This is a genomic window from Micromonospora sp. L31 (assembly GCF_052068075.1).
In the GTDB taxonomy this organism is placed as follows: domain Bacteria; phylum Actinomycetota; class Actinomycetes; order Mycobacteriales; family Micromonosporaceae; genus Micromonospora; species Micromonospora purpureochromogenes.
The window spans coordinates 1-113,681 of the sequence record NZ_JBQHDC010000007.1 but is presented as its reverse complement, the minus strand read 5'-3'; the positions used below and the strand labels follow the sequence as shown (position 1 = coordinate 113,681).

Sequence of the window (113,681 nt, the reverse complement as noted above, 5' to 3'; positions counted from 1 at the left end):
CAGTCGGGCACGGCCGGGCATCAATCGGCACAGGCGGCCGCGTGAGCCACGGCGATGCGTCGGACCCGGGGGTCGGGAAATTGACGTTTTCCGTGCTCGGGACACCTGCCGAGCGGGATTTCCGGACACCAGTCGCTATGCTGACGTCGACGCACGCGCCCCTGTAGCTCAGCTGGCCAGAGCACTCGCCTTGTAAGCGAGATGTCGCCGGTTCGATCCCGGCCGGGGGCTCCGATTCCACCAGGCAGTTCCACCGGACGCTGCCGCATGCCGACCGGTTGACAGCAGCCGGGGGCAGGACAGCCGCCCGTGGAGCTTGCCGAGCGCCTGACGGGCAACCGGCTGCACGGTCTGCTCAACTCGCAGTGCGCCCTCGGCCAGGTCGACATCCGACCAGCGAAGACCGACCAGCTCGCCGCGGACGCGGTAAAGGCCGCCGGCTGTTGCCGGCGGCCTTTACCCTCAGCTCCCCGAGTGGTGCGGTATTGATGCTCAGCCGAGCAGGGACAGGATCCGGTTGAGCAGGGCGACGACGCCGTTCAGCGCGCCACCGCCAGGGTTGTCGAGCAGGCCGGCGACCGCGCAGAGCAGGTTGCCGAGAAGGTTGCCCGGACCCTGCTGGGCGGTGATGTCCAGCACGACCTCGTCCAGGTGGACCTGAAGGCCGAGCAGGTCAAGATCCAGCGGCCCGAGGTTCAGGTGCAGGATGTCGCAGGTACCGCTGGCCTGCAGGGGCGTGGTGACCTGCTGCGTCACGGTGCCGAGCGTGGTCCCCACCGAGTTGGTCAGGGTGCCGGTGAGCGTGCCGACGGCGGCGAGCTGGCCGTTCTGGTTGACGAAACGAGTGGGCGTGAACGTACCGGCGAAGGTGCCGGTACCGCCGAGAGCGTCAGTGAAGCTCCCCGTGACCGGGGTGGGCAACGCGGACGCGGCGGGTGCGACGGCCGGAGCCTGCTGCGTCACCGGGGCGGCCTGAGCCACTCCGGCCCCGCCGAGGACGAGACCCGCTCCCGCCGCGAGCGCAGCGACAGTGGTGCCGAGGCGTGCTAAGCGCATGAGCTGTTTCCTTCCTTGTCGGTTGCCTTGCGTCCAGTTCCTACCCGCGGCTGGCAGGGCAAACCTTTGGAGGAAACTTCACATTGGAGTGGACGGGGCAGAGCGCCGAGGCGTCACTGCCCGTCGCCTGTCGTCAGGTGGGACGCCAGGTAGCGGATGACGGGCCCGCCGGGATCCCCGTAGTCGAGGATGATGTGGGGTTCACCGCTCTCCCCCGAAGGGGCGCCGCCAGTCTCTCGGTAGCCGGCGTTCCCGCCGGGTGCCCTGGTGGTAGGGGCAGTCACGCTGATGTTGACGCGCTGTGCGAAGCGGTCGGTCTCGGTGGCCAACCCGCTCGTGATCACGACGATGGTCGAACCGTGCTCCTGCCGATCCCGCGGCGAGCCGCCTGCGTCGTCGGGGTTCGGCTCGTTGGGTAGACAACGGCAGGCCCGGCCGCGAGCGTGCAACGCCTGCGCCAGGTGGTCGACAAGGGCAAGGTGGGTATTCGGGCAGTCCAGGGCCACCCACAGGCCGCGACCGACGGACGCTGCCACGATCGCGTCGGCAATGGTCGTCAGCGCTGCCCGCTCGCGCGCGATCGCGGAAACATCAGACACAGCCGTGCCCTTCATCCAGGCGTGACTTCACCTCGCTACAGGCGCGGCTGATCAGGTCCTTGTTACATCCCGCCCTCAGCGTCGATGCCACCCTGGCGGTGGCTCCAGCGTCCCGACGCGCACCGGTGCCCGCTCGTCCCCGGGCGGGCACCGGAGGCGCAGCGGATTCAGACCGTCCTGCGGAGACCGGCGAGCTGCAGAGCGGTGAAGCCGGCGACCACCACCGCCTGTGCGATCACAAGTGCGGTGCCAAGGCCGGTCAGCGGGAACCACCCGGCGATGAGCAGCTCCACGCTCGCGACCACCCATGCGATGTTGACAGCGATCACGACACCCACGGCGGGCCTGCTCACTGTCGGCTTCGACGCGAGGGAGAGCAGAGCGGCCGCGAAAGCGACCAGAAACGCGCCGATCGGGTAGAGGAACGCGGCGGGAAGGCCGAACATCTCGCCGAAGATCGCCGCGGCGGCGAGGTAGACGACTCCGTTGGCACCCGAGCCGATCGCGTCCTGCTTGAGGGCGAAGCGGAGCAGCTTGGCGTCGTCGGCGGTCTGGACGGTGCTGGCGGCGGTAACCATCTCGGAGGTCCCTTCGTGGTGCTGACGTGCGTGTGATCACGAAGCTACGGAGGTCGGCGCGATCGGCGAATCAGTCGTCGTGACGGTAGGTTGCCAGGCGTGCTGCACGGGCGGGCCAGGGAACAGGCGCAGATCGAACGGCTGTTGGAAGGCGCCCGGAACGGTCACAGCGGCACGTTGGTGATGCGCGGCCCGGCGGGGATCGGCAAGTCGGCGCTCCTCGAGTACGCCGCCGGGCGGGCAGCCGGCATGCGGGTGTTGCGCGGCGTCGGTATCGAGTCCGAGGCGGCACTGCCGTTCGCCGCACTCCACCTGCTTCTGCGCACCGGGCTCGACCGGATCCACGCGCTGCCCGACCCGCAGGCCGCCGCGCTCCGCGGTGCACTGGGGTTGGGCGACGCCCCGCCGGAAAGCCGGTTCCTGGTCGGACTGGCCACGCTGAGCCTGCTGTCCGAGCTGGCCGGGGACGGCGCGCTGCTCTGTCTCATCGACGACGCGCAGTGGTTCGACCAGGCGTCCACCGACGCCCTCGTCTTCGCCGCGCGCCGACTCGAGGCGGACGGCATCGCCATGATCTTCGCCGCTCGCCCGGATTTCCCTGCCCCGGGGCTTGGCGAGCTGCGGCTGGGTGGCCTGGACGGCACCGCGGCCGCCGCCCTGCTCCCCGCCGACCTTCCGCCCCAGGTGCGGGAGCGCCTCATCCAGGAGTCGGACGGCAACCCGCTGGCGCTCATCGAGTTGCCCGCCGCGCTCAGCCCCGAACAGCGGGCGGGACGACTGTCGCCGGTGGGTGCGATGCCGGTGGCCGATCGCGTCCAGGCGGCGTTCCACGCGCAGATGGCGGAGCTTCCCGAGCACGCGCGCACCGCGCTGCTGATCGCGGCGGCGGGCGGCTCCGGTGAGCTTGCGACGCTGGTCGCGGCCGGCGCGTCCCTCCCCGGTCTCGAAGCGGCCGAGCGGAGCCGGCTGATCGAGATCAGCGGGTCGATGGTCGGTTTCCGTCATCCCCTGATCAGGGCTGCCGCCTATCACAGCGCTTCCGTCAGCCGACGCCTCGCCGTACATCGCGCCCTTGCCGACGCGCTGACCAGCTCGACCGCGCCGGATGCCGCTGACCGGCGGACCTGGCACCTGGCCGCCGCCGCGCTCGGTCCCGACGAGGACGTCGCGGAACAGTTGGAGGAGGCGGCGGGCCGCGCCCGTACCCGTGGCGGCCATGCCGCGATGGCGGCCGCCTACGAACGAGCCGCGGAGCTCACCGCCGATCCGGTACGCCGATCCGCGCGGCTGGCCGCCGCCGCGCTGGCCGCGAGCGACGCCGGCCTGATGCGCCGTGCCGCCGCACTCGCCGACAGCGCCACCCCCGACGTGGACGACCCCACGATGATCCTGGCGCTGACCCAGGTACGCGCCCATCGCGAGTTCGAGTTGGGCACCCCGCTGGCGGCGGGCCGCATCATCATGGACACCGTCCCGCGCGTAGCCGCCCACGCCACCGAGCAGGCGCACTGGCTGCTGGTGGAGGCCGTCCGCTGCGCCTGGTTCGCGGGCGACCCGCGGCTGGCGGAGCAGGCCGCCGCGAAGCTCCATGCGCTTCCCGGTTCGCCGCTGGCCAGCCAGGCGATCGGGCTGACCCGGCTGCTGCGCGGCGACATCCCCGGCGGGATCAAGCTCATCAGCGAGGTGCTCGACCTACCTGCGCTCGCCGGGCTGGGCGTGCCCGGGCTGACCTTCACCGCCGCTGTCTGCCTTCCCGCGGGCCGTGCCGCCCGCTGCGAAGAGATCACCGGACGGGTGGTGGCGGAATGCCAGCAGAGCGGCATGATCGGCTGGCTGGCTTTCGCGCTGCAGGACCATGGGTTCGCACAGGGGTTGCTCGGCTCGTACGGCGAGGCGCTGGCGACGCTCGACGCGGGGCTGCGGCTGGCGACGGAGCTGGGTCACGAGCACCGGGTCACCCACCTCACCAGCTGCATCGCCTGGGTGCTCGCCCATCAGGCGGACGTGCCGGGGTGTCGCGAGAAGGCCGAGGAAGGTGTCCGGCGAGCCGACGACCAGGGGCTGGTTCTCGCCGCGAGCATCGGGCGCTGGGCGCTCGGCCGGCTCGAACTCGGCCTGGGACACCCGGACGCCGCCCTGCGGCAGTTGGCGGCCATCCCGCCGACGGGAATCGGCGTCCTCTGCGCCGCCGACCAGATCGAGGCAGCCGTCCGCAGTGACCAGCCGGAACGGGCCAAGGAGCCGCTGGAGCGCTACCTGACCTGGGCGCGGCACGTCGGTCAGCCGGCATCGGACGCGATCGCCCTACGCTGCCGGGCCCTCGTCGAGCAGGATGAAGCGCACTTCGTGGCGGCCGTTCGTGTCCACGAGAGCGGCGATCAACCATACGAACAGGCGAGGACGCGGCTCGCCTACGGCGAGTGGCTGCGACGGGTCCGAAGGCGGGCGGACGCCCGGGCGCAGCTACGTGGCGCACTGGAGATTTTCGATCGGCTCGGTGCGGAGCTGTGGGCCGGGCGGGCCCGTGCCGAGCTGCGTGCGACCGGGGACGTGCCGGCCGCGCCCCGCAGGGCCGGCGACCCGCTCAGTGTCCTCACGCCCCAGGAACGGGAAGTCGTACGGCTGGCGGCCGGTGGCGCCTCCAACCGCGACATCGGCGCCCAGCTCTTCCTCAGCCCGCGGACGGTCGGCTACCACCTCTACAAGGCGTTCCCCAAGCTGGGCATCACCTCCCGGTCCCAGCTGGCCGCCATCGTCCGGTCCTCGTCGATCGACTGCTGACGCCCGCGCCGCCGGTGGCGGGCGGCCGCGCGTGGGAACCGCCTCACTCGCCGCCGTTCGACTCCTCGTGGAAGTAGACGGTGAGCGAGTACCAGTCACCGTGTTCGTTGATCTCGTTCTCGAAGGTCACGTCCTGGATCCACACCGGCCCGAGCTCCTCGATGGTGTCCGCGACCCGCCGGAGCAGCGCCGGTACGTCGTCCTGGCCGGGCCCGACGGGGTTCGCCGTGGCGAAGTACCGGACGGTGGGGAATTGGGAAACCTCGTTCACAATAAGATTGTTGCATCGATAGATAACGTTGCGTTGTCCCTCGGTGCCGGTGGCAGGCGACGGCGATAGCCTGGCGCTGACGGCGGGGACGACGGGTGGGGGCCGATGAGTCGTGCGGTGGAGGAGTCGAACCGGGCCATGCTGCGCGCCCGGGACGCCATGGACCGGGCGTACGCCGAGCCGCTGGACATCCCGGCGCTGGCCCGGATAGCGCTCGTCTCCGAGGCGCACTTCATCCGGACCTTCCGCGCCACCTTCGGCGAGACCCCGCACCGCTACCTGCAACGGCGGCGGGTGGAGCGCGCGATGTCGATGCTGATCGAGAGCGAGCGGGACGTCACCGACATCTGCTTCGCGGTCGGCTTCAGCAGCCTCGGGACGTTCAGCCGGACGTTCCGGCAGATCGTCGGCGAGTCGCCGAGCGACTTCCGCAGGCGCCGGTCGGCCGCCGCCGCGACCGTGCCGAGCTGCTTCGCCAAGGCCTGGACCAGACCCAGCAGTTTTGGATAAGCGGCAGGTCAGGCCCACCCTCTAGCGTGATGGGCATGACGATGAACGCGATCAGCCGCTCCCAGATCTACGTCCTCGACCAGGACGAGGCCCTCGACTTCTACGTCGGCAAGCTCGGCATGGAGGTCAACACCGACCAGGACCTCGGCTTCATGCGCTGGCTCACGGTCAACCTGCCCGGCGACCCGGAGCGCGAGATCCTGCTGGAGAAGCCGGGGCCGCCCGCGCTGGACCCGGCCACCGCCGAGCAGGTCCGGGAGCTGCTCACCAAGGGGGCGCTGGGTGGCTACCTCTTCATGACCACCGACGACGCCCGCAAGACGCACGAGGACCTGGTCGCCAAGGGCGTCGAGATCACCGACGAGCCGGAGGAGCGCCCGTACGGGATCGACTTCGGCATCCGGGACCCGTTCGGCAACAAGATCCGTATCGGCCAGATGTTCCCCCGGGCCTGACGGGAGCGGGGCCGTGACCGACGCGATCACCCTGCCCGCCGCCGGACCGGCCGCCCTCGGCCGGGACCGGGCCCTGCTGGTCGGCGGCATCCTCGCCGGCCCGGTCTTCGCCGTGTCCGCGCTGGCCCAGGGCCTCACCCGGGACGGCTTCGACTTCCGGCGGCACCCGGTCAGCATGTTGAGCACGGGCGACCTGGGTTGGCTCCAGATCGCCACCTTCCTGGCCACCGGTGCGCTCTGCGTCGGCGCCGCCGCCGCGGTGCGCCGCCGGCCGGTGACCGGCTCGACCTGGCTGCCCCGGCTGCTCGCCCTCTGGGGGTTCGGCCTGATGGCGGCCGGGGTCTTCAGCGCCGACCCGGCCGACGGCTTCCCGGCCGGCACGCCGCGCGGGCCCGGGCAGATCAGCTGGCACGGCGGGCTGCACTTCCTCGCGGCGGCGGTCGCCTTCGGGTCGCTGATCGTGGCGACCGTCGTCGCCGGCCGCCGGGCCGCCCGCGACGGCGACCGGGTGTGGGCCGTCACCAGCATCGCGACCGGGGTGTTCTTCGCGCTCGCCTGGGGCGCGCTGATGGTCCGGCCCGGCCCGGTGGCCATGGTCGCCTTCGGTCTGGCGGTGACCGCCGGCTGGGCCTGGGTGACCGCGACGTTCGTGGCGGCGCTGCGACGGTCGCCTCGCTGAGCGTGATCGGGGCGGCGACGGCCGGGAGGCGCGGGTTAGCATCGCGCCTCCCGGCCGCACGAGGAGACGACGATGGCCACCCGGCTGCTCTACCTGGCCCGGCACGGCGAGCAGGACCGCCCGGAGATCGAGTCGCCGGAGGTGGGGCTCTCAGAGCGGGGCCGCCGGCAGGCGGCGCTGCTCGGTCAGCGACTGCGGGCCGTACCGTTGCGCGCCGTCCACCACGGCCCGCTGCGCCGGGCCGTCGAGACCGCGGAGCTGGTCGCCGGGTCACTGCCGACGGTCCCGGTGTACGCGACGGAGCTGGCCGGCGATCACCTGCCGCACGACACCGACCCGGCCGGGCTGCCGGTGACGTACGCGAGTTTCCTGGCCGGCTTCTCGGCGCGCGAGCGGGCCGACGGGCCGCGACTGGCGGCGGAGGCCGTCGCCCGGTTCGCCACCGCCCCGCTCGACGGTGACGTCCGCGAGCTGGTGATCACGCACAACTTCCTGATCGCCTGGCTGGTCCGGCACGCCCTGGGCGCCCCGGAGCGGCGCTGGCTGGGCCTCAACCACCACAATGCCGGGCTGACCGTGATCCGCTACAGCTCGACCGGGCCGCCCAGCCTGATCGCCTTCAACGACGTGTCCCACCTGCCGCCCGAGCTGCGCGGCACCGGACTGCCCAGCGATTATCGGGTGTGACCGGGCGCGGTGCCGGCTACGGTCGCCGGATGACGACGCCGCCGCCCGACCTGCCGAAGACCGAGTTCGCCTTCCCGGGGCCGCTGCGGGACCAGCTCGTCGCGGCCGTCCTTTCCGTCGCGAAGACCTCCACCACCGGTCTGTTCCAGGACCACGAGCGCGACGGCGAGCCGCTGCCGGTGGTCGGTGCCCGCTCGGTGGTGGTCGATTCCGCCGACCGTCCGGTCGCGGTCATCGAGCTGACCGAGGTACGCCTCGTCCGGCTCGGCGACGTCGACCTGGACCACGCCCGGGACGAGGGCGAGGGGTACGACTCCGTCGCCGCCTGGCGCGCCGGGCACGAGACGTACTGGCACGGCCCCGACTACCGGGGCTGGCTCGGCGACCCCGACTTCACCGTCACCGACGACACCCTCGCGGTCGCCGTACGCTTCCGCCTCCTCCAGCGCCTCTGACGGCCGAACCGTCCCCGGAAGGAGTGGCCGTTCCACCGGGAACAGCCACTCCGTCCGGGCGTCCGCGCCCGCCGAGGGGGTCAGCGGGAGGCGACGGTCCTGACGACGGCTTCGGCCATGGCCCGGGCGGACTGCGGGTTCTGGCCCGTGACCAGGCGGCCGTCGACGACGACGTGCTCGGTGAAGTTCGGCGCCGGTACGTGGACGGCACCGGCCTCGGTGAGCTTGTCGGCCAGCAGGAAGGGGACCTCGTCGCTGAGGCCGACGGCGTTCTCCTCGTCGTTGGTGAAGCCGGCCACCCGCTTGCCCGCCACCAGGTGGGAGCCGTCGGAGAGCTTCAGGTTCACCAGCGCGGACGGGCCGTGGCAGACCGCCGAGACGACCCCGCCCCGCTCGTAGACGGTCGCGGCGATGCGCGCCAGGTCCGGGTCGTTCGGGAAGTCCCACATGGTGCCGTGACCGCCGGCGAAGACGATCACGTCGTACCCGGTCGGGTCGACGTCCGCGGCCTTCGGGGTGTGCTCCACGCCGGCGGTGGCCAGGAAGTCGTTCTGGGTCCGGTCGTTCTCGTCCCGGCCGTCCAGCGGCGGCTGGCCGCCGGCCACCGAGACCAGGTCGACGTCCCAGCCGGCGGCCCGGAACACCTCCCACGGCTCCGCGGCCTCCCCGACGTAGAAGCCGGTCTCGCGGCCGGTGGTGCCGAGCTGGCGGTGGCTGGTCAGAGCGATGAGTGCACGTGTCATGTCGACCATGCTGGCGCGCGAATCCATAGCTGACCAATAGGCGAACGACACAGCAGCGATAGGTTTGCTGATGTGAAGGTGTCGCTCGACCTGCTCCGCAGCTTCCTGGCCGTGCACCGGTCCGGTTCGATCACCGCCGCCGCGGAACTGCTCGGGCTGGCCCAGCCGACGGTCACCGCCCAGATCCGCGCGCTGGAGGAGGCGGTGGGCCGGCCGCTCTTCGACCGGGTGCCGAGGGGCGTGCTGCCCACCCCGGCCGGCGACGAACTGGCCCGCCGGGTGGCCGATCCGCTGGACCGCCTCGACGCCGTGCTCGCCGACGACACGGCCACGCCGTACCCGCGGACGGTCTTCCTCGGCGGGCCGGCCGAGTTCCTCGCGGAGCTGGCGCTGCCGGCGGTGGCCGGCCTGGTCGCCGAGGGTCTGGAGCTGCGGGTCTCCGCGGGGCTGCCCGAGCAGCTCCTGGACGACGTCGCCGCCGGCCGGCTCGACCTGGTGGTGAGCAGCGTGCGCCCCCGGCGGCGGGGGCTCGCCGTCGAGCCGCTCTACGACGAGGAGTTCGCGCTGGTCGCCGCGCCCGCCTGGGGCGAGCGGCTGCCGGACCCGGTGACCCCGCAGGCCCTGCGGGACGTGCCGCTGGTCGCCTACGCGGAGGAGGCGCCGATCCTGCGTCGCTGGTGGCGGACGGTCTTCGACACCCGACTCACCCGTACGCCCAGCCTGGTGGTGGCCGATCTGCGCGCGGTGCTGGCGGCCGTGGTGGCCGGCGCCGGGGCGAGCGTGCTGCCGACGTACCTGTGTCGCAGTGAGCTGGCCTCCGGCGCGCTGCGTCCGCTGTCGAGCCCGGCGGTGCCGCCGCTCAACACGCTCTTCCTGGCCGCCCGGCCGGCGGTGGCGGGGCGGCGCGAGGTGCAGGCCGTGCGGCGGGCGCTGCTGGCGGCGGCGGCCGGCTGGTAGCCCGGCGTCACCGCAGGGCGCCGGCCCGGAGCAGGAGGTCGGCCAGGGCGGAGGCGGCGGCCGGCGGCTGGGGGCCGCTCGCGCAGTCGGTCCACTCGACCGGGTTCGCGCCGATGGTCAGCCGGTAGGTGTAGGTGTCCGCGCAGCGCACGTCGGGGCGGGCGGGGCCGCCGCCGCTGGGGGCGCTGCCCGCCAGCGCGCGCAGCCGGTCGAGATCGGCCGGGGAGAGCTGACCGGTCCGGGTCGCGCCGGTGCGACCGGTCGCCGTCCACCGGCCGTCCGGTTCCACGGTGACCGTGTCCGCGCCGCCCGCGATGCCGCCGCTGCGGGTCAGCGTCACCCGGGAGGCGGTCGCGGCGGGGGCGCCGCTGGCGGTGCCGCCCGGCGTGGCGGTGCCCGGCGTGGCCGTGGCGGTCCCACCGGTGGGGGTGCCCGTCGCCGGCGCAGGTGAACCGGAACCGGTTGCTGAGCAGCCGGTCAGGAGGCTGGCCACAGTTACGATCTTGACAATGGCCAGGACGGATGATCTCATGCCGTTCGGACGTGCATCGACGCCGCCGGGTTCCCTCACCAGGGCTCATCCTCCGTTCGGCCAGTGTCGCGGGATGGAAGCGCTTCCCCCTTCTCTTTTCTTCGATGTATCTGCATATTTACATGCGTGACTACCCCCGTCACATCTTTCCTTGTCAGGAGGGCACGTGAGAAGAACCCTCGCCGCCGTCAGCGCAGCGCTGCTTACCAGCGGCATGCTGACCTGGGTCGCCACCGCAGCGCAGGCGGCCCCTAGCGCCCCCGCACCGGACACCTCACCCGCAACTCGCGCCGAAAGCCTGCTCCGCAACAACCCCGGCGCCGTCCAGGGCGTCAGCGGAGAGTCGTACCAGGCGGTTCGCACGAAGGTGGACGCGAACGGCGCGGCGCACACCCGCTACACCCGGACCTACCAGGGCCTGCGCGTCTACGGTGGCGACTTCGTCATCCACACGACGCCCACCGGCGGCTACGCCGGCTCCTCGGTCGGCCTCGCCGCGCCGCTCACCCTCGGCACCGCGCCGAAGGTCACGCCGGCCAGAGCCAAGGCGACGGCCAGGAAGGCGTTCTCCGGCAAGCTGGAGAGCGTCGGCGCCCCGGAGCTCTTCGTCGACGCCAGCTCCGGCACCGGCCGCCTCGCCTACGAGACGGTGCTCTCCGGGTGGCACACCGACGGCCAGACCCCGTCCCGGCTGCACGTCATCAGCGACGCCGTCAACGGCAAGGTGATCGGCTCGTACGACGAGATCGAGATGGTCGCCGGCACGGGCCAGAGCGTCTACTCCGGCACGGTCGCCATCGACACCACGCTCTCCGGCAGCACGTACCAGATGATCGACCCGTCGCACGGCAACGGCTCCACCTGCGACATGAACCAGGGCACGTCGACCTGCACGACGTTCACCAACACGGACAACAGCTGGGGTGACACCAACACCCGCCAGCGCGCCGCCGTCGACGCGCACTTCGGCGCGGCCAAGACGTTCGACTACTTCAAGAACGTGCACGGCCGCAACGGCATCTTCGGCGACGGCCGCGGGGTGCCCAGCCGGGTGCACTACGGCAACAACTACGTCAACGCCTTCTGGGACGGCTCCCAGATGACGTACGGCGACGGTTCCGGCAACTCCCGCCCGCTGGTCTCGCTCGACGTGGCCGGTCACGAGATGGCCCACGGTGTGACCGAGAGCCTGGTGTCCGGCGGCCTGACCTACTCCGGCGAGTCCGGCGGCATCAACGAGGCCACCAGCGACATCTTCGGCAGCATGGTCGAGTTCTACGCCAACACCACGGCCGACCCGGGTGACTACCAGGTCGGCGAGAAGATCAACATCAACGGCAACGGTACGCCGCTGCGCTACATGTACGACCCGGCGCTTGACGGCTCGTCCGACCGTTGCTGGACCACCAGCACCAAGAACAAAGACGTGCACTACTCGTCCGGCCCGGCCAACCACTTCTTCTTCAACCTGGCCGAGGGCACCGGCGCCACCCCGTACGGCACCTCGCCGGTCTGCGGCACCGCGCCGGCGGTGACGGGCATCGGCCGGGCCAAGGCGGAGAAGATCTGGTACCGCGCCCTGGACGTGTACTTCACCTCTAACACCTCGTACGTCAACACCACCACGCCGTCGAACACCGCTCGGGCCTACACGTTGCGCGCGGCGACCGACCTGTACGGCAACTGCTCCACCGAGTACAAGGCCGTCCAGGCGGCGTGGACCGCGGTGGCCGTCTCCGGCAACGACGCGCCCTGCTCGTCGACCGGTAACGACTTCTCCGTCTCGCTCTCCCCGACCTCCGGCTCGGTGACCGCGGGCGGCTCGGTCTCGACCACCGTCGCCACCGCCACCACCGGTGGCACCGCGCAGACCGTGACGTTCTCCGCGTCCGGCCTGCCGACCGGCGCCACCGCCACGTTCAACCCGACCTCGGTCACCTCGGGCGGCTCGTCGACCCTCACCATCGCCACCTCGGCCGGCACCCCGGCCGGCACCTACCCGGTGACCGTGACCGGCGCCGGCTCGGTGAACCGGACGGCGACCTACACGCTGACCGTCAACGGCACCGGTGGCGGCTGCACCGGCGCCGGCCAGAAGCTCGGCAACCCCGGCTTCGAGTCCGGCACCACCCCGTGGGCGTCGACCTCGGGCGTCATCGGCTCGTTCACCGGCCAGCCCGCCCGTACCGGCACCCGCAACGCCTGGCTGGACGGCTACGGCAGCACCCACACCGACACGCTCTCGCAGGCGGTGACCCTGCCGGCCGGGTGCACGTCGTACAACTTCACCTTCTGGCTGCACATCGACTCGGCGGAGACCACCACCGGCACCGCGTACGACACGTTCAAGGTGCAGGTGCTCAACTCCTCCGGGACGGTGCTGGCGACCCTGGCGACCTACTCGAACCTGAACAAGGCCGCCGGGTACTCGCAGAAGTCGTTCTCGCTGGCCTCGTACGCCGGCCAGACCGTCACCCTGAAGTTCACCGGCACCGAGGACTCCTCGCTCCAGACGTCCTTCGTGGTCGACGACACCGCGGTCAACGTCTCCTGACCTGACCTCGCCGTCGGCGGGCCCGGCGGCCACCCCTCGCGGGTGGTCGTCGGGCCCGCGCCGTTATGGTCGCCGGACCGGGTCGGCGCGGGCCGGCCGGCGGAAGGGGTGGTGTCGGTGTCGGACGCGGAGCTGACCGTCGAGGTGACCGGCGCGGTGGCGACGGTGACGATCCGGAACCCGGCCCGGCGCAACGCGATGACCCCGGACATGTGGCGGCGGCTGCCGGTGCTGCTCGACGCCCTGGAGGCCGACCCGGCGGTACGCGCCCTGGTGCTCACCGGCGCGGACGGCACCTTCTGCGCCGGCGCCGACCTGGGCGACCTGGACGAGTTGCTGGACGCCGGCGACCACAGCATCGCGGTCGTCGCCGAGGAACGGCTGGCCGCCTTCGCCAAGCCGACGGTCGCCGCCGTGCAGGGGCCCTGCGTCGGCGGTGGTTGCCAGCTCGCCGTGGCCTGCGACCTGCGGGTCGCCGCCCCGGACGCCCGCTTCGGCGTGCCGCCGGCCCGGCTCGGGCTGGTCTACCCGGCCCCGACCACCCGCCGGCTGACCCGGCTGGTCGGCCCGGCGACGGCGAAGTTCCTGCTCTTCACCGCCGAGCTGATCGACGCCGAGCGGGCGCTGCGGGTCGGCCTGGTGGACGAGGTGGTCGACGACCTGGCCGGCCGGGTGGCCGCGATCACCACCGCCATCGCGCAGCGCTCGCAGCTCAGTGTCGCCGCCGCCAAGGAGATCGTCGACGACCGGGCCGCGCCGGCCCGGGTCGCCTGGTGGCACCGGAAGGTGCGGGACAGCGGCGAGGCCCGCGAGGGGGTCGCCGCCCACCGCGAGCGCCGCGCGCCGAACTTCACCTGGTCGCCGTCCGACCGCCCCTGACCGTCGTGCCCTGATCCGCGGTACGACACCAGGGGTCGGCCCCCGGCCCCCTCGGACATCTCACGGGCGCTACGGACCTGATGACGTGAACGAATCGCCAGGTCGACGTCGAGCCGGGAATGCGCCTGCCAGGCGTACCCGGGAGGCTCTACCGTCCCTGCCGTGCCGCATCTTCGCCCGCCTGCCGACAAGCTCGACGTGACGATCCGATGCCAGGCGCATCCGGGCGTGTCCGTCCGCCTGCACAGCCGTCGCTTCCCGGACGAGTACGGCGTCGGCTTCTCGGTCGAGGCCCGGGCCGACGGTCTGCGTGCCGAGCTTCCCGGGGTGGAGGTCTGAATCTGGGACGACGCCTCGCCGCCGACCTCCGCGAGTTCCTCCCAAACCCGAGTCCACGACATCAGGTCTGTAGCGTCGGCAACCCTCTCGCCGGCGCGTCGGCCAGTCCGGGCGGCAGTGAGCTTCGGCGGTGAGGACGTGTGGGGGTCCGTCAGCCGCCGGTCCCCGGAGCCGGCGGAGTCGAAGGCGACGTGACGAGCCTCAGCAGCTCGTCGACCGACCACTGGTCGTAGACGTGCTCGCCGTGCCTGCTGGCCAGGACCGAGCCGTCCGGGGCGATCAGGAAGTCGGCGGGGAGCCCGAACCGCCCGCCGTGCGGGACGACCGCCGGTGGGCGCTCCCGGCCCCGCAGGACGGCCCACGAGCTGCGCAGCACCGCACGCAGGATCGGCAGCCAGGCGCGCGGGCTGAGCAGTGCGCGCACGGACGGCTCGACGCCGAACTCGCGGTAGAGCCGCTTGTCGGGGTCGGCGATGACGGCGAAGGGCAGGTCGTCGGTGTGCTCCCGCAGTTCGTCGGCGGGGGAGTGGAAGACCACGACCTCGCGTACCCCGGCCGCCTCGATCTCGGCGTGCCGGCGGACGATCGAGCGCAGGTGCAGGTTGCAGACCGGACAGCCGGCGAACCGGCGGAACTGGAGGTGGACCAGGCGTTCGGCATCGGGGACGGCGACCGGCGGCCCGGAGACCGGGGTGAGCCGACGGCGGGACACGGTCGAACCGGGGGCGGACGGGCGGGACATGGTTGCCTCCCTGTCGTAGGCGTACGACGTACTCCTACAGGGTTAGGCTTACGTTGTACGCTGTCAAGGCCATGCCTCGCCCCCGCTCACTCACCCCGGCCCAACTCGCCTCGGCCGCGCTGGCCGTCATCGACCGCGACGGGCTTCCCGCGCTCACCATGCGAGCGGTCGCCCAGGAGTTGGGCACCAGCCCGATGGCCCTCTACCGCTACGTCGCCGACCGGGACGAACTGGAGGCGCTGGTCGTGGAGGAGGTGCTGTCCATGGTCGACACCGCCGCTCCGCCGGACGAAAGTTGGCAGGACCGGGTGGGCGTGCTGGTCCAGCGGATGCGAACCGCGATCGGCGGACATCCCGCCGTGGTGCCGCTGCTCCCCGTGCACCGGCACCGGTCGCCGACCGTGCTGCGCTGGACGGAGACCGTGCTCGGCATCCTCGCCGAGGCGGGCTTCGCCGGCACCCGCCGGGTGGTCGCGCTGCGCGCCCTGCTCGCGTACGCCGTCGGCGCGATCCAGCTCGAACACCTGGGCCCGCTCTCGGGCAGCGGCACCGACGCGATGGCGGGACTGTCCCCGGCGGAGTTCCCGCATCTGTCGGCCACCGCCGCCGACGCCCGGCGGGTGGGACCGGACGTGGAGTTCGACGGCGGACTCGAGCTACTGCTGCGCGGCCTGGCCGTCTCCGCCGACTGACCGGGGCGGAGGGACCGGCGGGCGCCGCGCCGGAGGCGTACCTCCGACGCGGCCCCCTGTGCCCGCCGGCCGGCGGGTCACCGCCCGGCGAACGCGGCCCAGCTCGGCGTCACCGGCTCGCGCCGCAGCGGCATGCCCGCCTCGGCCGGCGTCCGGTCGCCCTTGCGCTGGTTGCAGGCGTAGCAGGCGGCGGTCGTGTTCTTCCAGGTGTTCCGGCCGCCGCGCGAGCGGGGCAGGATGTGGTCGATGGTGCTGGCCGGGCCGCCGCAGTACGCGCAGCACCGGTCGTCGCGCCGCAGCACGGCGGCGCGGGACCAGGCCGGCCCGGCGTGGAACCGCCAGCGGGTGACCACGTACCGGACGAGGCGGACCACCCGGGGAACCGGGAAGACCCCGATCACCTGGTCCGGCTCGGCCTCGTGGATCTCGGCGACCCGGCGGCACAGCATCCGGATCGCGTGCTGGACGGTGACCCGGTGCAGCGGGCCGAGGTCGGCGTTGATGACGAGGACGGCGTCCACCGGGCTCTCCCTTCACGATCGGCGGCGGACCGGTCCGGACAGCGAAAAGCCGCCCGGTCCGGGTGGGGGACGGGCGGCTGGAGCGCGTGCGGGCACGCGTCAGTCGGGCCACCCGTCCCGGGGACCTTCAGCTCGGCAACCATCGAGCGGCAGCGTCGACCACGCGCACGTGACGTGCGACAACGACATGACTGACTCCCGGCGGGCTGGTTGACCTTGCGCGATCACGGTAGGGCGGGCCGGGGCGGGCCGGCAACGCATTTCGATGCCCGCCCGGGGGAGAGCCGACCGGTCCGGCCGCTCAGCGTCGGGCCAGCAGCCCGCGCGGCCGGACGGACCGGACCGGCTCGGCAGCCGCGCCCTCGGCCCGCAGGATGTGGTTGGCGGCGATGACGCCGGTGGCCGCCGCGCGCTCCATCAGCGCGCTCGGGAACTCCGTCCGGATGCCGTCGCCGGCCAGGTAGAGGCCGTTCGCGTCGGTGCGTACCCCCGGCCGGTCGGCGTGGCTGCCCGGGGTGAACGCCGGGGCCTGGGCCTCCACCCGGGCGCGCAGCTCCCGGACCCGCAGCCCGGCCGCCTCCGGCCAGAGCGTGGTCAGCTCGACCCGCATCCGCTCGGCCAGCTCCTCGGCGGGCACGCCCTCGTCGCAGGCGTACGCGTGCAACTCCAGCACCGAGCCGCCGGTCCGCTCGGCCCACCGGCGGGAGGAGTTCTCCAGCCGGTGGTAGAGGGTCACCGAGTCCAGGGTGGGCTGCCGGGACACCCCGCTGAACACCGCCCGGTCGGCGCGGACGTCCCCGTCCATCCAGTACCGCGCCACCGCGTACGGCGGACCGGGCCGGCCGAACGCGGGCATCCGCGCCACCAGCCGGGGTGCCGCCCCGGGCAGGCCGGGGGAGGCCGCGACCAGGGCGGCCAGTGCGGGCGGGTCGACGGCGAGCACCACGTGCGCGGCGCGGTACGCCGAGCCGTCCGCGGTCCGCACCCGCCAGCCGCCGGGCTCCCGGTCCAGCCGGGTGGCGGCGGCCTCGGTGACCACCCGGCCGCCGTGCTTCTCGACGTGCCGGGTCAGCGGCTGCCAGATCGCCGTCGCGTAGTCCTCGTCCGGGCAGTCGAAGGCCAGCCCCTCCGGGTTGCCGAGCAGGTAGAAGTGGAACTGGGCGATCATCTCGGCGGCCGACATCTCCGCCTCGCGGTTGAAGAACGAGTGTGAGAAGACCTCGAAGAGCATGGCCCGGGCCCGGTCCGGCAGCTTCAGCGAGGTCAGCAGCTGGTCGGCGGTGGTGGTGTCGAACTCGGCGTAGGTGCGTTCCGGGTGGTAGCTGAACAGCGGCAGCGCGGCGCGCCGGTCCATCCGGCGCAGGTCGGCCAGGCGCAGGCTGGGGCTGCGCAGCACGAGGGCGAGCAGGTTGAGCGGCGCGGCCGGCGGCAGCCGGCCGAACTCCTCCGTCGGCCACTGCCCGCTCAGGATCGGGTACCCGGGGACCGGCTTGAGGAAGCCCAGGCCCGGATCGACCCGGCGCAGGATCGCCCGCCAGTTGTAGTACTGCCGGAAGAATGCGTGGAACCCGTGCTCGATGAGCTGGGTGCCGTCGGTCAGGGCCGCCGGCCAGGCGGCGAGCCGGCCGCCGAGCGTCGGCGCGGCCTCCAGCACGGTCACCGCCACGCCCCGCTCGGCGAGCACCACCGCCGCGGACATGCCGGCGATCCCGCCGCCGACCACCACGGCCTCGACCGGGCGCGGCACCCGGGCGGCGCCACCGCCGCCCGGGTCGAGCACCCGCTGCCGTACGCCGATGAGCCGGCCCAGCATCTGTGACAGCGCCATGTGCACCTTCCCGGCCGAAGAAATTTCAGTCTGCCCGGTCAGCTCTCGGACGGCAGCAGACAGCGCCGTTCCCGGTCCGAGGCGGGCCAGACGTACTCCAGGTCGGGCGGGATGTCGCCGAACTGCGGCCGGTAGTGCTCCGGGTCCTTGCGCAGCAGCGACGAGCGGTGGCTCAGGTGCAGGTCCTCTCGGCCCAGCCAGGGTGGCAGCTCGCCGGCCCCGGCCAGCTCGGCCTGGGTTCGGACCCGCTCGATCCCGCAGGCGGCGGCCAGGTCGGTGGTCATGGTGCCGGCGCAGGTGTCCGCCCGGCCCGGCTCGCACCAGACCGCGCACATGTCCAGCCCGTACCGGGTCAGCGCCTCCTCGTAGCCGGCCCACATCTTCACCGCCGGATGGTTGCGCCAGCCGTAGGTGGGCCGGGTCAGCCCGCGCAGCACCTGGATGGTCTCCACCCGCTGCTTGCCCAGCCGCTTCTGGTCCAGCGTCCGGGCGCTCGCCAGGAAGTCCGGGTACGGGAGGAACGTCTGCATGTCGCTGCACTACCCGCCGTACGCCCCGACATGCGCTCATGATCAGCGGGGCTGCGCCCGGTGCGACCGGCTGACTACGATCCGGTCATGGCGGAACCCCTGCGCGACCGCGCGCGCCGCGCGACCGGCTGGCGGTTACGGGCCAACGGCGAGACGCGGCCGCACTACGTCGTCTGCGGCAACGACCCGCTCGCCTACTGGGTGGTCAAGGCGCTGCTCGCCACCGAGCTGGCGCAGGGCCGGGTCCGCATCACGCTCATCGTGCCCGAGCGCCGTCGCTCCGAGGGGCCGGACGGCCGCGACGTCGACGGCATCCAGGTGGTCCGCGCCGACCGGCTCGACGAGGCCGCCTTCCGCCGGGCCGGCCTGGCCGGCGCGGACGGGCTGGCCCTGCTGCAGCAGGACGACGTGGGCAACATGCACGCGGCGCTCTGCGCCCAGGAGGTCGAGCCCCGGCTGCGCCTGGTGGTGCGCATGTTCAACACCAGCCTGGCCAACGGCCTGCGCGAGCTCTTTCCCGACTCGGCGGTGCTCTCCGACGCCTCGATCGCCGCCCCCGCGTTCGTGGCCGCCGCTCTCGGTGAGGTCGCCCCCACCCATTTCCGGCACGCCGGGCGCACCCTCTACGTGGCCCGCCGCGAGGACGTACGCGCCCGCGACGTGGTCTGCGGCCTGGCCGTCACCACGGATCCGGCCCTGGTCCGCGTGCTGCCCGCCGACGAGCCGGCGGCCGACGTGGTGCTCGCCGAGGCGACCGGCCAGCCGGCCGGCACCGAGCTGGCGGCCCGCCGGCTGGTCCGGGCCCGCCGCCGCCGGCAGCCGGTCGCGGTGCTGCTCCGGGCGGTCCGCAGCTTCGCCACCCGCAAGATCGGGATCGCGGTGATGGTGCTGCTCGCGGTGATCGCGGTGCTCGGCTGGCTCAACTCCCGCGCGGTGGACGTGAGCTGGACCGAGGCGCTCTACCTGACCCTGGTCACCACACTCAGCGGCCAGGATCCGGACGTCACCAAGCCGGCCGCCGCGCAGATCATGCAGGTGGTGCTCAACCTCGCCGGGCTGGCGCTGATCCCGCTGATCACCGCCGTGGTGGTGGACGGCATCGTCAACGCCCGGCTCGCCCTGCACGCCGGCCGGATCCAGCCGCAGCGCACCGGGCACGTCGTGGTGGTGGGGCTGGGCAACATCGGCACCCGGGTGATGGCCCAGCTGCGTGACTTCGGCGTCGAGGTGGTCGCGATCGACCGGACCGCCGAGGCGCGCGGCGCGGCGCTGGCCCGTCGGCTGGGCGTACCGCTGATCGTCGGGGACGCGGCCCGGGAGGAGACCCTGCGGTCCGCCTCGGTGGAGACCTGCCAGGCGCTGGTGGTGGTCTCCACCGACGACGGGGTCAACCTGCGCGCCGCGCTCAATGCCCGGGGACTCAACGCCGAGCTGCGGGTGGTGCTGCGGCTCTTCGACGGCGACTTCGCCGAGCGGATCCAGCAGGCGTTCGGGATCGGCATCTCGCGCAGCGTGTCGTACCTGGCCGCGCCCGCGTTCGCGGCGGCGCTGCTGGACCGGGCGGTGATCGCCACCATCCCGGTCGACCGGCACGCGCTGCTGGTGGTGGAGGTGCCGGTGGTGGCCGGCGCGCCGCTGGACGGCCGGCCGCTGGCCGCCGTGGCCCGCCCCGGCGAGGTGCGCCTGCTCGCGCACACCCGCTTGGGGCAGAGGACCGACTGGAAGGCCGACCCGCGGATGGTGATTTCGGCGGGGGACCGGCTGACCGTGGTGGCCCGCCGGGCCGGGCTCGCCGCGCTGCTGCGCGAGTCCACCCCGCCACCGCCGGCGGTTCCGCCCGCGCCGGCCGCCCCGGCCGCGCCGGTACCCCGGGAGGGCCAGGACTGAATTCCGCGACGCGTAGTCTCTCGCCGTGCTTGGTGGAGGCTTGGGACGTCGGATCCGGGAACAGCAGCGTGCCGGGCGGGCGGGCGCTCTCCCGTCGTGGTTGAGGGCGCGCCCGCCGTGGTGGGCGATGGTCGCCGTGCTCGTGGTGGTCGCCGGTGTGCTGGCGTGGGCGCTGTGGCCGGCCGCCGCGCCGCCGCCGCGCCAGCGCGAGTACCGGGCGGAGACGGCGTGCCTGCTCACGGGAGAGAAGGGTGTCGCGGCGCCGGAGGCGGTCCCGGTCTGGGCCGGCATGCAGGAGGCGTCGCTGGCCACCCACGTCAAGATCCAGTACCTCGAGGTGAGCGGCCCGCAGACGCCCGAGAACGCCGAGACGTACCTCGCCAGTCTGGTGCAGAGCCGTTGTGATCTTATTCTCACCGTGGGTGCGGCACCGGTGGGCGCATTGCGGGCTGGAGGGGCAAGATTCCCAACTGTCCGCTTCGTGGGAATCAATGGTGGAAACGCGTCGAGCAACGTGTCCGTTGTGGAGGCAAATAGCCCGCAAGTCGCGCAGCAGAAATCGCGAGAGCTGATCGCCGCGCTCGCCTCCTGAGGGGAGCCGTCTTCCCAGGCTCCTCTCAGGATTGTCTGAACGGATGACTTGTTGCATCCGTCGGTTGGACCCCAGACTCCCGAGGAAATTTTTCACTTCACGGGGAGGGGACCGGCCGTGCGCCGATCCGTCACCAGTGCTGCGCGCCGTCTGGCCATCGTTGTTGCGGTGGTCTTCGGGCTCAGCGTCGCGGTGCCAGCTGATGTAGTCCGTCCGGGCGGCGAGTTTCCGCTGACCTGGCTGACCTGGTTCGCTCAGCGGCCGGCCTGGTCGGCCACCGCGGCCTTCCTGGGCCTTCCCGTGCAGGAGAAGGGTCGGCCCGTCACGGTCGACCACCACGTCCCCGCCGCCGCGACCGACGCCCGGCAGGGCGCCGGGCGGGCGCCGAAGCCGGCCGCCGGGACGCTCGAGTCGTACCAGCCGCACGAGATCGAGAGCACGCCGGACACCACCGGCCCCGCCGAGCAGGGGTTCGACAGCCGGACCAGCAAGCGGCTCGCCGCCCGCTCCAGTGTCCGGTCCGACGTGTTCGCCAACGCGGACGGCTCGTACACCAAGCGGACCTACAACCGCCCGGTCAACTACCGGGCGGCCGACGGCACCTGGCAGAAGATCGACTCTGACCTGATCCGGCGCGCCGACGGCCGGCTGCACGTGAAGGCGAACCGGCTGGGTGTCTCCGTCGCCGGCACCGCGGCGCCGGCCGCCCGGCCGGCCCGGGACGCCGCCCCCTCGGCCGACGCGACCGCGACCACCGGCCCCGAGCTGGCACAGCTCACGCTGCCGACCGGTGAGAGCGTCGGGTACCAGCTCCAGGGTGCCAACGTCACCGTGCCGACAGTGGACGGCGCGACCGCCCGCTACCGTGACATCCTCCGGCAGACCGACCTGGAGCTGACCACCTTCGACGCCGGCGTCAAGGAGACCCTGGTCCTGCGCTCGCCCGAGGCGGCGTCGAGCTGGGTCTTCCCGCTGCGGCTCAAGGGCCTCACCCCGCGGCTGACCGCGCAGGGCTCGGTGGAACTGCTCAACGCCGACGGCAAGGCCGTCGCCTGGTTCCCGCACGGCTCGATGAGCGACTCAAAGATCGACCCGAAGTCCGGCGCCCCGGCCGAGTCCGACAAGGTCACCTTCGAGCTGGTCACCGTCGACGGCGCTCCCGCGCTGAAGGTCACCGCCGACCAGGCCTGGCTGCGGGACCCCGCCCGGCAGTACCCGGTGCGGATCGACCCGACCGCCACCACCGGCACCACCGGTGACGTCTTCGTCGACAACGACAGCACCACCACCAACAACGGCGACAACCTGCCGGTCGGCACCTACAACGGCGGCACGACCAAGGCTCGCTCGTTCATCCACCTCGACGAATTCGACAACGACGGCTTCGTCGGCAAGCGGTTCAGCGCGGCGAAGCTGTTCCTGTACCACACGTGGTCGTACGACTGCGCCACCCACAAGCCGTTCTACGTGCACCGGGCCACCCAGGCATGGACCGTCGCGGACCTCAGCGCGGGCAGCTACCCGGGCCCGGCGATCTCGTCGTCGATCGGCTCGCTGACCATCAGCGACAACAACCCGGCCTGCACCAACAGCGGGGCCGACCGGACCGTCGGCAAGTGGGTCAGCGTCCCGCTCAACGTCGACACCTTCAACGACTGGTCGACCGGCGGCGCGAACGAGGGTCTCGCGCTGACCGCGTCGGAGACCGACTCGTACGCCTGGAAGCGGTTCACCTCAGCGAACTTCGGCGCCGGGGCGTACAAGCCGTACCTGGAGTTCACCTACACCAACGACGTCGCGCCGCAGGTCAACCTCCGCTACCCGGCCAACAACGCGGTCGTGCAGACGCTCACCCCCGAGCTGCTCTCCCGCGCCGTCGACCCGGACAACTGGCCGGCCAAGGGCCTGACCTACAACTACGTGGTCAAGGACGCCGGGACCAACGCCACCGTGGTCAGCTCGGGCTGGATCACCGGCCCCAGCTGGACGGTGCCGTCCGGCAAGTTGACCTGGAACAAGACCTACCTCTACACGGTCCAGGTCTACGACAAGGCCGCGTACAGCGCCGTCTCCCCGGCGTACGCCTTCACCACCTCGGTACCGCAGCCGCTGCTCACCGCGAACCTCGCGCAGAACGCTGGCAAGGGCTACGACCCGAGCGTCGGCAACTACACCACCTCGGCCACCGACGCCAGCGTGAGCACGGTGGGCCCGTCGCTCTCCGTCACCCGCAGCTACAACAGCCTCGACACCCGGCGCGGCAACGCCTTCGGCGCCGGTTGGTCCAGTCTGCTGGACGTGCGCGCGGCCCAGGTCAAGGACGTGGCGGGCAGCATCCAGTCGGTGCTCGTCACCTACCCCACCGGCCAGGACGTGGCCATGGGGCGCAACGCCGACGGCAGCTTCACCACCACCTCCGGCCGGTACTCGGTGTTCAAGGAGAACAAGGACACCGCGGGAGCGGTGAACGGCTACACGCTGACGGACAAGGACGGCACGGTCTACGTCTTCAGCCAGCCGGCCGGCACCGGCGTCTACAAGGTCACCCAGATCACCGACGCCAACGGCCGCTCGCTCAGCTTCTCCTACGACACCTCGGGGAATCTGACCAAGCTCACCTCGGCCTCCGGCCGGTCGCTGTACGTCACCTGGTCGACCCCGGCCGGGTCCAGTGCTCCGCACGTCGCGACGGTCTACACCGACCCGGCCACCGCCGGCGACCCGAGCACCGTGGCGACCTGGCAGTACAGCTACGGCGCCAACGACTCGCTGACCAGGGTCTGCCCGCCGACGGACTGGGCCAACTGCACCACGTACCAGGCGGACACCACCTCCCAGTACGCCAACGCGGTGCTGAACGCCGGCCCGTACTCGTACTGGCCGCTGAGCGAGGCGAGCGGCGCGACCATCGCGGGGAGCCGGGTGCTCAGCAACGCCGGTGTCGACAACGCCCGCTACAACGGCGTGACCCTGGGCCAGCCGGCCGGCCTGGCCGGCTCGACCGCCACCACCGCCGGCTTCAACGGGACCAGCTCGTACGTGCAGCTTCCTGGCAAGCTGGTCGCCGACGGCCAGTACCAGTCGATCAGCATGTGGTTCAAGACCACCGCCCTCAACGGCGTGCTGTTCAGCTACAACGGCGACGCGATCACCAAGGGCACCACGACCGGCAACTACACTCCGGCGCTCTACATCGGCAGCGACGGCAAGCTGCACGGCCAGTGGTACCAGGGCAACGCCACGCAGGCCATGGCATCCACCTCGGTGGTGAACAACGGCGCCTGGCACCACGTGGTGCTCACCGGCGCGGGTGACACGCAGTCCCTGTACCTCGACGGCACCCTCCACGGCACCCTGGCCGGCACCATCGCCCAGGTCCCCAACGGCTCGGCGAACGTGCAGATCGGCGCCGGCTTCGTCGGCGGCGGGTGGCCCAGCCACAAGAACACCGGCGCCTCCCCGGCGGTGGCCAACTACTTCTCCGGCTCGATCTCCGACGTGGCGTTCTTCAACCAGGCGTTGACCGGCACCACGATCGCCGCGCTGAACAGCGCCGGCCGGACCAGCCATCCGGTGCTCAGCAGGGTGGTCCGCCCCTCCGGCGGCGTCACCGCGGAGATCTCGTACGACAAGACCACGGGTCGGGTCGCCAGCGTCAAGGACGAGAACGGCGGCACCTGGACCATGGGTACGCCGACCGTCTCCGGTGACAGCGACGTGTACGCCGCCTCGGTGCTCGGCGCGAAGCCGGTCGACTACTGGCGGCTCGGCGAGGTCGACGTCACCGACGCGATCAACGAGGTCGAGGGTGGCACGGCCACCTTCAACAACACCACGCTCGGCGTCGCCGGCCCGTTCAGCGACAGCAAGGCCGCCTCGTTCAACGGCTCCAGCTCGTACCTTCAGCTGCCGGCGGAGGACGTCCCCACCACCGGACCCAACTCGGTCGAGATGTGGTTCAAGATGCCGTCCGGCAGCACCGCCGGTGGCACGCTCTTCAGCTTCCAGACGGAGGACATCGCCACCCCCACGTTCACCGGCAACTGGGTGCCCGCGCTCTACGTCGGCACCGACGGCAAGCTGCGCGGCAAGTGGTGCTATTGCGGCAGCAACACCACGAACCCGCCGATCACCACGGCTGCTGTCAACGACGGCAAGTGGCACCACGTCGCACTCACCCTCAGCGGCTCCACCCAGAAGCTCTACCTCGACGGGGCGACCGTCGGCTCGCTCGCCCTGGCTGGGGAGACCACCACCGCCGTCAACGCCTACATCGGCGCCGGCTACACCAAGTCGTGGCCGTCCTCCCCGACGAGCGGGGTGGCGTACTTCCCGGGCTCCATCGCCGAGGTGGCGTTCTACCGCACGCAGCTCAGCGACGCCCAGGTCAGCTCCCACTTCCAGGCGTCGAAGCAGACCGTTCCGCTCGCGGTGACCATGGTGAACGGGCAGACCACGCCCGTCGCGATGCCGGTCTCGACGGTCACGGTCACCGGCCCGACCGGTGAGCAGCTCTCCTACAGCTACGACGTGGTCAACGGCAACCGGATGGTGGCGCAGACCGACCCGCTGGGGAACACCACCAAGTTCGGTTACGACGTCGGCGGCTTCGGCAACCTGACCTACGACCCGAACGGTGTGTGGACGCAGGAACTCCAGGACGTTCGGGGCAACACCAAGCAGGTCGTGACCTGCCAGGACCAGTCGGCCAACAAGTGCTCGTCGGTCCACTACAGCTACTACGCGAACTCGGCGGACCCGCTCGACTGGTCCACCGCCCAGCTGCCGGTGATGTTCAACGACTTCGACGGCGACGGCTACCCGGACATCGTCTACCGGGAGGACACCGACGACAGCATCCAGATGGTGCGGAGCAATGGTTCCGGCGGCTGGCTGACCAGCATCCCGACGAAGATCGGCACGAGCATCGCCTCCGCCAACCTGATCGTCGGCAGCAAGGACTTCAACGGCGACGGCAAGCCGGACATCCTCTGGCGCAGCTCGACCGACAGCAACATGTACCTGCTCGCCGGCAACGGCAAGGGCGGCTGGGTGACCGGCAGCTCGGTGAAGATCGGCCCGGCTGTCGGCTCGGCGAACCTCATGGTGATGTCCCGCGACTTCAGTGGTGACGGCAAGCCAGACCTGATCTTCCGCAGCTCGGTCGACAACAACCTGTACATGCTCAAGGGCAACGGCACCGGCGGTTGGATCAGCACCGTCGCGACGCAGATCGGCAGCGGCTGGCAGAACGCCGACCTGCTGGCCGCCCCGGGGGACTTCAACGGTGACGGCAAGGACGACATCGTCTACCGCAACTCCTCCGACAAGAACCTCTACATGGTCGCCGGCAACGGCACCGGCGGCTGGTCGACCGGTACGTCCGTCAAGATCGGGTCGAGCTGGGGTTCGGCGAACGCGCTGCTCACCGCAGGCGACTTCGACGGCGACAAGAAGGCCGACTTCGTCTACCGCAAGTCGACCGACAACGACATGTACCTGGTCTCGGGCAACGGCAACGGCGGCTGGGTCAGCGGCGCCTCGGTCCTGATCGGTGGCCAGCCGGACCCGCGGAACGACGTCATCCTGACGATGCGGGACGGCCGGTCGGCGTCCGAGAACGACGGCACCTACCTGACGTCGTACGCGTACGACGCCAAGGGCAACCAGACCAGCATCACCGACCCGCTCGGCCGGGTCACCCGCACCGCCTACACCGACGGCACCACGGTGGCGGCCAAGGACGGTGGCTTCGCCCCGGCCGGCCTGGCCTCGACGGTGACCACACCGGGTGGGCAGGTCCAGAAGGTCGTCTACTACGCCAGCGGTGACATCGCCGAGGTGATCGAGCAGACCGGCAAGATCACCCGGTACACCTACGACGGTCTGGGTCGGCCGGTCAGCGAGACGGAGGTGACCGACACCTTCCCGTCGGGTCTGACCACCGTTCGCACCTTCGACAAGCTGGGCCGACCGGTCAGCGAGACCGAGCCGGGCGTGACCAACCGGGTCACCGGCGCGGTGCACACGGCGAAGACCGACACCAGCTACGACCTGGACGGCAACGTCGTCGAGCAGACGGTCAGCGACACCACCGGCGGTGACGCGCCGCGCACCGAGAAGCACACCTACAACGCGTACGGCCAGGAGACGGCGACCACCAACGCGGCGAACGAGACCACCAACCTCGAGTACGACCTGTACGGCCGGGTGGTCAAGGAGATCGAGGCGGACGGCGGCGTCACCACCAGCACGTACGACGCCGAGGGCAACCTGCTCACCTCGACGGTGGTCGGCTGGACCGGCGACCCGAACAACCCGTCGGCGCCGCGTGACCTGGTCACCAGCCGGCGGTCGTACGACCCGGCGGGCCGGCTCGCGTCGGAGACCGACGCGATGGGCTGGACCACGTCGTTCACCTACACCGACAACGGCCTGGAAGCCAAGGTCGTCCGCACCGACAACAACGGCAAGACCTTCGTGGTGGAGGAGCACACCTACGACGCGGCGGGCAACGAGCTGACCGAGGTCGGCAACAACGGCCGCAGCACCACCAGCACGAAGTACGACGCCGCGGGTCGGCCCTACATGACCATCGTCGACCCGAACGGGTTGAAGCGGACCACCACCCTCACCTACGACGCCAACGACAACGTCATCTCCACCGTCTCCACCGACGGTGTGACCGGTGCCGTCACCGGCACCTCGGAGGCGCTCTACGACAGGGCCGGCCGGGCGGTCGCCGAGACGACGTACCCGTCGGCGGCGCTGACTCCGGTCGCGCGCTGGAAGCTCAACGAGACCTCGGGTACGAGGGCCGCGGACTCGGCGGGCAACAGCCCGGCGACCGCGACCGGTAACGTCACCTGGTCCACGGACCGGGGCGGCTCGGCGACGTTCGACGGGGTCAGCAGCTACCTCAAGGCCCCGAGAGTGGTCGACTCCACCCGAGCATTCACCATCTCCGCCTGGGCCAAGCTTGCCTCGAAGAATCCCGCGCTCGGGAATGCCGAGCAGTTGGTCTTCGCTGCTGCGGGCGACATCGGCAACTCCGCGCTGAAGCTCTTCTACGCGCCCGGTGACGATCGCTGGTACGCCGGTATGGCGGTCCGCAAGGCGGACGGCACCACCGCGTGGTTCGGGGGCGGCGGCGCGAACGGTTCCGTGGTGGCGGGCGCTTGGACGCATCTGGCACTCACTGCGGATCCGGTCGGCAAGACCATGAAGCTCTACGCCGACGGTGTGCTGCTGACCACGGTGCCCACGACCGAGGCCTTCAACAACGTGGCGACGAATCTGACCATCGGCGGTGCGGACGGCTTCGGCTGGTTCCCGGGTTCGGTCAGCGACGTGCAGGCCTACCAGAAGGCGCTGTCGGCGACCGAGATCTCGCAGCTGAAGGCCGGCACCGCACCGGCCGCCGACGCGCAGGTCATCCGTACCTCGCAGGTGCTCGACCAGGACGGCCTGCCGATCGCGATCACCGACGCGAACGGCAACACCACCTACCAGGGCTACGACGAGGAAGGCCGGGTGGCGCGCTCCACCGCGCCGGCGGCGATGGTGGAACAGGCCGGGCAACTGCCGGCGCTGGCGAACGCGGTCAGCTACGCGGGTTACAACACCTTCGACGAGCTGACCGACGCCCGCGACGCCAACGGCAACTGGTCGGTGACCGGCTACGACGCCGCCGGCCGGGTCGTCTCGCAGAAGGACCCCGCCTACACCCCGCCGGGCTCGAGCGTCCCGATCGTGCCGGAGAGCACCCAGACGTACGACGTGACCGGGCAGGTCACCGCGGTGACCGACCCGCTGGGCAAGGTCACCCGCTACGAGTACGACCAGCTCGGCCGGCTCGCGAAGGAGACCGCGCCGAACGACGGGGTGACCACCTACACCTACGACGAGGCGGGCAACCTGCTCTCGTCGAAGGACCCGTCCGGCGCGGTCAGCACGAGCACGTACGACTACCTGGGCCGGCCGCTCACCTCGACCGACGTGGTCCGGCAGAGCAGCACCAACTACACCACCCGATACACCTACGACGACACCGCCGCCGACCAGAAGACCACCGTCACCTCGGCTGCCGGGGTGGCCAGCTCGACCAGCTACAACATGGCGGGCGAGCCGGTCGCGGTGATGGACGGCGCCGGGAACACCACCCGCTACGAGTACGACAGCGAGGGCCGGACCACCAGGAGCATCCGCCCGGACAGCTCGTACGCCACGGTCTCGTACGACATGGCGGACCGGGCGACCGGCACGGCCGAGTACAGCCCGGGCGGCACGCTGCTGTCGTCGCAGTCGGCGAAGTACGACCGGGCCGGCAACATGGTGGCCACCACGGACGCCCGCGGCACCACCACCACCATGGAGTACGACGCGACGGGCGCGCTGATCAAGGAGATCCAGCCGATCTCCGGGTCGGACTCGATCCAGACCACGTTCGGCTACGACCTGGAGGGCAACCGCACCCGGTTCACCGACGGTCGGGGCAACGCCTTCTACACCACGTACAACACGTGGGGGCTGCCCGAGTCGCAGATCGAGCCGGCCACGGCGGCCCACCCGGACGCCGCGGACCGGACCTTCACCATCGCCTACGACCAGGGCGGGCGGCCGTCGAAGCAGTTGCTGCCCGGCGGCGTGTCGGTCACCAACGCGTACGACGCCATGGGTCGGCTGATCCGGCAGAGCGGGACGGGCGCCGAGGCGGCCACCGAGGACCGGGTCTTCGACTACGACGTGGCCGGCCGGATGACGTCGCTGTCCGGCTCGGGCGGCACGAACACGATCAGCTACGACGACCGTGGTCTGCCGTTGTCGGTGAGCGGCCCGTCGGGGAACTCGTCATTCGGTTACGACCCGGACGGTCGACTGGCCTCCCGCCAGGACGCCGCCGGTGCCACCTCGTACAACTACGACCAGGCGGGCCGGCTCTCGAAGCTGGACAATCCGACCGCCGGCGTGCAGATGGCGTACACCTACAACTCGCTCTCGCAGGTCAGCAAGATCACCTACGGGACGAACGGGAACACCCGTAACTTCACCTTCGACCCGCTGCGCCGGCTCACCGGCGACGAGCTGAAGTCGTCGACGGGCACCTCGCTGGCGAAGATCACCTACGGCTGGGACGCCAACAGCAACATCACCTCGAAGACCACCACGGGCTTCGCGGGCTCGGCGGCCAACACCTACACCTACGACCTGGCCGACCGGCTGACGTCGTGGAACAACGGCGCCGACACCACGGTGTACGCCTACGACAAGTCCGGCAACCGCGTGCAGAACGGCTCGAAGCTGTTCACGTACGACCAGCGCAACCGGCTCCAGACCGCGGACGGGGTCAGCTACAGCTACACCGCCCGCGGCACGCTCGCGACGGCCGGCGGCAACACCACCAACACCGACGCGTTCGGTCAGGTGGTGTCGCAGCAGTCCGCCGGTGGCACGCAGACCTACACGTACGACGGTCTGGGTCGGGCGATCCGCCCCAACTTCTCGTACACCGGTCTGGGCAACGACCTGGCCGGCGACAGCGCCGCCACCTACGTGCGGGGCCCCTCCGGCGAGGTGGTCGGCACCGCCGCCGGCGGCACCCAGCGGATGGTCTGGACGGACCTGCACACCGACGTGGTCGGGCAGTTCACGGCGACCGGGACGGCCCTGGCCGGCTCGATGGCCTACGATCCGCTCGGCAAGGTGGTCAACACCAGCGGCCTGCTCGGCTCGCTGGGCTACCAGTCGGAGTGGACCGACGCGCTCACCTCGCGGGTCAACATGCACGCCCGCTGGTACAACACCGACACCGGCCAGTTCGACACCCGGGACACCGCCAACAACAGCCCGGTGCCGGACTCGATCAACGCGAACCGCTACCAGTACGGCGACGCCAACCCGCTGACCGTCACCGACCCGACCGGCCACTGGGGCCTGGGCAGCCTGAAGCGGGCGTTCACCTCGACGGTCAACTCGGTGCGCTCGTACGCCTCGTCGGCCTACTCGTACGCGTCGTCGTACACGTCGAGCTACTACTCGTACGCCTCCTCGTACGTCAGCAACCGGTACCAGGCGGCGAAGAGCGCCGTGAAGAAGACGTACCACCGGGCCAAGACGACGGTAAAGAAGCGCTACCACCAGGCCAAACGGAAGTACAACCAGGTCAAGCGCTACGCCAAGAAGAAGTACCACCAGGCCAAGCGGTACGTGAAGAAGAAGTACGAACAGGGTCGCAAGTACGTCTCGAAGAAGATCGCCGCAGCCAAGAAACGCGCGAAACACCTCTACAACAAGGCCAAGCAGGCCGGCAAGAAGATCGCCGCGAAGGCCCACCGGGTCGCCCAGAAGGCGGTCAGCCACGTCAAGGATGCCGCGAACGCGACCAAGAAATGGGTCAAGGAGCACAAGGACGTCCTGATCGAGGTGGCCGCGATCGGCGGGGCCATCCTCGCCGGCATGGCCTGCACCGCGGTCACCGCCGGCGCCGGCGCCATCGCCTGCATGGCCGGTACCGCCGCACTGATCAACCTGGCCAAGGACGCCGCGCAGGGCGACATCCACAGCATCGGTGACGCCCTGGGCTCGCTCGGCACCGGCGCGGTGACCGGCATGATCGGTGGTGCCGGTGGCGCCCTGGCCAGCCGGGTCGGCGCGATCGTCGCCAAGAAGGTCGGCACCGGTCTGGCCGGCCGGCTCGCCACCGAGGCGGCGGAGAACACCGTCGAGGACGCGGTCGACCAGGTCGCGACGTCGGGTCGGTACAACCCGCGGGCCGCCGTGGAGAACATGATCCCGGGCCTGAACCTGATCGGCGGGGGTGGCGGTGGCGGCTCGTGCCCGGCCAGGCGTCCGTCTTCTGGTCGTCGGCACAGCTTCGATCCGAAGACCCGGGTCCTGATGGCGGACGGCACCACCCGTCCGATCGAGGATGTCAACGTCGGGGACAAGGTCACCGCGACCGACCCGAAGACTGGCAAGTCGCAGCCCAAGCAGGTCACCCAGCTGCATCGCAACAATGACAAGGACCTGACCGACGTCACCGTCCGCGACCGGAACGGCAAGACCACGAAGGTCAAGACCACGTGGCACCACCCGTTCTGGAACGCCTCAAAGCGCAAGTGGGACGACGCCAAGGACCTGAAGCCGGGCACGAAGCTGCTGGTGCGCGGCACGGGTGCGGTCACCGTCGTCGCGGTGCTCAACAAGCTGGGCGCCGAGGAGATGCGCGACCTTACCGTCGCCGACATCCACACCTACTATGTGGTCGCCGGTGACGAGCCTGTGCTCGTTCACAACAATGACGGAAGGCTGGTTTCGCCCGGAGACTGCTCCCCAACGAGCACGAGTCCGCAGCAGCTGCTGGATGACGCGAAGGAGCTGCATGATACGTTCGGGGTCGGGACTCGGGCCGACAAGGGAGCGACCGTGGCCACGGCCGAGCTTGGTGGGCGAAAGGTCTACGCGGTCAATCAGAACGGTACGAACACCAAGCTGCGTGCCCTCGCTAAGGCGAAGGGCTACGAACGGGCCTACGAAACCGATCTGACGCCACAGGTCCACACCGACGCGGAACAAATCCTGTTCAACGCGGTGGATGAGGGTGAGTATGCCGCCGACGGGATCATCGCGTCATCGCGTCCCGCCTGCGGGCCCAAGAGGCAGAACTGCGCGGCACGGGCCGACGAGCCGCAGTACAGCAAGATTCAACTCTGGGAACGACGAAGATAGTTGATGGGAAGAGGGGCAGGCAGGCGTGGAATTGTGGGACAGGGACGTTGCTCCGCGAGCTGAGCGTCTCGACGAACTGCCTGCCCCTCTGCTCTACCAGCTAGCGACAGAGGTCATCGAAAGAACCATTCCAGTCTTCGAGCCCCGGTTCGAGGAGTTCTTTCCTCCTTCCGCCGTAGCGCTCGTCCGCCGCTTTCTTGCCGAGTGCAAGGATCGGCTCCCTGATCGCCGGCTTCTGGAGACTGAAGTGGACGAGTACTTCTCGGTGCAGGAAGAATTGGCGCTGGTCCCCACCAGGTTGGGCGTCGGTCCTTTCCTGGTCGCGTTGGGCCGTCTCGTGGAGTCGTCAGGAGAGCGAGGAATTGATGGGGAGCAGGTCCTGGAGATTCTTTCCGCCTGTTACGAAAGCATCGTGATGTCCAATATCTCCGGCAGGGAAAGCATCGAGAAGGAATTGGCGAATCCCCTCTGTATGGCGGAGATCAAAATGCAGCACGAGCTCCTGGGCCGCTACGGATTGTAGGTCGGGTGAACCCGACGGCCACCCTCGCGCTACGGAGTGAACCGCGACTTCCCCGCGTACCAGGCGGCGCCGAGGGCGAGCACGCCGAACCCGGCGAGCACGCCGGTCGGCGGCAGGTTGACCGCGAGCACCACGCACCCGACCAGCCCCAACGCGGCCAGCACCTGCACCGGCAGCTTCCGGGCCGGATCCCGGCCGAGCGTCAGCGCCGACGCGTTGGTTATCGCGTAGTAGACCAGCACGGTGCAGCTGGAGAAGCCGATCGCGCCGCGGACGTCGCCGAGCGCGACCACCAGGATCACCACGGCGGCCACCGCCAGCTCCGCCCGGTGCGGCACCCTGTGGACCGGGTGCACCGCGGCCAGCGCGCCGGGCAGGTCGTGGCGGCGGGCCATCGCGAGCAGGGTCCGGCCGACGCCGGCGAGCAGGGAGAGCAGGACCCCGGTCACCGCGACGGTCGCCCCGGCCCGGACCAGCCAGGCCAGGTCGGGCAGCCCGGCGGCGGCCACCACGTCGACCAGGGGCGCGGCCGAGGCGGCCAGCCGGTCGGCCCCGAGCACGCCGACCGCGACCACGGCGAGGAGCAGGTAGACCGCCAGCACCACGCCGAGGGCCAGCGGCACCGCCCGGGGGATGGTCCGCTCCGGGTCGCGTACCTCCTCGCCGAGGGTGGCGATCCGGGCGTACCCGGCGAAGGCGAAGAAGAGCAGCCCGGCCGCGGTGAGCACGCCCCGGACCGAGCCGCCGGCTTCGGTGAGCCGGTCGAGCCGGACGTCGCCGGCCGCCACCCCGGCCACCGCGACCAGGGCCAGCACCGCCAGCACCACGACCACCAGGAACTTCGTCGCGGCAGCGGTCTTGCCGATGCCGCGCAGGTTCACCGCGGTCACCGCGACCACGGCGGCGACGGCGACCAGCCGGGCCTGCCCGGGCCAGAGGTACGCCCCGATGGTCAGCGCCATCGCCGCGCAGCTCGCCGTCTTGCCGACCACGAATCCCCAGCCGGCCAGGAAGCCGGCGAACGGGTTCAGCCGCTCCCGCCCGTAGACGTACGTGCCGCCCGACTCGGGATAGCGCGCGGCCAGCCGGGCCGAGCTGGTCGCGTTGCAGAAGGCGATGAAGCCGGCCAGCGCCAGCGCGACCAGCAGCCCGGCGCCGCCGGCCGCGGCGGCGGCCGGGGCGAAGACCACGAAGACGCCCGCGCCGAGCATCGACCCCAGCCCGATCACCACCGCGTCGGGTACGCCCAGCCGGCGCCTCAGTCGCTCCACCGGCAGCAGGCTAGGTGATTGAGGTGAACGGACGGTCCCAGGCGTGCAACCGGCCGGGAAGAGGCAGGCCGTCCCACGGCACCCGGTGCAGCAGCCGGTCCAGCAGCAGCCCGAGCAGCAGCCCGGCCACCGAGTCGGTCAGCCAGTGCCAGCCCAGGTAGGTGGTGGTGGTCGTCACCACCAGCGGCGGCACCAGCCGGACGACGGTGACCAGCCAGGTCGGCAGCCGCCGGCCGAAGCTGCGCAGCAGCGGCGCGATCAGCAGCGCCAGCACGCCGTACCAGACGATCGCGTTGGCGACGTGGCCCGACGGGTAGGACTGCGCGTAGCTGACCGGCAGGTCGTGCTGGAACAGCGGCAGGGTCCGCTCGGGCGGCAGGAAGGGCTCCTTGACGCTCGCGCTGGGGGCGGGGCGGGCGGTCCACACCTTCAGTGGCCCGATCGTCAGGTAGGTCAGCGCGAAGGCGGCCACCGGGGGCAGCACCGGGCGGACCGAACGCAGCCGGACCGCCAGCAGCACGCCCAGCCCGGCGGCGAGGAGCGTCAACGGGGTGCCCTGGCCCAGGAAGTTGAACACCCGGGCCACCCAGTACGCCGCCGCCGGCCGGTGCTCCCCGGCCCAGTCGGCCACCGCCCGGTCGAGGCCGAAGAAGTGGTCGGTGGCGAGCGCCACGGTCAGCCCGACCAGCCCGGCCAGCAACAGGGCGTCCCACCACCAGCCGGCGGGGCGTACCCGCGGTGGTCGGGACGCGCCGCGTACCGTCGTGGTCTCCCGCACGCGATCACGCTACCGGCCCCGGGCGGCGACCGGCCGGCGCGGGCCGTGGCGGCTGTGTGCCGAGCCACGAAGGGAAGCGTTGGGCGGGGCGACCCTTCACACTTGTCCCCGTGCGGATCACCTCGGCCCTCGTCGACCCGGCGCTGCTCGACCTTCCCTGGTCGACGCCGCTGGAGCAGTGGCCTGCCCAGCACCTGGTGGCGCTGCCCCAGGGCATCTCCCGGCACATCGTCCGGTTCGTCCGGCTCGGTGACTACGTGTACGCCTTCAAGGAGACCCGCGAGCGGATCGCCGAACGGGAGTACGACCTGCTCCGTGCCCTGGAGCGGATCGACTTCCCGTCGGTCGAGGCGGTGGCGGTCGTCGCCGACCGGCAGACCGAGGACGGGGAACCGCTGGAGTCGGTGCTGATCACCCGGCACCTGCAGTTCTCGCTGCCCTACCGGGCGCTCTTCTCGCACACCCTGCGACCGGAGACGATGGGCCGGCTGCTCGACGCGCTCGCCGCGCTGATCGTGCGGATGCACCTGACCGGCTTCTTCTGGGGCGACTGCTCGCTGTCGAACACCCTCTTCCGCCGGGACGCCGGCGCGTTCGCCGCCTACCTGGTCGACGCCGAGACCGGTGCGCTGCACAGCTCGCTCTCCAACGGCCAGCGCGGCGAGGACCTGGAGATCGCCCGGGTCAACATCTTCGGCGAGGCGCTGGACCTCCAGGCCGCCGGGCTGCTGCACGAGTCGATCGACCCGGAGGTGGTCTGCGAGGAGGTCGTGCAGCGCTACGAGCGGCTCTGGCACGAGATCACCTACGAGCAGCAGGTCGAGCGGGAGGCCCGGCACGACATCGAGGGGCGGATCCGCCGCCTCAACGAGCTGGGCTTCGACGTGGCCGAGGTGGCCCTGTCGACGGTCGACAACGGCCGGTACCTGGTCCGCCCGAAGGTGGTCGACGCCGGCTACCACACCCGGCGGCTGCTCCGGCTTACCGGCCTGGACGCCGAGGAGAACCAGGCTCGCCGGCTGCTCAACGACCTCGACGCGTACCGGGTGGAGAGCGACCTGACCGACGAGCAGCAGGCCGCCCACCGCTGGCTGACCGAGGTCTTCGAGCCGGTGGTCCGGGCGGTGCCGGCGCACCTGCGCCGCAAGCTGGAGCCGCAGGAGCTCTTCGCGCAGATCATCGAGCACAAGTGGCTGCTCTCCGAGCAGGCCGGCCGGGACGTCGGCATGGGCCCGGCGGTGCAGTCGTACCTGGCCGACGTGCTGGTGCACCGCCCGGACGAGCAGGCGGTGCTGGGCGTCGAGGTGCCCAGCGCGGGCTGACGCGCACGGCCCATGCCCGCCCGGTTCGATTCGCGCCCGCGGCTGTTCCGTGGCTGCTCCGTGGCGCCGGTTCGACCCGGGCGGCGTGTGTGGTGCCGCGTCCTTTGGAGCTGATGTCGTAAACGATTCGCGCCGGCGGCCCGGCCGCAGCTGTCCACTGCGTCTCGCCGGTGTGGCGGTGTCCGGGGCCGGGGGATGGCGCCACCTCGGCGAAACGGAGTGAATCACCGAGGGATGACCGGTGATTCGTCTACGACATCAGCTCCAAAGGGAGTCGCCGGGCGTGCCGGCCCTACGGAGGGGCTCAGTCCAGCCAGGAGCCGCCGCGCATCACCCGGACCACGTTCAGCTCGTCGTCGAGCACGACGAGGTCGGCGCGGAGTCCGACCTGGAGCGCGCCGAGCCGGTCGCCGAGGCCGATCGCGCGGGCCGGCGTGGTGGCCACCATGCGGACCGCGTCGGCGATCGGGATGCCGGCGTCCACGGCGTGCCGCAGCGCGGCGTCCATGGTCAGGGTGCTGCCGGCGATCGCGCCGTCGCGGGCGAGCCGGGCCACCCCGTCGGCCACGGTGACCGCCTGGCCGCCCAGCTCGTACTCGCCGTCGGGCATCCCGGCCGCGGCCATCGCGTCGGTGATCAGCGCGGCCCGCTCCGCGCCGGCGGTCGCGGTGGTGAAGGTGAGGATCCCGTCGTGCAGGTGCACGCCGTCGGCGACCAGCTCGCAGACCACGTTCGGGGCGTCCAGCAGCGCCACGATCGGGCCGGGCTCGCGGTGGTGCAGCGGCCGCATGCCGTTGAACAGGTGGGTGGCGACGCTCGCGCCCGCCGCCACGGCGGCCCGGGTCTCGTCGTACGTGGCGTCGGTGTGCCCCACCGCGGCGACCACGGCGTGCGAGGTGAGCAGCTTGATCGCGTCCAGCGCGCCGGCCCGCTCCGGGGCCAGCGTCACCATCCGCACCGCGCCCGCGCCCAGCTCGATCAGCTCCGCCAGCTCGTCGGTCGAGGGGTCGCGCAGGTACTCCGGGTTCTGCGCGCCGCACCGCGTCGCCGACAGGTACGGCCCTTCGAAGTGGACGCCGGCCAGCACCCCCTCGCTGACCAGCGGGGCGAACGCGGCGGTGGCGTCCCGCATCAGCTCGATCGGGGAGCTGACCAGGCTGGCCAGCAGCGTGGTGGTGCCGTGCCGCAGGTGGAAGGCGGCCGCCGCGCGGGCGGCGTCGGCGTCGCCGGTGGTGAAGGTGTGCCCGCCGCCGCCGTGGGTGTGCATGTCCACGAACCCGGGCACGATCCAGTGCCCGTCGCGCTTCGCCGGGTACTCGGCGACCGCGGTGATCCGGTCGCCGTTGATCTCCACACACCCCTGCCGGATCACACCGGTCGGGGTCACCACCTTGCCGTTCACCCGCAGGGCCATCACTACTCCAGTCTGTCGAGGGCGAGCAGGGCGGCGCCGAGGCAGCCGGCCTCGTCGCCGAGGGCCGCCGCGACCAGGCGCGGCTCCCGGTGGAAGGTCATCCGTTCCCGCAGCGCCGCCCGCAGCGGGTCGAACAGCCGCGCGCCGGCCCGGGCCAGCCCGCCGCCGATCACCATGGTCTCCACGTCGTAGAGCGCCTGGGCGGTGGCGAGTCCGTCGGCGAGCGCCTCGACGGCCTCCCGCCAGACCTGCCCGGCCAGCTCGTCACCGGCCGCCGCCCGGTCGGCCACCTCGGCGGCGGTCAGTGGGGTGCCGGCCAGCTCGGTGTACCGGCGGCCGACGGCCGAGGCCGAGGCGACCGCCTCCAGGCAGCCGGGCCGCCCGCAGCCGCAGCGCGGGCCGTCGGGGCGTACCTGGATGTGGCCCAGCTCGCCGGCGGCGCCGTGCGCCCCGGCGGCGGCCGAACCGCCGACCACGTGGGCGGCCGCGATGCCGGTGCCGACGGCGACGAAGAGGACATGGCCGACGCCCCGGCCGGCGCCGAGCCGGCTCTCGGCGAGGCCACCGACGCGCACGTCGTGGCCGAGCGCCGTGGGCAGTCCGAGCCGCGTGGCGGCCAGCTCCCGCAGGGGTACGTCCCGGAAGCCGATGTTGGACGACCAGACCGCCACCCCGGCGACCTCGTCCACCAGCCCCGGCACCCCGATGCCGCAGGCGACCGGGGTCAGACCCTCGGCGCGGGCCTTGCCGGCCAGCCCTTCCGCCACGTCCAGGATGGTGTCGACCACGGCGGCGGGTCCGCGCTCGGCGCCGGTGGGGTGCCGTTCGGCGTGCACCACGGCGCCGTCCGGGCGGACCAGCGCGCACTTCATCCCGGTGCCGCCGACGTCCAGTGCGACGACGACCGGGGCACCGTCGGGGGCGTCGGTCACGCGAGGACCACGGAGCGGCTCAGGTGCCGGGGCGCGTCCGGGTCGAGGCCGCGGCTGGTGGCCAGGGCGACCGCGAAGCGCTGGGCCAGGATCAGGTCGGCCATCGGGTCGACCGGGGTACGCCCCGCCGCCCAGCTGCCCAGCACGGTGCGGCAGCCGTGGTGGCGGCTGTGCACGAACGCCGCGCCGGTGGCCGCCACGTCCTCGGGCAACCCCTCGGGCAGCTCGCCGAACGCCCAGACCAGCCGGCCGGGTGCGGCGATCGAGATCGGGCCGTGCCGGTAGTCCATCGCCGGGTACGCCTCGGCCCAGAAGGTGGCCGCCTCCCGGCACTTCAGCGCGGCCTCCTGGGCCAGCCCGACCGTCCAGCCCCGGCCGAGGAAGGTGGCCTGCTCGATGCGGGCCGGGTCGATCGGCAGCGGGGCCCGGACGGTCACCTCGGCGTCGGCGGCGAGCGCCTCGACGTTGTCGCCGAGGTGGGCGCGGAGCAGCGCCAGGGCGGTGGTCGCGAACCGGGTCTGCACCACCGACCGCTCGTCGGCGAAGGGCATGGTCACCGCCGCGTCGGCCAGCCCGGTGGCGGGCGAGGCGGGGTCGCCGACGAGGACCGTGGTGGGGGTCTGTCCGCGCAGCGCGGCGAGCAGGTCGAGCACCTCGGTGGTGGTGCCGGAGCGGGTGATCGCGATCAGCCGGTCGTAGCGGCGGCCGGTGGGGAACTCGCTGGCCTGGAAGGCGTCGGTCTCGCCGTGGCCGGCGCGCTCGCGCAGCCCGCCGTACGCCGCCGCCATGAACCAGGAGGTGCCGCACCCGACGACGGCGACCCGCTCACCGGGGAGCGGCAGGTCGGCGGCCACGGTGCCGGCGAGCTGTGCCGCCTCCCGCCAGCAGTCGGGCTGGCTCGCGATCTCCGCGTCGACGTACGCCATGAGAACTCCTCGCACAGGGCGGCGGTGCGCAATACGGCTCATTACAGCCGTCTTTCGCGCGTTATTCTGCGCGAACCCGGGTGGCCGTGGCAACCAGGTCCCAGATCGCGCAGGTGGTGGTTTTGCGCCCTGGTAGTTTCGCGCACTACTGTGCACGCAATCAATCACCGTTCGTGCAGAGTCAACGGAGGCCCCCGCGGTGGACCGGTACGCGAGATGGAACGCTCTGCTCGAGATGCTGACCGACAGTGGTCGGGTCAGCGTCGAGGAGGCGGCCGAGCGGCTGGACGTCTCGCAGGCCACCATCCGCCGTGACTTCGACCAGCTCGCCCAGCAGCAGATGATCACCCGGACCCGGGGCGGCGCGGTCGCCAACGGCGTCTCGTACGACCTGCCGCTGCGCTACAAGACCGCGAAGCACTCCGCCGAGAAGCAGCGGATCGGCGCGGCCGCCGCCGCCCTGGTCACCCCGGGCACCGTGGTCGGCCTCAACGGCGGCACCACCAGCACCGAGGTCGCCCGCGCCCTGGCCGTCCGCCCCGACCTGAACACCAGCGCCGAGGGCGCCCAGCTGACCGTGGTGACCAACGCCCTGAACATCGCCAACGAGCTGCTGGTCCGCTCCCGGATGAAGGTCGTGGTCGCCGGCGGGGTGGTGCGCCCGAAGTCGTTCGAGCTGGTCGGCCCGCTGGGCGGGGCGCTGCTGCGCGAGGTCACCCTGGACGTCGCCCTGCTCGGCGTGGACGCCGTCGACCCGCAGCTCGGCGCCGCCGCCCACCACGAGGGCGAGGCGGCGATGAACAACCTGATGGTGGCCCGGGCCAAGCGCGTCGTGATCATCGCGGACTCGTCCAAGCTCGGCGGGCACGCCTTCGCCCGGATCTGCCCGGTGGACCGGGTGGAGACGCTGGTCACCGACTCCGGGGCGGCGACCGACGTGGTGGAGGCGTTCCGCGCCGCCGGGGTCAACGTCATCTGCGCCTGAGTGTCTCGTTGATACACGGTCGGTAGCGACTCGATGCCCCGATGCATACCGGGTATTGCCCTCCTGAGCATACCGAGTATGGTGACCGCTGTCATGAGCCAACCATCGGGGGAGGCGCAGCTTGTCGGCTGTCCTGGAGATCGAAGGTCTACGTAAGACGTACAAGAGCCGCCGGCGGGGCACCCGCAACGCGCTGGACGGCTTCGACATGCGGGTCGAGGCGGGCCAGGTGCACGGCTTCCTCGGCCCCAACGGGTCGGGCAAGACCACCACCCTGCGGACCCTGCTCGGCCTCATCCGGCCCGACGGCGGCCGGATGACCATCCTCGGGCACGAGGTGCCCGCGGCGCTGCCGACCGTGGCCGGTCAGGTCGGCGCGATCGTCGAGAGCCCGCAGTTCTTCCCGCACTTCACCGCGCGCGACACCCTGTCGCTGCTCGCCGGCGCCGGCGACGTGCCAATCAACCGGGTCGACGAGGTGCTGGAGCTGGTCGGCCTGCGCGACCGGGCCGGTGAGCGGGTCAGGACGTACTCGCTCGGCATGAAGCAGCGGCTCGCGGTCGCCTCGGCCCTGCTCAAGAACCCGAGGCTGCTGATCCTCGACGAGCCGGCCAACGGCCTCGACCCCGGCGGCATCCGGGAGATGCGCACCCTGATGCGCACCCTCGCCGAATCCGGGATGACCGTGGTGCTCTCCAGCCACATCCTCGGCGAGATCCAGCTCATCTGCGACTCGGTCACCATCATCTCGCTGGGCCGGCGGGTCGCCTTCGGCCCGGTCGACCAGGTGCTCGCCGCGCACTCGCACGGCGGGGTCCGGGTCCGGCTGGAGGCGGCCGAGGACCTCGCCGCCGCCGCCGACCTGCTGGACCGTTCCGGCGTGTCGGTGACCCGGCACCCCGACCACCTGATGCTGGCCGGCGTGGACAAGCCCGCCTCGGTCAGCCGGCTCCTCGCCGAGCAGCACCTGTACGTCAGCGAACTGGCCCCGGTCGCGGTGGACCTGGAGAGCGTCTTCCTGGAGCTGACCGCGACCGCGCCGGTGCCCGGTCAGCACCGCCAGGTCGACCAGTCCACGAAGGTCGGTGGGTCGGAGCAGGCCGCCGGAGGAGGTTGGGGAGCATGAGTCTCTACCGTACGGAGCTGCGCCGGCTGACCAAGCGGCGCCTGACCCGCTGGTCGGCCCTGCTGGGACTGCTGGTCCTGACCGCCGTGGTGGTGGGGGTCTTCTTCACCAACCAGAAGATCGACGCGAGTACGCGGGCCACGGCCGAGCGTGCCGCCGAGCAGCAGTGGCAGCAGGACGTCCGCAGCAACGAGCAGTATCGCGCCGAGTGCGAGAAGGCGAAGACCAGCGGCACTGCCCAGCCCGGCCAGTTCCCCGATGACTGCTCGATGATCCAGCCGCCGCCTCGGGAGGCGATCCAGGCGGAGTGGTTCCTGCCCTCCACCTTCGACTTCCGCACCAACTTCGGCGACACCCTGCTGCCGCTCGCGGCCATCCTGGCGATGGTCGGGTTCGTGGTGGGGGCCTCCTTCGTCGGTGCGGAGTGGAGCACCGGCGGGATGATGAATCTGCTGCTGTGGCGGCCGAAGCGGTTGACCGTACTCCTGACCAAGCTGGCGGCGCTGCTCACCGGCCTGCTCGCGGTGGCGGTGCCCACGACGGTGCTCTGGTTCGGCAGCTTCTGGCTGGTGGCCAACCTGCGCGGGAGCACCGCGAAGATGACCTCCGGCACCTGGCAGTCGTTCGCTCTCGGCGGGCTGCGCGGGGTGGTGCTGGCCCTGGTGACCGCGACCATCGGCTTCGCGCTCGCCTCCCTGGGGCGGCACACCGCGATGGCCCTGGGCGGGGTGATCGCCCTGATGGTGGTCGGCCAGTTCGGCCTCGGGATCCTCTTGGAAATGGCGGGTGTGCGCTTCGCCGCAGCGTGGCTGCTGCCCACTTATGCGCTGGCCTGGATGCAGAAGAAGGTCACCCTGGAGGACTGGGACTCGTGCCAGGCCACCTACTTCGGGGAGTGCAAGCCGGACACCCTCACCATCACCTGGCAGCAGTCCTCGGTGCTGCTGGCGGTGGGGCTGACGGTGATCCTCGGCGCGGCCCTCTGGACGATGCGGCGGCGCGACATCTCCTGACCCGCCGGCCGGGTCCCGCGCCACCGCGCGGGGCCCGGCGCGCGTCGGGTGCGCCGGACAGCGGCCCTGGTTACGCTGGGGTCCCCCCGGTCGGCGTTCGGAGTTGCCGGCCGTCCGCGCTGTGTGAGGAGCGACCATGCCCGCCGACGCGTCCGCCGCCGCCAGCGACCGGCCGGAGCCGTCCGGGCAGGCCGTCACCGACCAGCGGCCCGGAGCCGTCGTCCCCACGCCGCGCAGCGCGCCGCCGGTCGAGGACGCCCCGGAGCCCGTCGACGCCGCTGCCGTCCTCGCCGCCATGGCGGACGACGGGCCGGAGGTCGAGGGGTCGTCGGCCGAAGCGGTGCCCGCGCAGCGCGGACCGGGCTCGGCGGACACCCTCACCGAGCGGGAGCAGCAAATTCTCGCCTTCGAACAGCAGTGGTGGAAGCACGCCGGGGCCAAGGAACAGGCCATCCGGGACACCTTCGGCCTCTCCGCCACCCGCTACTACCAACTGCTCAACGCCCTGCTGGACCGGCCCGCCGCGCTCGCCGCCGAGCCGGTGCTGGTCGGGCGGCTGCGCCGGCTGCGCTCCTCGCGGGCCCGCAACCGCCGGCGCTGACCACTTCCCGTCCGTGCGCAGGCCGCCGCCGGTGGTGGGGAAGGTCGGTGCCCACCCGGTGAGCTGTTTGCCGGGGCCACGCCGCGCCGGTTGCTGACGCTAGCGTCGGTGACCGGCGCGTACCGGCGGGTTCGTCCGAATCCCGGCGACGCCGGAGACGGGCATGGCGTGGGCCGGGCCGGGTAGCCGGGCTCGGACGACGGCGAGGGGAGCGGGCTGATGGTGGGACCGGAGGCGCGGCACCCGGCGGGGCACACGGTGCGGACCGTCGGCGAGGCGTACGCGATGCGGGTGCGGTCCGTCTCGGTGGCGGCGCCCGGCCGCCCGGAGAACGAGGACGTGGTGTTCCGGTTCGGTCCGCTGGTGGGCGTCCTCGACGGGGCGACCGTGCCGGAGGGCTTCGACACCGGGTGCGTGCACGGGCCCGCGTGGTTCGTCCGCCACCTGGCCGCCCGGATCGGGCTGGCCGTCGCCGCCCGGCCGACGGCGACCCTGGTGAGCAGCCTCGCCGCAGCACTGCTGGCGGTCCGCGCCGACCACGGGGACGCCTGCGACCTGGACCATCCGGGCACCCCGTCGGCGACCGTCTGCCTGCTCCGGGAGGGCGGCGACGAGGTCGACTACCTGGTGCTCTGCGACAGCCCGCTGGTCCTCGACGTCGGCGGCCGGGTCGAGGTGATCTCCGACGACCGGCTGGACGACGCGCTGGCCGACCTGCGCCGGATCGTGGCGGGACTGCCGGCCGCGGAGGTCGACGCGGAGACCCGGTTCCGGCAGGCGGTGCAGGTGCAGCGGGAGCGGATGAACCGCACCCACGGTTACTGGGTGGCCGCGACGAACCCGGACGCCGCGTACCACGCGGTCACCGGAACCCTGCCGCTGCGCGGGCCGGACGCGGTCCGCCGGGCGGTGCTGCTCTCCGACGGCGCGTCCAGTGCCGTGGAGCAGTTCGGCCTGTTCGACTGGGCCGGACTGCTCGACCTGGTGACCACGCAGGGGCCCGGGGCGCTCATCGACCGGGTACGCGCCGCGGAGCGCGACCATCCCGAACTGCTGCGCCGACACAAGCGCGCCGACGACGCCTCGGCGGTGCTCTGCGAGTTCCCGTCCCGAACCTGAGCCGGCGCGGCCCGGCCGGTGCCGGCGCTGGCCGCCGACAGCGGAGCGTGACGCGGAACACCCCGATGGGACGACCGGCCGGTACCTGGAGACCGGAGGGCCATTCGCGGCCCAAAGGGCTGGACGACCGGCGGCGGTACCGGCAGACTGCGGCACTGTGACGGGTGCGGTACGACTGGAGCCACTGGACGAGCGGAACCTGGAGCCGTTGCTCTCCGTAGCGGTGGCCGAGGCGGAGGCGGGTGACGTGATGCCCCCGGTCGAGGCACCCGCCGGCTGGTCGCTGGCCCGTCGGGAGGCGTTCCGGGAGTTCCACCGGGCCAACTTCGCCGGGCTCGACGGTCCCACCCGCACCCGCATGTACGCGATCGTCGCCGGTGGCGAGGTGGTCGGCATGGTGCGGATGAGCCGCTGCGAGGAGCCCGGCGTGGTGGAGACCGGGATGTGGCTCGGGCGTTCGGCGCGCGGCCAGGGCCTCGGCGTCGGCGCCCTGCGCGAGTTGCTCAACGAGGCCGCCGCAGCCGGCATGCACGCCGTGGTCGCGGACACCACCCGGGACAACATCGGGGCCGTCCAGGTGCTGAAGAAATGCGGCGCGAAACTGCTCGAAAATGGCGACAAGGTTCACGCCGAAATCTGCCTCGACTCCACTCCGCCGGCATTCTGACAATTCTTCGCGAGGTTTGATCTATCTCGCGTCCTTCCTGGTCGAGGCGCTCTGACTGTCCGGTTTGTGGCCTTGGTTGCCGCCTGGACGACTCCTTCACCTCCTTGCCGTAATGCGGCCAGGAATTGCCGGGAAATGTTTTGCACCGGGGCGGGCGGGTACTGCCGGCCGGGTCCGTAACAACGGGACGTCCCGACGCAGGACCGCCGTGCGCATTTCCCCGGTGCTGGTTTCCGGCCCTCGGTGGAGACGGGTCGTCCCGACCACCGGGGAGTGAAGGAGAACCGATGAAGAGCGGAATGCGGGTCGGCCTCGCGGTCGGCCTCGGATACGTCCTCGGCCGGCGGAAGAAGCTGCGTACCGCCCTCACCCTGGCCGCCGCCGTCGCCGCCGGGCGGGCCAGCCGTGATCCCCACCTGCTCAAGCGCGGCGGTGACCTGTTGACCTCGGCTCCCCATCTGGCGGGCCTCGGCAAGCTGGGCAGCCCACTCGCCTCGGCCGGCAAGGCCGCCGCGACCGCCGCCGCCGGCAGCGGCATCGACGCCATCAGCGGCAAGCTGCGCGGCAGCGCGGACGCCCTGCGCCGCAGGTCCGGCGGAGGTGGGGGCGACGACGGGCAGCGGTCCGCGCCCGACGAGGAGCAGGAGCTGGGCGACCAGCCGCAGCCGGGTGAGGGCGGCACCGACCCGGCGACGTCGAAGCGGGGGCGGTGACCATGGCGGCCAACGATCCCGGCGCCCTGGCCAACCGGGCGAAGGAGCAGCTCGGCGCCGACCTGCGGGACCTGGCGTCCGCGATCGGCGAGCGGGCCGTCTCGGTGGTCACCGAGCGGATCACCGGCGCCACCGGCCGGCTCAGCGAGTACGCGAAACAGGGCGGCGGCCCCGGCCTGATCGCCGCCGCCACCGGCGCTCAGCAGCTCGCCGAGGGCAAATCCCCCGTGCAGGCCATGTTCCGGGCCGGCCTGGCCGGCGGTAAGGAGAAGGTGATGTCGGTGTTCGGTCGTGGCGGCGGCAAGGGTGGCAAGGGCGGCGGCAAGAAGCTCAAGGTCACCAACATCGTCGAGACGATCGAGGTCGGCGTGCCGGTCCGGGTCGCGTACAACCAGTGGACCCAGTTCGGCGACTTCCCGAGCTTCATGAAGAAGGTCGAGCAGGCCGACTGCGAGTCGGACGAGAAGATGACCTGGAAGGCGCAGGTCTTCTGGTCGCACCGGAGCTGGGAGTCGACCATCGTCCGGCAGATCCCGGACCGGCTCATCCACTGGCGGTCCAAGGGTGAGAAGGGTTCGGTGGACGGCACCGTCAGTTTCCACGAGGTGACCCCCGACCTGACCCGCATCCTGGTGGTCCTGGAGTACCACCCGCAGGGGCTCTTCGAGCACACCGGCAATCTCTGGCGCGCCCAGGGCCGACGGGTCCGGCTGGAGCTGAAGCACTTCGTCCGGCACGTGATGACCAGCACCGTGCTCGACCCGGACTCCGTCGAGGGCTGGCGGGGCGAGATCGAGGACTCCCAGGTGGTCAAGGACCACGAGACCGCGCTGCGCGAGGAGCAGGAGGCCCGCGAGGAGCAGGAGCAGCGGGGCCGGGCCGAGGAGGCCGAGGAGCAGCCGGAGGAGCCCGAGGAGGAGCGCCGGCCCGCCGAGCGCGGCCGCCGTCGACCGCCGGAGCGCCGCCGGCCCCCGGCGGACGAGTACGACGCGTACGACGAGGGCGAGGACTACGACGAGGGGTACGACGAGGCGGAGCCCGAGGAGGAGCCGCCGCCCCCGCCACGCCGGCGACCCGAACGGGCCCGCCGACCCCAGCCTCCGCGCGAGGAGCCGGAGCGCCCTCGCCCGGCGGCCCGACGTGCCCCGGAGCCCCCGCGTCGCCCGGTGGTCCGCCGCCGGCGTGAGGAGCGTGGCCAGTGACGATCGCGACGACGAGCGGCGCCCAGGGCGGTAGCGCCCTGGAACGCGCCGGAGGCGGTGCCGGCGGGAGCAACCTCGCCGACGTGGTGGAGACGGTGCTGGACAAGGGCGTGGTGATCGACGCCCAGGTCTCGGTCGCCGTGGTCGGCATCCAGTTGTTGGAGATCAACGCTCGGATCGTGATCGCCAGCGTGGAGACGTACCTGCGGTTCGCCGAGGCGGTCGACCGGCTGAGCATCACCCCGAAGAACCAGAAGGGGCTGCCCGACCTGGTGGGGGACGCGGCCGGTGCGGCGACCAAGGGCAAGGCGATCTCCGGCCTCGGCAAGGCGGCCCAGGAGATCAGCGGCGCGGTGGCGGACTCGCTGGGCGACCGCGGCCGGGACCGGCAGCGGGAACGGCCACGCCGGCGCCGGGACGAGGAGCGGTGAGATGACTGACGAGCAGGCTCAGCCGGGCGGCGAGCTCGGGCTGTTCATCTACGGCATCGTGCCGTCCGACGTGGAGCCGACCCCGGACGCGGAAGGGGTCGGCGACCCGCCGGGCGAGGTGGCCGCGATCCGGCACGGCGAGCTGGCGGCGCTGGTCAGCGAGGTCGGGTTGGTGGAGCCGTTGGGCCGCCCCGCCGACCTGACCGCGTACCAGACGCTGCTGGACGGGACGGCGGCCGTCGCGCCGGTGCTGCCGGTGCGGTTCGGCACGGTGGTGACCGGGCCGGACGCGGTCGAGGATCTGCTGGAGGCCCACCACGACCGGTTCGCCGCCGCCCTCGACGAGTTCGAGGACCGGGTGCAGTACACCGTGCACGGCCGCTTCGACGAGGAGGAGATGATCAGCGACTTCCTGGCCGAGAACCCCTCCGCCGCGGCGCTCGCCGACCAGGTGCGCGGCCGGCCGGAGGCGGAGAGCCGGGAGGAGCGGATCCGGCTGGGCGAGATGATCAGTCAAGGGGTGGAGCTGCGCCGGGAGGCGGAGAACCGGGCGCTGATCGACACGCTCACCCCGTACGCGGTGGCGCACGCGCCGCGCCTGCCGAGCAGCGAGCTGGACGCGATGAACGTCGCCTTCCTGATCGACGCCGACGACGAGGAGGAGTTCGTCCGGGTGCTGGAGGAGTTCGCCGAGCAGCGCCGGGACCTGATCCGGATGCGGCTGCTCGGGCCGCTCGCCCCGTACGACTTCGTCAGCGCGCACCAGCTGGTGGAGTGACCGGTGGACATCCTCTGGACGCTGCTGACCCTGCCGTACGCCCCGGTGCGGGGGCTCACCTCGGTGGTCAAGGTGATCGCCCGGGAGGCGGAGTCGCGGCAGTACGACCCGGCCAACATCCGGCGCGAGCTGGAGGAGCTGGACCGGGCGGCGGACGCCGGCGACATCACCCCGGAAGAACGGGACCGGGGACAGCAGCGGGTCCTGGACCGGTTGACCGGTGCCGGCGGCGGCCGCGGGGCGGACACCGCCGCCGCGCCGGCCCGCCCGCCCCGGCGGCCGCCCGCCCGCCGCCGCGCGGCGGGTCAGGCACGGCCGGTGGACCGGCGGGACGACCCCGACCGACGGCGAGGGAGGTGAGCGGGATGGCCCCAGGACGTGCCCGGGGAGACGGCGACCGCGAGCGCCGGCAGGAGCCGGTGCGGCAGGACGAGCGGTACGACGACGAGGACTACGAGCCGGTCTCGGCCGCCGAGGCGGCCCGCGAGGGGCTGCGCCAGCTCGTCGGCCTGACCGGCAAGGACCCGCTCGGCGTCACCTCGATCCAGCCCACCGACGACGGCTGGCTGGTCGGGGTGGAGGTGGTGGAGGACCACCGCATCCCGGCCTCCACCGACCTGCTCGGCCTCTACGAGGTCGAACTCGACATGGCGGGTGGCCTGCTGGGCTACCGGCGGACGCGCCGCTACCAGCGGGGCAAGGGCGACGGGGGTTGAGATGACCAGTCCGCGGCCAGCGGTGGTGCAGAACACCGGCCAGGTGATGGGCGCCGGGCACGAGCCGGCCAACCTCGGCGACATCCTCGAACGGGTGCTCGACCGGGGCATCGTGATCGCCGGCGACATCCGGGTCAGCCTGCTCGACATCGAGCTGCTGACGTTGAAACTGCGGCTGGTCATCGCCTCGGTGGACACCGCGCGGCAGATCGGCATCGACTGGTGGGAGCACGATCCGTGGCTCAGCTCGAAGGCCCGCCCGCCGGTCGAGCCGGGGCCGCGCGACCCGGAGCAGGTGGAGGCGGAACGCCGGCCCCGGGTGGCCCGGCGGGCGGCCGCACGGGAGGGGTGGAATGAGTACGGCACTTGATCCGGCGGTCACCGTCGGCGCCTGGCTGCACGGTGTGGTCCGCGACCCGGACCCGGCCGCCCTGGCCGCGGCCCCCGGCATGGACGGTGGGCCGGTGCGGGCCGTCCGGGCCGCCGGCCTGGCGGCGGTGGTCAGCGCCGCGCCGCTGACCGAGTACGGCGAGGAGGCGCTGCGCCGCAACCTGGAGGACCTGGTCTGGCTGGAGCGCGCGGCGCGGGCGCACCATGCGGTGGTGGACGCGCTCAGCCGGGCCGGTGCGGTGGTGCCGGCCCGGCTGGCCACCGTGCACCACGACGACACCCGGGTCGCCGCCATGCTCGCCGAGCGGCAGGCCGAGCTGGCCGCGACGCTGGACCGGCTGACCGGCCGCGGCGAGTGGGGGGTGAAGGGGTACGTGGTGCCGGGTGCCCTGCCCCGCACCGAGGCGAACGACGGCGGGGGCGGGGCGGGCGCGGCGTACCTGCGGCGGCGCCGGGCCGAGCTGACCGCCCGCGACGAGGGGCAGCGGATCGCCGGGGAGGCCGCCGCGGCGGTGCACGCCGCCCTCGCCGGGTACGCCGCCGCCGCGCGCCGGCACGCTCCCCAGGACCGGCGGCTCTCCGGCGCCCCGACCGCCATGGTGCTCAACGGCGCGTACCTGGTGGAGACCGCCGGGGTGGCGGGCTTCGCCGCGCTGGTCCGGGAACTCGCCGACCGGCATCCGGAGATCCGGCTGGAGCTGACCGGCCCGTGGCCGCCGTACTCCTTCGTGGCGGCGGACGGTCCGGAGGAGCCCGCGCACCTGGTGCGGCGGGAGCCGGCGTGGTGACCACCTCGCTCGCCCCGAGCAGTGCCGACGACCCGTTGGCCTACCGCCCGGTGGCGCTGGTCGACCTGCTCGACCGGGTGCTCGCCACCGGTGTGGTGATCTCCGGCGACATCACCCTGGCCATCGCCGACATCGACCTGGTCCGCATCTCGCTGCGCGCGCTGGTCGCGTCGGTCGGCGCGCTCACCCCGCCCGAGCTGCCCGATCCGCTCGGGGAGGCGCCGCCCGGTGCGGTCGGGTCGCCCGGTGTCGTGGTGCTGCCCGAGGAGGTCGGGTGACCGGGCCGGGGCCGCGCCGGGACGAGGCAGCCGACCTGGCCGCGGCCCTCGGCGAGACGGCCGCCTGGCAGGCCCCCCGGGTGACGCCGCTGGACCGGCGGCTCGCCGTCGACCGGGACTCCGTCGAGCGGGGGCTGGCCAGCCTCGTGCTAACCGTGATCGAGCTGCTGCGCCAGCTGATGGAACGGCAGGCGCTGCGCCGGGTCGACCTCGGCGACCTCACCGAGGAGCAGATCGAACGGGTGGGCGCCACGCTGATGGCGCTGGAGGAGCAGATGACCGAGCTGCGCCAGTACTTCGGCCTCGCCCCCGAGGACCTCAACCTCGACCTCGGCCCGCTGGGCCCGCTGCTGCCCACCGACTGAGCGCCCCGGACGCCCTCGACGGGTGCCCGTCAGCGTGCCGCCTGCTTCTCCGCGTACGCGGCCAGCCAGGCCACCTGCGCCGGGTCGAGTGAGGGGCGCACCCGCCGCCGCGCGGTGGCCACGTGCGCGGCGGTGACCGTGGACGCGGCCAGCGACTCGCGCATCGCGGCCAGCGCGGCCTCCCGGACCAGCGCGGCGCAGTCCGCCGCCGAGAAGCCGTCCAGCTTCCCGCCGAGCGCGGCGAGGTCCACGTCCGGCGCGAGCGGCACGGTCCGGGACGCGGCGCGCAGGATCTCCGCCCGGGCGGGACCGTCCGGCGGCGGCACGTAGACCAGCCGTTCCAGCCGCCCGGGGCGCAGCAGTGCGGGGTCGACCAGGTCCGGCCGGTTGGTCGCGGCGACCACCACCACGTTGCGCAGCGCCTCCACCCCGTCCAGCTCGGTGAGGAGCGCGGCGACCACCCGGTCGGTCGTACCCCCGTCGCTGGCCTGGCCGCGCACCGGGGCCAGCGCGTCCACCTCGTCGAGGAAGACCAGCGTGGGCGCGGCCTCGCGGGCCCGGCGGAACAGCTCCCGGACGGCGCGTTCGCTCTCGCCGACCCACTTGGAGAGCAGTTCCGCGCCCTTCACCGACAGCACGTTCGCCCGGCCGGACCCGGCCAGCGCCGTCACCAGGTAGGTCTTGCCGCATCCGGGCGGCCCGTAGAGCAGCACGCCCCGGGGCGGCTGCACGCCCAGCCGGGCGAAGGTGTCCGGATAGGTCAACGGCCACAGCACCGACTCGGTGAGGGTCTGCTTCACCTCGACCAGGTCGCCGACGTCGTCCAGGGTGACCGAGGCCAGCTCCAGGGTGGACGCGGCCATCGTGGTCGGCCGGACCACCTCCAGCGCCGCCGTGAAATCGGCCATCGCCACCGTCGGCCGCTCGACGGCCTTCTGCCGCAGGGCCGCGCGCACTCCGGCCTCGCGCACCAGCGCGGCCAGGTCGGCGGCGACGAAACCGGGGGTACGGCCGGCGACCTCGTCCAGCCGCACGTCCTCGGCCAGTGGCACCTGCCGGGTCAGCACGGTGAGCTGCTCGCGACGCAGCGCCGGATCGGGCAGCGGGACGGTGATCCGCAGGGAGAGCAGGTCCGGGGCGCGCAGCGCCGGGTCGACCGCCTCGGGACGGGAGGTGGTGCAGACCACTGCGGCCCCGGCGCGGACGGTCTCGACGATCGCCTGGCGGAACACGGTGGCCAGTGGACCGGGCTCCTCGGCCGGGGCCAGCGCCTCCACGTCGGTGACCAGGAGCACGGCTGGCCCGCCGGCGCGTACCTCGGTGGCGGCCTCGCGGAGCCGGCGGGCCGCCGCGTCGTTGCTCAGCGCGGCCAGCTCGGGCGCCCAGAGCGGGCGCACCCGTGCGCCGACGGCGGCGGCGACCGCCCGGACCAGCGCCGACTTGCCCGAGCCGGCCGGCCCGCTGAGCAGCACGCCGAGTGAGACGGTGGTGCCGAGCCGGCCCAGCACCTCGCGGTGGTGGAAGCCGAGGTCGAGCAGCTCGGTCAACTCCTCGGCCTGGGTACGCAGCCCGGGCAGCTCGTCCACGTGCGGCGCCTCGTCCGCCGCGGCCGTCCCGCTGCCGTCCAGCCCGGTGCCGTCCAGGCTGGGGCCGTTCCGGTACCGGAGCGTCCCGGTCGGGTCCTGGGTCGTGCCGTTCCGGCCGGTCCCGGTCGTGGGGTGGGCGCCCGGCGCCGAGCCGGGTGCGAGGCGGGCGGTGGTGGGGCGGGCCGGTCCCGGCGAGCCGTGGGTGGCCGGCCCGTGCTCCCAGCCGACCACGGTGTCCATGGTGACCAGCGCGCCCGCGTCCGGCTCGGCGTCCACGACGGTGAGCAGGGTGCTGGTCCAGGCGTACCCGACGGTGTTGGCGAGGCTGCGCCGCGCGGCCTCGACCAGGCTGCGCACCGAGGCGTCCGGCAGCACGTCCTGCGGCAGCAGGGAGACGTCGTCGCCGGGGGTGACCATCTTGCCCAGCAGGGCGAGCCGCAGCATCTCCGGCGACACCGCGGCCACCACCGCCACCGGGCCGCTCAGCGTCACCCGGCGGGCGGGGACCACCGGCGCCGGCCCGATCGTCACCCGGCCACCGTCGCGCAGCCCGAGGTTGCCCAGTACCAGATCGTCGGCGTAGAGCAGGGCGGCGCTCGCGGTCGGCTCGGCGGGCGCCACGATGCCGGCGGTCACCCGCCGGCCGACCAGCCGCACCGGGTCGCCGGGGCGCAACGCCAGCGCGGTCAGCACCTCCGGGTGCAGCCGCACGATGCCCCGTCGGGCGTCCAGCGCGGCAGGCCGCAGGCTCGCGGTGAGGGTCAGGTCCGGTTCGGCCACCGCCCGACAGTAGCGGCCCCCGACACGGCCCGCCCGGCCGTCACGTCACTGGTCGTCGGCGAGCAGCGACGGGTCCCGGCGGACCATCTCGGCCAGCCGGGCCGCCTGGTCGGCGCTCGTCCCGTCCCGGCCCGCCGACCACACCGGCCCGGTGTTGACCGGCCTCGGCCAGGGCGGCGGGGGCGTGGCCGTGTTCTCCGCGGCGACCGTCACCGCCGTGTCCGCCCAGTCGACCCGCAGCGGGTACGTCCGGCCCTCGTGCTCCACCCGCACGACGACCGACAACCCGGGGTGCTCGGCCACCACCCGGCGGACCGCCTCGGCGACCTCCTCCACCGGGTCGCGCCCGTCGACGGCGGACCGTCCCACGCCGGTCTGCGCCACCTCCGGCCGGCCGGCCCCGTCCCACCCCGGGCCGTCCGACCCCCCGGGGTGGCCGGTCGCCTCGAAGGCGACGGTCGACGCCCCGGCCTCCTCGCCCGGCTCGCCCGCCCGGCGCCGCAGCGCCTCCTCCCGGCGGGCCAGCCGGGCCAGCGTCTCGTCCAGACCACCTCTCATCACGTCCCCCTTCTCCTGATGAACGGGTCGTACCAGCGAGGAGGTTCACGTCCCCCTCTCCCGGGTGGCCCGGTCCAGCGCGCGGTCCAGGACGACCAGCAGCGCGTCCCGCACCGAGATCCGGTCCCGGGCGTCGAACCGCACCAGCGGTACGTGGTCGCCGATCGCCAGCGCCCACCGGATCGCCCCCAGGTCGTGCGCCAGCCGTCCGTCGAAGGCGTTCACCCCGACGACGAACGGCAGCCCGGCCCGCTCGAAGAAGTCGATGGCCGGGTAGCAGTCGTCCAGCCGCGCGCTGTCCACCACCACCAGCGCGCCGAGCGCGCCCCGGGCCAGGTCCTCCCACATGAACCCGAACCGGGCCTGGCCGGGCGTGCCGAACAGGTAGAGCTTGAGGCTGCGGTCGATGGTGACGCAGCCGAAGTCCATCGCCACCGTGGTGGTGGTCTTCGCGCTCCGTACGCCCGGATCGTCCACGCCGATGCCCGCGCTGGTCATCGACGCCTCGGTGGTCAGCGGGGCGATCTCGGAGATCGCGCCGACCGTGGTGGTCTTGCCGACGCCGAAGCCCCCGGCGATCAGGATCTTCACCGGGATCGGCGGCCGGCCACCCGGCGCGGTCCGGGCCGCCCTGCCCGCGGCGGCCGGCGGCCGGTACGGCGGCGGCGGGGCCGCGGGCGGCGCGGGCGGTACGTCCTGCCCACCGCCCACCGGGCTGCCGTAGCGGGTGGCGGCGCTGTTCGAAGAGATCCCGCCCGGCGGGGCGACCGGCCATTCAGGAGATCGCACGGAGTCCATCAATCACTCGCAGGATGAGGTCGGGGTCGAGGGCGTCGTCGACGTCCCCGACGTGCACGTCGAGGTGGCCGGCGGCCCGCAGGTCGCCGACCAGGACGCAGGCCACGCCGAAGTGCATCCGCATCCGGGCGGAGATCTCGGCGACCGAGATCGGTTCACCGCAGAGCGCGATGATCGCCTGCAACTCCGGGGCGAGCCGGGCCGCCGGGGTGGCCGTCCACGGGTTGCCGCCTGGTCGGGCCGTCACCTGGGTCTCCAGACCGATCGCCGGGTCGGTGCCGGTGACCCGCCCGGCGGTGAGCACGAACGGGCGCGGGCCGGCCGGCCGCTCGGCCCGCGGGTCGGGCCCGGGCGCCGGCCTCGTCGCCGGTACGCCCCCGCCGGTCGGTGCCGGCGTCCGCAGGTAGGGACGGATCCGGACCATCGGGTCCGGTTCCGGTTCCTCGCCGGCGGCCTGCGGGGTCATTGCTGAACGGCGTTCTTCAGCTCGGCGATGAGGGTCGGGCTGAGGGCGCCGCCGGCCCGCCCGGCGAAGAGGGTCATCTCGTACGCCACGGTGCCCAGGTTGGCCGACCGGTCGGCGACGACACCGAGCACCGAGCCGCTGCTGATCGCGCTGATCAGCAGGTAGCCGTCGGCCATGTCCACGATCACCCGGTTCAGGCCGCCGAGGGCGTACCAGCTCGCCGCGCCGCCGGCCAGGCTCGTCATGCCGGAGACGACGGCGGCGAGCCGCTCGGCGTTGGACCGGTCCTTGATGGCCGACATGGCCATCAGCAGCCCGTCCGAGGACACGGCGATCGCCTCCAGGACGCCGGCGGTGCTCGACGTGAACGAGTCCAGCAGCCAGTTGAAGGTGCGCGCCTCCGGGCTGAGGTCGGGCCCGGCGTGGGTCGGGTGGTCGACGTTGTCGTGCAGGAAGGGGCTGGTCACCGTGATGATTCCTCTTCGTCGTGGCGGTGGTCGGTGTGGACTTCACGCAGAGCCCGGGCGACGCCCGCCTCGAACTGGCTGATCAGCTCCCGGACCTCGGTCGGGTCCTGCGGCGGCTGGCTCACCGGGGCCTGCTGCGGCGGGGTGACCGCCAGGTTGGCCCCGGGCACCCGTCGGTTCAGCCGTGGCCGGCCCGGGGTGGCGCCGAGGTCGGCCCAGCCGGGCTGCTCGGCCCGGCGTACCCCGGACTGGAACTGCTCGACCAGCGTCCGGGCGGCGTCCGGGTCCGCGCCGGTGGCGTCCACCGGGCCGACCGCCGGCTCGGCCGGTGGCAGGGTCGCCCCCGGCACCCGCTGCCGGACCGTCGGCGCCCCGGCCCCGCCGGGCGGTGGCCAGGACGGCGGGGCCGGCGCGAACAGCGACGGCGCGGGCGCCGCCGGGACGGGCGGCGCCTCCGCCCACGGTGGGTCGGCCGCCGGCGCGAAGAGCGACGGCGCGAGCGACAGCTCCACCGACTGCGGCGCGGAGGCCGGCGGCCGGCCGGCGACCGGCACGTCCGCACCGGTCGGCGCGGGCCGGCCGGCGACCTCGTCGGGCCGGCGCCGTCGCGGCAGCCCGCCGGGGGTGGCCGGGTCCGCCGCGGCGTCCGGGTCGGGCTGCCGGATCTCCAGGAACGCGGTGCCCCCGGTCGGTGCCGCCCCGGCGCCGAACGCGTCCCAGGATCCGCCGGCCGCCATCGTGCGGGTGGCCCGGCTCAGCAGCGCGGGATCGAAGGTGGCGGCCGGGCTGTCGGCCGGCGCCGCGGTGAGTGCGCGGCCGGGCCGGGCCGGGTCGATCGCGGCGGCCGGCGACCACCGGTCCCGAGCCGGTACGGCGGCCCGCGCCACGGTCGCGCCGGCCGGGTCGGCCGGCCGTACCACCAGCAGCGGGTGCGGCACGTCCAGCCGGGCAGTGACCCCGCCGCCGGCGGTCGGGGCGAGGCGCACCGTCCAGCCGTGCCGGCGGGCCAGCCGGCCCACCACGAAGAGGCCGAGCACCTCGGTGGGGGCCAGGTCCAGGCGCTCCCGGCGGGTCAGCCGGGCGTTCTCCTCGGCCAGCCGGTCCTCGGTCATGCCGATGCCCCGGTCCACCACGCAGATCCGGCCGCCGATCTCGGTCAGCTCGCCGGAGACCACCACCCGGGTGTGCGGCGGGGAGAAGACGGTGGCGTTCTCCATCAGCTCGGCCAACGCCAGCACCAGGTCGCCGGCGATGGCGGGCGCGGCGGAGACCTCGGCCGGCACCCGCACGTCGACCCGGGTGTAGTCCTCGATCTCGCCCAGCGCCAGCCGTACCACGTCGGCCAGCGGCACCGGGGCGACGTGCCCGTCGCTGCCGGTCGCGCCGGAGAGCACCACCAGGCTGCCCGCGTTGCGGCGCAGCCGGCTGGAGATGTGGTCCAGCCGGTACAGGTGCGCCAGCCGGCCCGGGTCGGTCTCCTGCCGCTCCAGCCGGTCGATCAGCGCGATCTGCCGGCCGACCAGGTTCTGGGTACGCCGTCCGACGTGGCCGAACATCTGCGCCACGTTGCGCCGGCCGGCCACCTGGCGCTCGACCAGCCGGGCGGCGGTGCTCTGCACCCGCTCGAAGGCGCGGGCAAGGTCGCCGATCTCGTCCCGGGCCCGGACGTCGACCGGGTCGAGGCGTACCGGAGGGCCGGTGTCGGACTCGTCGTCGGCGACCCGCACCAGCTCGGCTTCGGCGACCCGGGCCACCCGGTCGGCGGAGCGGGTGAGTCGGGTCAGCGGCTGGGCGACCGTACGGGCCACCGCGACGCTGAGCAGCACCACGGTCAGCAGGACCAGTCCGGCCGCCCCGGCCACCAGCCAGGCCGTGGTGAGCGCCCAGCGCTTGTCGGCGGTGGTCTGGGCGATGACGTCGGCGACGACCTTCTTCTCCACGAACTGGCCGAGGGTGATCATCGAGCGGACCGACGGGAAGAGCGCGTCCAGCGGGACGTCCCGGATCGCCGCGATCGGGTCCTGAACGCTGTCGACGAGGAAGGTCGGGCTGGTCCGGGCGGCCACCGCCGCGTCGTCCAGCAGGGCGAGCTGGTACTGCTCCGGGGTGATCAGGCTGCGGAACCGCAGGTTGTCCACCTGGAGCGCGGCCATGCAGGCGATGTAGGAGGCGGACACCCGTGGGTTGCTGGTCGCCTTGACCAGCACGATCAGGGTGGCGCAGGCGCCCAGCCCCTCGTCGGCCCGCAGCAGCGCGTCCAGCGCCAGCACCTGCCGCCCGGCGGGGACGGTGGTGTCCACCTTCGACGGCAGCTCCAACGAGTCGATCAGGGCCATGTCGATCGGTCCGTACGCCTCCATGACCTGGGTCGGGGTGGCGGCGCGGGTGAGCACCAGGGTCCGCAGCTCGGCCAGTTCGTGCACCCCGTCCAGGGCGGCCGTGGTCTCGGCGGAGAGCCGGCCGGCGTAGTCGGCGCGCAGGTCGGCGATCCGGTCGTCCACCGTGGCCGCCTTCTGGATCAGCTCGCTGCGCTGCACCCGGCCGAGCAGCAGCCCTACCGACATGACGCGTTCCTGCTGGAGGTCCTGGACCAGGCTGCCGATCCGGCTGGCGAGCCGTACGGTGTCGGCGGTCTCGCCGGCCCGCTGGGCGGCGGCGACCCGGTCGAGCACCACCGGTACGGCCAGCCCGACCGTGCTGAGCAGCGGAATGAAGACCAGCAGGGCGAGCTTTCCCCGGATCCGGAGCCTACCGAGCAGCATCGAAGGTCCCCCAGCGTTCGGATCCGCCGTCGCGGCCCGAGCCGGCCGGCTGGAGCAGCCGGTGGTCCTCCGGGCGGATGCTCCGCTCCGCCGCCGGCGGCGCCCAGCGCTGCGGCTCGGGAACCGTGCCGGTGTCGCTGTCGCCCGCGCGCCGGGCCTCGGCGGCGTGCCGCCGCGCCCGCCGGTACGCGGCGATCAGCACGCCGGCGAGGACCAGCACGAGCAGCACCGCCGTGGCGGCGGCCCCGGCGGCCAGCCGGCGGTCCCGGTCGTACGACTCGATCCGCTCCTTCAGCAGCGCGTCGAGCTGGTCGAGGATGACCGGCTGGAGCTGCCGGGCGGCGGACTGCGCGTTGAGCCGGGCGGCGGCGACCTGGCCGGGGTCGGCGAGCCCGGTCTTCGACCCGGCGCTCGGCCCGGAGAAGGCGGCGAGCGCCTCGACGGCACGCTGGTAGGTGTCCAGCGGGGTGAGCACGTGGGGACCGAGGTCGGTGCTCTCCGAGCTGTCCACCGCCTCGCGCAGGTCGGCGACCAGGTCGGTGGCGGAGGCGAGCGCGCCGACCCGCAGCTCGGCCAGTTCACCCTGGGTGCGGGCGCGTTCGGCGGCCGGCCGGGTGGCCCCGAGCGCGCTCAGGTCGGCGAGCCGGCCGGCGGCGACCATCGCGGTCGGCAGGTCCAGGCCGATGCTGTCCTGGAGGAAGAAGGAGTCCTGCCGGGGGTCGCGGACCAGACCGGAGCTCTCCCGCACCTTGCGGTGCAGGGCCAGCAGCAGGTCGGTGACCTCCCCGTACGCGACGAAGGCGGCCTCCGGGTCGGTGAGCGGCCGCTCCGGCAGCGCCTCCAGCTTGGCGCGCAGGCCGGCCCACCGCTCGTGGGTGCGCAGCTCGTCGCCGATGCGCACGTCGACCCGGGCGGCGTCCCGGACGGCCCGGTCCAGCGCGTCGCGGCCGGCGGGGCGGCCGGCCACCGCGGCGGACTGGGCGTCCACCAGCGCCTCGGTCACCGGGCCGAGCGCGCGCAGGTACTCGACGCCGAGTCGTTCCCGGACCGCCAGGTCCCGGTCGTCGCCGGTGAGCCGGTGGTGCTGCGCGAAGAGGAAGGCCACCGGCGCCAGCATCGCCACGACGAGCAGCAGCGGCAGCACGCGGCTGGAGGGCCGTCGACGGACCCGCTGCGCGGGGACGGTCATGGGTCTGTCTCCTCCGGCGACGGCGGGGGATCTCCTCCGGGTGTCGGGGGTCGCCAATGGAGTCCCGTACACCGGACCGGAAAACTAACCGACCCGGCCCTGGCTCATGCCGTGGTTGTTCAGTCATTTTCGCGTCACTACGAGCGATGTCACATGCCGTTCACCGATCGCCACGGAAAGTGCCGTCGGGGTAGCCGTCATGGTCTGATCCGAGTCGATTTCGGAGCGAAGATCGGAATTCACGTGATCCGAAGTCGGCCCGCCGGTAATGGTCTGGACGGCGCGCCGTCGATCGACCCCGCTCGTCGATCGGACGAACCGGACGGACGTACGGAGGATCCCAGCCAACGCTCAGGAACCGGGCCGTACCGTGAGCCACATGAGATCACCGCTGTCGGCCGCGTGGCTGCGGCGCGTCCTGGCCAGCCGTCGCCGGGTCGCGGTCGCGTCGGTGGTCGTCGTGCTGCTGGCCGCCGCCGCCGTCTGGGCGGCCCGGCCGGACCGGCCCGGCTTCCGCACCGAGTCCGCCCTGGTCACCGTCCGATCCGGACCTGCCGGCGACCAGCCGGTCGAACTGGACACCACGCTCTGGCTGCCCGACGACGCCTCGGCCGACCGTAGGGTGCCGGCGGTGCTGCTGGCGCACGGTTTCGGCGGTACGAAGGACTCGGTCCGGTCCGACGCGGAGGACCTGGTCACCCGCGGCTACGCCGTGCTGACCTGGACCGCGCGTGGCTTCGGCCGCAGCGGCGGCCAGATCCACCTGGACCACCCCGACTACGAGATCCGGGACGCCCAGCGGCTGCTGGACCGGCTCGCGGAGCGACCGGAGATCCGCACCGACGCCGCCGGCGACCCCCGGGTGGGCGTGGTCGGCGGCTCGTACGGCGGTGGCCTGGCCCTGCTGCTGGCCGCCCAGGACCAGCGGGTCGACGCGATCGTCCCGATGATCACCTGGAACGACCTCTCCCGGGCCTTCCTCCCGGAGAGCACCGGCCGACCGGCGACCGACGGGGTGTTCAAGAAGGGCTGGGCCGGGATCTTCTTCGGCGGCGGCGGCAACGCGGGCTCCGGGCCGGCCGGGCTCTCCGGCACCTCGGCCGCCCAGCCGGAGGGCGCTCCCGCTTCCGCCGGACCGCCCAGCCCGGCGCCGGGCGCGGGACCGGGCACCGGTCCGGGGCCCGGCCCCGCGCCGGCCGCCGACCCGTCCTGCGGCCGGTTCGCCGCCGACATCTGCGCCGCGTACCTGCGGATCGCCACCACCGGGCGGGCCGACCAGGCGGCGGTGGACCTGCTGCGCCGCTCCTCCCCGGCCGGCGTCGTCGACCGGATCAAGGCACCGACCCTGCTGGTGCAGGGCGAGGCGGACAGCCTCTTCCCGCTGACCGAGGCGGACGCCAACGCGCGCGGCATCGCCGCCGCCGGCACCCCGGTGCGGGTCGCCTGGTACACCGGCGGCCACGACGGCGGCACCGGGCCGACCAGCGACTCCGACCGGGTGAAGTTCCTGACCGCGCAGTGGCTCGACCACTACGTCAAGGGCGAGGGGGCGGCTCCCGGCGACGGCTTCACCTTCTCCCGGATCGCCGGCTTCGACGCCCTCGACCGGGGCCTGGTGGCCACCGGCTACCGCACCGCCGACTACCCGGGCGTCGCCGGGGACGCCCGGCGCGAGATCGCCGTCACCGGCCCGGCCCAGCCGATCGCCAACCCGCCGAACGGCAACCCGGCGGCGATCTCCTCGGTGCCCTTCGCCGGCGCGCTCGGCTCGCTGCTCGGCGGGGTGGCCGGCGACGTCCCCGGCCAGCACGCCCGGTTCGAGTCGGCCCCGCTGGCCGACGCCGTGGACGTCGCCGGGTCACCCACCTTCGCGCTCCGGGCGGCCTCGCCGACCGGTGAGGCGGTGCTCTTCGTCAAGCTCTACGACGTCGACCCGAACGGCGCCGCGACGCTCCCCGACGGACTGGTCGCCCCGGTGCGGCTGACCGGCCTGCCGAAGAGCCTCGACGGCGCGCGGCCGGTCACCGTCACGCTGCCGGCGATCGTCCGCCGGATCGAGGCCGGGCACCGGCTGCGGGTCGTGGTCGCCACCTCCGACCAGGCGTACACCACACCCGCCGAGTCGGCTGTCTACACGGTCGCGGCGGGCGACGCCCCGGTCAGCCTGCCGACGGTCGACGCCGAGCCGATCCCCACCACCGCCACCGTCTGGCGCTGGGTGCTGGTCGGGCTGCTCGCCGCCATCGCGGTCGGGCTCGCCGTGGTCGTCGCCGTCGCCCGCCGCCGGCACCGCCGCCAGGACAGCTCGGTCCACCCGGAGTACGCCGGCGTCCCGCTCGCCGTCCGCCAGCTCCGCAAGGAGTACGCCGACGGCTTCGTCGCCGTCTCCAACGTGGACTTCGAGGTGCACCCGGGGCAGGTGGTCGGCCTGCTCGGGCCGAACGGCGCGGGCAAGACCACCACCCTGCGGGTGCTGATGGGGCTGACCCAACCCACCGCCGGCGAGATCTACGTCTTCGGGCACCGGCTGGTGCCGGGCTCGCCGGTGCTGTCCCGGATCGGCGCGCTGGTCGAGGGGCCCGGCTTCCTGCCGCACCTGTCCGGGCTGGAGAATCTGAGGGCGTACTGGCGGGCCACCGGGCGGCCGGCTGCCGACGCGCACTTCGACGAGGCGCTGGAGATCGCCGGACTGGGCGACTCGGTGCACCGGCGGATCAAGAACTACAGCCACGGCATGAAGCAGCGGCTGGCCATCGCGCAGGCCATGCTCGGCCTGCCGGAGCTGCTGGTGCTGGACGAGCCGACCGACGGGCTCGACCCGCCGCAGATCGCCGAGATGCGCCGGGTGCTCCAGCGGTACGCCACCGACGGCCGGGCGGTGCTGGTCTCCAGCCACCTGCTCGCCGAGGTGGAGCAGACCTGCACCCACGCGGTGGTGGTCAACAAGGGCCGGATCGTCGCCTCCGGGCCGGTCGAGGAGATCGTCGGCGATTCGCCGAGCGTGCTCTTCGACGTGACCGACCCGGCCGCCGCGCGGGTCGTGCTGGACCGCCTGAAGGGGGTCCGGGTGCTGCCCGACGGTGACGGCGGCCTGGTGGTGGACACCAACGGCACCGCGCGCAGCGAGGTGGTGGCGGAGCTGGTCCGGGCCGGGATCGGGGTGGACCGGGTGGTGCCGCGACGCCGCCTGGAGGACGCGTTCCTCGCCCTGGTGGGCGAGAACTCTCGGGGAAGCGGGGACCGGTGATGGCGGGCTCATCCATCGACACGGCGGGTGCGGCCGACGCCGGCCGGGTCGGCCCGGGCGGGGCGGCGGCCGGCTACCGGCCGTCGGCGACCCTGCCGTTCGCGGCCGAGTTCCGCCGGCAGGCGTCGCGGCGGCGTACCCAGCTCGCGCTGGGGTTCATGGTGCTGCTGCCGCTGATCATCCTGATCGCCTTCCAGTTCGACTCCGGCGGCGACGACGACAACGGGCGCAACGAGTTCGGCAGCCTGGTCGAGCTGGCCACCTCGGGCGGGCTCAACTTCACCCTCTTCTCGATCTTCGTCTCGGCGTCGTTCCTGCTGGTCGTGGTGGTGGCGCTGTTCTGCGGGGACACCGTGGCCAGCGAGGCGAGCTGGGGCAGCCTGCGCTACCTGCTGGCGGTGCCGGTGCCCCGGGCCCGGTTGCTCGCGGTGAAGCTGCTGGTCGCGCTGGCGTACTCGGCGTTGGCCCTGCTGCTGCTCGCCGGCACCGCCCTGCTCGCCGGCACCCTGCGGTACGGCTGGGAGCCGCTGCGCAGCCAGGTCGCGGCGGAACTGGCACCGGCCGACGGGCTGCTGCGGCTGCTGGCGGTGCTCGGCTACCTGGCGGTCGTCCTGCTGGTGGTGGCCGGGTTGGCGTTCCTGCTGTCGGTGACCACGGACGCCGCGCTCGGCGCGGTCGGCGGCGCCGTGCTGCTCTGGATCCTCTCCAGCATCCTGGACCAGATCACCGCCCTCGGCGGGCTGCGCAACTTCCTGCCGACGCACTACAGCACCGCCTGGCTCGGCCTGCTCTCCACTCCGGTGCAGACCGACGACGTGGTGCGGGGCGCGATCTCGGCGGTGAGCTACGCGACGCTCTTCTGGGGGCTGGCCTTCTGGCGGTTCACCCGAAAGGATGTCACGAGCTGACGGCGGGGTGGCCTGAGCGTTAAATCGCCCAGTCGACGCGTTCGTTAACAAAAAGTTCATTAGGTCGGATATTTCCTGGCTGATCCTGGGTGCACCGTTCCACTCACCCGGAGGTAGCGAGATGAATCTCGACCGGTTCAACGGACCCGCCCTGTCCCTCTTCCGTATGGTCATCGGCCTGCTCTTCCTCTGCCACGGCCTGTCGTCGCTCTTCGGCGTGCTCGGTGGCGCCCGCGGCACAGGCGAGTCGCTGCCCGTGGGGCAGTGGCCGGGTTGGTGGGCGGCGCTGATCCAGGCGGTGTGCGGCACGCTGGTGCTGGTCGGGCTCCTCACCCGGCCCGCCGCGCTGCTCGCCTCCGGCTCGATGGCGTACGCCTACTTCGTCGTGCATCAGCCGGACGGGCTGTTGCCTATACACAACAACGGCGAGCTCGCCGCCCTGTTCTGCTGGGCGTTCGCCCTGGTGGTCGTGCTCGGGCCGGGCAGTTGGGCGCTCGACCGCCTGATCGGTCGACGCCGCGCCAGCGTGGCCACCCCCGCGCCGGCGGGCCGGAACTCCGTACCCGCCTGACCCGTCGGCCACCCGCCGCCGGAGCCGTTCCGCACGGCTCCGGCGGCGATGCGGTCAGGGCGTGTACGGCGCGTCGGTGTGGCCCACCTCGACCAGCGTCGGGCCCGAGAGCCGGTACGTCGACGTGCGCCTGATGTCCAGCTCGGCCATGCTCCTGCCGTCGCTGCGGGTCAGCCAGACGACGGTGGCCTGCTGCCCGGCCACCTTGACCGACAGGACCGGGGTGCGGTCGCCGAGGTCGGCCAGCGCCCGGAAGGCCGGCTTGCCGCCGCTGTTGCGCCAGACGAGCACGGTGAAGAAGGTGCCGCTGCCCCCGCCGTTCAACGCGACCACGCCGACCGCGTCGGCCGCCCCGTCCCCGTCGAGGTCGCCGATCCCGCACGGCTTCTGCAACAGCACGGTCGCGCCGTCCTCGCCGGACCACCGGCCCTCGGTCAGCGGCAGGTGGTCCGGGTAGCCGTTGTAGGGCACCTTGGCGCTGCCGACGTGCGCACCGGCGAGCTGCTTGCAGGTCAGCGCCGGGGCGGCGGGCGGCTTCGGCTTCGCCGTCAGGGTCTCCGCCGGAGCGGGCGCGGCCGGCGCCGCCGTGGTCGGCGTGGCGCTGGGGGCGATGGCGGCCGGAGCCGCGGCGGTGGGCGCGTCCGCCGACGGGGTGACGGTGGTGGACGCGGTGTCGGTCGTCCCGGTGTCACCTCCGCACGCGGTGAGCAGGCAGACCAGCGTGACGGCCGCGAAGCTCGGCAGGGTCCGGCGCATGGGCGGAGGCTTCCTCTCTCGACGTGATCGCCCGCACCGTACTGACCCCCCGCCACCCACGGCCTCAGCTCACAGCGTGGGAACCGGGGTCGGATTCGGGTCGCGGAACTTCTAGACTCGGTGGCACAACTGCATACCTCATCCAGAGGGGCTGAGGGATACGGCCCGACGACGCCCCGGCAACCACCCGCACGCTCGATGACGAGCCGGCGCGGGCAGGTGCCAATTCCGTCCCCGCCGCAGGGTGCGATGCGGGGAAAGATGAGAGGACTCTCGACATGACGTCGACGCTTCCCGCCGCCCCCGGCATCGACACCACCGCCAGCCCGGCCCGCGCCCTGGTCTGCCGCGCCTGTTCCGCGCGGTACCCGCTCGCCGCCCAGCACGCCTGCTACGAGTGTTTCGGGCCGCTGGAGGTCGACTACGACACCGCCGCCCTGGCCGCCGTCACCCGGGAGCGGATCGAGGCCGGCCCGCAGAACATCTGGCGGTACGCCGCCCTGCTCCCCGCCGGCCAGGACCCGGCCACCCGGGTGACGCTCGACCCGGGGCTGACCCCCCTGGTCGCCGCCCCGCACCTGGCCGCCGAGCTGGGCATCACCGCGCCGCTCTGGGTCAAGGACGACAGCGCCAACCCGACCCACTCGTTCAAGGACCGGGTGGTCTCGGTGGCGCTGACCGCCGCCCGGGCGCTCGGCTTCACCCGGTTCGCCTGCGCCTCCACCGGCAACCTGGCCAACTCGGTGGCCGCCCACGCGGCCCGGGCCGGCGTGCCCTCGGTGGTCTTCATCCCCGGTGACCTGGAGCAGGGCAAGGTGGTCACCACCGCCGTCTACGGCGGCGAGCTGGTCGCCATCGACGGGTCGTACGACGACGTGAACCGGCTCTGCGGCGAGCTGGTGGAGACCGACGAGTTCGAGGACACCGCGTTCGTCAACGTCAACGTCCGGCCGTACTACGCGGAGGGTTCCAAGACCCTCGGCTACGAGGTGGCCGAGCAGCTCGGCTGGCGGATCCCGGCCCAGGTGGTCATCCCGATGGCCAGCGGCGAGCTGCTCACCAAGATCGACAAGGCGTTCTCCGAGCTGGTCGAGATCGGCCTGGTCGAGGCGCCGGCCGGTGGCTGGAAGGTCTTCGGCGCCCAGTCCGCCGGCTGCAATCCGATCGCGGTCGCGCTGCACGGCGACAGCGACACCATCGTCCCGGTCAAGCCGACCGGCATCGCCAAGTCGCTCAACATCGGCGACCCGGCCGCCGGCCTCTACGCCTTGGAGGCCGTGCGCCGCACCGGCGGCTGGATGGAGTACGTGGACGACGAGGAGATCCGGGCCGGCATCCGGCTGCTCGCCCGGACCACCGGGGTGTTCGCCGAGACGGCCGGCGGGGTGACCGTGGCGGTGCTGCGCAAGCTGGTCGAGTCCGGCCGGCTCGACCCGACCGCGGAGACCGTCGTGTTCAACACCGGCGAGGGCCTGAAGACCATCGACGCGGTCGCCGGCCAGGTCGGCCCGACCCACCGGATCAAGCCCTCGCTGCGCGCCGCCCGCGACGCCGGCCTCCTCGCCTGACCCCGCCGGCCCGCCGCCCTCGATGCCCGTCGGTCGGCCCCGCTTGCTCGACCCCGTTTGCGGCGTGTCGCGGCCTCCCGCCGTCGGGACACCGCGACACGCCGCAAACGGGGGCGGCGGGCGGCGCCAGCGCGGCCGGAGCGGGGCGGGGGTCGGCCGGGTGGGGGATGGGCGGCTCGCCCGGACGGGGGATCGGGTCGATCCGCCGGGTAACTGGCTTTTCGCTGTGAGTGTGGAAAACCCGCCGACAAGGACTTGACGACAGGAACCGGACGGCGCAAGATGCTCCGTGCGGGAGGGCGATCCGCCGGAGACTTTGAGTTCTTACGACCCAACGCCGGAGGCGTTGTGTGGACGTCCCTCCCGACCAACGTCCGAACGGGCCAGCGAGAAAATCGCTGGCCCGTTCGCTTTCCGGTGCCGCAGGCTCACCGGCATGGGCATCTCCCTCACGGCGCTGGAGCCGACCGACCAGACCGCCGTCGACGCGGCGTACCGGATCGGGGCGGCGGCCACCGACGCGGACGCGCCGGACCTCCCGCCGTACTGCCGGCGGCGCTTCGAGGCGCTGGTCCGGCACCCGATGCCGGGCCTTGTCGTGCACTGGGCGCTGGCCCGGCTCGACGGGGTGCCGGCCGGCTGGCTCCGCCTCGGGCTGCCGCAACTGGACAACACCGACAACGCCGTCGCCGAGCTGGTGGTGCATCCGGCGTACCGGCGGCGGGGCGTCGGCCGGGCACTGCACGAGCACGGGGTGCGGCTGCTCCGCGACGCGGGGCGCAAGCGGGTGGTGGGGGAGGTCGTCTCGGCCCTGCCCGGCGGCCCGGCGCGCGACCCCGCCGGAGCGGCCTTCGCCGCGGCGGTCGGCGCTCGCCCCGCGCTGGCGGCGGTACGCCGCCGGCTGGACATCACCACGCTCGACCGGGCCGCGGTGGACACCCTGCTGGCCGGCGCCCGGAGCGCGGCCGTCGGTTACCGCACCGTCCGCTGGCAGGAGGCCACCCCCGAGGAGTACGTCGACGACGTCGCCTACCTGGAGGGCCGGCTGACGACCGACGCGCCCCTGGGCGACCTGGAGTGGGAGCAGGAGCGGGTCGACGCGGACCGGATCCGGGGCATCGAGCGGGCGCTCGACCTCCGGGGCAGCCGCCGCTACCACGTAGCGGCGGTCGACGAGGGCTCCGGCCGGCTGGTCGCCTGGAGCATGCTCAGCCTCGGCGCCAGCGCGGACTGGCACGCCTGGCAGCAGATCACCATCGTCGACCCGGCCCACCGCGGCCGCCGGCTCGGTCTGCTCACCAAGATCGAGAACCTGGGGCACGCCCTGGCGTACGAGCCGGCGCTGCGCGCGATCGACACCTTCAACGCGGCGGAGAACGAGCACATGATCCGGATCAACGTGCAGCTCGGCTTCCGGCCGGTCGACGCCTCGACGGAGTGGCAACTGGCGCTCTGACCGCCGGGTTCACCGGCCCAGCCGCTCCACCAGGTCCCCGACGGCCCGGTAAAGGTCGTCGTCGGGGGTGAACCGGTGCCCGCCGATCGGCGGCGGGACGGTACCCCCGGGCGGGATGAACAGGCCCACCGGGTCGCGCACCCGCCGGTCCACCCGGGTCGCGGGATCCTCGGGCCGGACGGGACCGGGGGTAAAGACCCAGCCGCCGATCGGATCGGTCAGGCGCCACAGGTTGACCCACCGCCAGTCCAGCCGCTCGCCCACGTCGCGCAGCACGTCCGGTCCGAGGTGAGCGGGGAACGCCCGGCTGTAGAGCCGGCCCAGCGGGGAGGCGTAGGTCAGCAGCGCCACCCGCGACCGGTTGGCGGCGGGGAGTTGCAGGACGGTGGCCACGGCCAGCACGCTGCCGTGGCTCTGCCCGGAGAGCACCACCCCGTCCCCGCCCGCGGTCAGGTGGGCGATCCGCCGAGTCAGGTCCGGGACGGCCCGCTCGGCGTAGCAGGGCGCGGCGAACGGGTGGGCCGCGCGGGGCCAGAAGGTGGCGAGTTCCCAGAGCACACCGACCAGCCGGATCGCGCTGGACCGGTAGGCGAACAATCCGGCCGCGGCGAGCGCCAGCGCGAACACGGCGATCAGCAGGCTGCCCAGGTCGGTCGCGAAGACCACCGGCCGGGCCAGCGACAACCCGCCGACCCGCAGCGCCACCGTGCCCGGCCCGTGGTACTGGATCGACAGCCCGGCCGCGCCGAGGGTCAGCACCGCCAGCACCGCGTACGCCGCCGACAGCAGCGAACCGAGGCGGTGGGTGGCCGTGGCCCGGGCGATCCGGTCCCGGACGGCGCGGACCCGCTCCGGCGGCACGCGGGCCGCCTCCGGGTAGTCGCGACGCACGACCTCCTCCGCCGCCCGTCGCCGCAGGGTGCGCCCGTGGCGGCTGCCGAGCACCAGCACCACCACCACGAGCACCAGCGCCCCCGAGAAGCCCAGCAGGGCCCAGCGGTACGGGACCGGCGGGGACAGCGGCGGCGCGCCGGGCGGCAGCGGCCGGACCGGGGTCGGACTGGAGCCCCGGTCCAGGAACTCGGCGAGCGCGTAGCTCGGCCCGGAGGAGAAGGCGACCGCCACCCCGATCGCGACCGACACCAGCACCGGCGCGCCCAGCCCACGCAGCAGGGCCGGCGCGCCGTGCCGGCGGCGGGTCAGGATCAACCCGGCCAGCACCAGCAGCAGGATCATCTGACTGGCGAAGAGACCGGCGACCAGAACGTCGTAGCCGGGCAGCCCACCCTCGGCGGTCCACGGCCCGCGCGGCAGGGCGGCGTACGCCACGGTGAGCGCGGTCAGCGCCACGGCGCACCATGCGGCCACCCTGGTCGGCCACGGTCGCCCGTTCGTCGTGATCGACCGTTCGACGACCGGCACGCAGAGCAGCGCCAGGGCCGTGACGAGCAGGGCGACGGCGGCCGCCACCAGGGCGTATCCGGCCGGATGCCGGTCGTGCGGGGCGAGGACGGCGAGCAGGGCCAGGTCGAGGGTGCCCAGGGCGACCGCCACGTGCAGCGAGGCCAGTCGCCACAGCAGCGCCCGGTTGTCCCAGAACGCGGGCGAGTCCAGCCGGTCGGCCCCGGCGGCCTGCCGGGTGGCGACGGTGTTCTCCGGCAGTTGCCAGGTGCGCGCGCCGAGCCGGCGCAGCAGGGCCACCGCGGCGATCGGCAGCACGGACAGCGCGGCCAGCCGCTGGCCGGGCGGCAGACCCCCCAGCCAGGAGATCGCCCGACGGCCCTCCAGGCACCGGGGGTACGCGGCGCACTGCCACGCCAGCAGGTCCAGCGCCATGCCGACCGCGGCGAGCACGTACATCGCGGTGAGGGTGGCGGCCAGCAGCCGGCACAGCGACTTGCCCACCGCCTCCGCCCCGGGGCGCGGCGGCAGCATCCAGACCGCGATGTTGCTCAGGACGAACGGCAGGAGCAGGACCAGCGAGAACGTCCGGATGGCGGTGCCGCCGGTCAGGCCGCTCCACCGGTACGCCTCCAGCGTCGCGCCACTCGGGCCGGTCGGGTCCCCGAATCCGGGGCGGACCCGGTGGAAGCCGGCGTCCCGGTCGCCCGCCACCCGGGTCACCACCGGCCGGTCCAGCACCGTCTCCGGGCCCTTGTCGGCAACCCCGTGCACCCGGATCTCGGTCGTCCGCACCCGCCGCCGCCCCTCCGCCCGCCGGCCGCGCGGTTACCCGGCACCCGCCGGGTCAATCCCGCGCCGGACGGGTACCGGCGGCCGGGGGGCCTCACCGAGCGGCGGGTGACGATCCCACTTGTGACACTGCTCTACTGATCTGGGACCAACCTGTTGCATGATGGCGGGCATGACGGAGACCCCGCACCCCCTGTACGACAGGCACGCCGACACCCTGAACCGTGCGCTGACCGCCATCACGGAGCGGGGATACTGGTCCGCCTATCCCGAGTCCCCCAGCCCCCGCGTGTACGGCGAGACCGCCGCCGCCGACGGCAAGGCCGCCTTCGAGGCGTACCTGAACGGCGACTTCCCCCTCGACCAGCCCGGCTCGGGCGACCGGGTCGCCACCGAGACCAGCCCCTTCGGGCTGGAGCTGAACGTGCGCTACCCGCACGCCGGCGCCGACGAGCTGGTCGCCGCCGCCTCGGCCGCCCTGCCGGCCTGGCGCGACGCCGGCCCGCAGGCCCGCGTGGGCGTCTGCCTGGAGATCCTCGACCGGCTGCACAAGCACATCTTCGAGCTCGCCAACGCGGTGCAGTTCACCAGCGGCCAGGCGTTCGTGATGGCCTTCCAGGCCGGCGGCGCGCACGCGCTGGACCGCGCGCTGGAGGCGCTCGCCTACGCGTACGCCGAGATGACCCGGCACCCGGGGACGGCCGGCTGGGAGAAGGCGGCCGGCAAGGGCGACCCGCTGCGGATGACCAAGACGTTCCACGTGGTGCCCCGGGGCGTGGCGCTGGTGATCGGCTGCAACACCTTCCCCACCTGGAACTCGTACCCGGGTCTCTTCGCCTCGCTGGTCACCGGCAACCCGGTGGTCGTCAAGCCGCACCCGCGCGCGGTGCTGCCGCTGGCCATCACCGTCCGGTACGCCCGCGAGGTGCTGGCCGAGGCCGGCTTCGACCCCAACCTGGTGCTGCTCGCCTCCGAGGGGCCGGGCGAGAAGCTCGCCTCCACCCTGGCGCTGCACCCCGCCGTGAAGATCGTCGACTTCACCGGCTCCACCGAGTACGGCGACTGGCTGGAGGCGAACGCCCGGCAGGCGGCCGTCTACACCGAGAAGGCCGGCCTGAACACGGTGGTCATCGACTCCACCGACGACTTCGCCGGGTTGTGCCGCAACCTCGGCTTCACGCTGACCCTGTACAGCGGCCAGATGTGCACCACCTCGCAGAACATCCTCATCCCGGCCGGCGGCATCGAGACCGACCAGGGGCACAAGAGCTTCGACGAGGTGGCCGCCGGCATCGCCGGCGCGGTCGGCAAGCTCACCGCCGACCCGGCCCGCGGCGTCGAGCTGACCGGCGCCATCGTCAACGACGGGGTGCTGGAGCGGCTCGACGAGGTGACCAAGGTCGGCGAGCCGGTGCTGGAGTCGCGTGCCGTCGAGCACCCGGCGCTGCCCGGCGCGGTGGTGCGGACGCCGACCATCGTGAAGCTGGCCGCCGACGACACCGCGACCTACGGCCGCGAGTGGTTCGGGCCGATCTCCTTCGTCATCGCCACCGACTCCACCGCGCACAGCCTGGAGATCATGCGCGCGACGGTGGGGGAGAAGGGCGCGCTGACCGCCGCCGTCTACTCCACCGACGAGGCCGTGCTGGACGCGACCGAGGCCGCCGCGGTCGACGTCGGGGTGCACCTGTCCTGCAACCTGACCGGCGGGGTCTTCGTGAACCAGTCGGCCGCGTTCTCGGACTTCCACGGCAGCGGCGCCAACCCGGCCGCGAACGCCGCGCTGACCGACGGCGCGTACGTGGCGAACCGGTTCCGGATCGTGCAGAGCCGGCGGCACGTCTAGGTTTTCGCCTTTGGTCCAGGTCGGGGTTTCCGGGGGAGCCCGCCCGCTCCAGGCGGTCAGGCTTGATCCTTCCGCGGGCGGGCTCCCCCGGAAACCCGTGCGGGGTGCGCTTCGGGCGTCGCTGCCGGGACCGGGGGTGTGGCTCGTCGGGGTGCTGCCCTGCGTGGTGTTAGCGGTGGGGGTCAGGCGGGGCGGCGCATCTGGAGTTCGCGCATGGCGGGGACGGTGGGGTGCGGCACGCGTACGCCGGTGTCGGTGAAGCCCAGCCGCTGGTAGGCGCGGTAGGCGCGGTCGTTGCCGACCACCACCTCCAGCAGCAGTTCCGGGCGGCCGGCGGCGCGGGACCAGGCGGCCACCCCGTCGATCAGGTCGGCGAGCAGGCCGCTGCCCCGCCAGGTGGGGGTCACGTAGACGGCGTAGACGACGGTCAGGCCCGGCTCGTCGGGGGAGGCGGTGCCGCCGGCGTGGCCGACCAGCCGGCCACCGGGGTCGGCGACGAACTGCGCGGTGTGGTCACCCCGGGAGACGTACGCGATCCGGGCCGCGTAGTCGGCGTGCGGGCGGGCGGCGGCCTGGGCGACGGTCTCCAGGAACGCCAGCGGCGCGTCCGCGAGCATCTCCAGCCGCAGCGCCCGCATCCGGGCGGCGTCCTCGGGGCGTACCCGGCGGACGGTGGCTCTCCGGGCTTCCGGCGGGGCCGGGGCAGGTGTCATGTCCGCATGCATACCGCAGCGACCACCGCCGATGGACGGACGGTCGGCGGAGCGCCGGAATATGCCCGATTTGTGGTCGTGCGCCGCCGTCACGCCTCGTGTAGCGTGCGATTTCGGTCACCGATTCAGCGGCCCTCACCGATCGCCGAAGCGGTGGTCCTCCGGTGCCGGTCCGCCGGCCCCGGGGTCGTGGAACGCCGCGCAGAGTGAGGAAGTGCACCGTGGCACAGGGCACCGTGAAGTGGTTCAACGCCGAGAAGGGCTACGGCTTCATCGCCGTCGACGGCGGCCAGGACGTCTTCGTCCACTTCTCCGCCATCGAGATGGACGGCTACAAGGCGCTGGACGACGGGCAGCGGGTGGAGTTCGACATCGCCCAGGGCCAGAAGGGCCCGCAGGCCGAGCGGGTGCGCGTCATCGCCTGAGTCGCGTCCGGTTCCGCTCGTCGGCCGGCCCCCTCGGGGCAGCGGCGCGGGCGGGCACCAGGGAAGATCGTGGGCCGATCCAGCCGTCGCTGAGGAGTGCTCATGTCCGACCAGTCCCCGTCGGGTCCGCCCGGACCCGATCCCGTGGACCCGCCCCCGCCGGGCGGCCCGGTCGGGCCCGCCGGCCCGTACCAGGGTTGGGTCTTCCCGCCCACCGGCGGCTACCCGCCCGGCGCCGACCCGTACGCCGGCTTCCCGCCGGGCTACCCGCCGTACGCCGGCCACCTCCCGTACGGCTGGCCGGCCGCCGGCGGCTGGGACCCGGCCGACCCGCTGGTGAACCCGCCACACGCCGGCGTCGACGGCTGGTTCACCCGGTGCGCCAGCGCGCTGCGTCGTGGCTGGCGCACGCTGCTGCCGATCATGCTGCTCACCCAGGCGCTCCCCGCCGCGGTGGTCTCGATCATCACCCTCGGGTTGGAGCCGTCCTCGCAGGTGCCGGCCGACGGTTCGCTGCCCCCGGGCTACCTGGGTGACCTCCTGACGTTCGGGGGCGCGACGCTGGTCGCCGCCCTGCTGCTCTACCTGCTGCAGAGCGTGGGCTGGGCGGCCGGCACCTGGGTGGTCACCCGGCAGGCGGCCGGCGAGCCGGCCGACCTCGGCGGCGCGCTGCGCTACGGCCTGCGCCGGGCGCCCGGGCTGTACGGCTGGACCCTGCTGGTCGGCGTGATCGTCACGGCCGGTATCTGCTTCTGCGTGCTGCCCGGCGTCTACCTCGCGTTCGCCCTCGCCCTGGCCGGTCCGGTCTACCTCTTCGAGCGGCAGAACCCGATCGGCCGCTCGTTCCGCTTCTTCCACGACCGGCTCGGCATGGTGCTGGGCCGGGTCGGGCTGGTGGCGGTGGCGATCGTCCTCGGCGGCGTGCTGGGCGCGGTGCTGGAGGCCGTCGGCACGGCGCCGCTGGGCACCGACCCGTTCGCGGCGCCGGGCACCGCGGTGGGCGCCGTCGTGGTGGTCACGCTGGCCGCGGTGCTGGTCGTCCCGGTCTACCTGGTCCAGCTGGTCGGGCTGGTCGTGGCGTACGCCGAGCAGCGGGCCCACGAGGGGCCGGTGAACGCCGCGCAACTGGCGGCGGAACTCGGCTGACCGGCCCGAGTGTGCTTGCACTCGGCAGGGGAGAGTGCTAAACAAGTCATTGGCACTCGCATACCGTGAGTGCCAGTGGTCGGGACGGTGGGGCCAAGGTTCCAGCGGCGTTGGAGACGCCGATGGGGCACACGGCCGGTCGTCGCGGGCTATCCGGCCCGGCCGAAGGACGTCGTCGTCGCCAGGTGGCGACGTCCCAAGGTGCGTACACCAGGCGGCCCATCCGGGGCACAAACACTCGGGTGGCCCGTGAGTGTCCAGGAGGACAACGCCGTATGGCCAAGATGATCGCGTTCGACGAAGAGGCGCGCCGCGGCCTCGAGCGGGGCATGAACCAGCTCGCCGACGCCGTGAAGGTGACGCTCGGCCCCAAGGGCCGCAACGTCGTGCTCGAGAAGAAGTGGGGTGCCCCCACCATCACCAACGATGGTGTGAGCATCGCCAAGGAGATCGAGCTCGAGGACCCCTACGAGAAGATCGGCGCCGAGCTGGTCAAGGAGGTCGCCAAGAAGACCGACGACGTCGCCGGTGACGGCACGACGACGGCGACCGTCCTGGCCCAGGCCCTGGTTCGCGAGGGCCTGCGCAACGTGGCCGCCGGCGCCAACCCGATCGCCCTGAAGCGGGGCATCGAGGCCGCCGTGGCCAGCGTCTCGGAGGAGCTGCTCAAGCTCGCCAAGGACGTCGAGACCAAGGAGCAGATCGCCTCCACCGCCTCCATCTCCGCCGGTGACAACACCGTCGGCGAGATCATCGCCGAGGCGATGGACAAGGTCGGCAAGGAAGGCGTCATCACCGTCGAGGAGAGCAACACCTTCGGCCTGGAGCTCGAGCTCACCGAGGGCATGCGCTTCGACAAGGGGTACATCTCCGCGTACTTCATGACCGACCCGGAGCGTATGGAGGCCGTCTTCGACGACCCCTACCTCCTGATCGTCAACAGCAAGATCTCGTCGGTGAAGGACCTGCTCCCGATCCTGGAGAAGGTCATGCAGTCGGGCAAGCCGCTGCTGATCATCGCCGAGGACATCGAGGGCGAGGCCCTGGCGACCCTGGTCGTCAACAAGGTCCGCGGCACCTTCAAGTCGGTCGCCGTCAAGGCGCCGGGCTTCGGTGACCGCCGCAAGGCCATGCTGGCCGACATCGCCATCCTCACCGGTGGCCAGGTCATCAGCGAGGAGGTCGGCCTCAAGCTGGACGCCGTCGGCCTCGACATGCTGGGCCGCGCCCGCAAGGTCGTGGTGACCAAGGACGAGACCACCATCGTCGACGGTGCCGGCGACGCCGAGCAGATCCAGGGCCGGGTCAACCAGATCCGGGCCGAGATCGACCGGAGCGACTCCGACTACGACCGCGAGAAGCTGCAGGAGCGCCTGGCCAAGCTGGCCGGCGGTGTCGCGGTGATCAAGGTCGGCGCGGCCACCGAGGTCGAGCTGAAGGAGCGCAAGCACCGCATCGAGGACGCCGTCCGCAACGCGAAGGCCGCCGTCGAGGAGGGCATCGTCCCGGGTGGTGGCGTCGCGCTGGTGCAGGCCGGCAAGACCGCCTTCGACAAGCTGGACCTGACCGGCGACGAGGCGACCGGTGCGCAGATCGTCAAGATCGCGCTGGACGCCCCGCTGCGGCAGATCGCCGTCAACGCCGGCCTCGAGGGTGGCGTCGTCGTCGAGCACGTCCGCAACCTCGAGCCGGGTCACGGCCTCAACGCCGCCAACGGCGAGTACGTCGACCTGCTGGCCGCGGGCATCATCGACCCGGCCAAGGTGACCCGGTCGGCGCTGCAGAACGCCGCGTCGATCGCGGCGCTCTTCCTCACCACCGAGGCCGTCGTGGCGGACAAGCCGGAGAAGACCCCGGCCGCCCCGGCTGGTCCGGGTGGCGGGGACATGGACTTCTGAGTCCAGCCCCACCAATGCCGAAAGGGGCGGGCCGCGCGAGCGGTCCGCCCCTTTCCGTCTCCTCAGGGCAGACTGCGCTGGTTACGCCGCTTCTGCGCCCGGTCGTACGGCGGGCGGATGGCGACCGGCTCGTCCACCACGGTCACCAGGTCCTCGGCCTCCGGCTCGTCGACGCCGGTCATCTCGGCGAGCTGCTCCGCGTCGCCGTAGTCCCGCCGGTCGAACGGCACCGCGATGGGCGGGTCGCCGACCGGTACCCAGGTGCGGGGCATCCCGTCGTCGGTCTGTTCGTCGTCCGTGGTCATGGTCCGCCTCCTCTACCGAAACGGTAGGGGGCGGCCATCACTCATGCGGGCGAATGGCATTATCAGGGTCTATATCCCATTCGCCCGTTTATCGATGTATCGCGGTCCTTCCCGGGGCCGAGCGCCGCGTCCGGCCGGCCGGCAGGGGCCGTCAGAGCGTGCGGCGGTACAGGAAGAAGACCCGCTCGATCCGGGCGCCCGCGCTGCCGGAGTAGAACGGCACCGGGCCCACCCAGCCGATCTGCGCCGCGCCGATCCCGGCCTCGTGCTGGTCGCGCAGGCAGCGGCGCAGCAGCACCCCGCCGATGCCCGAGCCCGCCGCAGCCGGCGCGGTGCCCATCGGCCCGAACCAGCTCGGCCGCGACGAGCCCCAGGCCGCGAAGCCGAGGATCTCGCCGTCCCGCTCCGCGAGGTGGCAGCCCGCGTCGGCGCGGCCGACCGAGCCGGCCAGCTCGCCGTCCCAGGCGCCGCCGAAGGTGGAGCGGGCGAACGCGGCCAGCGCCGGCAGGTCCGCCGGCTCCGCCCGGCGTACGGTCACGCCCTGGCCGGCCAGCCTCGCCTCCGCCGGCTCCGTCGTGCGCAGCGCCGGCGACCCGTCGTACGACAGGTCGGCGGTCATGTTCCAGGCCGTACGGTCCTGCCGGTAGCCCAGCGCCAGCGCCAGGCAGACCGCCGGGGTGTACCGCACGTCGATGCCCGGCCAGGCGTAGTACGGCGGGTTCCCGGCCAGCAGCAGCTCGGCCGCGCCGAGGCCGGCGAGCCGCCGTTCCGCCTCGGCCACCAGCGCCCGGCCGACCCCCCGGCGCCGCCACTGCGGCGTGACGGCCAGCAGGTCCACGTGCCCGAGGCGCTCCTCCGCCGCCGAGACCGATCCGATCAGCACCCCGACCAGTTCGTCCCCCGCGTACGCCCCGACCGCCAGCACGGTCCGGTCGGCCGAGGCCCGGGGCCAGAGGGCGGTGACCACGGACTCCGCCTCGGCGGCGTCCTCGGGCAGGTCGAGCGCGCGTCCACAGAGCGCGACGACGGCGGGGACCCGGTCGGCGGTCAGGTCGGCGAGGGTGAACTCCATGGTGGCCGACCCTAGATCAACCACCACGGGTGGGCGCAAGACCCGATCAGCCGGCCCGGGCCGCCCGCACCGCCGCGTACGCGTCGACGAGGCCCGCGCCGGTGATGTTCGCGTCCCCGCCGCAGGCGTCCTGCGGCGCGCGGGAGCGGTAGCTCGGCCGCGCGGGCTGCGCCGTCTCCCGCAGGATCCGGCGGGTGCGCTCCAGGTCGCCGACGAGCGCCGGGTTCGCCGACCACATCAGCGCCACCACGCCCGCCACCTGCGGCGTCGCCATCGAGGTGCCGTCCAGGGTGGCGTAGCCGCCGCCCGGCATCGCGGAGAGCACGCCCGCGCCCGGGGCGAGCACGTCCGGCTTGGCCGCGCCGCCCGGGGCCGGTCCGCGACTGGAGAAGAGGGTCACCCGGCGGTGCCGGTCCACCGCGCCGACGGTCAACACGTCCGGGTACGGCGCGGGCGGGTCGGCGATCGAGCCGCAGTACGGGCCGGTGTTGCCGGCCGCCGCGACCACCAGGATGCCGGCGGCGGCCAGCGCGTCGGCGGCCGGCCGGAGCGCCCGCGGGTCGCAGCCCTCGATCGGCGGGCAGCCCCAGGAGTTGGTCAGCACGTCCGGCGCGCGCGCCGGACGGCCGTCGGTGAACGGGTCCGCGCCGGGCGGGAAGGGGGCCAGCATGAACTGGAGGCAGTCCAGGTAGTGCGCGGGGCTGCCGAGGTTGCGGTCGAGGTTGACGCAGCCCACCCAGCGCGCACCCGGGGCCACCCCGATGCCGTCCCGACCCACCGCGCTGCCCACCGTGTGGGTGCCGTGCCCGCCCGCGTCGTTCGGGGAGCGGGTGCGGTCCCAGGGGTCGTACCAGGAGTCGTCGCCGCCCCGGAAGCCGTCGGCCAGCGCCGGGTGGCGGCCGTCCACGCCCGAGTCGGAGCTGCCGACCACCACGCCGGAACCGGTCACCCCCAGCTCCGACCAGACCCGGTCGGCGCCGAGCAGCCGGATGTTCCAGGCCGGGCCGGCCGGCGCCGGCGCGTCGCCGGAGGTGGTCGGGGCGGGGGCGGGCAACGGCCGTACCCGCTGGCTGAGCAGCACGCGGGAGACCTCGGGACGGCCCGACAGCCAGGCCCGCACCGCCGGACCACCGTCGATCTCGATCGCGTTGACCAGGTAGTACGGCCTCGGGCTCAGGCGCAGCCGGGACAGCTCCCGGCGCAGGTCGCCCTGGGTCCGCTCGGCGGTGGCGACCAGCCGGCGGTACACCTCGGCGGCGCGCGCGTCCCGACCGGCCCGGCCCGGCGTACCGGCCGGGATACCGGTCAGGTCGGCCTGCTCGCGCAGCACCACCAGCAGCCGCTCGCCGTGCAGCCCGGGCTGCCCGGGGACCACGGCGACCACCCCGACCGCGACCAGCAGCACGCCGGCGGCCAGCACGGCCACCCGTCGGCTGGGCGTGACCGCCCGGGGCCGGGCGAGCAGGACGCCGTACCCGACGGCGAGCAGGACCGCGACGGCGAGCCCGGCGACCGCGGCGGCGGCCACCCAGAACGGCACGTCGCGGGTGGTGGCCAGGAGGACCGAGACCTCCTCCGGGTCGGCCAGGGCGAGCGGGCCGAACAGCGCCAGGCCGACCAGCCAGCGGACCGGTGCTACGGCCCGGGTGCCGGTCCGGCGGGCGGCCGCGTACAGGGCGGCCAGCGTGAAGGCGACCGGCGGCACGGCGAGCAGGGCGGGCAGTTGGGCCCCGGACTGCCCGGTGCCGGCGGCGAGCAGCAGCAGGGTGACCCCGCCGACCAGCCCGCCGAGGAACACCAGCCGGGCGGGCCGGGGTGGCTCGCCGCCCCCGAGCCGGCACCAGAACCGCCCGTCGAGCAGCACCCCGGCCAGCGCGCCGAGCGCCGCCGCGGCCAGTGCGGCGAGGACGGTCTCCAGCAGGCCGCCCAGCGCGCCGAGCCAGGCCCAGGGGAGCAGCAGGGCCAGCCCGGCGGCCACCGCGAGCAGGGTGACCGGATCGGGCCGGCGGCCGCCTGCCCCGCCGGTGCCGCTCGCCCGCCGCTCGGTGCGGGATGCGCCGTCCGGTGCATCGGGAGTGGCCGCAGGCCCGGGCTCGCCGTCCCGTGCAGCGGGGGTGGTCGCCGGCTCCGGCTCGCCCCCTGGTGCAGCGGGGGTGGTCGCCGATTCGGGCTCGCCCCCCGATCCGTCGGGCAGGGCGCGGCGTCGGGCCGGCAGCCGGGCGGCGACCAGGGCCAGCCCGGCGGCGGTGGCGGCCAGCGCCGCCAGGTAGAGCTCGTGGTGTACCGGCGGGAGGGCACGCAGCGCGCCGAGCGCGCCGAGCGCCAGCGCTCCGGCCAGCCAGGCCCGGCCGGTGCCCCGCAGCGCCGGGGACCGGGGGAGCAGCGTCAGCAGCAGGGCCGGCAGGCCGACCAGCAGGACGCCGGCCAGGGAGACCACCGGCCAGAGCCACGGCCACCGGTCCAGCCCGCTGACGAGGCGTACCTGGTCGACGGACCAGCCGGCGACCTGGAGCAGCACGGTGGTCGCCACCGTCCAGCCGCCCGCCAGCACGGCCGCCACCACCGCCCAGGGGTTGGCGGACCGGGCGGTCCCGTCGCTTCCGGTGGGAGGTGGCTCGGGCCGCATCCGGAAACAGTACGACGCCCGACCCGCCCCCGGACGTCCGTGCCGTCCCGGCGTGCCCGGATCGCGCGATCCCCGTCGCGGGGTGGGTGATCAATGCCTCTCCCTGCCCCTGGCGGGGGACAGGACCTGCTGCCCGGGGCCCTGGGCGGTTACGGTGGACCCGTGCGCGACCCCAACGTGACCCGATCCGCCGCCGGCCAGCTCTCCCCGGAGCGCCGCGCCGCGGACCTGCGCCGCCTCCGGTCCGAACGGTTCGACGTGCTGGTCATCGGTGGTGGGGTGACCGGGGCGGGCGCCGCGCTGGACGCCGCCTCCCGGGGGCTCAAGGTGGCCCTGGTGGAGGCCCGCGACTACGCCGCCGGCACCTCCAGCCGGTCCAGCAAGTTGATCCACGGCGGCCTGCGCTACCTGGAGCAGTTGGAGTTCCACCTGGTCCACGAGGCGCTCACCGAGCGCGGCCTGCTCGCCACCCGGCTCGCTCCGCACCTGGTCCGGCCGGTGCCGTTCCTGGTGCCGCTGCCCGCCGGCCGTGGCCTGCGGGACCTGCCGGCCCGGGCGTTCCGCCGCTCCTACTACGGCGCCGGCGTGGCCGCGTACGACGCCTTCGCCGGGGTCTTCGGCGGTGGGCGGGGGATGCCGCTGCACCGGCACCTGACCCGCGAGGGCGCCCGCCGGATCTTCCCCAGCCTGCGGGCCGACTCGCTGGCCGGCGCCATCCGCTACTACGACGGCCAGGTCGACGACGCCCGGCTGGTGGTGACCCTGGCCCGCACCGCGGCCAGCCTCGGCGCGACCGTGGTGAGCAGCGCCCGCGCGGTCGGGCTGATCCGGCAGGCCCGCGAGGTGACCGGGGTCCGGGTCCGCGACCTGGAGGCGCCCGCCGGTTCGCCGGAAGCCGAGTTCGAGGTACGGGCGCGCACCGTCATCGGGGCCACCGGCGTGTGGAGCGACGACATGTCGCGGATGCTCAACGACGTCGGACTGCGCCCCGGCATCCGGGTGCGGGCCTCCAAGGGCGTGCACCTGGTCGTCCCCCGCTCGGCGATCACCGGCGAGACCGGGCTGATCCTGCGGACGGCCACCAGTGTGCTCTTCGTCATCCCCTGGGGCGGGCACTGGATCATCGGCACCACCGACACCGACTGGCGGTTGGACCGGTCCCACCCGTCCGCCTCCGCCCGCGACATCCAGTACCTGCTCGACCAGGTCAACACCGTGCTCGACCGGCCGCTGTCCACGGCGGACATCGAGGGCGTCTACGCCGGGCTGCGCCCGCTGCTCGCCGGTGAGGCGGACTCCACCTCCAAGCTCTCCCGCGAGCACGCCGTCTTCGAGCCGATGCTGGGGCTGCTCCTGGTCGCCGGCGGCAAGTACACGACGTACCGGGTGATGGCCTCCGACGTGGTGGACCGGGCGGTCCGCCGGCTCGGCGGCGGTCGTCCCTCGCGCACCGCCGACCTGCCGCTGCTCGGCGCCGACGGCTACCAGGCCATGTGGCGGGACCGGGCCGACCTGGCCCGCCGGCACGGGGTGCCGGTCGGCGTCGTCGAGCACCTGCTGGAGCGGTACGGCACGCTGACCCGGGAGCTGCTGGCCCTGGTCGACGCCGACCCGCTGCTCGCCTCGCCGCTGGCCGGCGCGCCGGAGTACCTGGCCGCCGAGGTGACGTACGCGGCTCGCGCCGAGGGGGCGCTGCACCTGGAGGACGTGCTGACCCGGCGTACCCGGATCTCCTTCGAGACCACCCACCGCGGCCTGGAGTCGGCCGGGCACACCGCGGAGCTGATGGGCGCGGTGCTCGGCTGGGACGCGGCCACCCGCGAGCGCGAGATCACCCACTACCGGGCCCGGGTCGAGGCGGAGCGGGAGTCCCAGCTGATGCCGGACGACGCCACCGCCGACGCGGCCCGGCTCGGCGCGCCGGACGTGCGGGGATTCGCCGCCGACCGGGGCGTCGACGGGGACAGCGCCGGGCTGCCCACCTCGTCCCGCTGACCGACCGTTACACCCATCGATGCCCGTCCGGTCGGCGGGTACCGGTCGCTACCTACGGTGGGGTAAGTTCCGGCGCGTGGTTCCCAACCAGTGGTCACGCATGCTCATGGTCTGCGCCGGTGCCGTCCTGACGATCGCCCTCACCGCCTGCTCGGTGTTCGACCGGGGCACGGAATCCACACCGGACAAGGCCGCGGCGGCGACGGCCTCCACCGGTGCCGGAGCGGCCAACCGGGTCAGCCTGGTGCAGAAGCTCGGTCAGGACGGTCCGCTCCGGTCGCTCAACGTCGAGCCGGACGGCCACTGGGAGTGCGACGACTGCGCCGGCGACGGGGTGACCTCGACGGGCAGCCTCGACCCCGAGCAGGTGAAGCGGCTGCACGACCTGCTCGCCGACCCGCGCCTGCGGCAGGAGACCGACGAGGCCCGCCGCTACCGGGTCAGCTGCATCGACGCGCTGACCTCCAGCCTGCTCACCTCGGCCGGCCTGATCACCTCGCAGGACTGCCCGGGCGAGGATCGGCCGCCGGTGGCCAACGAGATCCTGCTGCTGCTCACCCAGGCCACCCCCGCCGAGCCCACCGCCTGACCCGCGCCCGGACAGCGGCCGGGCCCGCGCCTCAGAGCACCTTGCCCGGGTTGAGCAGCCCGGCCGGGTCGAGCGCCGCCTTGATCGCCTGGTGCACCCGCACCCCGACCGGACCGATCTCCCGGGCCAGCCAGTCCCGCTTGAGCAGCCCGACGCCGTGCTCGCCGGTGCAGGTGCCGCCGAGGTCCAGGCCCAGCCGCATGATCTCGTCGAAGGCGCGCCGGCCCCGCTCCAGGCTGGCCGGGTCCGCCCGGTCCACCACGATGTTCGGGTGCATGTTGCCGTCCCCGGCGTGCCCGACGACGCCGATCGGCACGTCGCACTCCTCGGCGATCCGCGCCACCCCGTCGAGCAACGCCGCGAGCGAGCCGCGTGGCACCGCCACGTCGTCGATCACCAGACCGCCGTTGCCGTCGGGGAAGGCGTCCGCGGCGAACTTCTCCATCGCCGGGTGGGCCAGCCGGCGGGCCTGGAGCAGCGCCGCCGCCTCGACCGCGTCGGTGGCCGCGTACACCTCCTCGGCGCCGGCGGCCTCGCAGACCTCGGCCAGCCGGGCCAGGTCCTCCGCCGCCCGCGCGCCGGTGTCCGAGGCGGCCAGCAGCAGCGCCTGCGCGTCGGTCCGCAACCCCATCGGCCGGTACGCCTCGATCGCCCGCAGGTGGGTCCGGTCGAGCAGCTCCAGCAGGCTGGGGGTGAGCCCTCGGGCGGCGATCTGCGCCACCGCGGTGCCCGCCTCGGCGGTCGATCCGAAGACCGCCACCATGGTCAGCGACTCCTCCGGCGCCGGGCGCAGCGACACGGTGATCTCGGTGAGCACCCCGAGGGTGCCCTCCGAGCCGACGAAGAGCCGGGTCAGGTCGTAGCCGGCGACCCCCTTGGCGGTGCGCCGGCCGGTGCGCAGCACCTCGCCGGAGGCGAGCACCACCTCCAGGCCGAGCACGTACTCGGTGGTCACCCCGTACTTGACGCAGCACATGCCGCCGGCGTTGGTGGAGACGTTGCCGCCGATGGTGGAGGACTCCCAGGAGCCCGGGTCCGGCGGGTAGTAGAGGCCGTGCTCGGCCACCGCCGCCGCCAGCCGCGCGTTGACCACGCCGGGCTGCACCACGGCGATCCGGCTCACCGGGTCGATCTCCAGGATGGCGTCCATCGCCACCGTGCTGAGCACCACCGCGCCGTCGATCGCGTTCGCGGCGCCGGCCAGGCCGGTCCGGGCACCCTGCGGCACCACCGGTACGCCGTGCCGGGCGGCGGCCCGGACCACCGCGGCCACCTGCCCGGTGTCGCGCGGGCGGGTCACCACCAGCGGCGTACCGGCCGGGCACAGGTCCGCCTCGTCGCGCTGGTGCATCCGGAGCAGATCGGGGTCGGTGAGGACGGCGTCGTCGCCGAGCGCCGCACGCAGGTCGTCGAGGAGGGGGGATCCGGCCATGCGGGAGAGGCTAACCGGCGGCTAGATTGGCCGCCATGCTGTACCTGGACCGGCCCGCCTGGCCGTCGCGGGGACGGCTCTGGTCCCACCTGATCAGCGACGTCTCCCTCGCGGAGCTGCACGCCTTCGCCGAGGCGCTGGGCGCACCCCGGCGCGGCTTCGACCGCGACCACTACGACATCCCCGCCGAGCGCTTCGCCATGGCCGTCTGGCTCGGGGCCCGGGTGGTCCCGAGCCGGGAGCTGGTCCGCCTGCTCCGCGACGCGGGCCTGCGCCGCCCCAAACACCTGACCCGCCCCGCCCGCTGACCCCGTCGCCCTGCCCGGGGCCGCTGCGGTTTGCGGCGTGTCGCGGTGTCCGGCCGCGCGGAGACCGCGACACGCCGCAAACCGTGAGCCGATCATCTGGGCCGACGCGGTCGGGACGGGATGGTCGGGGCGCGCGGGTCGGGGTGGCGGTCGCGGTTTGCGGCGTGTTGCGGTGTTACGCCGCGCGGAGACCGCGACACGCCGCAAACGGGGAGCGGATCATGCCGCCGGGCGCCCGCCCGGCCGGGCCGGGGAGGTCAGGTGAGGGTGGCGAGTTCGCGGGTGAGGTTGGCGCGGGCCGGGTCGGTCCAGCGGGCCGCGAGCGGGGGGAGCCGGTAGAGGGCGGGGAGCGCGAGCAGGGCGGTCAGCACGCGGGCCCGGCCGGCCCGGAAGTCGGGCTCCGGCACGTGCGCGTACTCCGCGCGGATCGCGGCGGCGTACGCGTCGTACTCCTGCCGGGGCGCGGCGAGGATCGCCAGGTCGGCGTCGCAGAGCAGGGCGCCGTCCCGGTCGTCGGCGGTGGTGGCGTGCCCGGCGGTGAGCAGCACCAGCCGGCGCACCTCGGCCACCGCGGCGGCCGGCAGCCCCAGCGGGGTCAGCAGCGTGCCGGCGAGCGCCGCGCTGTCCCGCTCGTTGGCCTCGCCGGCCGCGCGGGGGTCGTAGACCGCGTCGTGGCACCAGGCGGCCAGCCGGACCAGGTCCGGCCGGTCGGCCAGCTCCGCGTACCCGTCGACCACGTCGAGCACGGCGGTCAGGTGCCGCACGGTGTGGTAGCGCCGCTGCGGCTCCCGCCACCGGGCCAGCAACTCCTCCCCGGCCCGGACCAGCGCCGGCCCGTCCGGGGCGCCGGCGTCCCGCGCGGCCGTCCGCCAGCGGTCGATCAGCTCCGTCACCTCGCCGAGTCTGCCCGAGCGGGCGGGGATGAACCGCGCCGGTACGGGTAGTCCCGGCCATGGCCGTGGCCCGGGACCGACGACTACCGCTGTGGCGTCGGCTCGGCCGGCGCGACGGTGAGTCCGACGTCGACTCGATGCGCATCGCCGACGCGGTGGAGGAGCTGCGGCACCGCAGCCGCGCCACCCTGCACGACCGGTTGCACCGGGTCCGGATGGCCCTGGGCCTCGCCGTCCAGGCCGGGCTCGCCGCGGCGCTGGCCTGGGTCGTCTCCCACGAGTTCCTGAACAACCCGCAGCCGGTCTTCGCGCCGATCTCGGCGGTCGGCACCCTGGCCGCCTCGGTCGGCCAGCGGCTGCGCCGCACGGTGGAGCTGATCATCGGGGTCGCGGTCGGGGTGTTCCTCGGCGACGTCCTGATCTACTTCCTCGGTACCGGGGGATGGCAGCTCGGCATAGTGGTGACGTCGGCCATCCTGCTGACCATCTTCTTCGGCGCCAGCGTCGCCATCGTCATCCAGGCCGCGGCGACCGCGGTGCTGATCGTCACGCTCAGCCCCTCCACCCAGGACCTGGAGATACCCCGCTTCATCGACGCGTTCATCGGCGGCGGCATCGCGCTGCTGGTGACGGCGATCCTGCTGCCGCTGAACCCGCTACGGGTGATCAACCGGGCCGCCCGGCCGGCGCTGGACCTGCTCGCCGCCCAGCTCGACATCACCGCCGAGGCGCTGCGCAACCGGGACCGCGGCAGTGCCCAGCGGGCCCTGGAACGGCTCCGCGAGAACAAGGAGGAACTGGCCAATTTCACCGAGGCCATTGAGGGCGCGAAGGAGACCAGCACCCTCTCGCCAGCCCGGTGGCACCGGCGCAGCGAGCTGACCCACTACGCGGAGGCCGCCGATCCGATCGACCGGGCCATGCGCAACAGCGGCACCCTGATCCGGCGCGCCGTCACGATGATCGAGGACGAGGAGCCGGTGCCGGAGCCCCTGCCGGACGCGGTGGCCCACCTCGCCGAGGTGGTGCGCCTGCTCCGGCACGAGTTCGCCGTCGGTGAGGAACCGGAGAAGGCCCGGGAACGCTCGTTGCGCGCGGTCAGCGAGGCCGGCCGGGCCTACGCGGAGGGCGTCGGCTTCTCCGGCAGCGTGGTGGTCGCCCAGGTGCGTACCACCGCCAGCGACCTCCTGGTCGCCTCCGGCCTCGACCAGGAGGAGGCGAACCGGCTGGTCCGGAGGTCCTTCGGCGACCAGGAGAAGCCCGCCGGCGAGCCGGCGGAGCGGCAGGGCACCCCGAAGCCCCCCACCGCCCCGCCGATCGGCTGAACCCCGCCCGCACCGGTCCCGCCCGAGCGCCGCGGGTCAGCGCCCGCGCCCGCGCTCAACCCAGGGCGGCCAGCGCGGCCAGCAGCCGGTCCACGTCCGCCACGGTGCTGCCCAGCCCGAGGCTGGCCCGCAGCGCGGTCGGCGGCAGGTCGTCCCGCCCGGCGCGCGCCGCCGCCTCGGCGAGCAGCCGCCGGGCCAGCGGGTGCGCGCAGAACAGGCCGTCGCGTACCCCGATGTCGTGCTCCCCGGCCAGGTACGCGGCCACCTCGGCGGAGTCCCGGCCGGCCAGCACGAACGACACGATGCCCACCCGGGGCGCTTCGGGGGAGAAGGTGCGCAGCTCGACGGCGTCCGGCAGCGCGGCGAGCCCGTCGCGCAGGCGGTCCACCAGCCGCTGCTCGTGGGCGTGCAGCGCCGCCCGGTCCGCCCCGGCGAGCGCCGCGCAGACGGCGGCCAGGGCGACCGCGCCGAGCAGGTTGGGCGTACCGCCCTCGTGCCGGGCCGGGCCGGTCGTCCAGCGCACCTCGTGGGTGGCCGCGCCGACGTGGCTGGTGGCGCCGCCCCCGGCCAGGTACGGCGGGGCGGCGTCCAGCCAGTCCGCTCGGCCGAGCAGGATCCCTGCGCCGAACGGGGCGTACAGCTTGTGCCCGGAGACGGCCAGGTAGTCCACGTCCAGCGCGGCGACGTCCACCGGCGCGTGCGGGGCGAGCTGGGCGGCGTCCACCACGATCCGGGCGGCGTGCCGGCGGGCCACCCGGGCCAGCTCGGCCACCGGCCAGCGTTCGCCGGTCACGTTGCTCGCCCCGGACACCGCGACCAGCACCGGCAGCCCGGACGTGGCGCCCCGGCGCAGCTCGGCCAGCGCGGCGTCCAGCGCCCGGACCGCCCCGGCGGGACTCTCCGGCACCGGCAGGCGGACCGAGCCGCGCGGCCAGGGCAGCAGGTTGGCGTGGTGCTCCCCGGCGAAGGTGACCACCGTGGTGCCCGGGGGCAGCGCCCTGGCCAGCAGGTTGAGCGCGTCGGTGGTGTTGCGGGTGAACACCACGTGGTCGTCGGGCCGGGCGCCGAAGAAGTCGCCGACCGTCTGCCGGGCCCGCTCGTAGGCCAGGGTGCAGCGCCGCGACAGCGCCCCGGCGCCGCGGTGCACACTGGCGTACCAGGGCAGAAGCTCGGCCACCGCGTCGGCCGCGGCCCGTGCGCAGGGTGCGCTGGCGGCGTGGTCCAGGTTCACCTGCCCGGGTACGCCGAGCACGCCGAGCGGATCCGGCCCGGTCGACGCCGGCGTGACGGTGGCCGGGGCGGCGGGCGGTACGAGGGTGAGGGTCATGGTGGGCCTCCGGGGTCCAGGGACCCCGCGTGTGGGCACACGGGACGGGGTCCGCGCTTGCCCAGCACACGGATCGGGCCGGGCCCGGTCATCACCCGGGGCACCCCACCGCGAACCTCGACGAGGGTTGCCGGCCAGCAAGCCGGGGCTTGACGCTGGCGCTCGTGACCTGACCGCAGCATAACCACCACCGATGCGCCCGGACCAGTGGACCGGAGATGACTACGCTGACCGCATGGCCGACACCCCGCCCGGCTCGCCCGCGCCGCCGCCGCTCGCGCCCGCCCTCCCGCCGCCGTCGGGTGGAGCCCTGCCCCGGATGCCGCTGCGCCGGCTCGGCTGGCGACGGGTCCTGGCGCTGGCCGGGGTGGTGCTGCTGATCGCGGCCTGCGCGGTCTACATGCTCTTCGTGCTCGGCTCCAACCTCGGGCTGGAGGCACTGCTCATCGGCCTGGTGGCGGCGATCCTGCCGGTGCCGGTGCTGGTCGCCTGTTTCCTCTGGCTCGACCGGTACGAGCCGGAGCCGCTGAAGTACCTGATCTTCTGCTTCGCCTGGGGCGCGTTCGTCTCCACCGCCGCCTCGCTGACGGTCAACGAGACCGCGGCCGGGCTGTTCAAGGACTGGGGGTTGCCGCAGGCGCTCACCGGCGTGCTGGTGGCGCCGTTCATCGAGGAGCTGACCAAGGCGCTCGGCCCGATCCTGCTGCTGGTCTTCCGGCGGCGGGAGTGGTCCGGCATCACCGACGGCCTGGTCTACTGCGGGCTCTCGGCGGTCGGCTTCGCCATGGTGGAGAACATCCTCTACCTGGGCGGCTACGGCTACGCGACGGGCGCCGACCAGTGGGGCCCGGCCACCGGCTTCCGGCAGGTGTTCGCCATCTTCATCACCCGGATCCTGCTCTTCGGCTTCGCCCACCCGCTGTTCACCTCGATGACCGGGGTCGGGCTGGGCATCGCCGCCCGGACGGCGGACCGCCGGGTGCGGTTCCTCGCGCCGGCCGCCGGCCTGCTGCTGGCGATGATGCTGCACGGCACCTGGAACCTGATCCCGACGCTGGTGCAGGCCACCGGCGAGTTGGTGATCTTCATGTACGGCATGGTCGCGCTGATGGTGCCGATCTTCTTCGGCATGGTCGGCTTCGCGGTCTGGCTGCGGGCCTGGGAGGGGCGGCTCACCGAGCGGACGCTGCCGGACTACGTCCGGGCCGGCTGGCTCAGCCCGCCCGAGGTGGCGGCCCTGGGCAGCCTCGGCCGGCGGCACGCCGCCCGGCTCTGGGCCCGCCGGGTCGGCGGCGACGCCGGACTGCGGGCGATGCGCGGCTACCAGTTCGCGGCCACCCGGCTGGCACTGCTGCGCGACGGGATGCGCCGGGGGCTGGACCGCAAGGCGGCCGACCGGGAGCGCACCGTGCGGGAGGAGCGGGAACTGCTGGAGGCGATCGCGGCGTACCGGGCGTTCTTCGTCGGGCGTGACCCGCAGGCGCCGGTCGGGGTCTGGGACGGGCAGCGCTACCACCTGCGCTTCCCGGACGGCTCGCAGCGGGCGGTGGACGCCCCGGACTCCCCGGTGGTGCCGATCCCGGTGGTGCTGGCCCCGCCGCCGCTCCCGGCCGCCCACCCCCCACCCGGCTGGTACGGCCCGCCCCCGGCCGTGCCCTGGGGGCCCAGGCAGCCCTGACCCGCGCCAGGCGCCGCCGGTGCGGAGCCGGCGCACGGTGGTCAGGTCATCAGGCTGGTCATGAAGTCACCGAGGCCCTGGAAGATCGCCATCAGGCCCGCGCCGATTCCCTTGAACATCTGCGCCGCCCCGTCCGGCCGAAACGCCATGAAGAAGATCAGGAACGCGATGAAGCCCCAGAACAAAAGCTTCCTCACCAATTCCGGCATCGTCCCTCCCCAGGGCCCTGATTGGGGCCTGGCTTCCCCTCGACAGGACGCCCAAACGGCGCGGCCGGTGGTCGAGGTGAAACAACGGCACGCCGGTGCCGTCGACAGGTGATCGGCTAGTGCGGTGTCCTACTAACGTTCGCCGGGTTGGTCGCCGGTGAGAAATGTCGTAGGGGTGGTGTTGGCTTCGGTTTGTGCCTCGTCGTCGTGATCCTGCCGCGCCGCGTGTCGTGCACCGGACGGCGCGTGTCGGGTTGCGGGTGACGTCGGGGCAGCGGCGACGGTGTTTCGGGTTGCTGCGGTCGGCTGGCGACGTGTGGGCGTGTGTGTTGGAGGTCAACGCCTGGCGCCGCCGCTGTGGCGACGAGCCGTTGGTCGGCTACCAGGAGTTGTGTCGGGAGTTGGCGGCGTCGGGGCCGGGTACGTTCGCCGAGTTGGACTCCACGGGTGCCCGGTCGGTGTTGCACCGGTTTTCGGATGCGTGGTTCGCGGCGGCGAAGCGCCGCAAGGACGATGATGTGTCGGCGCGGTTCCCGCGTCGGCGGCGTGGGTTGATGCCGGTGCGCTGGTATCACGGCACGTTCACCCTCGCCGGGCGCCGGGTGCGGATCCCCACCGCGAGAGGCACCGCCCCGTTGTGGGTGCGTCTGGGACGGGACCTGCCGTATCCGGCCGAGCAGATCCGGTCGATCACCCTGCTGTGTGAGGCCGGCCGGCTGTTCCTGGACGTGACCGCCGAGGTCCCGGTGACGGTCTACCCGCCCGGTGAGGAACCGGATCCCGGCAGGGTGGCGGGCGTGGATCTGGGGATCATCCACCCCTATGCGATGGCTGGTCCCGACGGCCATGGGCTGCTGGTGTCCGGGCGGGCGATCCGCGCCGAGCATCGCATGCACCTGGCCGACACGAAGGCCCGCCGCCGGGCTGTCGCCGGGCGGGCGCCGAAGCCGGGTGAGCGGGGGTCACGGCGGTGGCGGCAGTACCGCCGCCGGGCCCGGGCGGTGGAGGGTCGGCATCGGCGGCGGGTTCGCCAGGCCCAGCATGAAGCCGCCCGCACGGTCGTCTCCTGGGCTGCCCGGCAGCGGGTGGGTGTCCTGCACATCGGTGACCCCCGCAGCGTGCTCGACCTGCCTGCTGGGCGGCGGCACAACCTGCGGCTGCGGCAGTGGCAGATCGGCCGGCTGATCCAGATCCTCATCGACAAGGCAATCCTGGCCGGCATCACCGTCCACCTGGTCGACGAACGCGGGACCTCCTCCACCTGCCCCGCCTGCCGAAAGCGGGTCCCCAAACCCCGTGGACGCACGTTGTCCTGCCCGCACTGCGCATTCTCCGGGCACCGCGACCTGGTCGCGGCTGCCAGCATCGCCACCCGCACCCCGGGCGGCGGACCCACCACCAGCGCAGCTGTTCCCGTGCTCCCGCAGGTGGTCACGCACCGTCGAGCCGGCCGCCACCTCCCCGGTGCTGGCCGATCCCGACGTGATCCCCGCCGCCCCGTGCACCACCGGCGGCGTGAGGATCGAGTTGGCCCGCGGAGGCCCGCCCCACCACCCGGTGGGGAGTCGCTCGCCCCCATAGCGAGGATCCACAACGCCGAACCGGAACCCGGTGAACGTTAGTGGACACCGCACTAGAGGTAGAGGCCGGTGTTGCCGGTGGACTCGGTCTCCACCCGCTCGGCGGCGACGGCGTGCACGTCGCGCTCGCGCAGCAGGACGTACCCCCGGCCGTGCAGCTCGACCTCGGAGCGTTCGTCGGGGTCGAAGAGCACCCGGTCACCGGAGACGATCGCGCGGACGTTGGGCCCCACCCCCACCGCGGTCGCCCAGGCCAGCCGCTTGCCCACGGCGGCGGTGGCCGGGATCACGATGCCGGCGGTGGAGCGGCGCTCACCCTCGCTGCCCTCCACCCGCACCAGCACCCGGTCGTGCAGCAGACGGATCGGCAGGCCGGAGTCGAGGTTCTGATCGGCGGTCACGCGAAGACGCTACCGCGTGCCCGGGGGCGATCGTCGCCGCGGTTGAGCGGTGCTGGGCGGGGGCAATGTGTGGCGGAACTGCCCTACGGTGTCGCTGTCGGACGTACCCTGTCCGGACCGTCGTCCTGGGCGGCCCGGTTCCATCCTGAGGAGGTGCGCTTGAGCCGCTTCGAGCGGGTACGCGGTCGGCTCCGCCGCGCGTACGAGTCCGGGCGGGAGTCGGTGCGCTCCGGTCGTTCCACCCCCGCCGACGTGCCCGAGGAGGCCCGGATCGCCTCGCCGGCGTCCCCGGGGCCGGCCGCGCCGAGGTCGGCGACCGTGGTCGGCGCGGAGCCGCCCGCCGCGATGCACACCTCGACCAGCAGCCGCGACGACGCGGACGTGCCGCACGCGCTGCGGATCGCCGCCGCCTGGTCGTGGCGGCTGATCGTGATCGGCGTGGTCACCTGGGCGGTGCTGAAGATCGTCGGCACGATCAGCATCGTGATCATCCCGCTGGCGGTGGCGCTGCTGCTCTCGGCGCTGCTCGCGCCGGCCGTCGGCTGGCTGCTCAGGGCGCGCTTCCCCCGGTCGCTGGCGACGGCCGTGGTGCTGGTCGGCGGCCTGGCGGCGGTGGTCGGCACGCTGACCCTGGTGGTGAACGAGTTCATCCAGGGCGTGCCGGAGCTGAGCGAGAAGTCGTCGCAGGGCGTACGGCAGATCCAGAACTGGCTCAAGACCGGCCCGCTGCACCTCTCCGACGGCCAGTTGGAGCGCTACATCGACGAGGCGCAGGCCTGGGTGAACGGCAACACCGAGAAGTTCACCAGCGGCGCCCTCGCCACCGCGAGCACCCTGGCCGAGGTGCTGACCGGCACCGTCCTGGTGCTCTTCGCCACCTTCTTCTTCCTGCGTGACGGCAACAACATCTGGCGGTTCCTGGTCCGGCTGCTGCCGGTGGCCGCCCGCTGGAAGGTCGACGACGCCGGCCGGGCCTCCTGGGCCACGCTCGGCGCGTACGTGCGGGCCACGGTGCTGGTCGCCTTCATCGACGCGGTCGGCATCGGCATCTTCCTCGTCATCTTCGACGTGCCGTTCGCGTTCCCGCTGGCCGCGCTGGTCTTCCTGGGCGCGTTCATCCCGATCGTCGGCGCCGCGCTCTCCGGTGTCGTGGCGGTGCTGGTGGCGCTGGTCGACAGCGGCCCGGTGACCGCGTTGATCATTCTGGGTGCGGTGATCGGGGTGCAGCAGGTCGAGGGCCACGTCCTCCAGCCGCTGATCATGGGCCGGGCGGTGGCCATCCACCCGCTCGCGGTGATCATCGGGATCGCGGCCGGCGTGGTGCTGGCCGGCATCACCGGCGCGCTGGTGGCGGTGCCGCTGATCGCGGTGCTCAACACCGCGGTCCGCCGGCTGGCCGCGCGTACCGTCCCGGACACCCCGCCGGACGCGGTGGTGGTCGCCTCCCACGCGCCCTGACCGCGCAGATCCGCAAAACGGGCCCGCCCCCTTCCCGGGGGCGGGCCCCTCGCGTCGCGGGCCGCGCGGGCCGTGCCGCGCCTCCTCGCCGCCCGCACCGCCGTTTGCGGCGTGTCGCGGCTTCCGCGCCTGGCGATGCGGCCGTTTGCGGCGTGTGGCGACCTAGCCGCAGAAGCGCTTGGGGGCGGGAGGGGGAGGGAGGTCAGGCCTTGGCGAGGCGTTCGAGGGCGCCGCGGGCGACGTCGGGGCGGGTGGTGTACCAGAACGGGGGGAGCGAGCGGCGCAGGAACGGCCCGTAGCCGCGCGCCGTCTCCAGCCGCGAGTCCAGCACCGCGACCACACCCCGGTCGCCGGTGGCCCGGATCAGCCGGCCCACCCCCTGGGCCAGCCGGACGGCCGCGATCGGCACGCTGACCGCCGCGAAACCCGAGCCGCCACCGGCGTCCACCGCCGCCGCCCGGGCGGCGGCCAGCGGCTCGTCCGGGCGCGGGAAGGGCAGCCGGTCGATCACCACGAGCTGGCACGCGTCGCCGGGGACGTCCACCCCCTGCCAGAGCGACATCACCCCGAACAGGCAGCTCGACCGCTCCTCCCGGAACCGGCGGACCAGCAGCGGCAGCGCCTCCTCGCCCTGGAGCAGCACCGGCAGGTCGGTCCGCGCGCGCAGCAGCTCCGCGGCCTGCTGCGCCGCCCGCCGCGACGAGAAGAGCCCGAGGGTACGGCCACCGAGCGCGCCGACCAGCCCCAGCAGCTCCTCGCCCGCCGCCTCGGGCAGCCCCGACACGCTCGGGCGGGGCAGGTGCGCGGCCACGTAGAGGATGCCCTGCCGGGCGTAGTCGAACGGGGAGCCGACGTCCAACGACCGCCAGCCCGGGCCCTCGGTGGCGGGCACGGTGCCGGTCGCGGCCCGGCTGCCCGCGGCGACCGCCACCCCGCCGGCCTCCGATCCGGCGCCCGGCGTGCCGCCCGGCCGACCGGCGGCGGCGGTCACGGCCATCGCGGCGGCGGCCGGCGACGGCGGGGCGGGCGGGGGAGCGTCCAGCCCCAACGCCCGGGCCACCGTGTCGAAGCGCCCGCCCAGCGCGAGCGTGGCCGAGGTGGCGACCACGGTGCGCTCGTCGTACAGGTGGGTGGTGAGGGTGCCGGCGACCGACAGCGGCGCGACCACCAGCGCCCGGCGGCTGCCGTTCTCCGGCTTCTCCACCCAGGCCACGTCGTGGTCGGCCTCCTCCAGCAGCCGCTGGGCGGTGGTGGAGAGCTCGTCCAGCACCGCCTTGGCCTGCTGCTTGCGCACCGGGTCCGGGTCGTCGGCCTTGACGTCGCCGATCGCGTCCAGCGCAGCCCGGGTCGCCGCGTCGAGCAGCGTGCACGCCTCGCGCAGTGGGGCCGGCAGCCCGGCGGTGATCCGCCCGGCCGGCGCCTCCGCCAGCCCGACGGCGAGCGCGTCGCCGGCCTCGGTCAGCCGCTCGGCGACGTCCGGTCGCAGCAGCGGCCGGGCCCGCCGGGCGGACCGGTCGACCAGCTCCGGGACCAGCTCGGCCTGGGCGGCCGAGGAGACCCGGTCGGCCAGCTCGTGCGCCTCGTCGACGATGAGCAGCTTGTGCGGCGGCACGATGTGCCGGCCGGCGATCATGTCGACGGCGAGCAGGCTGTGGTTGGTGACCACGATGTCGGCCTCCCGCGCCCGGGCCCGGGACGCCTCGGCGAAGCACTCCTGGCCGAACGGGCAGCGGGACGCACCGACGCACTCTCGCGCCGGCATGGAGACCAGCCGCCAGGCCTGGTCGTCGACGCCCGGGTCGAGCTCGTCCCGGTCACCGGTGGCCGTCTCGTCGGCCCAGTCGCGCAGCCGCTGGACCTGCTTGCCCAGCCGCCCGGCCTCGCCGAGCCACTTGGTGCCGCCCCCGGGCCGCGCCGCCGGGGCGTCGAAGAGGGTGTCCTCCGGCTCCTCCTCGGTGGAGTTGTCCAGCCGGGCCAGGCAGAGGTAGTGGTGCCGGCCCTTGAGCACCGCGAAGGTGGGCCGTCGGCCGAGCAGCGGCTCCACCGCGTCGGCCAGCCGGGGCAGGTCGTGGTCGACCAGCTGGGACTGCAACGCCAGGGTGGCCGTGGAGACCACCACCGGGCCGTCGACGGTCAGCGCGGGGGCGAGGTAGGCCAGGGACTTGCCGGTGCCGGTGCCCGCCTGCACCAGCAGGTGCTCGCCGGAGCCGATGCTGTGCTCGATCGCCTCGGTCATCTGCTGCTGGCCGGGGCGGGCCGCGCCACCGGGCACCGCGCCGACCGCAGCGGCCAGCAGCTCGCCGCCGCTGGGCCGGGCGCCCCGACGCCGGCCGCGGGGGGTGGCGGAACCGGTGGCGGTGCGCGGCGGAGTCACCGTGCGACGGTACCCGCCGACGCCGACACCGGGCGCGCCACCCGGCCGCGTGGGATACCCGATCGTGACCGGTTACTTCCGCGCAGCGACCGTTGGGCGGAATCGGTTAGGGTGCGACTCATGCCGAGCGACGTGGTCCGCGTGATCTACCGCAAGTACGACGGCAGCGCCCACCGCGACTACCCGGCCCGCCGGCTCACCGAGGACGACCTGGGGGTCTGGCTGGGTGTGCCGGCCGGCACCGAGTCGGTCTACCACGGCCGGCCCTCGGTGGAGCAGATCCCCTTCGTGCTCCTGGTGCCGCACCACGCCTGGTGGACGGGCATGTTCAACCCGCCGCCGCGGACCAGCGAGGTCTACTGCGACATCACCACCCCGGCCCGTTGGGAGGGCGACGACACCGTGCACCTGTTCGACCTGGACCTGGACGTGGTGCGCCGGCGTGCCACCGGGGCGGTCGAGCTGCGCGACGAGGACGAGTTCGCCGAGCACCGGGAGCGGTTCGGCTACCCCGACGACCTGGTGGCCGAGGCGGAGGCGGCGTCGCGCTGGCTGCTGGGCGCGCTGGGCGACGGCACCGAGCCGTTCGCCACGTCGTACCGGAAGTGGCTGGCCCTGGTGGTCTGAGCCGGCCTCACCAGCGCTGTGGCCAGCCGTCCTCGGCGCCGATCTCCGCCACCCGGGTCAGCTTGTCCGGGTTGAGCTGGTTGAAGATGCCGGTGATCCGCCCGCCGTCCACGGCGAACGAGCTGACCAGCCGCTGCGTCCGCCCGTCGGGCCGGGTGGTCTCGATCTGCAACCCGAGCGTCCCGTCCACCAGCACGGGCCGGGCGCGTACCCGGTGGCCGAAGCGGCCGGCCTGGCTGAAGAGGCCGAGGGTGAAGTGGGCGACCTTGTCGGCCCCGGCGATCGGGTTGCGGGCGGCCGGGGCGTGCCCGCCGCCGTCGCCGATCAGCACCACGTCCGGCGCCAGCACCCGCATCAGCCCCGCCAGGTCGCCGGACTCGGTGGCGGCCACGAAGGCGGACACCACCCGCTGCTGCTCGACCAGGTCGGCGGTGTGCCGGGGCGCGTCCGGGGCGTTGACCGCGCGGCGGGCCCGGGAGGCGAGCTGCCGGGCCGCCTCCGGGCTGGTGCCGAGCGCCTCGGCGATCTGGCCGAACGGCACCGCGAAGACGTCGTGCAGCACGAAGGCCACCCGCTGCTCGGGGGTGAGCCGTTCCAGCACCACCAGCAGGGCGGTGCCGAGCTGGTCGCGGCGGACGGCCCGCTCGGCCGGATCGGGGGCGAAGCCGTCCGGCTCCGGGGCCGCGCCCAGCGGGGTCACCAGCGGCTCGGGCAGCCACTGCCCCGGGTACGTCTCCCGGCGTACCCGGGCGGAGCGGAGCAGGTCGAGGCAGATCCGGGCGCAGGTGGTGGTGAGCCAGCCGCCCAGGTGCCGCACCTCGGCGCGGGCGGCCGGGTCGCCGAGGGCAGTGGCGTAGCGCAGCCAGGTCTCCTGTACGGCGTCCTCGGCCTCGCTCCGGCTGCCCAGCATCCGGTACGCCACCGCCATCAGCCGCCCGCGCTCGGCCTCGAACTCGCTCACCGCGTCCACCGTCACAGTCGCCTCCCCACCCGACGGCATTCTCCCCGCCCACCGGACGCCCCACCGCCCCAAAACGTGACACCCACTCCCGCCAGCCCCGTCCGACAGCGCGCACTTTCCGAGAAAGCGGGGCCTCGGAGCGCCGAGGCCACTCATTCTCCGAACGTGCGCGGATCTTGGGCGGGGTGGGGGAGTGGAGGGGAGGGCGGGTGGTGCTCGGGAGGCGGCGGGGGGCGAGGTGGGCGATGATCGCGGGATGAGCGCAGTCGATGGATCGGACATCGTGGCACCCGAGGGCGGAAAGATGCGGGACCTGCTCCGGGTCTCACCGGGGGCGGTCGACCCGCGTACGGTCGATCCCCGCTCGACCCCGGGGCTGCCGGCGGCGGCCGGCGGTGGCCGGTCCCGCAAGGCCTGGGCCCGGGAGCAGGTCGAACTGCTCGGCGCGGAGCTGGGCGAACAGCAGGAGATGCTCTTCGCCACCGCGAAGGCCGCCGGCGAGCCGGACGCGCCCGCGTCGGCGCCCACCATGGGTGGCGCGGAGTTGGCCCCGGGCCGGCCGGGTCGGGTGCTGCTGGTGCTCCAGGCGATGGACTGCGGCGGCAAGGACGGCACGGTCAAGCGGGTCGCGGGCGCGATGAACCCGCTGGGCCTGCACATCCGCTCCTTCGGCCCGCCCACCGAGGAGGAGCTGCGGCACGACTTCCTCTGGCGGATCCGGCGGGCGCTGCCCCCGCCCGGGTACGTGGGGGTGTTCAACCGCTCACACTACGAGGACGTGCTGGTGGCCCGGGTGGCGGAGCTGGTCCCGGAGGCCACCTGGCGGGCCCGGTACGACGAGATCAACGCCTTCGAGCGCGAGCTGGTCGACGCCGGGGTGACCCTGGTCAAGGTGATGCTGCACATCTCCCGCGAGGAGCAGGGCGAGCGGCTGCTGGAGCGGCTGACCGACTCCCGCAAGCACTGGAAGTACAACCCGTCGGACCTCGATTCCCGGGCCCGCTGGGACGACTACCAGGCCGCGTACGCCGAGGCGCTCCAGCGGTGCGGAACGGAGGCCGCGCCCTGGTTCGTGGTGCCGGCGGACCGCAAGTGGTACCGGGACTGGGCGGTGGCCCACCTGCTGCGGGAGACGTTCGCCGGTCTGCATCTGGGGTATCCGGCTGCCGGTTTCGACGTCGAGCGCGAGCGCGACCGGTTGCGGGCCGACGATGAAGGGGTGAAGGTGAACGGCGGGTGAACGAGCGGTGAATCGGGCCTGACCAGGGGTGGGCCGGGGAATGCCCGGTTTTCCCATGTCCTTAGCATGCCCAGAGCAGACGCCCCGGCGGCGTCGGCCACCCTTCCACCGACACGACGAGGTCCGTGCTGTGAAGTTTTCCTTCCGTCCCACCGAGGGCGCCTTCTATGAGCTCTTCACCAGGGCCGCACAGAATCTGGTGAAGGGCACCGAACTGCTGAACGAGCTGGCCCTGCCCGGCGTCGACGTCCAGTCCGTGAGCGAGCGGCTGACCGAGGTCGAGCACGACAGCGACCAGATCACCCACGAGCTGTACAAGAAGATCAACTCGACCTTCATCACCCCGTTCGACCGGGAGGACATCTACCGACTGGGCTCGCTGCTCGACGACGTGATGGACCACCTCGAGGCGGTCGGCAACCTGCTCTACCTGTACGGCCTGACCAAGCTCCCGGCCCTGCCGCGCGAACTGCACGAGCTGGTGACCGTGCTCGACCAGCAGGCCAAGCTGACCGCCGAGGCGATGCCCCGGCTGAAGTCGATGAAGGATCTCGAGGACTACTGGATCGAGTGCAACCGGCTCGAGAACAACGGCGACCAGATGTACCGGATGCTGCTGGTCCGGCTCTTCTCCGGTGAGTACGACGCGCTGACCGTGCTGAAGATGAAGGAGGTGGCCGACGAGCTGGAGGCCGCCTGCGACGCCTTCGAGCACGTGGCCAACACCGTCGAGACCATCGCGGTCAAGGAGTCCTGATCCTGTGAGTCCCGAACTCATCGCCGTGCTGGCGGTGATCGTGGTGGCCCTGGTGTTCGACTACACCAACGGCTTCCACGACGCCGCCAACGCGATCGCGACCAGCGTCTCCACCCGGGCGCTGACACCCCGGATCGCCCTGCTCCTGGCCGCGGTCGGCAACTTCGTCGGCGCGCACTTTGGCGCCGGGGTGGCCAAGACCGTCGGCGACGGCCTGGTCACCCTGCCCACGGGCGTGGCCAGCCTGGGGGTGGTCTTCGCCGGGGTGCTCGGCGCCATCGCGTGGAACCTGATCACCTGGTACTTCGGCCTGCCGTCGTCCTCCTCGCACGCCCTCTTCGGCGGCCTGGTCGGGGCGACCCTGCTCGCCAGCGGCGGCGTGGTGCAGTGGGCGAACATCGGTCAGAAGGTCATCGTCCCGATGATCCTGTCGCCGATCGTCGGCCTCACCCTCGGCTACCTGCTGATGCTGGCCATCCTCTGGCTGTTCCGGAAGGGGCAGCCGGGCAAGCTCAACCGGGGCTTCCGCTGGGCGCAGACCGCCTCGGCGGCGGCCATGTCGGTCGGCCACGGCATGCAGGACGCCGCGAAGACCATGGGCATCGTGGTGCTGGCCCTCTACACCGGTGGTTTCCAGGACGACAAGACGCACATCCCCGGCTGGGTGTTCTGGACCTCGGCGACCATGCTGGCGCTGGGCACCTACGCGGGCGGCTGGCGGATCATCCGCACCCTCGGCCGCAAGATCATCGACCTGGGCCCGCCGGAGGGCTTCGCCGCCGAGACGGTGGCCAGCATGGTGCTCTACTTCAACGCCCTGGTGCTGAAGGCCCCGATCTCCACCACCCACACGATCACCTCGGCGATCATGGGTGTGGGCGCCACCAAGCGGCTCTCCGCGGTGCGCTGGAACGTCGCGGGCAACATCGTGCTCGCCTGGATCATCACGTTCCCGGCGGCCGCGTTGATCGCCTGCCTGACCTACCTGGTGGTCCGGCCGTTGTTCTGATCCCGGCCGTACCGCCCGTCGAGGGGCTCCCCGCCACCGGCAGGGGGCCCCTCACGCGTAGTGCACGCCGATCCGCTCCCGGATGCCGTCCAGCAGCCCCATCACCTCTAGGGTGGCGGAGTGCGGCACCAGCGGGCTCTCGGTCAGCCCCGCCGCCAGGCAGCGCTGCACCTCGGCGGCCTCGTGCTGGTAGCCGCCACCGGTGAGGTCGGCGGGGATGATCTCCGGCTCGGCGCCGGCCCGGTGCAGCACCGCCGACCCCGGCCGGTAGAACGGCTCGGGCAGGTCGATCCGGCCGGTGGTGCCGGTGATCGAGGCGGTGATCGCGGTCGCGCCGACCATGCCGCAGCCGAGCGTGGCGACCGCGCCCGAGTCGTACCCGAGGACGATGCCGGTGTTCTCGTCCACGCCCTCCGGGCCGAGCTTCGCCCAGGCGTGCACGTGCTGCGGAACGCCGAGCAGCAGGTGGGCCAGGCTCACCGGGTAGACGCCGAGGTCGAGCAGGGCGCCGCCGCCGAGGGTGCGGGCCCGCATCCGGTGTTCGGGCGGGAACGGCCCGGCCGCGCCGAAGTCCGCCCGGACGCTGGTCACCTCGCCGATCGCCCCGTCGGCGATCAGTTCGACCAGCCGCAGGACGAGCGGGTTCGTCCGCATCCACATGGCCTCCATCAGGAAGACCCCACGGGCGCGGGCGGACTCGACCAGCTCGCTGCTGCTCGGCAGGTCGAGGGTGAACGGCTTCTCCACCAGCACCGCCCGGCCGGCGTCCAGGCAGACCCGGGTCGCCTCGTGGTGGGCGGCGTGCGGGGTGGCCACGTAGATCACGTCGAGGTCCGGGTCGGCGGCCAGCTCGGTCCACGAGGCGTACGCCCGGGGGATGCCGTGCCGGGCGGCGAACCGCTCGGCGCTCTCGGCGGTCCGCGAGCCGACCGCGACCAGTTCGGCCCCCGGCACCAGGCGCAGGTCCTCGGCGAAGCGGCCGGCGATGTACCCGGTGGCCAGGATTCCCCAACGTGTCATGCCGGCAGGCTAACGAAGATCGCCGACCGGCCGGTCGGGCGATCCACAGCTCGGGAACTAGGCTCGCGGGATGACGATCGACAGTGACGGCTTCGCCGCCCCGGCCGCCCTGGTCGAGCACGCCCGCCGGTTCCGCGCCGAGGGTGGCACCCCGGCGGTGCCGCGGGTCGCGGCCACCGTGCTGCTGCTGCGCCCGGCCGGCGACGACTTCGAGGTGTACGTCATCCGCCGGGTCGCCGCGATGGCCTTCGGCGGGATGTACGCCTTCCCCGGCGGCGGGGTGGACCGCTCCGACTCCCAGGCGCACCTGGACTGGGCCGGCCCGGAGCCGGCGGAGTGGGCCGGCCGGCTGGGGGTGGCCCCGGCGGCCGCCCAGGCGGTGGTCTGCGCCGCCGCGCGGGAGGTCTTCGAGGAAGCCGGCGTGCTGCTGGCCGGCCCGGACGCCTCGACCGTGGTCGGCGACGTCAGCGGCGACGAGTGGGAGGCCGCCCGGCAGGACCTGGAGGCCCGCCGGGTGGGCTTCGCCGACCTGCTCGCCGGGCGGTGGCTGACCCTCCGGTCGGACCTGCTGCTGCCGTGGAGCCGGTGGATCACCCCGGAGTTCGAGCCGCGCCGCTTCGACACGTACTTCTTCATGGCGCTGCTGCCCGAGGGGCAGCGGACCCGGGACGTCTCCGGCGAGGCCGACCACACCATGTGGATCCGCCCGGCGGACGCCCTGGCCCGGGCCGAGGCCGGCGAGCTGACCATGCTGCCGCCGACGCTGGTCACCCTGGCCCAGGTGGTCGCCGCCGGCGACCTGGCCGGCGTGGCGCGGGCGGCGGCCGACCGGGACGCCGCCACCCCGGTCACCCCGCGCCTGGACCTCCCCGATGACGGCGAGCCCCGCTTCGTCCTCTCCTGAACTGCACCCGCCACTCCTCCTCTTCCGCGGCCGCCCGCCGGCCGCCGCCCGCCGGAGACCGGCCCCGCCGCCGTTTGCGGCGTGTCGGGGTATCCGGCGACCGGGACACCCCGACACGCCGCAAAACGCGCGGGCACCCGGTCGACGCGGCCGGCGCCGGCACGTGCCGGACGGTGCAGGCGGTGTGGAGCGGGCCGGGGCCGAGAGAGGCACGCCGGTCGCCGGAGACGCCGAGGGGCGCCGGTCAGTGCGACCGACGCCCCTCGCGGACCGGGAACCAGCGGCTCAGCCGAAGCGGCCGGTGATGTAGTCCTCGGTCTTCTTCACGCTCGGGTTGCTGAAGATCTTCTGCGTGTTGTCGTACTCGATCAGCCGGCCCGGGTCGCCGGTCTTCTCGATGGAGAAGAAGGCGGTCCGATCCGACACCCGGGCGGCCTGCTGCATGTTGTGCGTGACGATGATGATCGTGAACTTGTCCTTGAGCTGGAACATCAGGTCCTCGATGGCCAGCGTGGAGATCGGGTCCAGCGCCGAGCAGGGCTCGTCCATCAGCACCACCTGCGGCTCGACCGCGATCGTGCGGGCGATGCAGAGGCGCTGCTGCTGACCGCCGGAGAGGCCGGCGCCCGGCTTGGCGAGCCGGTCCTTAACCTCGTCCCAGAGGTTGGCCGAGCGCAGCGCCTTCTCGGCGGCCTCGTCCAGGATCGACTTCTTCCGGACGCCGTTGAGGCGCAGCCCGGCCACCACGTTCTCGAAGATGCTCATGGTCGGGAACGGGTTGGGCCGCTGGAAGACCATGCCGATCATGCGGCGCACCGCGGTGACGTCCACGTCCCGGTCGTAGATGTCCTGACCGTCGATGGTCAGGCTGCCCTCGACCCGGGCGCCGGGGAGCACCTCGTGCATCCGGTTGATCGAGCGCAGGAAGGTGGACTTGCCGCAGCCGGACGGGCCGATCAGGGCGGTCACCGTCTTGGGCTCGACGGTCAGGTTGATGTTCTCGATCGCCTTGAAGCCGCCGTAGTAGGCGGTGACGTTGGTGGCGTCGATGCGCTTGGCCATGGTGGCGGTACCTCCGGGGATCATCGGGCGAGCCGGTTGCGACGGGCCAGCAACTTCGCCGCGATGGTGAGGACGAGTACGAGGGCGACCAGGGTCAACGCCGCGGTCCACGCCCGCGCCGGCGAGTACTTCGAGGCCTCGCCGGCCTGCTGGTAGACGAAGAGGGCCAGCGACGACTGGTTGTTCTCGAGCGGGTTGAAGTTGATCGCCGCGCCGCCGCCGGCGACGAGCAGCACCGGGGCGGTCTCGCCGGCGGCCCGCGCGATGGCGAGCATGATGCCGGTGACGATGCCCGGCAGCGCCGTCGGCACCACGACCCGCAGGATGGTCTTCCACTTCGGCACGCCGAGGGCGTACGCGCCCTCGCGCAGCGGCGCCGGGACGAGGCGCAGCATCTCCTCGGTGGAGCGGACCACGGTCGGCAGCATCAGCACGCTGAGCGCCAGCGCGGCGGCGAAGCCGGAGAAGCCGGGCCGGCCGTCGTTGAACCACGGCGAGACGATCAGCACCCAGAACGCCAGCACGAAGAGGCCGGTGACGATCGACGGGATGCCGGTCATCACGTCGACGAAGAACCGGATCGCGAAGGCGAACCGGCCCCGCCCGTACTCGACCACGTAGATCGCGCAGAGCACCCCGAGCGGGACGGTGATCAGGGTGGCGATGCCGACCTGCTCCAGCGTGCCGATGATGGCGTGGTAGGCGCCGCCGTTGGCGTCCCGGGCCCCGATGTTGTTCATCGAGGTGCCGAAGAAGTTGCCGTCGAGGCGTTCCGTGCCCTTGCTGAACAGCGTCCAGACCACCGAGGCCAGGGGCAGCACGGCCAGCACGAAGGCGGAGTGGATCAGCGCGCTCCAGGTGCGGTTGCGGGCCGACCGGCGGCCTTCGACCGCGTTGGCGGCGGCGAAGAGGCCGGCCAGGTAGAGCAGCGCGCCGACGACGACGACCAGGACCGGGCCGCCGAGGTTGGCGCCGTAGACGATCCCGGCGGCGAGCAGCAGGGCCGCCACCGCGATCGCGGGGGCGGCGTACGCGGGCAGGCGCCGGGCCTGCAGGGTCACCGGCTGCGCCGGCGGGCGGGGACGGTGTGAGGTGAGGGTGGTGGTCATGCGGCCGACTCCGTGAACTCGCGGCGGCGGTAGATGATCGCCCGGGCGGTGATGTTGACGATCAGGGTGATGGCGAAGAGGACCAGACCGGAGGCGATCAGCGCGCCCCGGCCGGTGTCGTTCGCCTCGGCGAACCGGTTGGCGATGTTCGCCGCGATGGTGTTGCCGCCGCTCTCGAGGATGTTGAACGAGATGGCGTAGGTGGAGCCGAGGGTCAGCGCCAGCGCGATGGTCTCGCCGAGCGCCCGGCCGAGGCCGAGCATGACGGCGGCGATGATGCCGGGCCGCCCGTACGGCAGCACTGCGGTGCGCAGCATCTCCCAGCGGGTGGCGCCCAGCGCGAGGGCGGCCTCCTCGTTGGCGGTCGGGGTCTGGAGGAAGACCTCCCGGGAGAGCGAGGTGATGATCGGCAGCACCATGATCGCCAGCACCACCGACCCGAGCAGGATCGAGTTCCCGAACGGTCCGTCGCCGCCGAAGATCGGGATCCAGCTGAAGTACTTGTTCAGCCACGCCGACAGGTCCGAGATGGGCCCGACGAAGTAGTCCCGGCCCCAGAGCCCGAAGACCACACTCGGCACGGCGGCCAGCAGGTCGATCAGGAACCCGAGACCGTTGCCCAGCCGGCGCGGGGCGTAGTGGGAGAGGTAGAGGGCGATCCCCAGCGCCACCGGCACCGCCATGAGCAGTGCCAGCAGCGCGGTGAGCACGGTGCCGAAGGCGAGCGCGCCGATGCCGAACGTGGGCGGGTTCTCGTTGGGGAACCAGCCCTCGAAGGTCCAGAAGTTCTCGGAGTTGGCCTGCAGCGCGGGAACGGCCTTGGCGATCAGGAAGATCGCGATGGCCGCGATGATGACCAGCACGGCGGTTCCGGCGGCCAGGGTCAGGCCGCGGAACGCGCGTTCCGCACCGAAGGCCCGGGCCCGGGGCAGCGCGCCGCCGCCGCCCAGCCCGTCGCCGCCCGGAGTCCGGCCGCCATTGACGGAGGTCTCGGCCACACGCGCCGAGGCACCGGCGAGCCGGTCGTGACCTGAGGTCACGCTCGTCCCGCCGGTGCCGGCGTGTGCCGAGCGGTGAGGGGTTTCACCCATCTGCTCGCTCGCTTCGAATTGAGAGGTGGTGTCGCTCGGGAAGGTCAGCTGAGGTTCTTGACCGCGGCCTCGACCTTGGTGCGGACCGAGTCGGGCAGCGGGGCGTAGCCCAGCTCGACCAGGTCGGCCTGGCCCTCCGCGCTGGCGGCGTGGCCGAGCAGGCCCTTGACCAGCGGGAGCTTGTCGGCCGCGAGGCCCTTGCTGCAGACGATCTCGTAGGTCACCAGGACGATCGGGTAGGCCCCGGCCTCCTTGGTGTTGTAGTCGATCGACATCTTGAGGTCGTCGCCCTGGCCCTCGATCTTGGCCCCGGCGATGGTCTTGCCGGCCGACTCGGCGGTCAGCTCGGTGAACTCACCGGCGCCGTTCTGGACCTTGGCCTTCTTGAGGCCGGAGTTCTCGGCGTAGGACCACTCGACGTAGCTGATCGTGCCGACGGTGCTCTTGACCTTGCTGGCCACGCCGTCCGACTTCGCGGCGCCGACGCCACCCGGGGCCTTCCACGCCTTGTTGTTGCCGAAGGTCCAGTCCGCGGTGGCGGTCTTGGCGAGGTACTTGGTGAAGTTGTCCGTGGTGCCCGACTCGTCGGAGCGGTGCACCGTCTGGATCGCGGCGGCCGGCAGCTTCGCGTTCGGGTTGTCGGCCTTGATGGCCGCGTCATCCCACTTGGTGACCTTGCCGGCGAAGATCTTCGCGAGCGTGGTCGGGGTGAGCTGGAGGTTGTCCACGCCGGCGACGTTGTAGACCACCGCGACCGGGCCGATCACCATCGGGAGGTTGAGCGCCTGGCCGCCCGCGCACTTGGCGTCGGCCTGCGGCTTCTCCTCCTCCTTAAGGGCGGAGTCGGAGCCGGCGAAGTCGGCGGTGCCGGCGATGAAGGCCTGGATGCCGGCGCCCGAGCCGGTCGGCTCGTAGTTGATCGTCGTACCGGCGCACTTCTGCTGGTACGCCTTGATCCACTCGGCCATGGCGTTCTTCTGCGCGGAGGAGCCCTGCGCGTTCAGCGTGCCCTTGGCGCAGTCCGCCGCACTGGCGGAACCCGAGGCGGACGTGCCGGTCGGCTCGTTGTTGTCCGAGCCGCATGCACTGAGACCGAGCACCGCGGTAAGAGCGAGGCAGGCGATGGTGCCGTGCCGCTGGAGCTTCACCTGAGGGTTTCCCTTCACGTCTTTGGTCAGGTCGCCCGGAAGGGGCCCGGGCGCCGGCTCTGACCGGCTGACACGAAAGCTAGGAGTGCCAGGTAGACGGTTCGCCGGTCAGAAGTGAACGGAAGATGAACAAGCGCGGCCGACGGGGTGGCCACGGCCTGAGGGATGGTTGTCCGATAGGTGAACTGCCGGCCTGCTATCGCCATTTATCCGACTTGCCGGGACGGTCGTTATCCCGCCGATGCGCTGCCGTTACCGCGCGGTGACCGCCCGGACGGCCCCGATCGCCGACGACCGCCGAGGTGATCAGCCCAGCTGGTAGTTGACGTGCCCGCACCAGCGGGCGAAACCGATCCGCTCGTAGAGCGCCACCGCGCTGCTGTTCGACTCGTCGACGTAGAGCATCACCCGGTCCAGCCCGCGTGCGTCCCGCAGGTGGGCCAGGCCGGCGGTGGTCAGCGCCCGGCCGAGCCCACCGCCGTGCGCCGCCGGGTCCACCCCGAGCACGTAGACCTCGCCGATCCGGGCCGAGCCGGGACGTTCGTGCACCTTGGTCCAGTGGAAGCCGAGCAGACGGCCGCTGGCCTCCTCGACGGCGAGCAGGAAACCGGCCGGGTCGAACCACGGTTCGGCCAGCCGGGCGCGCAGGTCGGCCGGGGTCCACCGGCCCTGCTCCGGGTGCGCGGCGAAGGCGCGGGTGTTCAGCGCGAGCCAGGCCTCGTCGTCCGCGCCGGGGCGGAAGGCGCGCAGCACGACGCCGTCCGGCAGCCGGGGCGCGGGCAGCGCGGCGGCGAGCGAGCGGCGCAGCTGCCAGAGCACCCGGGCGCGGGTGAAGCCCAGGTCGACGGCGAGCGCCGCGGCGGAGGGGTGGTCGCCGTGCGCCCAGGCCCGCACCGGCCCGGACGCCGCCGCCAGTACGCCCCGGGCCAGCGCCCGGCCGGTGCCCCGCCGCCGGTACGCCGGATGGACCGCCAGCTCCGCGCCGACGCCGGCCGCCGGGTCGGAGGTGTCCACGTGGGCGTACCCGGTCAGGGTGCCGTCGGTGGCGCGGGCGGTCAGGTGCACGGCCGGTGCCTCCGGGTCCCGCAGCCGCAGCAGCGTGTGCTCGTCGAACGGGTCCGCCCCGTCGGCGTCGCCGGCGAGGCGGGCCAGCGCGAGGGCCTCGGCCACCTCGGCCGGGGCGAGTCGGTCGGCCCGGGCCACCCGGTCGGTCGTCGGTTCCGCGCTGCTCACCCCGTCACCGTAGCCCCATCGGCGCGGGGGCTCAGGTGGCGCCGTCGACCGGCAGTGCCTCCAGGCGGAAGCGGCTGGTCAGGTCGGGCAGGATGTGACGCAGCGCGTCGACCGTCCCCTGCCGGTCCCCGCCGGCGTCGTGCAGCAGCACGATCGAGCCGGGCCCGACGCTCCGGGTGACCTGGGTGGCGATCCGGGCGGCGCCGGGCACCTCCCAGTCCGCCGGGTCCACGTTCCAGTGCACCGAGGTCATTCCCAGCTCCTGGGCGACCGACACCACCGGGTACGTCCAGGCGCCGCCGGGCTGCCGGTACCAGGCGATGGGGGCGTCGGGCACGGCGTCGTGGATCGCCTGGTTGGTCCGCAGCAGGTCGGCCCGGATCGTGGCGGGGGAGCGCTGGCCCAGCTGCACGTCGTGCTGCCAGGTGTGGTTGCACAGGGTGTGCCCGTCGGCCACGATCGCCCGGATCAGGTCCGGGTGGGCCTGCGCGTTCTCGCCGACCACGCAGAAGGTGGCCCGGACGTGGAACTGACGGAGGATCTCCAGCACCTGCGGGGTGTACTGCGGGTCCGGCCCGTCGTCGAAGGTGAGCGCCACCTTGGGGGAGCCGGTGGTCACCCGGGTGCCGGACGGGCCGTCGTCCGGGTTCTCGGTCGCGCGAGGGGCCTCGGGCTCCTGGCCGGCCTCGGCGCGGCCCGACGGGGCGTCCGTGGGGCTGCCGGACCCGGGCGACTGGTCGGCGTACTCGGTGTCGTGGACGCTGGCCGTGACGCCGGCCCGGGAGCGGGGCTGGTCGGGGAGCAGGCTCCGACCGAGCACGTACGCGGAGCCGAGCAGGGCGGCCAGCACGAGGACGACGACGCCCACGGCGCGGCCGGTGTTCCGGGGGCCCATCAGTGCCACCGCCGGTGTGGACCGTGGGCCGGTCCCCTCGTCGCCCCCGTGGTCAGTGCCCGCACCGTCGCCCCTTTCGCCGCCAACTCGCCCTGAGAATAGGGCCGACAAGCAGGGCAAAAGGGGCGTATCGGAAACACTGCTCCGGACGGGTGGAACCGCGACGGTCGCGGCTCAAACCGGCGATGCGGCCCGATCGTGCAGACCGGTGATCAGGCGTGCTCCGCCCGGGCCGGCCGCGGGGTGTGCTCCGCCTCCGGCAGCGACCGCGACGGCGGGACCACGAACTTGTAGCCCACCTGGCGGACCGTGCCGATCATCGACTCGTACTCCGAGCCGAGCTTGGCCCGCAGTCGCCGGACGTGCACGTCCACCGTCCGGGTGCCGCCGAAGTAGTCGTACCCCCAGACCTCGCGGAGCAGTTGGTCCCGGGTGAAGACCCGGCCCGGGTGCTGGGCCAGGAACTTCAGCAGCTCGAACTCCTTGTAGGTGAGGTCGAGCGGCCGGCCCTTGAGCTTGGCCGCGTAGGTGTCCGGGTCGATGGTCAGCTCGCCGGCCCGGATCGAGCCGCCGGCGCCGGCGGTGGCGTTGCTGAGCCGGCCGACCGCGAGGCGCAACCGGGCCTCCACCTCGGCCGGGCCGGCGCTGGCCAGGATGACGTCGTCCACGCCCCAGTCGGCGTTCAACGCGATCAGCCCCGCCTCGGTCACCACCGCCACCAGCGGCACGCCGAGTCCGGTGGCGTGCAGCATCCGGCAGGTCGCCCGCGCCTCGCTCAGCTCGGACCGTGCGTCCACCAGCACCGCGTCCGGGCTCGGACCGGCGACCAGGGTGCGGACGTCACGGGGTGCGGTGCGGACCGAATGCGGCAGCAGGTCGAGCGCCGGCAGCACTGCCGATGGTTCACCTGCGCGCGCGGTCACCAGCAACAGGATCTCCACACGATCACCTCCGTCCGGCGGCGGCGAAGCCGCGCGCGACCAGCGGCAGCCCGGAGGGCGTGGCGCTGCGAACTGCGTGGGTCCCGGCGTCGCTGACGGGCGGGTAACGGCTTGAGCGTAACTGATGGCCCAGGTGAGTCCCGCTCGTCCTTTCCTGTTTGTCGGTTGTGCCCATGATCGCGCCGCAGGTTTTAACGTTGCCGAAACCGTGACCTCCGCCGGAGCCACCTGGTCTGGCACGATCGGGGCGTGTTTCCCTCCACCTCGCCCGAGACCGGCCGTGACCCGTGGCCCGACGACGCCCGTTCGGGGCCGGTCGGCCCCGCCCGTGGCCTCCCGCCCGGCCCGCGTACCGGGCCGACCGACGACGGTGAGCCGCGGCGCGAGCGCGGGCCGCGCCGGGCCCGCAAGGGCGGCGCGCCCCGCCGGCCCGACGACGAGGCGGCGGAGCCGGAGGCGGAGGTCGTCGAGCCGGTCGACGTGCGCAAGCCGCTCTCGCTGACCGTCGCGGGTTTCGCCGCGCTGCTCGGAGTGGGCCTGGTACTCGGCGCCCAGACCGCCGGGCCGGGGCACCGGCTGCCCTTCGCCTTCATCGTCTTCGGCGTGCAGCTGCTCTTCGTCCTGGCCTGGACGATGGCCATGCGCCCGCCCGCCCTGCTGCTGGTCGCGGTGGTCAGCGCCGCCGTCGCCGGCGCGGCGGACGTCGCCGCGGTGCAGTCGGACATCGCCGCCCTCGCACCGCTCGGCTATGTCGCAGCGGGCGGATTCCTGCTCGGCGTGCTGGGTCAGCTCGTCCGCCGGGTGGACCGGATCCGGGTCACCGACTCGCTCGGCACCACCCTGCTCATCGTGGTCGGGGTGGTCGCGTTCGCCACCCTGATCACGCTCAGCCGGATCCCGGCCGGCACCCAGGCGATCACCGTCTGCCTGGCCGCCACCGGGGTCGCGCTCACCGTCGCCCGGCTCACCGACGCCGTGCTGCCCTGGCCCCGGCTCGCCCCGCAGGTGCCGAGGGGCGCGGCCGGCGTGGTGGCCGGGGCGATGATCGGCACCCTGACCAGCGCCGTGCTCGGCAGCTACCTGGTCGGCTTCACCCCGACCAGCGCCGCGCTGATCGGCCTGGTCACTGCCGCCACCGCCGTGCTGGCCGACCTCGCCGTCGGGTACGCCGAGGCGGGCCGCCTGATGGCCGGCGAGCCGCCGACGCTGTGGATCGCCCGGCACATGCAGGGTCCGCTCGGCGGATTCGCGCTCGCCGCGCCGGCCGCGTACGCCATGTGCGTGCTGTTCCTCTGACCTACGGTTGAGCGTCACAGCGCTCGGGTACCAACGGTGCGCCCGCGCCGGTGGCGCGGTGGACACGGACGTCGCGGGACAGCGACGGCGACGGACGAGGAGGCGGCGTGGCAGAGGCGTACCCCGCGTACGAGGAGCGTCCCCGGCGGCGGGGGCGCAAGGTGCTGGTCACGCTGGTCGTCCTCCTGTTGCTCCTGGTCGGGCTGCTGGTCGTGGCCGACCGGGTGGCGGCCGGGGTGGCCGAGCGCGCCATCGCCGACCAGGTGAAGCAGGAGGTCGCCAAGCAGGACGCCCAGTCCGCCCCGCCCAAGGTCGACGTCGGCGGCTTCCCGTTCCTGACCCAGGTGCTCGACGGCCGCTACGAGCGGATCTCCATCGTGCTGACCGACGTGCGGGGTTCGGTCGAGGGCAACGCGGTGAGCGTGCCCCGGTTGGACGTGGACGCCCGGAACGTGCGGGCCTCGCTGGACACCCTCCGCTCGGGCAGCGGCGACGTGGTCGCCGAGAAGGTCGACGGCACCGGCACCGTCACCTACGACAGTCTGGCCGCCCTGCTGGACCGCCCCGGTCTGAAGCTCGGCGAGCAGAACGGCAAGCTCGCCGTGACCGCCCCGGTGGACATCCTCGGGCAGAAGCTCACCGTCACCGGCACGGCCGACGTGACCGTGGCCGAGGGCAACAAGGTCGCGCTGCGCTTCAACGACCTGACCGCCGAGGGGCTGCCGGCGGTGCCGCTGGCCCGGACGCTGCTGAGCAACTACGCCAAGGGCATCTCGATCGACGTGCCCCTGCCCGAGCTGCCGTTCCAGCTCAACGTCCGCAAGGTCGAGCCCAGGCCGGAGGGCCTGATGGTGACCGCCGACGCGGCGAACGTACCGATCAACTCGGCCCGCTGACGGGCAACCGCACGACGGCCCGGCCTCCCGGCCGGGCCGTCGTCGTGTCCCGCGTCGTGTCCCGCATGCTGGTCGGACCGGTGGCGCTCTCCGGGACGGCTGCTAGGCTCCCTGCTCATGGGGACGCACCTCACCAAACGGCGCGCGGTCGACCTGTGCCGCGTGGCCACCTGCCTGTGTCGCTCCGTCATCTGACGGCGGGGCTGTCTCCGGCCGCCTAGCGGCCAACCGGCTTCAGGGTCTCTCCACCCTCCGGTGCTCTTCCCACCGCACGCCCGGCAGCGGCGCCGTCGCACGAACCCGTGATCCGTTCCTCTATGGGTCCCGCGCGTGGTGCGACAATCACCGATTTCGATCCCGCGCAGGCTCACCATCCATCCTCACCAGGGAGTGATTCGATGAGTCGCGACACCGCACTCGTCTCGGCCGAGTGGGCCGAGAAGAACATCGACGCCCCGGGCGTCGTCTTCGTCGAGGTCGACGAGGACACCTCGGCGTACGACACCGGCCACATCGCCGGCGCGATCAAGCTGGACTGGCGGACCGACCTGCAGGACCCGGTCCGTCGGGACTTCGTCAACAAGACCCAGTTCGAGGCGCTGCTCTCCGAGCGGGGCATCGCCAACGACGACACCGTGATCCTCTACGGCGGCAACAACAACTGGTTCGCCGCGTACGCCTACTGGTACTTCAAGCTCTACGGCCACCGCGACGTCAAGCTGCTCGACGGCGGCCGCAAGAAGTGGGAGCTGGACGCCCGCCCGCTGGTCGCCGACCCGGTGACCCGCCCCCGGACCCAGTACGTCGCGCAGGAGCCGGACGCCTCGATCCGCGCCTTCCGCGACGAGGTGGTCGACGCCATCGGCACCAAGAACCTGGTCGACGTGCGCAGCCCCGACGAGTACGCCGGCCGGCTGCTCGCCCCCGCCCACCTGCCGCAGGAGCAGGCGCAGCGGGCCGGCCACGTGCCCACCGCGATCAGCGTGCCGTGGTCGAAGGCGGCCAACGAGGACGGCACCTTCAAGTCCGACGACGAGCTGCGCCGGATCTACGCCGACGCCGGGCTGGACGACGGCAAGGAGACCATCGCCTACTGCCGGATCGGTGAGCGCTCCTCGCACACCTGGTTCGTGCTCCAGGAGCTGCTCGGTCACCGCAACGTGAAGAACTACGACGGATCCTGGACCGAGTACGGCTCGCTGGTCGGCGTGCCGGTGGCGCTCGGCGACGAGCCGGGGGAGGCCTGAGATGACTGCACCCACCGCCGCGGGTTGCGCCGCTCCCGACCAGGCCGCGCCGCTGCCGGCCAGCCTGGACCTGGAGAAGGAAACCGTCATCACCGGTGTGGTCCGCTCCGACGCGGGCGAGACCGTGCCGGGCGCGTACGTCCGGCTGCTCGACTCGACCGGTGAGTTCACCGCCGAGGTGGTCACCTCCCCGGCCGGGCAGTTCCGGTTCTTCGCCGCGCCGGGCAGCTGGACGCTGCGGGCGCTGTCCCGGCACGGCAACGGCGACACCGCCGTGACCGCCGGACGGGGCATCAACGAGGTCTCCGTGACCGTCGCCTGACCCACGCTCTGACCGGCCCCGGTCGTCCGCCCGGCTTCCGCCGCAGGGGGCGGCCGGCCCGACGGCGGGCGCGTGACACGATGGGC

The 113,681-nt window shown here is 73.3% G+C and carries 99 protein-coding genes, 1 tRNA gene, 4 pseudogenes and 2 riboswitches; of the genes and pseudogenes, 59 read left to right on the top strand and 45 right to left on the bottom strand.

Translation table 11 applies throughout. From position 1 onward, the window contains the following. The first annotated feature begins 157 nt into the window (after positions 1-157). Positions 158-231: transfer RNA gene (locus tag ACTMS9_RS20355), tRNA-Thr, on the top strand. Between the two features lie 261 nt (positions 232-492). On the opposite strand, the gene ACTMS9_RS20350 is transcribed toward ACTMS9_RS20355, so the two are convergent. From ACTMS9_RS20350 to ACTMS9_RS20340, 3 genes are all read right to left on the bottom strand, one after another. Beyond that, on the bottom strand, positions 493-1,056 hold the full coding sequence (locus tag ACTMS9_RS20350; protein WP_441165704.1) for a hypothetical protein: 564 nt from the start codon (positions 1,054-1,056) through the stop codon (positions 493-495). 113 nt (positions 1,057-1,169) lie between these two features. Continuing rightward, positions 1,170-1,655 carry a hypothetical protein gene (locus ACTMS9_RS20345; protein ID WP_441165703.1) on the bottom strand — a complete coding sequence of 162 codons (486 nt, stop codon included), beginning with the start codon at positions 1,653-1,655 and terminating at the stop codon, positions 1,170-1,172. 167 nt (positions 1,656-1,822) lie between these two features. After that, complete coding sequence (locus ACTMS9_RS20340; RefSeq protein WP_441142036.1) at positions 1,823-2,233, bottom strand: hypothetical protein; 411 nt, start codon at positions 2,231-2,233, stop codon at positions 1,823-1,825. Positions 2,234-2,332: 99 nt separating this feature from the next. Here ACTMS9_RS20340 and ACTMS9_RS20335 point away from each other — a divergent pair, with 99 nt between their 5' ends. Next, positions 2,333-5,014 carry a helix-turn-helix transcriptional regulator gene (locus ACTMS9_RS20335; protein WP_441165702.1) on the top strand — a complete coding sequence of 894 codons (2,682 nt, stop codon included), beginning with the start codon at positions 2,333-2,335 and terminating at the stop codon, positions 5,012-5,014. 43 nt (positions 5,015-5,057) lie between these two features. On the opposite strand, the gene ACTMS9_RS20330 is transcribed toward ACTMS9_RS20335, so the two are convergent. Further along, positions 5,058-5,285, bottom strand: a complete 228-nt coding sequence (locus tag ACTMS9_RS20330) for a hypothetical protein (RefSeq protein WP_441142038.1) — start codon at positions 5,283-5,285, stop codon at positions 5,058-5,060. Positions 5,286-5,390: 105 nt separating this feature from the next. On the opposite strand from ACTMS9_RS20330, the gene ACTMS9_RS20325 reads away from it, so the two are divergent. The 5 genes from ACTMS9_RS20325 to ACTMS9_RS20305 all read left to right on the top strand — a co-directional run bounded on the left by ACTMS9_RS20325 (position 5,391) and on the right by ACTMS9_RS20305 (position 8,071). Further along, positions 5,391-5,795 carry a helix-turn-helix domain-containing protein gene (locus ACTMS9_RS20325; RefSeq protein ID WP_441142039.1) on the top strand — a complete coding sequence of 135 codons (405 nt, stop codon included), beginning with the start codon at positions 5,391-5,393 and terminating at the stop codon, positions 5,793-5,795. A gap of 35 nt (positions 5,796-5,830) precedes the next feature. Continuing rightward, on the top strand, positions 5,831-6,250 hold the full coding sequence (locus ACTMS9_RS20320; protein WP_088964361.1) for a VOC family protein: 420 nt from the start codon (positions 5,831-5,833) through the stop codon (positions 6,248-6,250). 13 nt (positions 6,251-6,263) lie between these two features. Next, positions 6,264-6,929 (top strand): DUF998 domain-containing protein, encoded by a 666-nt coding sequence (locus tag ACTMS9_RS20315; RefSeq protein ID WP_441142040.1) that lies wholly within the window; start codon positions 6,264-6,266, stop codon positions 6,927-6,929. A 72-nt stretch (positions 6,930-7,001) separates the two neighbouring features. Further along, positions 7,002-7,616, top strand: coding sequence for a histidine phosphatase family protein (locus ACTMS9_RS20310; protein WP_210773737.1), 615 nt, complete (start codon positions 7,002-7,004; stop codon positions 7,614-7,616). Between the two features lie 29 nt (positions 7,617-7,645). Beyond that, entirely contained in the window at positions 7,646-8,071 is a 426-nt protein-coding gene (locus tag ACTMS9_RS20305) for an ASCH domain-containing protein (RefSeq protein WP_441165701.1), read from the top strand. A gap of 80 nt (positions 8,072-8,151) precedes the next feature. Here the strand turns inward: ACTMS9_RS20305 and ACTMS9_RS20300 are convergent, their stop codons facing one another. Beyond that, entirely contained in the window at positions 8,152-8,814 is a 663-nt protein-coding gene (locus ACTMS9_RS20300) for a type 1 glutamine amidotransferase domain-containing protein (RefSeq protein WP_280839972.1), read from the bottom strand. Between the two features lie 72 nt (positions 8,815-8,886). On the opposite strand from ACTMS9_RS20300, the gene ACTMS9_RS20295 reads away from it, so the two are divergent. After that, entirely contained in the window at positions 8,887-9,771 is an 885-nt protein-coding gene (locus ACTMS9_RS20295; protein WP_441165700.1) for a LysR family transcriptional regulator, read from the top strand. 7 nt (positions 9,772-9,778) lie between these two features. On the opposite strand, the gene ACTMS9_RS20290 is transcribed toward ACTMS9_RS20295, so the two are convergent. Next, the gene (locus ACTMS9_RS20290) at positions 9,779-10,264 is read right to left on the bottom strand and encodes a hypothetical protein (RefSeq protein WP_441165699.1); all 486 of its coding nucleotides are present in this window, start codon (positions 10,262-10,264) and stop codon (positions 9,779-9,781) included. A gap of 205 nt (positions 10,265-10,469) precedes the next feature. Between ACTMS9_RS20290 and ACTMS9_RS20285 the strand changes: the two genes are divergently transcribed. The 3 genes from ACTMS9_RS20285 to ACTMS9_RS20275 all read left to right on the top strand — a co-directional run bounded on the left by ACTMS9_RS20285 (position 10,470) and on the right by ACTMS9_RS20275 (position 14,075). Next, entirely contained in the window at positions 10,470-12,857 is a 2,388-nt protein-coding gene (locus ACTMS9_RS20285) for a M4 family metallopeptidase (RefSeq protein ID WP_441165698.1), read from the top strand. Positions 12,858-12,968: 111 nt separating this feature from the next. Further along, positions 12,969-13,736, top strand: coding sequence for an enoyl-CoA hydratase/isomerase family protein (locus ACTMS9_RS20280; protein WP_441142045.1), 768 nt, complete (start codon positions 12,969-12,971; stop codon positions 13,734-13,736). A 162-nt stretch (positions 13,737-13,898) separates the two neighbouring features. Continuing rightward, positions 13,899-14,075 carry a DUF6228 family protein gene (locus ACTMS9_RS20275; RefSeq protein ID WP_441142046.1) on the top strand — a complete coding sequence of 59 codons (177 nt, stop codon included), beginning with the start codon at positions 13,899-13,901 and terminating at the stop codon, positions 14,073-14,075. Between the two features lie 151 nt (positions 14,076-14,226). Here ACTMS9_RS20275 and ACTMS9_RS20270 read toward each other — a convergent pair whose 3' ends face one another. Then, the gene (locus ACTMS9_RS20270) at positions 14,227-14,817 is read right to left on the bottom strand and encodes a peroxiredoxin-like family protein (protein ID WP_441142047.1); all 591 of its coding nucleotides are present in this window, start codon (positions 14,815-14,817) and stop codon (positions 14,227-14,229) included. Between the two features lie 71 nt (positions 14,818-14,888). Here ACTMS9_RS20270 and ACTMS9_RS20265 point away from each other — a divergent pair, with 71 nt between their 5' ends. Beyond that, positions 14,889-15,509, top strand: a complete 621-nt coding sequence (locus ACTMS9_RS20265) for a TetR/AcrR family transcriptional regulator (RefSeq protein ID WP_441142048.1) — start codon at positions 14,889-14,891, stop codon at positions 15,507-15,509. A 77-nt stretch (positions 15,510-15,586) separates the two neighbouring features. Here ACTMS9_RS20265 and ACTMS9_RS20260 read toward each other — a convergent pair whose 3' ends face one another. The 3 genes from ACTMS9_RS20260 to ACTMS9_RS20250 form a co-directional block, all read right to left on the bottom strand. Then, a complete protein-coding gene (locus ACTMS9_RS20260; protein WP_154941475.1) occupies positions 15,587-16,030 on the bottom strand; it encodes an HNH endonuclease in 444 nt (147 codons plus the stop codon). Between the two features lie 301 nt (positions 16,031-16,331). Further along, positions 16,332-17,858 carry a hydroxysqualene dehydroxylase gene (locus ACTMS9_RS20255; protein ID WP_441165697.1) on the bottom strand — a complete coding sequence of 509 codons (1,527 nt, stop codon included), beginning with the start codon at positions 17,856-17,858 and terminating at the stop codon, positions 16,332-16,334. 38 nt (positions 17,859-17,896) lie between these two features. Further along, complete coding sequence (locus ACTMS9_RS20250; RefSeq protein WP_441142050.1) at positions 17,897-18,388, bottom strand: MSMEG_6728 family protein; 492 nt, start codon at positions 18,386-18,388, stop codon at positions 17,897-17,899. Between the two features lie 87 nt (positions 18,389-18,475). Here ACTMS9_RS20250 and ACTMS9_RS20245 point away from each other — a divergent pair, with 87 nt between their 5' ends. The 4 genes from ACTMS9_RS20245 (at position 18,476) to ACTMS9_RS20230 (ending at position 33,117) form a co-directional block, all read left to right on the top strand. After that, on the top strand, positions 18,476-20,275 hold the full coding sequence (locus ACTMS9_RS20245) for an NAD-binding protein (RefSeq protein WP_441165696.1): 1,800 nt from the start codon (positions 18,476-18,478) through the stop codon (positions 20,273-20,275). 127 nt (positions 20,276-20,402) lie between these two features. Beyond that, positions 20,403-20,867, top strand: coding sequence for a hypothetical protein (locus tag ACTMS9_RS20240; protein WP_441142052.1), 465 nt, complete (start codon positions 20,403-20,405; stop codon positions 20,865-20,867). Positions 20,868-21,035: 168 nt separating this feature from the next. Beyond that, positions 21,036-32,594 carry a LamG-like jellyroll fold domain-containing protein gene (locus ACTMS9_RS20235; protein WP_441165695.1) on the top strand — a complete coding sequence of 3,853 codons (11,559 nt, stop codon included), beginning with the start codon at positions 21,036-21,038 and terminating at the stop codon, positions 32,592-32,594. 25 nt (positions 32,595-32,619) lie between these two features. Then, positions 32,620-33,117, top strand: coding sequence for a hypothetical protein (locus ACTMS9_RS20230; protein ID WP_441142054.1), 498 nt, complete (start codon positions 32,620-32,622; stop codon positions 33,115-33,117). A gap of 29 nt (positions 33,118-33,146) precedes the next feature. On the opposite strand, the gene ACTMS9_RS20225 is transcribed toward ACTMS9_RS20230, so the two are convergent. Beyond that, positions 33,147-34,388: an APC family permease gene (locus ACTMS9_RS20225; protein WP_441165694.1), complete on the bottom strand. Its 1,242-nt coding sequence runs from the start codon at positions 34,386-34,388 to the stop codon at positions 33,147-33,149. A gap of 10 nt (positions 34,389-34,398) precedes the next feature. Next, positions 34,399-35,166, bottom strand: a complete 768-nt coding sequence (locus ACTMS9_RS20220; protein ID WP_441165693.1) for a phosphatase PAP2 family protein — start codon at positions 35,164-35,166, stop codon at positions 34,399-34,401. Positions 35,167-35,276: 110 nt separating this feature from the next. Here ACTMS9_RS20220 and ACTMS9_RS20215 point away from each other — a divergent pair, with 110 nt between their 5' ends. Beyond that, a complete protein-coding gene (locus ACTMS9_RS20215) occupies positions 35,277-36,488 on the top strand; it encodes a DUF4032 domain-containing protein (RefSeq protein ID WP_441142057.1) in 1,212 nt (403 codons plus the stop codon). A gap of 304 nt (positions 36,489-36,792) precedes the next feature. On the opposite strand, the gene nagA is transcribed toward ACTMS9_RS20215, so the two are convergent. Genes nagA through ACTMS9_RS20200 form a run of 3 tightly spaced genes read right to left on the bottom strand, consistent with a single transcriptional unit; the run spans position 36,793 to position 39,760 of the window. After that, positions 36,793-37,902: an N-acetylglucosamine-6-phosphate deacetylase gene (gene nagA, locus ACTMS9_RS20210; RefSeq protein WP_441142058.1), complete on the bottom strand. Its 1,110-nt coding sequence runs from the start codon at positions 37,900-37,902 to the stop codon at positions 36,793-36,795. Between the two features lie 2 nt (positions 37,903-37,904). Next, entirely contained in the window at positions 37,905-38,834 is a 930-nt protein-coding gene (locus ACTMS9_RS20205) for an ROK family protein (protein ID WP_441142059.1), read from the bottom strand. After that, the gene (locus ACTMS9_RS20200; RefSeq protein WP_441165692.1) at positions 38,831-39,760 is read right to left on the bottom strand and encodes an SIS domain-containing protein; all 930 of its coding nucleotides are present in this window, start codon (positions 39,758-39,760) and stop codon (positions 38,831-38,833) included. Before ACTMS9_RS20200 ends, ACTMS9_RS20205 begins: the two co-directional genes overlap by 4 nt. Positions 39,761-39,959: 199 nt before the next feature. Here ACTMS9_RS20200 and ACTMS9_RS20195 point away from each other — a divergent pair, with 199 nt between their 5' ends. The 16 genes from ACTMS9_RS20195 (at position 39,960) to ACTMS9_RS20120 (ending at position 50,932) form a co-directional block, all read left to right on the top strand. Continuing rightward, positions 39,960-40,745, top strand: coding sequence for a DeoR/GlpR family DNA-binding transcription regulator (locus ACTMS9_RS20195; protein WP_441142060.1), 786 nt, complete (start codon positions 39,960-39,962; stop codon positions 40,743-40,745). Positions 40,746-40,866: 121 nt separating this feature from the next. Beyond that, positions 40,867-41,871, top strand: a complete 1,005-nt coding sequence (locus ACTMS9_RS20190) for an ATP-binding cassette domain-containing protein (RefSeq protein ID WP_441165691.1) — start codon at positions 40,867-40,869, stop codon at positions 41,869-41,871. Then, on the top strand, positions 41,868-42,884 hold the full coding sequence (locus ACTMS9_RS20185; RefSeq protein WP_441165690.1) for an ABC transporter permease subunit: 1,017 nt from the start codon (positions 41,868-41,870) through the stop codon (positions 42,882-42,884). The genes ACTMS9_RS20190 and ACTMS9_RS20185 overlap by 4 nt, the downstream gene beginning before the upstream one ends. Before the next feature lie 136 nt (positions 42,885-43,020). Then, positions 43,021-43,485: a DUF3263 domain-containing protein gene (locus ACTMS9_RS20180; RefSeq protein WP_441165689.1), complete on the top strand. Its 465-nt coding sequence runs from the start codon at positions 43,021-43,023 to the stop codon at positions 43,483-43,485. A gap of 219 nt (positions 43,486-43,704) precedes the next feature. After that, positions 43,705-44,604, top strand: a complete 900-nt coding sequence (locus ACTMS9_RS20175; RefSeq protein WP_441165688.1) for a hypothetical protein — start codon at positions 43,705-43,707, stop codon at positions 44,602-44,604. 157 nt (positions 44,605-44,761) lie between these two features. Then, a complete protein-coding gene (locus ACTMS9_RS20170) occupies positions 44,762-45,271 on the top strand; it encodes a GNAT family N-acetyltransferase (protein ID WP_441142065.1) in 510 nt (169 codons plus the stop codon). Positions 45,272-45,558: 287 nt separating this feature from the next. Continuing rightward, positions 45,559-45,984 carry a hypothetical protein gene (locus ACTMS9_RS20165; RefSeq protein WP_441142066.1) on the top strand — a complete coding sequence of 142 codons (426 nt, stop codon included), beginning with the start codon at positions 45,559-45,561 and terminating at the stop codon, positions 45,982-45,984. 2 nt (positions 45,985-45,986) lie between these two features. After that, positions 45,987-47,186 (top strand): SRPBCC family protein, encoded by a 1,200-nt coding sequence (locus ACTMS9_RS20160; RefSeq protein WP_441165791.1) that lies wholly within the window; start codon positions 45,987-45,989, stop codon positions 47,184-47,186. After that, a complete protein-coding gene (gene gvpJ, locus ACTMS9_RS20155; RefSeq protein ID WP_441142067.1) occupies positions 47,183-47,617 on the top strand; it encodes a gas vesicle protein GvpJ in 435 nt (144 codons plus the stop codon). Before ACTMS9_RS20160 ends, gvpJ (ACTMS9_RS20155) begins: the two co-directional genes overlap by 4 nt. Position 47,618: 1 nt before the next feature. Further along, the gene (locus ACTMS9_RS20150; RefSeq protein ID WP_441142068.1) at positions 47,619-48,395 is read left to right on the top strand and encodes a GvpL/GvpF family gas vesicle protein; all 777 of its coding nucleotides are present in this window, start codon (positions 47,619-47,621) and stop codon (positions 48,393-48,395) included. A gap of 3 nt (positions 48,396-48,398) precedes the next feature. After that, entirely contained in the window at positions 48,399-48,755 is a 357-nt protein-coding gene (locus tag ACTMS9_RS20145) for a gas vesicle protein GvpG (RefSeq protein ID WP_441142069.1), read from the top strand. 5 nt (positions 48,756-48,760) lie between these two features. Next, the gene (locus ACTMS9_RS20140; RefSeq protein WP_441142070.1) at positions 48,761-49,111 is read left to right on the top strand and encodes a gas vesicle protein; all 351 of its coding nucleotides are present in this window, start codon (positions 48,761-48,763) and stop codon (positions 49,109-49,111) included. A 1-nt stretch (position 49,112) separates the two neighbouring features. Next, the gene (gene gvpJ, locus ACTMS9_RS20135) at positions 49,113-49,481 is read left to right on the top strand and encodes a gas vesicle protein GvpJ (RefSeq protein ID WP_154941509.1); all 369 of its coding nucleotides are present in this window, start codon (positions 49,113-49,115) and stop codon (positions 49,479-49,481) included. Beyond that, positions 49,465-50,289: a GvpL/GvpF family gas vesicle protein gene (locus ACTMS9_RS20130; RefSeq protein WP_441165687.1), complete on the top strand. Its 825-nt coding sequence runs from the start codon at positions 49,465-49,467 to the stop codon at positions 50,287-50,289. The genes gvpJ (ACTMS9_RS20135) and ACTMS9_RS20130 overlap by 17 nt, the downstream gene beginning before the upstream one ends. Then, positions 50,283-50,567 (top strand): gas vesicle protein, encoded by a 285-nt coding sequence (locus tag ACTMS9_RS20125; RefSeq protein WP_441142072.1) that lies wholly within the window; start codon positions 50,283-50,285, stop codon positions 50,565-50,567. The genes ACTMS9_RS20130 and ACTMS9_RS20125 overlap by 7 nt, the downstream gene beginning before the upstream one ends. After that, positions 50,564-50,932, top strand: coding sequence for a gas vesicle protein K (locus ACTMS9_RS20120; RefSeq protein WP_307848903.1), 369 nt, complete (start codon positions 50,564-50,566; stop codon positions 50,930-50,932). The genes ACTMS9_RS20125 and ACTMS9_RS20120 overlap by 4 nt, the downstream gene beginning before the upstream one ends. Before the next feature lie 29 nt (positions 50,933-50,961). Here ACTMS9_RS20120 and ACTMS9_RS20115 read toward each other — a convergent pair. From ACTMS9_RS20115 to ACTMS9_RS20080, 8 genes and pseudogenes are all read right to left on the bottom strand, one after another. After that, positions 50,962-52,527 (bottom strand): annotated as a pseudogene (locus ACTMS9_RS20115) (AAA family ATPase); the annotation flags it as partial. A 143-nt stretch (positions 52,528-52,670) separates the two neighbouring features. Then, positions 52,671-53,298 (bottom strand): annotated as a pseudogene (locus ACTMS9_RS20110) (AAA family ATPase); the annotation flags it as partial. A gap of 45 nt (positions 53,299-53,343) precedes the next feature. Next, positions 53,344-53,856 (bottom strand): hypothetical protein, encoded by a 513-nt coding sequence (locus tag ACTMS9_RS20105; protein WP_441142073.1) that lies wholly within the window; start codon positions 53,854-53,856, stop codon positions 53,344-53,346. 45 nt (positions 53,857-53,901) lie between these two features. Continuing rightward, positions 53,902-54,654, bottom strand: a complete 753-nt coding sequence (locus tag ACTMS9_RS20100) for a GTP-binding protein (RefSeq protein ID WP_441142074.1) — start codon at positions 54,652-54,654, stop codon at positions 53,902-53,904. Beyond that, on the bottom strand, positions 54,632-55,120 hold the full coding sequence (locus tag ACTMS9_RS20095; RefSeq protein WP_441165686.1) for a DUF742 domain-containing protein: 489 nt from the start codon (positions 55,118-55,120) through the stop codon (positions 54,632-54,634). Before ACTMS9_RS20095 ends, ACTMS9_RS20100 begins: the two co-directional genes overlap by 23 nt. Further along, positions 55,117-55,587 carry a roadblock/LC7 domain-containing protein gene (locus ACTMS9_RS20090; protein ID WP_154941519.1) on the bottom strand — a complete coding sequence of 157 codons (471 nt, stop codon included), beginning with the start codon at positions 55,585-55,587 and terminating at the stop codon, positions 55,117-55,119. Before ACTMS9_RS20090 ends, ACTMS9_RS20095 begins: the two co-directional genes overlap by 4 nt. After that, the gene (locus ACTMS9_RS20085) at positions 55,584-58,349 is read right to left on the bottom strand and encodes a nitrate- and nitrite sensing domain-containing protein (RefSeq protein WP_441165685.1); all 2,766 of its coding nucleotides are present in this window, start codon (positions 58,347-58,349) and stop codon (positions 55,584-55,586) included. Before ACTMS9_RS20085 ends, ACTMS9_RS20090 begins: the two co-directional genes overlap by 4 nt. Further along, entirely contained in the window at positions 58,336-59,538 is a 1,203-nt protein-coding gene (locus ACTMS9_RS20080; RefSeq protein ID WP_441165684.1) for a hypothetical protein, read from the bottom strand. The genes ACTMS9_RS20085 and ACTMS9_RS20080 overlap by 14 nt, the downstream gene beginning before the upstream one ends. A gap of 379 nt (positions 59,539-59,917) precedes the next feature. Here ACTMS9_RS20080 and ACTMS9_RS20075 point away from each other — a divergent pair, with 379 nt between their 5' ends. From ACTMS9_RS20075 to ACTMS9_RS20065, 3 genes are all read left to right on the top strand, one after another. Continuing rightward, on the top strand, positions 59,918-62,785 hold the full coding sequence (locus tag ACTMS9_RS20075; protein ID WP_441165683.1) for an alpha/beta fold hydrolase: 2,868 nt from the start codon (positions 59,918-59,920) through the stop codon (positions 62,783-62,785). Further along, positions 62,785-63,693 (top strand): ABC transporter permease, encoded by a 909-nt coding sequence (locus tag ACTMS9_RS20070; RefSeq protein ID WP_441165682.1) that lies wholly within the window; start codon positions 62,785-62,787, stop codon positions 63,691-63,693. The genes ACTMS9_RS20075 and ACTMS9_RS20070 overlap by 1 nt, the downstream gene beginning before the upstream one ends. Positions 63,694-63,814: 121 nt before the next feature. Next, positions 63,815-64,264, top strand: coding sequence for a DoxX family protein (locus tag ACTMS9_RS20065; RefSeq protein WP_441142080.1), 450 nt, complete (start codon positions 63,815-63,817; stop codon positions 64,262-64,264). A 54-nt stretch (positions 64,265-64,318) separates the two neighbouring features. Here the strand turns inward: ACTMS9_RS20065 and ACTMS9_RS20060 are convergent, their stop codons facing one another. Beyond that, the gene (locus ACTMS9_RS20060) at positions 64,319-65,020 is read right to left on the bottom strand and encodes a hypothetical protein (RefSeq protein WP_441142081.1); all 702 of its coding nucleotides are present in this window, start codon (positions 65,018-65,020) and stop codon (positions 64,319-64,321) included. A gap of 135 nt (positions 65,021-65,155) precedes the next feature. Beyond that, positions 65,156-65,288: riboswitch (SAM riboswitch) on the top strand. Between the two features lie 10 nt (positions 65,289-65,298). On the opposite strand from ACTMS9_RS20060, the gene thrC reads away from it, so the two are divergent. After that, complete coding sequence (gene thrC, locus ACTMS9_RS20055) at positions 65,299-66,588, top strand: threonine synthase (RefSeq protein ID WP_210773699.1); 1,290 nt, start codon at positions 65,299-65,301, stop codon at positions 66,586-66,588. A gap of 436 nt (positions 66,589-67,024) precedes the next feature. Then, on the top strand, positions 67,025-68,044 hold the full coding sequence (locus ACTMS9_RS20050) for an N-acetyltransferase family protein (protein WP_441165681.1): 1,020 nt from the start codon (positions 67,025-67,027) through the stop codon (positions 68,042-68,044). 9 nt (positions 68,045-68,053) lie between these two features. Here ACTMS9_RS20050 and ACTMS9_RS20045 read toward each other — a convergent pair whose 3' ends face one another. Continuing rightward, positions 68,054-70,240: a hypothetical protein gene (locus ACTMS9_RS20045; RefSeq protein ID WP_441142083.1), complete on the bottom strand. Its 2,187-nt coding sequence runs from the start codon at positions 70,238-70,240 to the stop codon at positions 68,054-68,056. 169 nt (positions 70,241-70,409) lie between these two features. Here ACTMS9_RS20045 and paaN point away from each other — a divergent pair, with 169 nt between their 5' ends. Continuing rightward, the gene (paaN, locus tag ACTMS9_RS20040; protein WP_441142084.1) at positions 70,410-72,083 is read left to right on the top strand and encodes a phenylacetic acid degradation protein PaaN; all 1,674 of its coding nucleotides are present in this window, start codon (positions 70,410-70,412) and stop codon (positions 72,081-72,083) included. A 182-nt stretch (positions 72,084-72,265) separates the two neighbouring features. Here paaN and ACTMS9_RS20035 read toward each other — a convergent pair whose 3' ends face one another. Continuing rightward, positions 72,266-72,796, bottom strand: coding sequence for a GNAT family N-acetyltransferase (locus ACTMS9_RS20035; RefSeq protein ID WP_210773696.1), 531 nt, complete (start codon positions 72,794-72,796; stop codon positions 72,266-72,268). 221 nt (positions 72,797-73,017) lie between these two features. Here ACTMS9_RS20035 and ACTMS9_RS20030 point away from each other — a divergent pair, with 221 nt between their 5' ends. The 3 genes from ACTMS9_RS20030 to groL all read left to right on the top strand — a co-directional run bounded on the left by ACTMS9_RS20030 (position 73,018) and on the right by groL (position 76,265). Further along, positions 73,018-73,221, top strand: coding sequence for a cold-shock protein (locus ACTMS9_RS20030; protein ID WP_088960044.1), 204 nt, complete (start codon positions 73,018-73,020; stop codon positions 73,219-73,221). 102 nt (positions 73,222-73,323) lie between these two features. Further along, a complete protein-coding gene (locus tag ACTMS9_RS20025; RefSeq protein WP_441165680.1) occupies positions 73,324-74,367 on the top strand; it encodes a hypothetical protein in 1,044 nt (347 codons plus the stop codon). A gap of 275 nt (positions 74,368-74,642) precedes the next feature. Continuing rightward, positions 74,643-76,265, top strand: coding sequence for a chaperonin GroEL (gene groL / locus ACTMS9_RS20020; RefSeq protein ID WP_357612048.1), 1,623 nt, complete (start codon positions 74,643-74,645; stop codon positions 76,263-76,265). A 62-nt stretch (positions 76,266-76,327) separates the two neighbouring features. Here the strand turns inward: groL and ACTMS9_RS20015 are convergent, their stop codons facing one another. From ACTMS9_RS20015 to ACTMS9_RS20005, 3 genes are all read right to left on the bottom strand, one after another. Further along, positions 76,328-76,570, bottom strand: a complete 243-nt coding sequence (locus tag ACTMS9_RS20015) for a hypothetical protein (protein ID WP_377605620.1) — start codon at positions 76,568-76,570, stop codon at positions 76,328-76,330. Between the two features lie 151 nt (positions 76,571-76,721). Then, on the bottom strand, positions 76,722-77,642 hold the full coding sequence (locus tag ACTMS9_RS20010; protein WP_441142087.1) for a GNAT family N-acetyltransferase: 921 nt from the start codon (positions 77,640-77,642) through the stop codon (positions 76,722-76,724). A 46-nt stretch (positions 77,643-77,688) separates the two neighbouring features. Beyond that, positions 77,689-80,268, bottom strand: coding sequence for a S8 family serine peptidase (locus tag ACTMS9_RS20005; protein WP_441165679.1), 2,580 nt, complete (start codon positions 80,266-80,268; stop codon positions 77,689-77,691). A 162-nt stretch (positions 80,269-80,430) separates the two neighbouring features. Here ACTMS9_RS20005 and ACTMS9_RS20000 point away from each other — a divergent pair, with 162 nt between their 5' ends. Then, on the top strand, positions 80,431-82,263 hold the full coding sequence (locus ACTMS9_RS20000; protein ID WP_441142089.1) for a glycerol-3-phosphate dehydrogenase/oxidase: 1,833 nt from the start codon (positions 80,431-80,433) through the stop codon (positions 82,261-82,263). A gap of 76 nt (positions 82,264-82,339) precedes the next feature. Continuing rightward, on the top strand, positions 82,340-82,852 hold the full coding sequence (locus ACTMS9_RS19995; protein ID WP_441165678.1) for a hypothetical protein: 513 nt from the start codon (positions 82,340-82,342) through the stop codon (positions 82,850-82,852). Positions 82,853-82,883: 31 nt separating this feature from the next. On the opposite strand, the gene ACTMS9_RS19990 is transcribed toward ACTMS9_RS19995, so the two are convergent. Beyond that, positions 82,884-84,284 carry an FAD-binding oxidoreductase gene (locus ACTMS9_RS19990; protein ID WP_441165677.1) on the bottom strand — a complete coding sequence of 467 codons (1,401 nt, stop codon included), beginning with the start codon at positions 84,282-84,284 and terminating at the stop codon, positions 82,884-82,886. A 35-nt stretch (positions 84,285-84,319) separates the two neighbouring features. On the opposite strand from ACTMS9_RS19990, the gene ACTMS9_RS19985 reads away from it, so the two are divergent. After that, the gene (locus ACTMS9_RS19985; protein WP_154941551.1) at positions 84,320-84,592 is read left to right on the top strand and encodes a DUF4031 domain-containing protein; all 273 of its coding nucleotides are present in this window, start codon (positions 84,320-84,322) and stop codon (positions 84,590-84,592) included. A gap of 257 nt (positions 84,593-84,849) precedes the next feature. Here ACTMS9_RS19985 and ACTMS9_RS19980 read toward each other — a convergent pair whose 3' ends face one another. Then, positions 84,850-85,485, bottom strand: coding sequence for an HD domain-containing protein (locus tag ACTMS9_RS19980; protein WP_441142092.1), 636 nt, complete (start codon positions 85,483-85,485; stop codon positions 84,850-84,852). Between the two features lie 65 nt (positions 85,486-85,550). On the opposite strand from ACTMS9_RS19980, the gene ACTMS9_RS19975 reads away from it, so the two are divergent. Beyond that, positions 85,551-86,810 (top strand): FUSC family protein, encoded by a 1,260-nt coding sequence (locus tag ACTMS9_RS19975; protein WP_441142602.1) that lies wholly within the window; start codon positions 85,551-85,553, stop codon positions 86,808-86,810. A gap of 55 nt (positions 86,811-86,865) precedes the next feature. Here the strand turns inward: ACTMS9_RS19975 and ACTMS9_RS19970 are convergent, their stop codons facing one another. Beyond that, complete coding sequence (locus ACTMS9_RS19970) at positions 86,866-88,137, bottom strand: aminotransferase class V-fold PLP-dependent enzyme (protein ID WP_441142093.1); 1,272 nt, start codon at positions 88,135-88,137, stop codon at positions 86,866-86,868. A 48-nt stretch (positions 88,138-88,185) separates the two neighbouring features. Beyond that, positions 88,186-88,307: riboswitch (SAM riboswitch) on the bottom strand. Positions 88,308-88,330: 23 nt separating this feature from the next. On the opposite strand from ACTMS9_RS19970, the gene ACTMS9_RS19965 reads away from it, so the two are divergent. Continuing rightward, the gene (locus tag ACTMS9_RS19965; RefSeq protein ID WP_441165676.1) at positions 88,331-89,815 is read left to right on the top strand and encodes a PrsW family intramembrane metalloprotease; all 1,485 of its coding nucleotides are present in this window, start codon (positions 88,331-88,333) and stop codon (positions 89,813-89,815) included. Positions 89,816-89,856: 41 nt separating this feature from the next. Here ACTMS9_RS19965 and ACTMS9_RS19960 read toward each other — a convergent pair whose 3' ends face one another. Then, positions 89,857-90,024, bottom strand: a complete 168-nt coding sequence (locus ACTMS9_RS19960) for a hypothetical protein (protein ID WP_357612023.1) — start codon at positions 90,022-90,024, stop codon at positions 89,857-89,859. Positions 90,025-90,218: 194 nt separating this feature from the next. Between ACTMS9_RS19960 and ACTMS9_RS19955 the strand changes: the two genes are divergently transcribed. After that, a complete protein-coding gene (locus ACTMS9_RS19955) occupies positions 90,219-91,646 on the top strand; it encodes an RNA-guided endonuclease InsQ/TnpB family protein (RefSeq protein WP_441165675.1) in 1,428 nt (475 codons plus the stop codon). Positions 91,647-91,657: 11 nt separating this feature from the next. On the opposite strand, the gene ACTMS9_RS19950 is transcribed toward ACTMS9_RS19955, so the two are convergent. Further along, on the bottom strand, positions 91,658-92,005 hold the full coding sequence (locus ACTMS9_RS19950) for a GroES family chaperonin (protein WP_238449163.1): 348 nt from the start codon (positions 92,003-92,005) through the stop codon (positions 91,658-91,660). Between the two features lie 159 nt (positions 92,006-92,164). Between ACTMS9_RS19950 and ACTMS9_RS19945 the strand changes: the two genes are divergently transcribed. Then, positions 92,165-93,463, top strand: coding sequence for an AI-2E family transporter (locus ACTMS9_RS19945; protein ID WP_441142096.1), 1,299 nt, complete (start codon positions 92,165-92,167; stop codon positions 93,461-93,463). A gap of 202 nt (positions 93,464-93,665) precedes the next feature. Here ACTMS9_RS19945 and ACTMS9_RS19940 read toward each other — a convergent pair. Then, a pseudogene (locus ACTMS9_RS19940) lies at positions 93,666-94,352 on the bottom strand (ATP-dependent DNA helicase); the annotation flags it as partial. A 132-nt stretch (positions 94,353-94,484) separates the two neighbouring features. Next, positions 94,485-95,837: pseudogene (locus ACTMS9_RS19935) on the bottom strand (ATP-dependent DNA helicase); the annotation flags it as partial. A gap of 120 nt (positions 95,838-95,957) precedes the next feature. Between ACTMS9_RS19935 and ACTMS9_RS19930 the strand changes: the two are divergent. After that, positions 95,958-96,464, top strand: a complete 507-nt coding sequence (locus ACTMS9_RS19930; RefSeq protein WP_441165674.1) for a DUF402 domain-containing protein — start codon at positions 95,958-95,960, stop codon at positions 96,462-96,464. Between the two features lie 7 nt (positions 96,465-96,471). On the opposite strand, the gene sigJ is transcribed toward ACTMS9_RS19930, so the two are convergent. After that, the gene (sigJ, locus tag ACTMS9_RS19925) at positions 96,472-97,464 is read right to left on the bottom strand and encodes an RNA polymerase sigma factor SigJ (protein ID WP_441142098.1); all 993 of its coding nucleotides are present in this window, start codon (positions 97,462-97,464) and stop codon (positions 96,472-96,474) included. A 217-nt stretch (positions 97,465-97,681) separates the two neighbouring features. On the opposite strand from sigJ, the gene ACTMS9_RS19920 reads away from it, so the two are divergent. The 3 genes from ACTMS9_RS19920 (at position 97,682) to ACTMS9_RS19910 (ending at position 100,431) form a co-directional block, all read left to right on the top strand. Next, entirely contained in the window at positions 97,682-98,665 is a 984-nt protein-coding gene (locus ACTMS9_RS19920; protein WP_441165673.1) for a PPK2 family polyphosphate kinase, read from the top strand. A 130-nt stretch (positions 98,666-98,795) separates the two neighbouring features. Next, positions 98,796-99,422 (top strand): DUF47 domain-containing protein, encoded by a 627-nt coding sequence (locus tag ACTMS9_RS19915; RefSeq protein WP_441142100.1) that lies wholly within the window; start codon positions 98,796-98,798, stop codon positions 99,420-99,422. Positions 99,423-99,426: 4 nt separating this feature from the next. Then, positions 99,427-100,431, top strand: a complete 1,005-nt coding sequence (locus ACTMS9_RS19910; RefSeq protein ID WP_441142101.1) for an anion permease — start codon at positions 99,427-99,429, stop codon at positions 100,429-100,431. Between the two features lie 51 nt (positions 100,432-100,482). On the opposite strand, the gene ACTMS9_RS19905 is transcribed toward ACTMS9_RS19910, so the two are convergent. After that, on the bottom strand, positions 100,483-101,451 hold the full coding sequence (locus tag ACTMS9_RS19905; protein ID WP_441142102.1) for a Gfo/Idh/MocA family protein: 969 nt from the start codon (positions 101,449-101,451) through the stop codon (positions 100,483-100,485). A gap of 70 nt (positions 101,452-101,521) precedes the next feature. On the opposite strand from ACTMS9_RS19905, the gene ACTMS9_RS19900 reads away from it, so the two are divergent. Beyond that, positions 101,522-102,355: an NUDIX hydrolase gene (locus ACTMS9_RS19900; protein WP_441165672.1), complete on the top strand. Its 834-nt coding sequence runs from the start codon at positions 101,522-101,524 to the stop codon at positions 102,353-102,355. 285 nt (positions 102,356-102,640) lie between these two features. Here ACTMS9_RS19900 and pstB read toward each other — a convergent pair whose 3' ends face one another. From pstB to ACTMS9_RS19865, 7 genes are all read right to left on the bottom strand, one after another. Next, positions 102,641-103,417 (bottom strand): phosphate ABC transporter ATP-binding protein PstB, encoded by a 777-nt coding sequence (gene pstB, locus ACTMS9_RS19895; protein WP_441142103.1) that lies wholly within the window; start codon positions 103,415-103,417, stop codon positions 102,641-102,643. Positions 103,418-103,437: 20 nt separating this feature from the next. After that, on the bottom strand, positions 103,438-104,526 hold the full coding sequence (pstA, locus tag ACTMS9_RS19890; protein ID WP_441142104.1) for a phosphate ABC transporter permease PstA: 1,089 nt from the start codon (positions 104,524-104,526) through the stop codon (positions 103,438-103,440). Beyond that, positions 104,523-105,617: a phosphate ABC transporter permease subunit PstC gene (gene pstC / locus ACTMS9_RS19885; RefSeq protein ID WP_441142105.1), complete on the bottom strand. Its 1,095-nt coding sequence runs from the start codon at positions 105,615-105,617 to the stop codon at positions 104,523-104,525. The genes pstA and pstC overlap by 4 nt, the downstream gene beginning before the upstream one ends. 44 nt (positions 105,618-105,661) lie before the next feature. Beyond that, the gene (gene pstS / locus ACTMS9_RS19880; RefSeq protein ID WP_441142106.1) at positions 105,662-106,765 is read right to left on the bottom strand and encodes a phosphate ABC transporter substrate-binding protein PstS; all 1,104 of its coding nucleotides are present in this window, start codon (positions 106,763-106,765) and stop codon (positions 105,662-105,664) included. Between the two features lie 306 nt (positions 106,766-107,071). Beyond that, positions 107,072-107,998 (bottom strand): mycothiol synthase, encoded by a 927-nt coding sequence (gene mshD / locus ACTMS9_RS19875; protein ID WP_441165671.1) that lies wholly within the window; start codon positions 107,996-107,998, stop codon positions 107,072-107,074. A 31-nt stretch (positions 107,999-108,029) separates the two neighbouring features. Next, positions 108,030-108,893: a polysaccharide deacetylase family protein gene (locus ACTMS9_RS19870; RefSeq protein ID WP_441142108.1), complete on the bottom strand. Its 864-nt coding sequence runs from the start codon at positions 108,891-108,893 to the stop codon at positions 108,030-108,032. A 212-nt stretch (positions 108,894-109,105) separates the two neighbouring features. Continuing rightward, a complete protein-coding gene (locus ACTMS9_RS19865) occupies positions 109,106-109,834 on the bottom strand; it encodes a winged helix-turn-helix transcriptional regulator (protein ID WP_441142109.1) in 729 nt (242 codons plus the stop codon). A gap of 249 nt (positions 109,835-110,083) precedes the next feature. On the opposite strand from ACTMS9_RS19865, the gene ACTMS9_RS19860 reads away from it, so the two are divergent. From ACTMS9_RS19860 to ACTMS9_RS19840, 5 genes are all read left to right on the top strand, one after another. Beyond that, the gene (locus ACTMS9_RS19860) at positions 110,084-111,130 is read left to right on the top strand and encodes a hypothetical protein (RefSeq protein WP_441142110.1); all 1,047 of its coding nucleotides are present in this window, start codon (positions 110,084-110,086) and stop codon (positions 111,128-111,130) included. A gap of 107 nt (positions 111,131-111,237) precedes the next feature. Continuing rightward, entirely contained in the window at positions 111,238-112,026 is a 789-nt protein-coding gene (locus ACTMS9_RS19855) for an LmeA family phospholipid-binding protein (RefSeq protein ID WP_154941595.1), read from the top strand. Between the two features lie 117 nt (positions 112,027-112,143). After that, positions 112,144-112,221 carry an Ms5788A family Cys-rich leader peptide gene (locus ACTMS9_RS19850; protein ID WP_323135737.1) on the top strand — a complete coding sequence of 26 codons (78 nt, stop codon included), beginning with the start codon at positions 112,144-112,146 and terminating at the stop codon, positions 112,219-112,221. A gap of 203 nt (positions 112,222-112,424) precedes the next feature. Beyond that, positions 112,425-113,273 (top strand): sulfurtransferase, encoded by an 849-nt coding sequence (locus ACTMS9_RS19845; protein WP_088960076.1) that lies wholly within the window; start codon positions 112,425-112,427, stop codon positions 113,271-113,273. 1 nt (position 113,274) lies between these two features. Beyond that, complete coding sequence (locus tag ACTMS9_RS19840) at positions 113,275-113,595, top strand: DUF1416 domain-containing protein (protein WP_154941598.1); 321 nt, start codon at positions 113,275-113,277, stop codon at positions 113,593-113,595. Positions 113,596-113,681 lie beyond the last annotated feature (86 nt).

Excerpts from the sequence above, each read along its gene's own strand:
- ACTMS9_RS19930 (WP_441165674.1), top strand. The coding sequence starts at position 95,958 with ATGCCGAGCGACGTGGTCCGCGTGATCTACCGCAAGTACGACGGCAGC.
- ACTMS9_RS20005 (WP_441165679.1), bottom strand. The coding sequence starts at position 80,268 with ATGCGGCCCGAGCCACCTCCCACCGGAAGCGACGGGACCGCCCGGTCC.
- ACTMS9_RS20015 (WP_377605620.1), bottom strand. The coding sequence starts at position 76,570 with ATGACCACGGACGACGAACAGACCGACGACGGGATGCCCCGCACCTGG.
- ACTMS9_RS20050 (WP_441165681.1), top strand. The coding sequence starts at position 67,025 with ATGGGCATCTCCCTCACGGCGCTGGAGCCGACCGACCAGACCGCCGTC.
- ACTMS9_RS20250 (WP_441142050.1), bottom strand. The coding sequence starts at position 18,388 with ATGCAGACGTTCCTCCCGTACCCGGACTTCCTGGCGAGCGCCCGGACG.
- ACTMS9_RS19985 (WP_154941551.1), top strand. The coding sequence starts at position 84,320 with ATGCTGTACCTGGACCGGCCCGCCTGGCCGTCGCGGGGACGGCTCTGG.
- ACTMS9_RS20300 (WP_280839972.1), bottom strand. The coding sequence starts at position 8,814 with ATGACACGTGCACTCATCGCTCTGACCAGCCACCGCCAGCTCGGCACC.
- sigJ (WP_441142098.1), bottom strand. The coding sequence starts at position 97,464 with ATGCCGTCGGGTGGGGAGGCGACTGTGACGGTGGACGCGGTGAGCGAG.
- ACTMS9_RS20065 (WP_441142080.1), top strand. The coding sequence starts at position 63,815 with ATGAATCTCGACCGGTTCAACGGACCCGCCCTGTCCCTCTTCCGTATG.
- ACTMS9_RS20075 (WP_441165683.1), top strand. The coding sequence starts at position 59,918 with ATGAGATCACCGCTGTCGGCCGCGTGGCTGCGGCGCGTCCTGGCCAGC.
- ACTMS9_RS20060 (WP_441142081.1), bottom strand. The coding sequence starts at position 65,020 with ATGCGCCGGACCCTGCCGAGCTTCGCGGCCGTCACGCTGGTCTGCCTG.
- thrC (WP_210773699.1), top strand. The coding sequence starts at position 65,299 with ATGACGTCGACGCTTCCCGCCGCCCCCGGCATCGACACCACCGCCAGC.
- ACTMS9_RS20305 (WP_441165701.1), top strand. The coding sequence starts at position 7,646 with ATGACGACGCCGCCGCCCGACCTGCCGAAGACCGAGTTCGCCTTCCCG.
- ACTMS9_RS20150 (WP_441142068.1), top strand. The coding sequence starts at position 47,619 with ATGACTGACGAGCAGGCTCAGCCGGGCGGCGAGCTCGGGCTGTTCATC.
- ACTMS9_RS19965 (WP_441165676.1), top strand. The coding sequence starts at position 88,331 with ATGCGCCCGGACCAGTGGACCGGAGATGACTACGCTGACCGCATGGCC.
- ACTMS9_RS19920 (WP_441165673.1), top strand. The coding sequence starts at position 97,682 with ATGAGCGCAGTCGATGGATCGGACATCGTGGCACCCGAGGGCGGAAAG.
- ACTMS9_RS20080 (WP_441165684.1), bottom strand. The coding sequence starts at position 59,538 with ATGACCGTCCCCGCGCAGCGGGTCCGTCGACGGCCCTCCAGCCGCGTG.
- ACTMS9_RS20140 (WP_441142070.1), top strand. The coding sequence starts at position 48,761 with ATGGCCCCAGGACGTGCCCGGGGAGACGGCGACCGCGAGCGCCGGCAG.
- ACTMS9_RS20340 (WP_441142036.1), bottom strand. The coding sequence starts at position 2,233 with ATGGTTACCGCCGCCAGCACCGTCCAGACCGCCGACGACGCCAAGCTG.
- nagA (WP_441142058.1), bottom strand. The coding sequence starts at position 37,902 with ATGGCCCTGCGGGTGAACGGCAAGGTGGTGACCCCGACCGGTGTGATC.
- ACTMS9_RS19905 (WP_441142102.1), bottom strand. The coding sequence starts at position 101,451 with ATGACACGTTGGGGAATCCTGGCCACCGGGTACATCGCCGGCCGCTTC.
- ACTMS9_RS19970 (WP_441142093.1), bottom strand. The coding sequence starts at position 88,137 with ATGACCCTCACCCTCGTACCGCCCGCCGCCCCGGCCACCGTCACGCCG.
- groL (WP_357612048.1), top strand. The coding sequence starts at position 74,643 with ATGGCCAAGATGATCGCGTTCGACGAAGAGGCGCGCCGCGGCCTCGAG.
- pstB (WP_441142103.1), bottom strand. The coding sequence starts at position 103,417 with ATGGCCAAGCGCATCGACGCCACCAACGTCACCGCCTACTACGGCGGC.
- ACTMS9_RS20350 (WP_441165704.1), bottom strand. The coding sequence starts at position 1,056 with ATGCGCTTAGCACGCCTCGGCACCACTGTCGCTGCGCTCGCGGCGGGA.
- ACTMS9_RS20175 (WP_441165688.1), top strand. The coding sequence starts at position 43,705 with ATGGTGGGACCGGAGGCGCGGCACCCGGCGGGGCACACGGTGCGGACC.
- ACTMS9_RS19870 (WP_441142108.1), bottom strand. The coding sequence starts at position 108,893 with ATGGGCCCCCGGAACACCGGCCGCGCCGTGGGCGTCGTCGTCCTCGTG.
- ACTMS9_RS20180 (WP_441165689.1), top strand. The coding sequence starts at position 43,021 with ATGCCCGCCGACGCGTCCGCCGCCGCCAGCGACCGGCCGGAGCCGTCC.
- ACTMS9_RS19845 (WP_088960076.1), top strand. The coding sequence starts at position 112,425 with ATGAGTCGCGACACCGCACTCGTCTCGGCCGAGTGGGCCGAGAAGAAC.
- ACTMS9_RS20245 (WP_441165696.1), top strand. The coding sequence starts at position 18,476 with ATGGCGGAACCCCTGCGCGACCGCGCGCGCCGCGCGACCGGCTGGCGG.
- ACTMS9_RS20320 (WP_088964361.1), top strand. The coding sequence starts at position 5,831 with ATGACGATGAACGCGATCAGCCGCTCCCAGATCTACGTCCTCGACCAG.
- ACTMS9_RS20255 (WP_441165697.1), bottom strand. The coding sequence starts at position 17,858 with ATGGCGCTGTCACAGATGCTGGGCCGGCTCATCGGCGTACGGCAGCGG.
- ACTMS9_RS20310 (WP_210773737.1), top strand. The coding sequence starts at position 7,002 with ATGGCCACCCGGCTGCTCTACCTGGCCCGGCACGGCGAGCAGGACCGC.
- ACTMS9_RS20100 (WP_441142074.1), bottom strand. The coding sequence starts at position 54,654 with ATGGACTCCGTGCGATCTCCTGAATGGCCGGTCGCCCCGCCGGGCGGG.
- ACTMS9_RS20165 (WP_441142066.1), top strand. The coding sequence starts at position 45,559 with ATGAAGAGCGGAATGCGGGTCGGCCTCGCGGTCGGCCTCGGATACGTC.
- ACTMS9_RS20025 (WP_441165680.1), top strand. The coding sequence starts at position 73,324 with ATGTCCGACCAGTCCCCGTCGGGTCCGCCCGGACCCGATCCCGTGGAC.
- pstC (WP_441142105.1), bottom strand. The coding sequence starts at position 105,617 with ATGGGTGAAACCCCTCACCGCTCGGCACACGCCGGCACCGGCGGGACG.
- ACTMS9_RS20095 (WP_441165686.1), bottom strand. The coding sequence starts at position 55,120 with ATGACCCCGCAGGCCGCCGGCGAGGAACCGGAACCGGACCCGATGGTC.
- ACTMS9_RS19990 (WP_441165677.1), bottom strand. The coding sequence starts at position 84,284 with ATGGCCGGATCCCCCCTCCTCGACGACCTGCGTGCGGCGCTCGGCGAC.
- ACTMS9_RS20240 (WP_441142052.1), top strand. The coding sequence starts at position 20,403 with ATGGTCGCCGTGCTCGTGGTGGTCGCCGGTGTGCTGGCGTGGGCGCTG.
- ACTMS9_RS20265 (WP_441142048.1), top strand. The coding sequence starts at position 14,889 with ATGCCTCGCCCCCGCTCACTCACCCCGGCCCAACTCGCCTCGGCCGCG.
- ACTMS9_RS19960 (WP_357612023.1), bottom strand. The coding sequence starts at position 90,024 with ATGCCGGAATTGGTGAGGAAGCTTTTGTTCTGGGGCTTCATCGCGTTC.
- gvpJ (WP_154941509.1), top strand. The coding sequence starts at position 49,113 with ATGACCAGTCCGCGGCCAGCGGTGGTGCAGAACACCGGCCAGGTGATG.
- ACTMS9_RS20185 (WP_441165690.1), top strand. The coding sequence starts at position 41,868 with ATGAGTCTCTACCGTACGGAGCTGCGCCGGCTGACCAAGCGGCGCCTG.
- ACTMS9_RS19850 (WP_323135737.1), top strand. The coding sequence starts at position 112,144 with ATGGGGACGCACCTCACCAAACGGCGCGCGGTCGACCTGTGCCGCGTG.
- ACTMS9_RS20035 (WP_210773696.1), bottom strand. The coding sequence starts at position 72,796 with ATGACACCTGCCCCGGCCCCGCCGGAAGCCCGGAGAGCCACCGTCCGC.
- ACTMS9_RS19900 (WP_441165672.1), top strand. The coding sequence starts at position 101,522 with ATGACGATCGACAGTGACGGCTTCGCCGCCCCGGCCGCCCTGGTCGAG.
- ACTMS9_RS20130 (WP_441165687.1), top strand. The coding sequence starts at position 49,465 with ATGAGTACGGCACTTGATCCGGCGGTCACCGTCGGCGCCTGGCTGCAC.
- ACTMS9_RS19840 (WP_154941598.1), top strand. The coding sequence starts at position 113,275 with ATGACTGCACCCACCGCCGCGGGTTGCGCCGCTCCCGACCAGGCCGCG.
- ACTMS9_RS20085 (WP_441165685.1), bottom strand. The coding sequence starts at position 58,349 with ATGCTGCTCGGTAGGCTCCGGATCCGGGGAAAGCTCGCCCTGCTGGTC.
- ACTMS9_RS20070 (WP_441165682.1), top strand. The coding sequence starts at position 62,785 with ATGGCGGGCTCATCCATCGACACGGCGGGTGCGGCCGACGCCGGCCGG.
- ACTMS9_RS20160 (WP_441165791.1), top strand. The coding sequence starts at position 45,987 with ATGGCGGCCAACGATCCCGGCGCCCTGGCCAACCGGGCGAAGGAGCAG.
- ACTMS9_RS20325 (WP_441142039.1), top strand. The coding sequence starts at position 5,391 with ATGAGTCGTGCGGTGGAGGAGTCGAACCGGGCCATGCTGCGCGCCCGG.
- ACTMS9_RS20200 (WP_441165692.1), bottom strand. The coding sequence starts at position 39,760 with ATGGCGTACGTCGACGCGGAGATCGCGAGCCAGCCCGACTGCTGGCGG.
- ACTMS9_RS20105 (WP_441142073.1), bottom strand. The coding sequence starts at position 53,856 with ATGAGAGGTGGTCTGGACGAGACGCTGGCCCGGCTGGCCCGCCGGGAG.
- paaN (WP_441142084.1), top strand. The coding sequence starts at position 70,410 with ATGACGGAGACCCCGCACCCCCTGTACGACAGGCACGCCGACACCCTG.
- ACTMS9_RS20270 (WP_441142047.1), bottom strand. The coding sequence starts at position 14,817 with ATGTCCCGCCCGTCCGCCCCCGGTTCGACCGTGTCCCGCCGTCGGCTC.
- pstA (WP_441142104.1), bottom strand. The coding sequence starts at position 104,526 with ATGACCACCACCCTCACCTCACACCGTCCCCGCCCGCCGGCGCAGCCG.
- ACTMS9_RS20010 (WP_441142087.1), bottom strand. The coding sequence starts at position 77,642 with ATGGAGTTCACCCTCGCCGACCTGACCGCCGACCGGGTCCCCGCCGTC.